Source organism: Kosakonia cowanii JCM 10956 = DSM 18146 (assembly GCF_001975225.1).
GTDB lineage: Bacteria > Pseudomonadota > Gammaproteobacteria > Enterobacterales > Enterobacteriaceae > Kosakonia > Kosakonia cowanii.
On record NZ_CP019447.1, the window covers coordinates 1 to 96883 of the forward strand.

84 protein-coding genes, 8 tRNA genes, 3 rRNA genes and 1 other annotated feature are annotated in these 96883 nt (G+C 56.2%); of the genes, 21 read left to right on the forward strand and 74 right to left on the reverse strand.

The window, feature by feature from the left end:
• Nucleotides 1-113: 113 nt before the first annotated feature.
• From BWI95_RS22570 to pepQ, 5 genes are all read right to left on the reverse strand, one after another.
• Nucleotides 114-1655, reverse strand: a 16S ribosomal RNA gene (locus BWI95_RS22570).
• A gap of 356 nt (nt 1656-2011) precedes the next feature.
• The gene (gene hemG, locus BWI95_RS22580) at nt 2012-2554 is read right to left on the reverse strand and encodes a menaquinone-dependent protoporphyrinogen IX dehydrogenase (protein ID WP_023479607.1); all 543 of its coding nucleotides are present in this window, start codon (nt 2552-2554) and stop codon (nt 2012-2014) included.
• 11 nt (nt 2555-2565) lie between these two features.
• Entirely contained in the window at nt 2566-4017 is a 1452-nt protein-coding gene (gene trkH / locus BWI95_RS22585) for a Trk system potassium transporter TrkH (RefSeq protein ID WP_023479564.1), read from the reverse strand.
• A 40-nt stretch (nt 4018-4057) separates the two neighbouring features.
• On the reverse strand, nt 4058-4672 hold the full coding sequence (locus BWI95_RS22590; RefSeq protein WP_054804657.1) for an IMPACT family protein: 615 nt from the start codon (nt 4670-4672) through the stop codon (nt 4058-4060).
• Complete coding sequence (gene pepQ / locus BWI95_RS22595; RefSeq protein WP_054804656.1) at nt 4672-6003, reverse strand: Xaa-Pro dipeptidase; 1332 nt, start codon at nt 6001-6003, stop codon at nt 4672-4674. The genes BWI95_RS22590 and pepQ overlap by 1 nt, the downstream gene beginning before the upstream one ends.
• Nucleotides 6004-6192: 189 nt before the next feature.
• Here pepQ and fadB point away from each other — a divergent pair, with 189 nt between their 5' ends.
• Complete coding sequence (gene fadB / locus BWI95_RS22600) at nt 6193-8382, forward strand: fatty acid oxidation complex subunit alpha FadB (protein ID WP_076770410.1); 2190 nt, start codon at nt 6193-6195, stop codon at nt 8380-8382.
• Between the two features lie 9 nt (nt 8383-8391).
• Nucleotides 8392-9555 carry an acetyl-CoA C-acyltransferase FadA gene (gene fadA, locus BWI95_RS22605; protein ID WP_023479584.1) on the forward strand — a complete coding sequence of 388 codons (1164 nt, stop codon included), beginning with the start codon at nt 8392-8394 and terminating at the stop codon, nt 9553-9555.
• 458 nt (nt 9556-10013) lie between these two features.
• Here the strand turns inward: fadA and fre are convergent, their stop codons facing one another.
• Entirely contained in the window at nt 10014-10715 is a 702-nt protein-coding gene (fre, locus tag BWI95_RS22610; protein WP_054803668.1) for an NAD(P)H-flavin reductase, read from the reverse strand.
• A gap of 18 nt (nt 10716-10733) precedes the next feature.
• The gene (gene ubiD / locus BWI95_RS22615) at nt 10734-12212 is read right to left on the reverse strand and encodes a 4-hydroxy-3-polyprenylbenzoate decarboxylase (protein WP_023479541.1); all 1479 of its coding nucleotides are present in this window, start codon (nt 12210-12212) and stop codon (nt 10734-10736) included.
• Nucleotides 12213-12390: 178 nt separating this feature from the next.
• Between ubiD and rfaH the strand changes: the two genes are divergently transcribed.
• Entirely contained in the window at nt 12391-12879 is a 489-nt protein-coding gene (rfaH, locus tag BWI95_RS22620) for a transcription/translation regulatory transformer protein RfaH (RefSeq protein ID WP_042716360.1), read from the forward strand.
• 4 nt (nt 12880-12883) lie between these two features.
• On the opposite strand, the gene tatD is transcribed toward rfaH, so the two are convergent.
• From tatD to udp, 9 genes are all read right to left on the reverse strand, one after another.
• A complete protein-coding gene (gene tatD / locus BWI95_RS22625; protein WP_054803669.1) occupies nt 12884-13678 on the reverse strand; it encodes a 3'-5' ssDNA/RNA exonuclease TatD in 795 nt (264 codons plus the stop codon).
• A gap of 30 nt (nt 13679-13708) precedes the next feature.
• Nucleotides 13709-14473, reverse strand: a complete 765-nt coding sequence (tatC, locus tag BWI95_RS22630) for a Sec-independent protein translocase subunit TatC (RefSeq protein ID WP_023479610.1) — start codon at nt 14471-14473, stop codon at nt 13709-13711.
• 2 nt (nt 14474-14475) lie between these two features.
• Nucleotides 14476-15000 carry a Sec-independent protein translocase protein TatB gene (gene tatB, locus BWI95_RS22635; RefSeq protein ID WP_054803670.1) on the reverse strand — a complete coding sequence of 175 codons (525 nt, stop codon included), beginning with the start codon at nt 14998-15000 and terminating at the stop codon, nt 14476-14478.
• Between the two features lie 3 nt (nt 15001-15003).
• Entirely contained in the window at nt 15004-15267 is a 264-nt protein-coding gene (gene tatA, locus BWI95_RS22640) for a Sec-independent protein translocase subunit TatA (RefSeq protein WP_076770411.1), read from the reverse strand.
• 101 nt (nt 15268-15368) lie between these two features.
• Entirely contained in the window at nt 15369-17009 is a 1641-nt protein-coding gene (ubiB, locus tag BWI95_RS22645; protein ID WP_076770412.1) for a ubiquinone biosynthesis regulatory protein kinase UbiB, read from the reverse strand.
• Nucleotides 17006-17611: a ubiquinone biosynthesis protein UbiJ gene (gene ubiJ / locus BWI95_RS22650; protein WP_023479619.1), complete on the reverse strand. Its 606-nt coding sequence runs from the start codon at nt 17609-17611 to the stop codon at nt 17006-17008. Before ubiJ ends, ubiB begins: the two co-directional genes overlap by 4 nt.
• An 11-nt stretch (nt 17612-17622) precedes the next feature.
• Nucleotides 17623-18378, reverse strand: a complete 756-nt coding sequence (gene ubiE / locus BWI95_RS22655; RefSeq protein WP_023479593.1) for a bifunctional demethylmenaquinone methyltransferase/2-methoxy-6-polyprenyl-1,4-benzoquinol methylase UbiE — start codon at nt 18376-18378, stop codon at nt 17623-17625.
• Nucleotides 18379-18444: 66 nt separating this feature from the next.
• Nucleotides 18445-19902: a DNA recombination protein RmuC gene (gene rmuC / locus BWI95_RS22660; RefSeq protein ID WP_076770413.1), complete on the reverse strand. Its 1458-nt coding sequence runs from the start codon at nt 19900-19902 to the stop codon at nt 18445-18447.
• 132 nt (nt 19903-20034) lie between these two features.
• Nucleotides 20035-20796: a uridine phosphorylase gene (gene udp / locus BWI95_RS22665; protein ID WP_042716347.1), complete on the reverse strand. Its 762-nt coding sequence runs from the start codon at nt 20794-20796 to the stop codon at nt 20035-20037.
• A gap of 258 nt (nt 20797-21054) precedes the next feature.
• On the opposite strand from udp, the gene BWI95_RS22670 reads away from it, so the two are divergent.
• Nucleotides 21055-21861, forward strand: a complete 807-nt coding sequence (locus BWI95_RS22670) for a dienelactone hydrolase family protein (protein WP_076770414.1) — start codon at nt 21055-21057, stop codon at nt 21859-21861.
• Between the two features lie 23 nt (nt 21862-21884).
• On the opposite strand, the gene BWI95_RS22675 is transcribed toward BWI95_RS22670, so the two are convergent.
• From BWI95_RS22675 to metE, 4 genes are all read right to left on the reverse strand, one after another.
• Complete coding sequence (locus BWI95_RS22675) at nt 21885-22913, reverse strand: ABC transporter ATP-binding protein (protein ID WP_076770415.1); 1029 nt, start codon at nt 22911-22913, stop codon at nt 21885-21887.
• Nucleotides 22901-24610: an ABC transporter permease gene (locus tag BWI95_RS22680; RefSeq protein WP_076770416.1), complete on the reverse strand. Its 1710-nt coding sequence runs from the start codon at nt 24608-24610 to the stop codon at nt 22901-22903. The genes BWI95_RS22675 and BWI95_RS22680 overlap by 13 nt, the downstream gene beginning before the upstream one ends.
• Nucleotides 24611-24613: 3 nt before the next feature.
• Nucleotides 24614-25591 carry an ABC transporter substrate-binding protein gene (locus BWI95_RS22685; protein ID WP_076770417.1) on the reverse strand — a complete coding sequence of 326 codons (978 nt, stop codon included), beginning with the start codon at nt 25589-25591 and terminating at the stop codon, nt 24614-24616.
• A gap of 129 nt (nt 25592-25720) precedes the next feature.
• On the reverse strand, nt 25721-27982 hold the full coding sequence (metE, locus tag BWI95_RS22690) for a 5-methyltetrahydropteroyltriglutamate--homocysteine S-methyltransferase (RefSeq protein WP_076770418.1): 2262 nt from the start codon (nt 27980-27982) through the stop codon (nt 25721-25723).
• Nucleotides 27983-28216: 234 nt separating this feature from the next.
• Between metE and metR the strand changes: the two genes are divergently transcribed.
• Nucleotides 28217-29170 carry an HTH-type transcriptional regulator MetR gene (gene metR, locus BWI95_RS22695; protein WP_054803671.1) on the forward strand — a complete coding sequence of 318 codons (954 nt, stop codon included), beginning with the start codon at nt 28217-28219 and terminating at the stop codon, nt 29168-29170.
• On the opposite strand, the gene BWI95_RS22700 is transcribed toward metR, so the two are convergent.
• The 3 genes from BWI95_RS22700 to pldB all read right to left on the reverse strand — a co-directional run bounded on the left by BWI95_RS22700 (nt 29058) and on the right by pldB (nt 31880).
• A complete protein-coding gene (locus BWI95_RS22700; RefSeq protein ID WP_076770419.1) occupies nt 29058-29957 on the reverse strand; it encodes a carboxylate/amino acid/amine transporter in 900 nt (299 codons plus the stop codon). The genes metR and BWI95_RS22700 overlap by 113 nt on opposite strands.
• Nucleotides 29958-30055: 98 nt before the next feature.
• On the reverse strand, nt 30056-30862 hold the full coding sequence (yigL, locus tag BWI95_RS22705; protein WP_054803672.1) for a sugar/pyridoxal phosphate phosphatase YigL: 807 nt from the start codon (nt 30860-30862) through the stop codon (nt 30056-30058).
• A gap of 25 nt (nt 30863-30887) precedes the next feature.
• Complete coding sequence (pldB, locus tag BWI95_RS22710; protein ID WP_023479539.1) at nt 30888-31880, reverse strand: lysophospholipase L2; 993 nt, start codon at nt 31878-31880, stop codon at nt 30888-30890.
• Between the two features lie 109 nt (nt 31881-31989).
• On the opposite strand from pldB, the gene rhtB reads away from it, so the two are divergent.
• A complete protein-coding gene (gene rhtB, locus BWI95_RS22715; protein WP_042714313.1) occupies nt 31990-32610 on the forward strand; it encodes a homoserine/homoserine lactone efflux protein in 621 nt (206 codons plus the stop codon).
• 106 nt (nt 32611-32716) lie between these two features.
• Here rhtB and rhtC read toward each other — a convergent pair whose 3' ends face one another.
• The 3 genes from rhtC to pldA all read right to left on the reverse strand — a co-directional run bounded on the left by rhtC (nt 32717) and on the right by pldA (nt 36162).
• Nucleotides 32717-33337: a threonine export protein RhtC gene (gene rhtC / locus BWI95_RS22720; protein ID WP_023479561.1), complete on the reverse strand. Its 621-nt coding sequence runs from the start codon at nt 33335-33337 to the stop codon at nt 32717-32719.
• A 60-nt stretch (nt 33338-33397) separates the two neighbouring features.
• Complete coding sequence (gene recQ, locus BWI95_RS22725; protein ID WP_042714310.1) at nt 33398-35224, reverse strand: ATP-dependent DNA helicase RecQ; 1827 nt, start codon at nt 35222-35224, stop codon at nt 33398-33400.
• A gap of 68 nt (nt 35225-35292) precedes the next feature.
• Nucleotides 35293-36162 carry a phospholipase A gene (gene pldA / locus BWI95_RS22730; RefSeq protein WP_054803673.1) on the reverse strand — a complete coding sequence of 290 codons (870 nt, stop codon included), beginning with the start codon at nt 36160-36162 and terminating at the stop codon, nt 35293-35295.
• Nucleotides 36163-36321: 159 nt separating this feature from the next.
• Here pldA and yigI point away from each other — a divergent pair, with 159 nt between their 5' ends.
• The 4 genes from yigI to BWI95_RS22750 all read left to right on the forward strand — a co-directional run bounded on the left by yigI (nt 36322) and on the right by BWI95_RS22750 (nt 38700).
• Complete coding sequence (gene yigI, locus BWI95_RS22735; RefSeq protein ID WP_023479602.1) at nt 36322-36789, forward strand: acyl-CoA thioesterase YigI; 468 nt, start codon at nt 36322-36324, stop codon at nt 36787-36789.
• A 55-nt stretch (nt 36790-36844) separates the two neighbouring features.
• A complete protein-coding gene (gene rarD / locus BWI95_RS22740) occupies nt 36845-37741 on the forward strand; it encodes an EamA family transporter RarD (RefSeq protein ID WP_023479586.1) in 897 nt (298 codons plus the stop codon).
• Nucleotides 37742-37889: 148 nt separating this feature from the next.
• The gene (locus BWI95_RS22745; RefSeq protein WP_076770420.1) at nt 37890-38276 is read left to right on the forward strand and encodes a hypothetical protein; all 387 of its coding nucleotides are present in this window, start codon (nt 37890-37892) and stop codon (nt 38274-38276) included.
• Nucleotides 38277-38307: 31 nt separating this feature from the next.
• Entirely contained in the window at nt 38308-38700 is a 393-nt protein-coding gene (locus BWI95_RS22750) for a DUF2628 domain-containing protein (RefSeq protein WP_076770421.1), read from the forward strand.
• 40 nt (nt 38701-38740) lie between these two features.
• Here the strand turns inward: BWI95_RS22750 and corA are convergent, their stop codons facing one another.
• The 8 genes from corA to lptM all read right to left on the reverse strand — a co-directional run bounded on the left by corA (nt 38741) and on the right by lptM (nt 45730).
• Nucleotides 38741-39691, reverse strand: a complete 951-nt coding sequence (gene corA, locus BWI95_RS22755) for a magnesium/cobalt transporter CorA (RefSeq protein WP_076770422.1) — start codon at nt 39689-39691, stop codon at nt 38741-38743.
• Between the two features lie 152 nt (nt 39692-39843).
• The gene (gene ysgD / locus BWI95_RS24095) at nt 39844-39900 is read right to left on the reverse strand and encodes a YsgD/CorL family protein (RefSeq protein ID WP_353656052.1); all 57 of its coding nucleotides are present in this window, start codon (nt 39898-39900) and stop codon (nt 39844-39846) included.
• 148 nt (nt 39901-40048) lie between these two features.
• Nucleotides 40049-42211: a DNA helicase II gene (uvrD, locus tag BWI95_RS22760; RefSeq protein ID WP_042714303.1), complete on the reverse strand. Its 2163-nt coding sequence runs from the start codon at nt 42209-42211 to the stop codon at nt 40049-40051.
• Between the two features lie 135 nt (nt 42212-42346).
• The gene (gene yigB, locus BWI95_RS22765) at nt 42347-43063 is read right to left on the reverse strand and encodes a 5-amino-6-(5-phospho-D-ribitylamino)uracil phosphatase YigB (RefSeq protein ID WP_054803674.1); all 717 of its coding nucleotides are present in this window, start codon (nt 43061-43063) and stop codon (nt 42347-42349) included.
• Nucleotides 43063-43965: a tyrosine recombinase XerC gene (gene xerC, locus BWI95_RS22770; protein WP_054803675.1), complete on the reverse strand. Its 903-nt coding sequence runs from the start codon at nt 43963-43965 to the stop codon at nt 43063-43065. Before xerC ends, yigB begins: the two co-directional genes overlap by 1 nt.
• Entirely contained in the window at nt 43962-44669 is a 708-nt protein-coding gene (locus tag BWI95_RS22775) for a DUF484 domain-containing protein (protein ID WP_076770423.1), read from the reverse strand. The genes xerC and BWI95_RS22775 overlap by 4 nt, the downstream gene beginning before the upstream one ends.
• Complete coding sequence (gene dapF, locus BWI95_RS22780; RefSeq protein WP_023479551.1) at nt 44666-45490, reverse strand: diaminopimelate epimerase; 825 nt, start codon at nt 45488-45490, stop codon at nt 44666-44668. The genes BWI95_RS22775 and dapF overlap by 4 nt, the downstream gene beginning before the upstream one ends.
• A 36-nt stretch (nt 45491-45526) precedes the next feature.
• Nucleotides 45527-45730, reverse strand: coding sequence for an LPS translocon maturation chaperone LptM (gene lptM / locus BWI95_RS22785; RefSeq protein WP_042714296.1), 204 nt, complete (start codon nt 45728-45730; stop codon nt 45527-45529).
• Nucleotides 45731-45866: 136 nt separating this feature from the next.
• Here lptM and cyaY point away from each other — a divergent pair, with 136 nt between their 5' ends.
• The gene (cyaY, locus tag BWI95_RS22790) at nt 45867-46187 is read left to right on the forward strand and encodes an iron donor protein CyaY (protein WP_023479612.1); all 321 of its coding nucleotides are present in this window, start codon (nt 45867-45869) and stop codon (nt 46185-46187) included.
• Nucleotides 46188-46218: 31 nt separating this feature from the next.
• Here the strand turns inward: cyaY and cyaA are convergent, their stop codons facing one another.
• Nucleotides 46219-48762 (reverse strand): class I adenylate cyclase, encoded by a 2544-nt coding sequence (gene cyaA, locus BWI95_RS22795; protein WP_023479540.1) that lies wholly within the window; start codon nt 48760-48762, stop codon nt 46219-46221.
• A 359-nt stretch (nt 48763-49121) separates the two neighbouring features.
• Between cyaA and hemC the strand changes: the two genes are divergently transcribed.
• Genes hemC through hemY form a run of 4 tightly spaced genes read left to right on the forward strand, consistent with a single transcriptional unit; the run spans nt 49122 to nt 53184 of the window.
• Nucleotides 49122-50063 carry a hydroxymethylbilane synthase gene (gene hemC / locus BWI95_RS22800; RefSeq protein ID WP_054803676.1) on the forward strand — a complete coding sequence of 314 codons (942 nt, stop codon included), beginning with the start codon at nt 49122-49124 and terminating at the stop codon, nt 50061-50063.
• Nucleotides 50060-50800, forward strand: coding sequence for a uroporphyrinogen-III synthase (gene hemD, locus BWI95_RS22805; protein ID WP_076770424.1), 741 nt, complete (start codon nt 50060-50062; stop codon nt 50798-50800). Before hemC ends, hemD begins: the two co-directional genes overlap by 4 nt.
• A 21-nt stretch (nt 50801-50821) precedes the next feature.
• A complete protein-coding gene (hemX, locus tag BWI95_RS22810; RefSeq protein ID WP_054803677.1) occupies nt 50822-51985 on the forward strand; it encodes a uroporphyrinogen-III C-methyltransferase in 1164 nt (387 codons plus the stop codon).
• A gap of 2 nt (nt 51986-51987) precedes the next feature.
• Nucleotides 51988-53184 (forward strand): protoheme IX biogenesis protein HemY, encoded by a 1197-nt coding sequence (hemY, locus tag BWI95_RS22815; RefSeq protein WP_042713026.1) that lies wholly within the window; start codon nt 51988-51990, stop codon nt 53182-53184.
• Between the two features lie 574 nt (nt 53185-53758).
• Here the strand turns inward: hemY and BWI95_RS22820 are convergent.
• From BWI95_RS22820 to trxA, 18 genes are all read right to left on the reverse strand, one after another.
• Nucleotides 53759-53835 (reverse strand) — tRNA-Pro (locus BWI95_RS22820).
• A gap of 39 nt (nt 53836-53874) precedes the next feature.
• Nucleotides 53875-53961 (reverse strand) — tRNA-Leu (locus tag BWI95_RS22825).
• A gap of 30 nt (nt 53962-53991) precedes the next feature.
• Nucleotides 53992-54067 (reverse strand) — tRNA-His (locus BWI95_RS22830).
• 69 nt (nt 54068-54136) lie between these two features.
• A tRNA-Arg gene (locus tag BWI95_RS22835) sits at nt 54137-54213 on the reverse strand.
• A gap of 103 nt (nt 54214-54316) precedes the next feature.
• Nucleotides 54317-55702, reverse strand: coding sequence for a bifunctional threonine/serine APC transporter ThrP (gene thrP, locus BWI95_RS22840; RefSeq protein WP_023479594.1), 1386 nt, complete (start codon nt 55700-55702; stop codon nt 54317-54319).
• Nucleotides 55703-55958: 256 nt separating this feature from the next.
• Nucleotides 55959-56699 (reverse strand): lipopolysaccharide N-acetylmannosaminouronosyltransferase, encoded by a 741-nt coding sequence (wecG, locus tag BWI95_RS22845; protein ID WP_076770425.1) that lies wholly within the window; start codon nt 56697-56699, stop codon nt 55959-55961.
• An 11-nt stretch (nt 56700-56710) separates the two neighbouring features.
• Nucleotides 56711-58063, reverse strand: a complete 1353-nt coding sequence (gene wzyE, locus BWI95_RS22850; RefSeq protein WP_054803678.1) for an ECA oligosaccharide polymerase — start codon at nt 58061-58063, stop codon at nt 56711-56713.
• The gene (locus tag BWI95_RS22855) at nt 58060-59139 is read right to left on the reverse strand and encodes a TDP-N-acetylfucosamine:lipid II N-acetylfucosaminyltransferase (RefSeq protein ID WP_076770426.1); all 1080 of its coding nucleotides are present in this window, start codon (nt 59137-59139) and stop codon (nt 58060-58062) included. Before BWI95_RS22855 ends, wzyE begins: the two co-directional genes overlap by 4 nt.
• Nucleotides 59136-60386 carry a lipid III flippase WzxE gene (wzxE, locus tag BWI95_RS22860; protein ID WP_076770427.1) on the reverse strand — a complete coding sequence of 417 codons (1251 nt, stop codon included), beginning with the start codon at nt 60384-60386 and terminating at the stop codon, nt 59136-59138. Before wzxE ends, BWI95_RS22855 begins: the two co-directional genes overlap by 4 nt.
• Nucleotide 60387: 1 nt before the next feature.
• The gene (rffA, locus tag BWI95_RS22865) at nt 60388-61518 is read right to left on the reverse strand and encodes a dTDP-4-amino-4,6-dideoxygalactose transaminase (protein WP_054803679.1); all 1131 of its coding nucleotides are present in this window, start codon (nt 61516-61518) and stop codon (nt 60388-60390) included.
• Between the two features lie 4 nt (nt 61519-61522).
• Nucleotides 61523-62200, reverse strand: coding sequence for a dTDP-4-amino-4,6-dideoxy-D-galactose acyltransferase (gene rffC, locus BWI95_RS22870; protein ID WP_076770428.1), 678 nt, complete (start codon nt 62198-62200; stop codon nt 61523-61525).
• Nucleotides 62201-62209: 9 nt separating this feature from the next.
• Nucleotides 62210-63472, reverse strand: coding sequence for a UDP-N-acetyl-D-mannosamine dehydrogenase (gene wecC, locus BWI95_RS22875; RefSeq protein ID WP_076770429.1), 1263 nt, complete (start codon nt 63470-63472; stop codon nt 62210-62212).
• The gene (gene wecB, locus BWI95_RS22880; RefSeq protein WP_076770430.1) at nt 63469-64599 is read right to left on the reverse strand and encodes a non-hydrolyzing UDP-N-acetylglucosamine 2-epimerase; all 1131 of its coding nucleotides are present in this window, start codon (nt 64597-64599) and stop codon (nt 63469-63471) included. The genes wecC and wecB overlap by 4 nt, the downstream gene beginning before the upstream one ends.
• A gap of 55 nt (nt 64600-64654) precedes the next feature.
• On the reverse strand, nt 64655-65701 hold the full coding sequence (gene wzzE / locus BWI95_RS22885; RefSeq protein WP_054803680.1) for an ECA polysaccharide chain length modulation protein: 1047 nt from the start codon (nt 65699-65701) through the stop codon (nt 64655-64657).
• Between the two features lie 13 nt (nt 65702-65714).
• Entirely contained in the window at nt 65715-66818 is a 1104-nt protein-coding gene (wecA, locus tag BWI95_RS22890; RefSeq protein ID WP_076770431.1) for a UDP-N-acetylglucosamine--undecaprenyl-phosphate N-acetylglucosaminephosphotransferase, read from the reverse strand.
• 244 nt (nt 66819-67062) lie between these two features.
• Complete coding sequence (gene rho / locus BWI95_RS22895) at nt 67063-68322, reverse strand: transcription termination factor Rho (RefSeq protein ID WP_023479599.1); 1260 nt, start codon at nt 68320-68322, stop codon at nt 67063-67065.
• 87 nt (nt 68323-68409) lie between these two features.
• Nucleotides 68410-68508 (reverse strand): rho operon leader peptide, encoded by a 99-nt coding sequence (locus tag BWI95_RS23485; RefSeq protein WP_124971653.1) that lies wholly within the window; start codon nt 68506-68508, stop codon nt 68410-68412.
• Nucleotides 68509-68669: 161 nt separating this feature from the next.
• Nucleotides 68670-68999, reverse strand: a complete 330-nt coding sequence (gene trxA / locus BWI95_RS22900) for a thioredoxin TrxA (protein WP_023479590.1) — start codon at nt 68997-68999, stop codon at nt 68670-68672.
• A 144-nt stretch (nt 69000-69143) separates the two neighbouring features.
• On the opposite strand from trxA, the gene rhlB reads away from it, so the two are divergent.
• Together rhlB and gppA are read left to right on the forward strand one after the other, a co-directional pair.
• Complete coding sequence (gene rhlB / locus BWI95_RS22905; RefSeq protein WP_023479570.1) at nt 69144-70415, forward strand: ATP-dependent RNA helicase RhlB; 1272 nt, start codon at nt 69144-69146, stop codon at nt 70413-70415.
• 5 nt (nt 70416-70420) lie between these two features.
• A complete protein-coding gene (gene gppA, locus BWI95_RS22910) occupies nt 70421-71905 on the forward strand; it encodes a guanosine-5'-triphosphate,3'-diphosphate diphosphatase (protein ID WP_076770432.1) in 1485 nt (494 codons plus the stop codon).
• Between the two features lie 51 nt (nt 71906-71956).
• On the opposite strand, the gene BWI95_RS22915 is transcribed toward gppA, so the two are convergent.
• The 7 genes from BWI95_RS22915 to rep form a co-directional block, all read right to left on the reverse strand.
• Nucleotides 71957-73585, reverse strand: a complete 1629-nt coding sequence (locus BWI95_RS22915) for a class I SAM-dependent methyltransferase family protein (protein ID WP_076770433.1) — start codon at nt 73583-73585, stop codon at nt 71957-71959.
• A gap of 68 nt (nt 73586-73653) precedes the next feature.
• Nucleotides 73654-74598: a metal-dependent hydrolase gene (locus BWI95_RS22920; protein ID WP_076770434.1), complete on the reverse strand. Its 945-nt coding sequence runs from the start codon at nt 74596-74598 to the stop codon at nt 73654-73656.
• 30 nt (nt 74599-74628) lie between these two features.
• Nucleotides 74629-75369, reverse strand: coding sequence for a 3-oxoacyl-ACP reductase FabG (gene fabG, locus BWI95_RS22925; protein WP_042717929.1), 741 nt, complete (start codon nt 75367-75369; stop codon nt 74629-74631).
• A 12-nt stretch (nt 75370-75381) separates the two neighbouring features.
• Nucleotides 75382-76158, reverse strand: coding sequence for a MaoC/PaaZ C-terminal domain-containing protein (locus tag BWI95_RS22930; protein ID WP_076770435.1), 777 nt, complete (start codon nt 76156-76158; stop codon nt 75382-75384).
• Nucleotides 76155-77429, reverse strand: a complete 1275-nt coding sequence (locus BWI95_RS22935; protein WP_054803689.1) for a beta-ketoacyl-[acyl-carrier-protein] synthase family protein — start codon at nt 77427-77429, stop codon at nt 76155-76157. Before BWI95_RS22935 ends, BWI95_RS22930 begins: the two co-directional genes overlap by 4 nt.
• A 1-nt stretch (nt 77430) precedes the next feature.
• Nucleotides 77431-77682: a phosphopantetheine-binding protein gene (locus BWI95_RS22940; protein ID WP_054803690.1), complete on the reverse strand. Its 252-nt coding sequence runs from the start codon at nt 77680-77682 to the stop codon at nt 77431-77433.
• A gap of 279 nt (nt 77683-77961) precedes the next feature.
• Nucleotides 77962-79983 (reverse strand): DNA helicase Rep, encoded by a 2022-nt coding sequence (gene rep, locus BWI95_RS22945; protein WP_076770436.1) that lies wholly within the window; start codon nt 79981-79983, stop codon nt 77962-77964.
• 145 nt (nt 79984-80128) lie between these two features.
• On the opposite strand from rep, the gene ppiC reads away from it, so the two are divergent.
• On the forward strand, nt 80129-80410 hold the full coding sequence (gene ppiC / locus BWI95_RS22950; protein ID WP_001140255.1) for a peptidylprolyl isomerase PpiC: 282 nt from the start codon (nt 80129-80131) through the stop codon (nt 80408-80410).
• Between the two features lie 50 nt (nt 80411-80460).
• Here ppiC and ilvC read toward each other — a convergent pair whose 3' ends face one another.
• The gene (gene ilvC, locus BWI95_RS22955; protein ID WP_023479616.1) at nt 80461-81936 is read right to left on the reverse strand and encodes a ketol-acid reductoisomerase; all 1476 of its coding nucleotides are present in this window, start codon (nt 81934-81936) and stop codon (nt 80461-80463) included.
• Between the two features lie 153 nt (nt 81937-82089).
• On the opposite strand from ilvC, the gene ilvY reads away from it, so the two are divergent.
• Nucleotides 82090-82980 carry an HTH-type transcriptional activator IlvY gene (ilvY, locus tag BWI95_RS22960; RefSeq protein WP_076770437.1) on the forward strand — a complete coding sequence of 297 codons (891 nt, stop codon included), beginning with the start codon at nt 82090-82092 and terminating at the stop codon, nt 82978-82980.
• On the opposite strand, the gene ilvA is transcribed toward ilvY, so the two are convergent.
• The 6 genes from ilvA to ilvL all read right to left on the reverse strand — a co-directional run bounded on the left by ilvA (nt 82977) and on the right by ilvL (nt 89653).
• Entirely contained in the window at nt 82977-84521 is a 1545-nt protein-coding gene (gene ilvA / locus BWI95_RS22965) for a threonine ammonia-lyase, biosynthetic (protein ID WP_094193187.1), read from the reverse strand. The genes ilvY and ilvA overlap by 4 nt on opposite strands.
• A gap of 2 nt (nt 84522-84523) precedes the next feature.
• Nucleotides 84524-86374: a dihydroxy-acid dehydratase gene (ilvD, locus tag BWI95_RS22970; RefSeq protein WP_042717916.1), complete on the reverse strand. Its 1851-nt coding sequence runs from the start codon at nt 86372-86374 to the stop codon at nt 84524-84526.
• A gap of 185 nt (nt 86375-86559) precedes the next feature.
• Nucleotides 86560-87489, reverse strand: coding sequence for a branched-chain amino acid transaminase (locus tag BWI95_RS22980; protein WP_076770438.1), 930 nt, complete (start codon nt 87487-87489; stop codon nt 86560-86562).
• Nucleotides 87490-87506: 17 nt separating this feature from the next.
• Complete coding sequence (ilvM, locus tag BWI95_RS22985; RefSeq protein WP_054803692.1) at nt 87507-87773, reverse strand: acetolactate synthase 2 small subunit; 267 nt, start codon at nt 87771-87773, stop codon at nt 87507-87509.
• Nucleotides 87770-89416, reverse strand: a complete 1647-nt coding sequence (gene ilvG, locus BWI95_RS22990) for an acetolactate synthase 2 catalytic subunit (protein ID WP_054803693.1) — start codon at nt 89414-89416, stop codon at nt 87770-87772. Before ilvG ends, ilvM begins: the two co-directional genes overlap by 4 nt.
• A gap of 138 nt (nt 89417-89554) precedes the next feature.
• Complete coding sequence (gene ilvL / locus BWI95_RS22995) at nt 89555-89653, reverse strand: ilv operon leader peptide (RefSeq protein WP_032229281.1); 99 nt, start codon at nt 89651-89653, stop codon at nt 89555-89557.
• A gap of 319 nt (nt 89654-89972) precedes the next feature.
• Here ilvL and BWI95_RS23000 point away from each other — a divergent pair, with 319 nt between their 5' ends.
• Nucleotides 89973-91493, forward strand: coding sequence for a YifB family Mg chelatase-like AAA ATPase (locus BWI95_RS23000; protein WP_076770439.1), 1521 nt, complete (start codon nt 89973-89975; stop codon nt 91491-91493).
• A gap of 26 nt (nt 91494-91519) precedes the next feature.
• Here BWI95_RS23000 and BWI95_RS23005 read toward each other — a convergent pair whose 3' ends face one another.
• Nucleotides 91520-91858 (reverse strand): MaoP family protein, encoded by a 339-nt coding sequence (locus BWI95_RS23005; RefSeq protein ID WP_023479578.1) that lies wholly within the window; start codon nt 91856-91858, stop codon nt 91520-91522.
• 118 nt (nt 91859-91976) lie between these two features.
• On the opposite strand from BWI95_RS23005, the gene hdfR reads away from it, so the two are divergent.
• Complete coding sequence (gene hdfR, locus BWI95_RS23010) at nt 91977-92798, forward strand: HTH-type transcriptional regulator HdfR (RefSeq protein ID WP_054803695.1); 822 nt, start codon at nt 91977-91979, stop codon at nt 92796-92798.
• 123 nt (nt 92799-92921) lie between these two features.
• On the opposite strand, the gene BWI95_RS23015 is transcribed toward hdfR, so the two are convergent.
• The 6 genes from BWI95_RS23015 to BWI95_RS23040 all read right to left on the reverse strand — a co-directional run bounded on the left by BWI95_RS23015 (nt 92922) and on the right by BWI95_RS23040 (nt 96684).
• Nucleotides 92922-92997 (reverse strand) — tRNA-Trp (locus tag BWI95_RS23015).
• Nucleotides 92998-93005: 8 nt separating this feature from the next.
• Nucleotides 93006-93082, reverse strand: a tRNA-Asp gene (locus BWI95_RS23020).
• A gap of 55 nt (nt 93083-93137) precedes the next feature.
• A 5S ribosomal RNA gene (gene rrf, locus BWI95_RS23025) occupies nt 93138-93253 on the reverse strand.
• A gap of 91 nt (nt 93254-93344) precedes the next feature.
• Nucleotides 93345-96244: ribosomal RNA gene (locus tag BWI95_RS23030) — 23S ribosomal RNA — on the reverse strand.
• 178 nt (nt 96245-96422) lie between these two features.
• Nucleotides 96423-96498, reverse strand: a tRNA-Ala gene (locus tag BWI95_RS23035).
• A 109-nt stretch (nt 96499-96607) separates the two neighbouring features.
• A tRNA-Ile gene (locus BWI95_RS23040) sits at nt 96608-96684 on the reverse strand.
• A 73-nt stretch (nt 96685-96757) separates the two neighbouring features.
• Nucleotides 96758-96883 (reverse strand) — a sequence feature (16S ribosomal RNA rRNA prediction is too short).

The window sequence follows — 96883 nt, forward strand, 5'->3', positions numbered from 1 at the left end:
CTTTATCAGGGGTGCGCTCTAACCACCTGAGCTACAAGCCTGCAGAGATTTCACTGCTCGTTATTTTTCATCAGACAATCTGTGTGGACACTGCAGGGAAAGGTTCTTTAAGGTAAGGAGGTGATCCAACCGCAGGTTCCCCTACGGTTACCTTGTTACGACTTCACCCCAGTCATGAATCACAAAGTGGTAAGCGCCCTCCCGAAGGTTAAGCTACCTACTTCTTTTGCAACCCACTCCCATGGTGTGACGGGCGGTGTGTACAAGGCCCGGGAACGTATTCACCGTGACATTCTGATTCACGATTACTAGCGATTCCGACTTCATGGAGTCGAGTTGCAGACTCCAATCCGGACTACGACGCACTTTATGAGGTCCGCTAGCTCTCGCGAGATCGCTTCTCTTTGTATGCGCCATTGTAGCACGTGTGTAGCCCTGGTCGTAAGGGCCATGATGACTTGACGTCATCCCCACCTTCCTCCAGTTTATCACTGGCAGTCTCCTTTGAGTTCCCGGCCTAACCGCTGGCAACAAAGGATAAGGGTTGCGCTCGTTGCGGGACTTAACCCAACATTTCACAACACGAGCTGACGACAGCCATGCAGCACCTGTCTCACAGTTCCCGAAGGCACCAATCCATCTCTGGAAAGTTCTGTGGATGTCAAGACCAGGTAAGGTTCTTCGCGTTGCATCGAATTAAACCACATGCTCCACCGCTTGTGCGGGCCCCCGTCAATTCATTTGAGTTTTAACCTTGCGGCCGTACTCCCCAGGCGGTCGACTTAACGCGTTAGCTCCGGAAGCCACGCCTCAAGGGCACAACCTCCAAGTCGACATCGTTTACGGCGTGGACTACCAGGGTATCTAATCCTGTTTGCTCCCCACGCTTTCGCACCTGAGCGTCAGTCTTCGTCCAGGGGGCCGCCTTCGCCACCGGTATTCCTCCAGATCTCTACGCATTTCACCGCTACACCTGGAATTCTACCCCCCTCTACGAGACTCAAGCCTGCCAGTTTCGGATGCAGTTCCCAGGTTGAGCCCGGGGATTTCACATCCGACTTGACAGACCGCCTGCGTGCGCTTTACGCCCAGTAATTCCGATTAACGCTTGCACCCTCCGTATTACCGCGGCTGCTGGCACGGAGTTAGCCGGTGCTTCTTCTGCGGGTAACGTCAATCGACGCGGTTATTAACCACATCGCCTTCCTCCCCGCTGAAAGTACTTTACAACCCGAAGGCCTTCTTCATACACGCGGCATGGCTGCATCAGGCTTGCGCCCATTGTGCAATATTCCCCACTGCTGCCTCCCGTAGGAGTCTGGACCGTGTCTCAGTTCCAGTGTGGCTGGTCATCCTCTCAGACCAGCTAGGGATCGTCGCCTAGGTGAGCCGTTACCCCACCTACTAGCTAATCCCATCTGGGCACATCTGATGGCAAGAGGCCCGAAGGTCCCCCTCTTTGGTCTTGCGACGTTATGCGGTATTAGCTACCGTTTCCAGTAGTTATCCCCCTCCATCAGGCAGTTTCCCAGACATTACTCACCCGTCCGCCACTCGTCAGCAAAGCAGCAAGCTGCTTCCTGTTACCGTTCGACTTGCATGTGTTAGGCCTGCCGCCAGCGTTCAATCTGAGCCATGATCAAACTCTTCAATTTAAAGTTTGATGCTCATCGAATTAAACCGTAATGAATTACGTGTTCACCCGTGAGACTTGGTATTCATTTATCGTCCGAGGACGTTAAGAATCCATGTCACCTGAGTGCCCACACAGATTGTCTGATAAATTGTTAAAGAGCAGTGCCGCTTCGCTTTTCGCAGCGGCGCGGGGTGTGCATATTACGCTTTCCCGCTGTGAAGTCAACTGATTATTTTCAGAATTCTTCACCTGACAGGCCGGTGTGTTTGCCGTTGTGCCGTGTCAGTGGAGGCGCATTATAGGGAGTTAATTCCTGCTGACAACCCCTAATTTCAAAAAAGTTTTCGTTCGCTTATTTTTCGGTCGCAATGCCCATTAAACGGGCGTTTTGCTTTTTAACTGAGCGATTTCGCGAGCGAAATGTGCCACTTGCTGCCAGTCGGTATAGACCACTTCCTGACTGGTGTTCGTTTCGCCCCCTGTCATCTTCATGATCAACCGAATCATAAAGCGGTCATACCAGCGATAACGCGGATAACGGAGCGCACCGGCAAATACAGCGCAGTGATCTGGCTTCCAGGGAGACGAGAGAAGAAACTTGCGCGTATAGCTATTCGTCTGCGGCGAACTCTTCTCTGGTTTACGCGCGACCAGGTTGACGGAGTAGAACGCGCTCGGCAGAGTATTCAGGGTTTGCAGATGCTTTTTAACAAAGCTCTCCAGCGCCGGGTGGAAATGACCGTAGCGAATAGAGGCCCCAATCACCACGCGGTCATACTTCGCCCACTCAATCTCCGGCGTGCGGTTCAGGTTCACCACATCGGCGTAAACGCCCAGCTCTTTCAGTTCAGAGGCGAGGTAAGAGGCAATCTCCCGCGTTTGCCCATCCCGGGTAGAGAAAAGAATCAATGTTTTCACGTAACGCTCCCTTATTCGCGCCAGAAAGTGGGGGTAAACAGCACCAGCAGGGTGAAGACCTCCAGACGACCAAACAGCATGTTGGCGATAAGCACCCATTTTGCCACCGGGTTCATACTGGCGAAGTTGTCGGCCACTACGCCCAGCCCCGGCCCCAGGTTATTGAGCGTAGCCACAACCGAAGCGAAGGCGGAGAAATCATCCACGCCGGTGGCGATAATCGCCAGCATGCTGACAATAAAGACCAGCGCATAGGCGGAGAAGAATCCCCATACCGCTTCAAGAATACGTTCCGGCAGCGCGCGCTGGCCGAGCTTAATGCTGTAAACCGCATTAGGGTGCACCAGACGCTTCAGCTCGCGGTTCCCCTGCTTAAAGAGCAGCAAGATGCGGATCACTTTCAGGCCACCGCCCGTTGAACCGGCACAACCCCCGATAAACGCCGAGCATAACAACAGCACCGGCAGGAACAGCGGCCAGCGGGCAATGCTGTCGGTGGTAAAGCCAGCCGTGGTCGCCATGGAGACCACCTGGAAGAAAGCCTGGTTCACCGTGGTCAGCGCTGAGGTGTAGACATCATGGAACCAGAGCACCACGGTACAGATGACCACCAGCGTCAGTTGCACGCCGATAAACATGCGAAACTCCGGATCGCGCCAGTACACTTTCAGGCTGCGCCCGCTCAGCAGCGAGAAGTGCAAACCGTAGTTACAGCCGGAGATAAGTAAGAAGATAGCAATAATGGTGTTAATCGTCGGGCTGTCGAAATAGCCGATACTGGCATCGTGCGTCGAGAAGCCGCCGATAGCGATAGTGGCGAAGCTGTGCCCGATAGCGTCAAACGCTGGCATGCCGGCAAACCACAGCGCCAGCGCGCAGGCCACCGTCAGTAACACATAGATAAGCCACAACGTCTTCGCCGTTTCCGCAATACGCGGGCGCATCTTATTGTCTTTCAGCGGCCCCGGCATCTCGGCGCGATAGAGCTGCATACCGCCGACGCCAAGAATAGGCAGAATGGCGACGGCCAGCACAATGATCCCCATCCCGCCGAACCACTGCAGCATCTGGCGATAAAAGAGAATCGCGTGCGGCAGCGAATCAAGCCCCACCAGCGTGGTGGCACCCGTGGTTGTCAAACCAGAGAAGGATTCAAAAAAGGCGTCTGTTACCGTCAGGTTCGGGCTTTCCGAGAATATAAAGGGCAGCGCACCGACGCTGCCCAGTACGGTCCAGAAGAGCACCACTATCAGAAACCCTTCGCGGGATTTCAGCTCCCCTTTCTCACGGCGGTTCGGCCACCACAAGATGGAGCCAATCACCAGCGCGGCGAGAAAGGTCTGGGTAAACGCGCGCCCCGCGCCGTCACGGTAAATAAGGGCTACCAGTCCAGGTAAGATCATCGTTCCGGAAAAGAGGATGACCAGCAGTCCAACGATTCGGGTTATGGCGCGAAAATGCATCTCTGCCGCTTCCTATGGTGTTCAGAAAATCAGGTGGCGATTATTCTTCAGTTTTTAACAATTGCAATGCGCCACGGCTAAAATCAGCCAGCTTTGCCGAAAAAGCGTCCAGATGACTCTGCGGAAGCGCCACACGTAGCTGCACCGCCGCCTGATAGTCGCTGGAGATAATTTTGCCGTCGAACTGCCCGAGCAGCCCTTCGATTCCCGCAAGCTGTGCATAATCGCAACACAAAGTATATTCGGTTAACGGCATTTTGCGGGTGGTGGTGAGCTGCGTGAGCGCCTGCTGCACGCCGCCGCCATACGCCTTCACCAGCCCGCCGGTGCCCAACAGCACGCCGCCATAGTAACGCACCACTACCGCGGTAATTTCCCCGACGCCGCTGCCCATCAGCTGCGCGAGGATCGGCTTGCCCGCCGTCCCTGCCGGCTCGCCATCGTCAGAAAAGCCTAACTGCTGTGAATCATCCGGCGCACCAGCAACCCACGCCACGCAGTGGTGGCGGGCAGTCGGGTGTTCAGCGCGCACAGACTCGACAAACGCCTTTGCCGCCTCGACGCCATCCGTGTGCGCCAGCAGGGTAATAAAGCGGCTCTTTTTGATCTCCTCGCTAAAGGTGACCGGCGCCGCCGGAATAGGCCAGCTCTCCATTAGGCCAGCTTCAGATCCCGCGTCATGTTCTCGGTACCATTCTCATGGATGACGACGTTATCTTCGATACGGATGCCGCCAAACGGCTTCAGCGCCTCAATTTTCTGCCAGTTGAAGTGCTTGCCGAGCGGGCCATCGCGCCACGGCGCCAGCAGCGACTCAATAAAGTAGATCCCCGGCTCAATGGTGACGACCATACGCGGCTGCATCACACGGGTGCAGCGCAGGTAAGGATATTTCGACGGCGCGGCCAGATGGGTACCGGTGTCATCCTGCATAAAGCCACCGACATCATGCACCTGCAAACCGAGCGGGTGACCGAGGCCATGCGGCATAAACGGCCCGGTAATGTTCTGCTCAACCATCGCCTCTTCGCTGATATCGGTGACAATCTGGTGGCGACGCAGCAGTTTCGCGATGCGCTGATGGAACTGAACATGGTAGTCAACGTAGTTAACGCCCGCTTTCAGTGTGGCGATCAGCGCGAGCTGCTCTTCATTCACATCTTTTATAAGCTGCGCAAAGTCGGTGTCGCTGTTCGCCGCCCAGGTACGCGTTAAATCGGCGGCATAACCGTTATATTCCGCACCAGCATCAAGCAGGAAACTGCGCATCTCGGCGGGCGCACGGTGATCGAGTTTGGTGTAGTGCAGCACTGCGGCATGTTCATTAAGCGCCACGATATTGCCGTACGGCACATCGGTATCGCGATGCCCGGTGGCGGTCAGGTAGGCCAGGTTGATGTCGAACTCGCTCATCCCGGACTGGAACGCTTCATGCGCCGCACGATGACCGATCACCGCGGTCTTCTGCGCTTCGCGCATACAGGCCAGCTCGTAATCCGTTTTATAGGCGCGGTAGTAGTGCAAGTAATCAATCACCGCTTTCGGGTTGATATTGCTGGCGGCGATATCGAGCTTCAGCGCGCGCTCAGGCACCGGGCCTATATAGGCGATATTGCCGCGCGCGGCAGGCAGCTGGCCGCCGATACCATCGGCTTTCGGCAGGGCAATCACCTCAATCTCTTCGGTCCAGAATGAGGTCGGCAGCGGCTCAACGTTATGCCAGTAATCGACCGGCAGATAGAACCACAGCTTCGGCTTGTTCACGCCATCCACCAGCAGCCAGCAGTCCGGCACCTGAGTTACCGGCACCCAGGCTTTGAATTGCGGGTTCACTTTAAAGGGATAGGGATGGTCATCAAGAAAGACGTTAAACAGTTCACCAGAGTGAATCAGTAACGCATCAAGATTACTGCGCGCCAGCACGTCACGCGCGCGTTCTTGTAGGGTAACAATATGATTTTTATACAGCGCTGCCAGCGAATCCATCGTCTTTCCTTTTGTTAATCAAGACCACAAGTTGTCGCATCTTAGCACACCTCCTTTTATGTGAGTGATTTCCGCCGAGCGTGATCGACGCTGCATTTTTTTAATGACTCATTTGCAATTTATTAACATAAAAACCACACTCCGCTTCATCTGGTACGACCAGATCACTGCTGAATTCTGGAGACTGACATGCTCTACAAAGGCAATAACCTGTACCTCAACTGGCTGGAAGATGGCATTGCCGAACTGGTGTTCGATGCGCCCGGCTCAGTGAATAAGCTCGATACCGCCACCGTCGCCAGCCTCGGCGAAGCGCTGGACGTGCTGGAGAAGCAAACAGATTTAAAAGGGCTGCTGTTGCGCTCGGAGAAAGCGGCCTTTATCGTCGGTGCCGACATTACCGAGTTCCTCTCCCTCTTCCAGGTTCCTCAGGAGCAGCTGAGCCAGTGGCTGCATTTCGCCAACAGCGTCTTTAACCGCCTGGAAGATCTGCCGGTGCCGACCCTCTCTGCGGTCAACGGGTACGCCCTCGGCGGCGGCTGCGAATGTGTGCTGGCAACCGACTACCGCCTGGCGACACCGGATCTGCGCATCGGCCTGCCGGAAACCAAACTCGGTATTATGCCGGGCTTTGGCGGCTCGGTGCGTCTGCCGCGCCTGCTGGGTGCCGATAGCGCGCTGGAAATTATCGCCGCCGGGAAAGATGTCGATGCTGAACAGGCACTGAAAATTGGCCTTGTCGATGGCATCGTCAAACCAGAGAAGCTCCGTGAAGGCGCTGTCGCCATTCTGCGCCAGGCGATTAATGGCGATCTCGACTGGAAAGCGAAGCGTCAGCCGAAGCTTGAGCCGTTGAAGCTCAGCAAAATCGAAGCCTCGATGAGTTTCACCATCGCCAAAGGCATGGTGATGCAGACCGCCGGAAAACACTACCCTGCGCCGATCACCGCGGTGAAAACCATTGAAGCGGCGGCGAAGCTGGGGCGTGACGAGGCGTTAAAGCTGGAGAACCAGAGTTTTGTCCCACTGGCGCACAGTAAAGAAGCGCGCGCGCTGGTTGGCATCTTCCTTAACGATCAATTCGTCAAAGGTAAAGCGAAGAAGCTCACCGCCGATGTCGAGACGCCAAAACAGGCGGCCGTGCTGGGCGCGGGCATTATGGGCGGCGGCATTGCCTACCAGTCAGCCTGGAAAGGCGTGCCGGTATTGATGAAGGATATTAATGAGAAGTCGCTCAGCCTCGGCATTAATGAAGCAGGCAAGCTGCTGAATAAACAGCTTGAGCGCGGCAAAATCGACGGACTCAAGCTGGCGAAGGTGATCGCCACCATCCAGCCAACGCTGGAGTACGCCGGGTTCGAACGCGTGGATGTGGTTGTCGAAGCGGTCGTAGAAAACCCGAAAGTGAAAAAAGCGGTGCTGGCGGAAACAGAAGAGAAAGTTCGCCCGGATACCGTGCTGGCCTCTAATACTTCCACCATTCCTATCAGCGAGCTGGCAAGCGTGCTGAAACGCCCGGAGAACTTCTGCGGCATGCACTTCTTTAACCCGGTGCACCGCATGCCGCTGGTTGAAGTGATCCGCGGCGAGAAAACCTCCGATCAGACCATCGCCAAAGTGGTGGCCTGGGCGAGCAAGATGGGTAAAACGCCGATTGTGGTCAACGACTGTCCCGGCTTCTTCGTCAACCGCGTGCTGTTCCCCTACTTTGCTGGTTTCAGCCAGCTGCTGCGCGATGGCGCGGACTTCCGCAAAATCGACAAAGTGATGGAGAAACAGTTCGGCTGGCCGATGGGCCCGGCTTACCTGCTCGACGTGGTCGGTATTGATACCGCGCATCATGCACAGGCGGTAATGGCTGCCGGTTTCCCGCAGCGTATGCAGAAAGATTATCGCGACGCCATCGACGCGCTGTTTGAGGCGAACCGCTTTGGGCAGAAGAATGGCCTCGGTTTCTGGCGCTATAAAGAGGACAGCAAAGGCAAACCGAAGAAAGAGGAAGATAGCGCGGTTGAAAGCCTGCTGAGCGATGTGCGCCAGGGCAGCCATGAGTTCTCCGATCAGGAGATCATCGCCCGCATGATGATCCCGATGGTCAATGAAGTGGTGCGTTGCCTTGAGGAGGGCATTATCGCCAGCCCAGCCGAAGCGGATATGGCGCTGGTGTATGGACTCGGCTTCCCTCCGTTCCACGGCGGCGCTTTCCGCTGGCTCGATACGCTTGGCAGCGCGAAGTATCTCGATATGGCGCAAGCGTATCAGCACCTTGGGCCGCTGTATGACGTCCCGGCCGGGTTACGTGAAAAGGCCCGCCACAACGATCCTTACTATCCCGCGGTTGAACCTGCGCGCCCGGTTGGCGCTTTGAAAACGGCTTAAGGAGTCACAATGGAACAGGTTGTCATTGTCGATGCAGTACGTACCCCGATGGGCCGTTCAAAAGGCGGCGCCTTTCGCCACGTTCGCGCGGAAGATCTCTCTGCGCACCTGATGCGTAGCCTTTTGGCGCGCAACCCGGCGCTTGAGGCGAGTGCGATTGACGATATTTACTGGGGCTGTGTTCAGCAGACCCTCGAACAGGGCTTCAACATTGCCCGTAACGCCGCGCTGCTGGCGGAGATCCCCCACTCGGTTCCGGCGGTCACGGTCAACCGCCTGTGCGGCTCCTCGATGCAAGCGCTGCATGATGCCGCGCGCATGATCATGACCGGCGATGCGCAGGTCTGCCTGGTGGGCGGCGTGGAACATATGGGCCACGTGCCGATGAACCACGGTGTCGATTTCCACCCGGGTATGAGCCGTAACGTTGCCAAAGCAGCGGGAATGATGGGGCTGACCGCAGAAATGCTGTCGCGCATGCACGGCATCAGCCGCGAAATGCAGGATGCTTTCGCTGCCCGCTCTCATGCTCGTGCCTGGGCCGCTACGCAGTCCGGCGCGTTCAAAAACGAGATCATTCCCACCGGCGGGCATGACGCCGACGGGGTGCTCAAGCAGTTTAACTACGATGAAGTGATCCGCCCGGAAACCACCGTTGAAGCGCTCTCTACGCTGCGCCCGGCGTTCGACCCGGTCAGCGGCACCGTCACTGCCGGTACATCATCGGCGCTGTCGGATGGCGCATCGGCGATGCTGGTGATGAGCGAAAGCCGCGCTCGCGAGCTTGGTTTAACCCCGCGCGCGCGGATCCGCTCGATGGCGGTGGTCGGCTGCGATCCGTCGATTATGGGTTACGGCCCGGTGCCGGCGTCGCAGCTGGCGCTGAAAAAAGCGGGGCTGACCGCCAGCGATATCGATCTGTTTGAGATGAACGAAGCGTTTGCCGCGCAGATCCTGCCGTGCATTAAGGATCTGGGGCTGATGGAGCAGATCGACGAGAAGATCAACCTTAACGGCGGCGCGATCGCCCTCGGTCATCCGCTGGGCTGCTCCGGTACCCGTATCAGCACCACGCTGCTCAACCTGATGGAGCGCAAAGATGCCCATCTTGGTCTGGCAACAATGTGTATCGGTTTGGGTCAGGGGATCGCCACGGTGTTTGAGCGCGTATAACGCATCACCTATGCCGGGGGCGCTGCGCTTGCCCGGCCTACAAGCACGCACCCGTAGGCTGGATAAGGCGCTTGCGCCGCCATCCGGCACGGAACGACGGGGGCGCTGCGCTTGCCCGGCCTACAAAACACGCACCCGTAGGCCGGATAAGGCACTTGTGCCGCCATCCGGCACGGATCGCCGGGGGCGCTGCGCTTGCCCGGCCTACAAGCACACGCCCGTAGGCCGGATAAGGCGCTTGCGCCACCATCCGGCACGGAACGCCGGGGGCGCTGCGCTTGCCCGGCCTACAAAACACACGCCCGTAGGCCGGATAAGGCGCTTGCGCCGCCATCCGGCATGTAGGCTGAAAGAGAGAAAATTTAGTTGCCGTTTTTACCGCCTGTCAGGGGCGGTTTTTTTATGGCGTAATACGAAAGGCGCCCAATGCCGCTATGGCGGCAAGGGCAAAGATAAAATCAGATGAACGCGAACGCGTCGCCAAACAACCGATCCTCACGCGCGCCGCGCTCGTTGCAGAAGAGATCGCGGGCAATTTTTGCCATCTCGAAGCGGCCAGCAATGTAGATATCGTGCCCGGAGAGGGAGCCGAAATCCTGCAGTACGGCGGCGAGTACGGTGCCTGAACGGCCGCGCCACTCTTCATCCGGCTGCTCTACTACTGGCACTACATTCAGATTCGGGTGTGTAACCGACAGCGCTTCCAGCTCGGAGAGATCGTAGAGGTGCTTCGCTTCACGGCCGCCCCAGTAAATGGTGATATCACGGTCCGGCGTTTTCGCCAGTGAGGTGAGCAGAATAGAGCGCACATAGGAGAAACCTGTCCCACCGGCAATCAGCACCATCGGGCGCTCTTCATCGTCGCGCAGCCAGGCATCGCCGTGGGGAATGTCGATGACGATTGCGCGCTCTTTCAGAATGCGATCCATCACCGCCATTGCGTAAAGGTTCAACTCGGAAGCACCGATATGCAGTTCGATATAGTCGTGCTGATCGGGGGTCGACGCCATGGAGAAGGGGCGCTTGTCGCGCTCATCCATCACCACCATCAAGTACTGGCCTGCACGAAATGAAAATGCCGCTTCCGGCACTAAACGGACGCGATACACGGTATCAGTGATGGCATCTACCGAGGTCACTTTACAGCTTAAGGTTGTCATGCGCTCTCTCTGTCGGGTCTATTTTTCGGCGTTCATTATGGCCAGTTCATCCCAGATGGCGTCGATTCGCGCCGTCACCTCGGGATCCTTTTTGATGGGGCGACCCCACTCACGGTCGGTTTCGCCGGGCCATTTATTGGTGGCATCCAGTCCCATTTTTGAACCAAGCCCGGAAACCGGCGAGGCAAAATCCAGATAATCGATCGGCGTATTCTCCACCAGCACAGTATCCCGTGCAGGGTCCATGCGGGTGGTGATCGCCCAGATCACATCGTTCCAGTCGCGGGCGTTAACATCGTCATCGCACACGATCACAAATTTGGTGTACATAAACTGGCGCAGGAAAGACCAGACGCCCATCATCACGCGCTTGGCGTGCCCGGCATACTGCTTCTTGATGGTCACTACCGCCAGGCGATAGGAACACCCTTCCGGCGGAAGATAGAAGTCGACAATTTCCGGGAACTGCTTTTGCAGGATCGGCACAAACACTTCATTCAGCGCCACGCCCAGCACCGCGGGTTCATCCGGCGGACGTCCGGTGTAGGTAGAGTGATAGATCGCATCTTCACGCTGGGTGATGTGCGTAACCGTAAACACCGGGAAATTATCGATTTCATTATAGTAGCCGGTGTGATCGCCATACGGCCCTTCCGGTGCCATCTCACCCGCTTCAATATAGCCTTCCAGCACGATCTCCGCGCTGGCGGGCACTTCCAGATCGTTTGATATGCACTTCACGACTTCGGTTTTATTGCCGCGCAGCAGCCCGGCAAAGGCATATTCAGAGAGGGTATCCGGCACCGGCGTCACGGCGCCAAGAATGGTGGCCGGATCGGCACCCAGCGCCACGGCGACCGGGAAACGCTCGCCCGGGCGGGCATTTTGCCACTCCTGAAAATCGAGAGCGCCGCCGCGGTGCGAGAGCCAGCGCATAATCAGCTTATTTTTGCCGATCAGCTGCTGGCGGTAGATCCCCAGGTTCTGGCGCTCTTTGTGCGGCCCGCGGGTGACGGTCAGACCCCAGGTGATCAGCGGTGCGGCATCTTCCGGCCAGCACTGCATAATCGGGATGGTGTGCAGATCGACCGCATCGCCCTGCACCACCTTTTGCTGGCACGGCGCACCGCGCAGGCGTTTGGTCGGCATGTTCAGCACTTGCTTGAACTGCGGCAGCTTATCGAAGAGATCGCGAAACCCTTTTGGCGGCTCCGGCTCTTTGAGAAACGCCAGCAGTTTGCCGACATCGCGCAGCGCGCTGACATCATCCTGCCCCATACCCAATGCGACACGACGCGGCGTGCCGAAGAGGTTGCACAACACCGGCATCGCGTAGCCTTTCGGATTTTCAAACAACAACGCCGGACCGCCCGCACGCAGCGTGCGATCGGCGATTTCCGTCATTTCGAGATAGGGATCAACCGGAAGCGCGATGCGTTTCAGCTCGCCCTGTTGCTCAAGTAGTGTCAGAAAGTCGCGAAGATCGGTGTATTTCATGGGGTTATGATTGCCTCCAGATAAGCGCTTTATTATACGGTGTTCGTCTTAAGGTTGCTGTATTTTTGTTAAATAGGCGTGAAATACAACGGCATTGCTCAGTCAGCGTTATAATCACCTTAGCCATCATGCGGTGGTTTTGATATTCTTGCGGCCGAACTTACGGAAAAGAGTCATTATGCAATCCTGGTATCTACTCTACTGCAAACGAGGCCAACTTCAGCGCGCCCAGGAACACCTGGAACGCCAGTCAGTCTCCTGTCTGACGCCGATGATTGCGCTGGAAAAGATTGTCCGCGGCAAGCGGACAACGGTGAAAGAGCCTCTCTTTCCAAACTACCTGTTTGTGGAATTCGATCCAGAGGTCATACACACCACGACCATCAACGCGACGCGCGGTGTCAGCCACTTCGTACGTTTTGGCATGCATCCGGCGAGCGTTCCGCACGCGGTGATCCAGCAGCTTGAAGCGTATCAGCCGGAAGGGATTACCGACCCGGAAACCCCTTACCCTGGCGACAGCGTTGTGATTACGGAAGGCGCGCTGGAAGGGTTGCAGGCTATCTTCAAAGAGCCGGATGGCGAAGCGCGTTCCATGCTGCTGCTGCATCTTCTTAATAAGCAAGTTTTGCAGAGTGTCAAAAACACCGATTTCCGCAAAGCCTGACCGCTTAAAACGCAATACCGAATAGCCGCTTCACGTTCTCATCCGTCGCAGTACTCAGCGCCTGCGGCGTTTCACCGCGCAGTTCGGCGACCGTGCTCAGAATATGCTCCAGCAAAGCAGGCTCGTTACGGCGGGAAGCGGGCTTCGGTTTAAGATCGCGCGGCAGCAGCCAGGGCGCATCGGTCTCAATCATCAGCCGATCGGCAGGAATCATTGGCACCACTTCGCGCAGCTCCAGCCCGCGTCGCTCATCGCACACCCAACCGGTAATTCCGAGACAGAGACCCCGCGCAATGCACTCCTGCGCCTCTTGCGCCGAACCGGTAAAACAGTGCAGTACCGCACCGGAGAGCTTATCGAGCCAGGGATCCAGCAGAGTGAGAAAACGCTGATGGGCATCGCGACAGTGCAGAAACACCGGCAGATTAAGCTCGGCGGCCAATTCCAGCTGTGCGCTGAACGCCTGCTCCTGCTCCTGCGGCGTTGAGAAGTTACGATTGAAATCGAGCCCGCACTCGCCGATTGCCACCACACCCGGCATCGCCGCCAGAGCACGAATCGCCTGTTCGGTCTCTTCCGTCCAGCTACTGCTGTCATGCGGATGTACGCCAGCGGTCGACCAGCAGCGCGTGTAGCGCTGCGTCAGCTGCTGCGCCTGCTGGCTCTCATGCAGGTTAGTGCCGGTAATTAACATCCCGGTCACGCCCGCCGCCTGCGCGCGGGAGACAATATCATCCCGATCACGGTCAAACTGCGAGCTGGTTAAATTTACGCCAATATCAAACATGCTGTTTCCCATACAACAACCGCCCTGGCGGGCGGCTGATTATTACTCTTCGGTGGTTTCCGTTTCGCTCTCATCGTCCGGCACGCGACGCTTACCGACGTAGAAGCGAGCGAAAAAGACGCCGACTTCAAACAGGCAGTACATCGGGATCGCCAGCAGCGTTTGCGAAAAGACATCCGGCGGCGTCAGCAGCATGCCGACAACAAACGCGCCAACCAGCACATAAGGGCGCTTCTGCCGCAGGTCGTCCGGCGTAGTGACGCCCATCCAGCAGATCAGGACGATGGCGACCGGCACTTCAAACGAGACGCCGAAGGCCATAAACAGCGCCATCACAAAGCTGAGATAGCTGGCGATATCGGTCGAGACCTGCACCCCTTCCGGCGCGGTGTGGGTCAAAAAGCCAAACGCCAGCGGGAAGACCACGAAGTAGGCGAATGCCATACCGATATAGAACAGCAGCGAGCTGGAGACCAGCAGCGGCACCACCAGGCGGCGCTCATGCTTGTAGAGCGCGGGTGCAACAAAGGCCCACACCTGGTAGAGCACAACCGGCGCGGAGAGGATCAGTGACACCATAAAGGTGAGCTTGATCGGCGTGAAGAAGGGCGAGGCGACATCGGTGGCGATCATCGTCGCGCCCAGCGGCATCTGTTTGATCAGCGGCGCGGAGACCAGCTGGTAGATATCATTCGCGAAGTAGACCAGCGCGAGGAAAATCACCATCACCGCGATGATGCAGTTCAACAGACGTTTACGCAGCTCAATCAGATGCGCGATCAGCGGTTGGGTATCGTCTACGGCCATGTTCAGGACTTATCACTTGCAGAGGGGGTGGAGTCGGAAACCGGCGCAGCGGTTTTCGCCAGAGAGATTTTTGCCGGGGCAGTTTCTTCCGGCACTTCCTGGGGAGCCTGTTGCGGCGCGCTCACCTGATGTTCAGCAACGCCAGGCGTAACGCCTTCATGCTGCGCTTCGTAATCTTTCACCACCGGGTTATGGATGGTATGCGCTTCGTCACTCGCTTTTTCCGCGTCGTTGGCGCTGTAGGTGCGCTTCATCGATTCCGCCGCCTGACGCAGCTCGTCCATCGACTCTTTCAACTCCGGCGTCAGGTTATCCAGGCTCGCTTTCTCCACCTTCTTCAGGCTGTCCTGGAACTCCTGCAGCTTAAGCTCCTGCGTCAGTTCGTTCTGTACGGTGGTCGCCAGCGAGCGCAGGGCGCGGATCCAGCCAACCACAGTGCGCACGGCGACGGGCAAACGCTTAGGCCCCAGCACCACCAGACCAATGATAAAAACGAGTAACAATTCGCCAAAACCTATATCGAACACGACTTACACCTGCTCTTTATCGTGACGTTTTTCGTCGCTCTTCACGACGTCGGGGTTACGGGTATCAGAGAGATTCTTCGCGATAAAATCTGCATCCTGTGCCGATTTTGCCTCACTCTCTTTTTTATCATCGTCGCTCATCGCTTTTTTGAAGCCCTTGATCGACGCGCCAAGATCGGAGCCAATCGAGCCGAGCTTTTTGGTGCCAAACAGCAGCACAACGATGACCGCAATAACCACCAACTGCCAAATGCCGATACTACCCATACTCACTTCCCCTCTAAGAGACGATGTTAGAAAGAGGCCACAGTATACACGTTATCCCCTGGGCTGCATGTCCCTGACCGGCATGGCCAGGGCGCATCAGGTCAGCGCGTCTTACGCCAGCCCAGCAGCCAGACAAGCAGCCCGCCGCCCATTAACCACAAAGGATTATTTGCCAGCTCAGGACGGGTTATCAGCAATAACGTGCCGCTTAACAGCAGCGTCGCACCGATACCAAACAGATAGCGCGACTGCCCCTGCCGTACGCGGTTGACCTCTAACTCTCGGGCAATTTTATCAACGCTTTGTTGCAAATGTTTTCCTTGCTGCAATCCGTTGAAGATCAGTTCAGGAACTTCCGGCATTCTTTCGATCCAGAAGGGGCCCTTCTCCTTGATTGCCCGCACCAGCGCCGGGAAACCAACCTGGTCTTTGATCCACGTTTCAAGGAAAGGCTTCGCCGTTTTCCACAAATCGAGCTGCGGATAGAGCTGACGCCCTACTCCCTCAATGTAGAGCAGCGTTTTTTGCAGTAGTACCAGCTGTGGCTGCACTTCCATATTGAAGCGGCGCGCGGTGTTAAAGAGGTTCAGCAGCACGTGACCAAAGGAGATCTCCGCCAGCGGCTTCTCAAAGATCGGCTCGCAGACGGTACGGATGGCAAACTCAAACTCTTCGACGTTGGTATCTGCCGGTACCCACCCTGAATCAACGTGCAGCTCCGCCACTTTGCGGTAGTCACGGTTGAAGAAGGCGATAAAGTTCTCCGCCAGATAGCGCTTATCTTCTTTGTTCAGCGAGCCGACGATACCGCAGTCAATGCCGATGTATTGCGGATCTTCCGGGTGATCGTAGCTAACGAAAATGTTGCCAGGGTGCATATCGGCATGGAAGAAGCTGTCCCGGAACACCTGGGTGAAGAAGACCTGCACACCGCGTTCAGCCAGCAGCTTCATGTTGGTGCCGTTCTTCTCCAGCGCCGCGACATCGGAAACCGGGATGCCGTAGATGCGCTCCATCACCATCATGTTCTGGCTGCAGTAGTCGGAATAGACTTCCGGCACATAGAGCATCGGGCTGTTTTCAAAGTTGCGGCGCAGCTGAATGGCATTCGCCGATTCACGCAGCAGATCGAGTTCGTCGATCAGCGTCTTCTCATATTCGTGCACCACTTCTTGCGGGCGCAAACGGCGGCCATCCGGCAGCAGGCGCGGAACCCAGCCCGCCAGGCGGTAGATCAGGCGCAGGTCCGCTTTGATGATCGGCAGAATGTCCGGGCGGATCACTTTGATCACCACCTCTTTGCCATTCTCTTTCAGCCGTGCGGTATGCACCTGCGCGATGGAGGCGGATGCCAGCGGTTCAATATTGAAATCGTCAAACCACTCTTCGACCGGGCGATCGCCCATCGCTTTTTCAATCTGCTTTTTTGCAAGCCTTCCGTCGAAGGGCGCAACGCGATCCTGCAACATCGCCAGCTGATCGGCGATCATAGGCGGGAAGAGATCGCGGCGGGTGGAGAGCATCTGCCCGAATTTAATCCATACCGGCCCAAGTTCTTGCAGGGCAAGGCGCAGACGAACGCCCAACTCCTTCTCTTTATGCCGGTTGGGCATCCAGAAGAGGGTTCTGCGCCACAGGCGCAGCGGCAGGGTAAGACGCATGTTGGGGATGAGCTCATCAAGCCCGTAACTCAAAAAAGTCTGGATGATGAAATAGAGTCGCCGTAATTCTCCGGGCGTCATTTGCCCTCCAGTTTATCCAGTCGTTTGGCTAAGGCGTCCGCGGCACGTTCAGCGGCCGCTGTCTCTTCGGCAAACCAGGCGATTTCCAGCGCGCCCGGTGCCACCCGCCACTCTTCCGTTAAGGCTTCAGAGAGATAGCGCTGCTGGCGCGTAAAGCCGTGGCGAAAAAGGCGCGCGCCGCCGCGCAGAAATTTGCTGATACCCTCAGCGGCGATGTCGCCAGTCCACGGCGCAAGCACTTCCGCCGGGTCAAACTCGGCCTGATCCATCAGTGAAGAGAGGTTTTGTACGACCTGAATATCGCCCTGCACTTCCAGTTCACCGCTGCGGATAAGCGCGGTGAGCTGCTGACGATCGCGCAGCTTCGGCAGCACGTTGAGGCGGGTAATGACCGAACAGTCGGCTTCCCCTTCCCACTCGCTCAGCACGTCAACCTGGCGCTCGCTGAAGACCAGCACAATTGGCGCGGAAAACTCCTGCACCACCACGCGCAGCACTTTGCCGTAGAGACGCTGGCGCGCCGCTTTCAGCGCGCTGTCGCGGTAAAAAAAGGTATTCAGCACGCGTTCAATTCCCGCGGCCACCATCGGCTTAAAGGGCATACGCACTCCTGTCAGAATTTGTAGCCACGGTGCAGGGCAACAATACCGGCGGTCAGGTTGTAGTAATCGACGTTTTCAAAACCAGCATCCTGCATCATCGCTTTCAGGGTGTCCTGATCGGGATGCATACGGATGGATTCAGCCAGGTAACGGTAGCTCTCCGCGTCGTTTGCCACCATCTGACCAATGCGCGGCAGAACGTGGAAGGAGTAAGCATCGTAAGCTTTGCTCAGCGGCTCAATAACCGGTTTGGAGAACTCCAGCACCAGCAGACGGCCGCCCGGCTTCAGCACGCGAAACATGGAGCGCAGCGCTTTCTCTTTGTCGGTAACGTTACGCAAACCGAAGGAGATGGTGATGCAGTCGAAAGTGTTGTCCGGGAACGGCAGCGCTTCGGCGTTCGCCTGCACATATTCAACGTTGCCGATAACACCAAGATTGCGCAGCTTTTCGCGGCCCATCTTCAGCATCGACTCGTTGATATCCGCCAGCACAACCTGGCCGGTTTCGCCAACCAGACGAGAAAATTTTGCGGTGAGATCGCCGGTGCCACCCGCCAGATCGAGGACTTTCTGCCCACGGCGCACGCCGCTGCAATCGATGGTAAATCGCTTCCATAAGCGGTGGATGCCCATCGACATTAAGTCGTTCATCACATCGTATTTTGACGCAACCGAATGGAAAACATGCGCCACCATATCGGCTTTATTTTCCTTGGCGACGGTCTGAAAACCAAAGTGTGTTGTCTCTTTTGAATCTTCCGCCATCTTAGTGCCTGCTATTTAAGGATTTGTTGATGAAGTGTATCAGATTGGACGCGATTGCCCTACGTTTCAACCGCCCGAAGAGGCCTTCGCCGCAGCCTCTTCGCCCGGCGTCGCCATATCTAATCCCTTGTCTTGATTATGATCGTTAAACGCGTCTTGTCCTGCCCGCAGACGAAATTCTTCGTCCTGCTCCTGCGCCTGTGCGGCCAATTCCGGATTAATCTCGCGCTTGATCTCGACGCCAAGGCCACGAAATGCCTCAGTTTGTGCCAGCAGGTTGCCGCGCCCTGAGCTGAGTTTTTTCATCGCCTGGCGGTAGTTCTCCTGCGCCTTCTCCAGGCTCTGGCCAATCGCGGTCATATCGTCGACGAAGAGGCGCATTTTGTCATACAGGCGGCTCGCCCGCTCTGCGATCTGCTGGGCGTTGCGGCTCTGGTGCTCGTAACGCCACAGGTTGGCGATAGTGCGCAGGGCAACCAGCAGCGTGGTCGGGCTGACCAGCATAATGTTGTTTTTCAGCGCCTCGGTAATCAGCTCCGGCTGCCTGTCGAGGGCGATTAAAAAGGCGGGTTCCACCGGGATAAACATCAGGACGTAATCCAGGCTGCGCAGACCGGAGAGCTGCTGATAATCTTTTCTTCCCAGCAGGCGAATGTGGCCACGCACGGAGGTGATGTGCTCCTGCAGCGCCGCTTCGCGGGAGAACTCATCCTCGGCGTTGAAGTAGCGCTCGTAGGCCACCAGCGTCATTTTGGCGTCGATCACCACGTCCTTGCCCTGCGGCAGGCGCACAATAACGTCCGGCTGCATGCGCGCGCGGCTCTCGTTCTCCATGCTTACCTGGGTCTCATACTCATGCCCTTCGCGCAGGCCGGAGGCTTCAAGCACGCGGGTCAGCACCACTTCGCCCCAGTTACCCTGGGTTTTGTTATCGCCTTTCAGCGCGCGGGTGAGGTTGATGGCTTCCTGCGCCATCTGGGCATTCAACTGCTGGAGGTTACGGATCTCATGCGCCAGAGTGTGTCGTTCGCGCGCCTCCTGGCCGAAGCTCTCCTGCACCTGGCGGCGAAAACCGTCGAGCTGCTCGCGCAGCGGGGTGAGTAAGCCATTGAGGCTCTGGCGGTTCTGTTCGTCAACGCGACGGTTGCTCTGCTCGAAAATACGGTTAGCGAGGTTTTCAAACTGCTCGCTCAGACGCTGCTCGCTGCTGTGCATCTGGCGCAGTTTCTCTTCCGCATGCAGTTGAGTGGATTCAAGCCGGGTGGTGACTTCACGCAGATCCGCTTCCAGCGAGCTGTTGATATGTTGCAGGCTGCGCAGTTCGTTATTCAGCAGCTCGCACTCTTCGCGCCAGTGGCTGTTCTGGGCGATCTGCTGGCGGGCGGCGCTCAGTTCACTGAAGACATCGCGCTGCTCGGCGAGCAACTCCGCCTGCTGCTGCGCACCGCGCCAGCTTGCGGCCAGCCAGCCGACCAGTAACCCTGCCAGCGCCACGGCTGCCAGTACGATGATTGAACTCTCCATTCCGCTCCCTCTTCATCACCCATTCCGTCGGGATTGTGCTGTATAAACGTCCAGTTTGGAAGGGCTTTTCTGCGAGGCGTTACGCAAATAAAAAAGGCCGAACGCGTCGGCCTTGTAAATCTGGAAGCGGGATTACAGAAGTCGACGCGCGGCATCGACCACGATTTTCACCGCGTGGCTTTCGGTCTTCTTCATGGTTTCCGCGTTCGGGATCTCCTGCTGGGTGCGGTTGACGATCACCCCGGCAACCATCCCGGCGCGCAGCCCCTGGCTTGCACACATGGTCAGCAGCGTAGCGGACTCCATTTCATAGTTCATCACGCCCATTGACTGCCACTCTTCCATCGAGCCTTTAAAGCTTTTCACCACGCGGCCGGAGAAGGTGTCATAACGCTCCTGGCCCGGGTAGAAGGTGTCAGACGAGGCGGTCACGCCGATATGTTTAGTCGCGCCAATCGCATCGGCCGCAGCCACCAGCGCCGTGGTGCACTCAAAATCTGCCACCGCCGGGAACTCCATCGGGGCAAAGTGCAGGCTGGCACCGTCAAGACGCACGGAGGCGGTGGTGATCAGCACATCGCCGACGTTGATATGCGGCTGGATCGCGCCGGTGGTACCGACGCGCAGGAAGGTGCGGATGCCCAGCTGCGCCAGCTCTTCAACGGCGATGGACGTAGAAGGACCGCCAATACCGGTAGAACAGATGATCACTGCTTTGCCATCCAGCTCGGCGCGCCAGCTGGTGAATTCGCGGTGGGAGGCCAGCTTGACCGGCTTATCCATCAGCGCGGCGATCTTTTCCACTCGCTCTGGATCGCCAGGGACGATGGCCAGGGTAGCCCCTTGTAAATCGTTTTTAGTGAGGCCGAGGTGAAAAACATCAGACTTGGACATAACAGACTCCTCTGTGGTCGGTATTATCGGGGGGAGGTAAAACGGTACTTTACAGAAGCCACGCGCGTGTTTTCGTGACTGCTGTCACCATGAATGAAATTGATTGCACTCAATTTCCATAAAATAGTGATACTCGTCACACTAACACGTTATCCCCGCTAACTCAGCAGCAAAGATAGCCTGCGCACGGCGATTGCGCATGCCCTGGTCTTCATGACTATAGTTAGGGGAGCGCTAATAAAGGGTAGGGAGAATCTCATGACCACCACCAAACAGCCGGGCTTTGCGCCTGCGGCTTCACCGCTTGCGTCAACCACGGTTCACACGCCGGAAGAGAGGCTGATCGCAGGCGAAACTTCCATTCCAACGCAGGGCGACACCATGCCCGCGTATCACGCCCGACCAAAAGATGCTGAGGGCCCGCTGCCAATTGTTATCGTCGTGCAGGAGATTTTTGGCGTCCATGAGCATATTCGCGATCTCTGTCGCCGGCTGGCACTGGAGGGCTATCTTGCCGTCGCGCCGGAGCTCTATTTCCGCCAGGGCGATCCGAATGATTTTGCCGACGTCCCCACCCTCTTCAGCGGGCTGGTCAGCAAAGTACCGGATGCGCAGGTGCTGGCCGATCTCGACCACGTCGCCAACTGGGCGGCGCGTAATGGCGGTGACGCCCATCAACTGCTGGTGACCGGTTTCTGCTGGGGCGGCCGCATTGCGTGGCTCTACGCGGCGCACAACCCGCAGCTGAAAGCGGCGGTGGCGTGGTATGGCAAGCTGACGGGTGAAAAAACCCTGAATTCGCCGAAACACCCGGTCGATATCGCTACCGATCTGACCGCGCCGGTGCTCGGCCTTTATGGCGCGCAGGATACCGGGATTTCGCAGGAGAGCGTGGAGACGATGCGTCAGGCCCTGCGCGCGGCGAATGCCAACGCGGAGATCATCGTCTACCCGGAGGCGGGCCACGCATTCAATGCCGATTATCGCCCGAGCTACCATGCGGAATCTGCCGCCGACGGCTGGCAGCGCATGCTGGCGTGGTTTGCGCAGTACGCGAAAAAGTAGTGTTCCCACATGGAGGCGGCACGCTATGCCGCCTCCAGTTTCCAGCCTTGTAGTAAACGCACGCAGACCGACTGCTGCGGTTGCAGCGCGGCGTGATGAAACGCCGTCAGCCCCTGACCGTCCGCTAAACGTAGCGCCAGCAAATAGCGCTCGCCCTGATAAATACAGCTCTCCACCTGCGCGCTCAATCCTTCCCCGGCAATCTGCACATGCTCCGGGCGCACCAGCACCGGCTGCTGCGCGCCATACCCGCTCTGGGATAAGCCGTGATGCAGCGAGGCGCTGTCCAGCTGTTGATACCCGGCGGGCGTCGCCAGCGTCAGCACGCTGCCCTTACCAATAAAGCGCGCGACCCAGCCGCTTTTCGGCTGCTGATAGAGATCCTGCGGCGCCCCCCACTGCATCAACTCCCCCTGATGCAGCACCGCAATATGGCTCGCCAGCGCCATCGCTTCGGCCTGATCGTGGGTCACATAGACAAAGGTGGCACCAGTGCGGCGATGAAACTCCCGAAACGTCTGCTCCATGGTGGCGCGCAGGTGTCTGTCGAGATTGGCTAGTGGCTCATCCAGCAGCACCACTTGCGGTTCAGAGACCAGGCAGCGGGCCAGCGCAACACGCTGGCGCTGACCGCCGCTAAGCTCATGCGGCGCACGCCCGGCATACGCTCCAAGTTCAACCACCTCCAGCGCCGCCATCACCTGTTTTTGCCGCGCGGCACCGTTTACTTTACGCAGCTTCAGCGGATAACCGACGTTTTCGGCAACCGTCATATGCGGCCACAGGGCATAGGACTGGAACACCATTCCCATATCGCGCTGCTCCGGCGGCGTATGGTGGCGTTTATCCGCCAGCAGGCGTTCACCCAGCAGCAAACGCCCGTCGCTTAATGTCTCCAGCCCGGCGAGAATGCGCAGCGTGGTGGTTTTGCCACAGCCGCTGGGGCCTAACAGCGCGGTAAACGCGCCCTGCGGCAGCGTTAAGGAGAGATCCCGCACCACCGCCTGCTCGCCAAACACTTTGCTGAGCCCTTCAAGCTTCAGTTCTGCCATGGGATCACTCCTTTCGGTAGATAGCGCCCGAGCGCGCCGAGCAGCAGCATCACCAGTGCGACCAGCGCCACCACCAGCACGGAGAGCGCCGAGGCCAGCACCTTATCGCCGCTCTCATCAAGGTTGAAAATCACCACGCCGATGGTCTCCTTTCCCGCGCTCCATAACAGCGCCGAAACGGTTAACTCATTAACCGCCGTAAGAAACACCAGCAGCGCACCGGCGAATGCTGCCGGAGCCAGCAGCGGTAAGACGATATGGCGCAGACGCTGGCCGAAAGCCGCGCCTGCCAGGCTTGCCGCCTCCTCCATCGCCGGGTCGAGTTGCAGCATGCTGCTGTGCACCGGCTTCAGGCAGACCGTCAGAAAGCGCGCCAGATAGGCCAAAAAGATAATCGTCAGCGTGCCGCCGAGCGCGATATCAAGCAGCGGCAGCGGGCGGGCGAAGAGCAGAATGCAGGCGATGGCAAGCACCACGCCCGGCAGCGTGTAGGGAATATCAATTATGCTGTGCAAGCCGCGCAGCAGGCGGTTCGGGTAGCGCACCAGCAGCCACGCCAGCGGCAGGCTAACCAGCATCAGCACCACCGCGGCTGCGATCGATAGCAGAAAACTGTTGCCGAGCGCGCGCGCCGTGGCGCTCTGCTCGGTGAAGAGGTTGTGCCAGGCGGTGAGGGTGAAGGTCTCGCTGTTCAGTGGCACGCCGAGCGTCGGCACCAGCGATGTGGCGATCAGTGCCAGCAGAGGCGCAAGCAGGATCGCGCACAGCACTGCGCCGAGCAGCACTTCAACGGCCAGCCGCCCTCTTCCCAGCCTGAAGGCGATCGCGCGCCCGGTTGTGCCAATCAGCGGTAAGGCATAGCGCCGCTGCATCCGGCTCTGGAGCATCACAATGCCAATCGCCAGCACGCCCATCAGCAGCGAGAGCGCCGCCACGTCATTGAGCATTGAGGGGCCAAAGCTTGCCAGCGTCTGGTAGATATGGATTGGCAACACGAAATAGGAGATGGGAATGCCGAGCATCGCCGGAATACCAAAGTTGCCCAGCGCCGAGACAAAGGCGATGGCCGCCCCGGCCCACAGCGCGGTGCGGCATAGCGGCAGCACAATATCGATAAACACGCGCCATAATGATGCGCCGTTAAGCCTCGCCGCTTCAATATGCTCCTGCGGCAGTGCGCGCAGTTGCGTACGCAGCGCGAGAAACACCAGCGGTGCATGCTGAATGCCAAGCAGCAGCGCAATCCCTTCCGGCGAGTAGAGCGGGTTGCTGCTGCCAAAGCCTGGCGCGATACCGAGGCTGTTAAGCAGAATGCTGCCGGGGCCGAAGAGTTGCAGCCAGCTTAGGGCTGTGACCTGCGGCGGGATCATCATTGGCAACATAAACAGAAACACCCACATCTGTTTGAGGCGGATATTGGTCAGCGCCAGGCAGAAGGCGAACAGGCTGCCGAGCAGCAGCGACAGCAGTGTGCCAAGCCCGCTGGTGTAAAGGCTGTGCCAGAGCGCCAGCCAGGTCGCCGGGTTGCTGAGCACGCGCCACAAACTGCTGTCGCTCCCCTGCCGCCAGTCAACCAGCGCGGAGAGCAGCAGCCGCAGGCTGGGCAACAGGCTCAGCAGCGCCACCAGGCACAGCAACAGCCAGAGCAGCCCTTTGGTTGCGCCACTGCCGCTGTTCGGCACGATTGCGCTACTCATCGTTTAACGGTTACCGAAGAGATCGGCGAAGCGTTTTTTGTTCGCCTCGGTCTCGGCCAGCGCTTTCGCCGCATCAAACGGCATCAATTTGATGCTGTCGCGCGGCGGGAAGCCTTTCGGCACCGGCAGCGTCGCATCCGCAGGGAGATAGCCCTGTTGCAGCACCAGTTTTTGCCCGGCGTCCGAGAGGACAAAATCGATAAACTCCTTCGCCCCTTGCGGGTTCTTTGTCCCCTTCATCATCGCTACCGGTTCGGTAACGACGCTGACACCCTCTTTCGGGAAGAGAAACTCAACCGGCGCGCCTTTGGCTTTTTCGCGGATCGCCAGGTAATCCACCAGCACGCCATAGGCTTTGCTGCCGGAGGCAATCGCGCTCATCACCGCACCGTTGCCGCTTTGCGGCATCGCGCCGTTCTGTTTCAGTTTTTCGTAGTATTGCCAGCCGAGCGCCGGATCGTTCATCAGCGTCGCCTGGTGGATCTGCGCCGCGCCGGAGTAGAGCGGGCTTGGCAGCGTGGTCATGTTTTTCACTTCAGGTTTGAGCAGATCCAGCCAAGAGGTCGGTTTGAGCGGTGCTTTGGTGTGGTAGGCAATGCCGGTAGTGATCACTTTGGTACCGTAGTAATAGCCCTCTTTATCAAACAGCTGCGGGTCGAAGCGCGCCGCTTCGGGCGATTTATAAGCCGCCAGCAGGTTCTGTTTTTTGAGGGATTCCATGGTCACGCTGTCGGCAATCAGTAGCACATCCGGCGCGGCGCTTCCGGCGGCTAACTCTGCCTGTAGGCGGGCAATCAGCTTGCTGGTGCCGTCGCGGATCCACTTCACTTCAATATCCGGGTGCGCTTTTTCGAAGGCGCTGACGGTCATCTGCGCATCGTCATTCGGCTGGCTGGTATAGAGCGTTAAGGTTGATTTTGCCCATGACGAGGCACTGATGAGAGCCAGCACAACTGCGGCCAGCACACGTTTGTTATTCATGGATCTCTCCCGCTGTTTTCATTGCGACGATTAAAACAAGGGAGTTTGACAATCATGTTACGAAGGCGGGATAAGGTGCGCTAAGGCAATGACGCGCCGCCGTTTTTAACAGCGGCGCGGTAAGGCTGATTACTGCTGACGCAGGTTCTGCGCGGCTTTCACCATGTTTGCCAGCGCGCTGCGCGTTTCCGGCCAGCCGCGGGTTTTCAGGCCGCAGTCCGGGTTGACCCACAGACGCTCTGCCGGGATACGCTGCGCCGCTTTCTGCAACAGCTCCTCGATCCACTCAACGCTCGGGACGTTTGGCGAGTGAATGTCATACACGCCCGGCCCGATTTCGTTCGGGTATTCGAACTCTTCGAAGGACTCCAGCAGCTCCATGTCGGAACGGGAGGTTTCGATGGTGATAACGTCGGCATCCAGCGCGGCGATAGAGTCCATGATGTCGTTGAACTCGCAGTAACACATGTGGGTGTGGATCTGCGTCTCATCTTTCGCTACCGCGGCGTTAAGGCGGAAGGCTTCAACACCCCATTGCAGATAGGCATCCCAGTCGCTGCGGCGCAGCGGTAACCCTTCGCGCAGGGCAGGCTCATCAATCTGAATGATGCCGATACCGGCAGCTTCCAGATCCGCCACTTCATCACGCAGCGCCAGCGCAATCTGTTTAGCGATGGTTTCACGGCTGACATCTTCACGCGGGAAGGACCAGCAGAGGATCGTCACCGGGCCGGTAAGCATCCCTTTGACCGGTTTATCGGTCAGCGACTGGGCATACTTCGCCCACTCAACGGTGATCGGCTGCGGACGGCTGACATCACCGATGACGACCGGCGGTTTCACGCAGCGGGAGCCGTAGCTCTGCACCCAGCCATTTTGCGTAAAGACGAAGCCGTCGAGGTTTTCACCGAAGTACTCGACCATGTCGTTACGCTCGGCTTCACCATGCACCAGCACGTCCAGCCCCAGGCGCTCCTGCTCGGCAATCGCTTGTTTGATATGTTCCGCGATACCGGTGCGGTAGTTGCTGGCGTCGAGGTTGCCCTTTTTAAAGTCCAGACGCAGGCCACGAATTTCAGTGGTTTGCGGGAAGGAGCCGATAGTGGTGGTCGGCCAGGCTGGCAGATTAAAGCGTGCGCGCTGCGCCTGAGCGCGTTCGGCGTAGGGGCTTTGACGCTGGCTGTCCTGCGCGGTGATAGCCGCCAGGCGTTTCGCAACGGCGGTGTTATGCACGCGGGTTGAGTGGCGACGCGCCTGAATCGGGGCGCTCCACTCCGCCAGTTTGTCGGTATTGCCGCTGTTGAGCGCATCGCGCAGCAGCGCCAGCTCCTGGCATTTTTGCAGGGCGAAGGCGAACCAGCTTTTCACCTCTTCATCGAGGCGGGTTTCTACGCTCAGGTCGATCGGGCTGTGCAGCAGCGAGCAGGAGGAGGCAACCCATAGCGGACGTTTACCGACCACCTCTTTGATTTGTGCGTATTTCTCAGTGAGATCGGCGCGCCAGACGTTACGGCCATTAATCAGCCCGGCGGAGAGCAGCCAGTCGGCCGGCAGGCGCTGATGCAACTCGGCAACGTTATCTTTGCCGTGAACCAGATCAACATGCAGGCCCTGCACCGGCAGCGCGGTAATGGTATCGAGGTTCGGCGTAACACCTTCAAAATAGGTGGTCAGCAGCAGTTTGACCTGGCCGCTCAGCGCGTCGTAAGCCGGTTTAAAGGCATCAAGCCAGGCTTGCGGCAGCTCCAGCACCAGCGCAGGTTCGTCAATTTGCACCCACTCGATGCCGCGTTTCGCCAGCTCAGCCAGCACCTGCTGGTAGACCGGCAGAATATCGTTCAGCAGGCTCAGGCGGTCGAACTGCTCGCCTTTGACTTTACCCAGCCACAGGTAGGTGACCGGGCCAAGCAGTACCGGCTTGACGTTGTGGCCGAGCGCCAGCGCTTCGTCTACTTCGTCCAGCAGCTGGGTCCAGGTGAGTTTGAACTGCTGGCCCTGGGTGAATTCCGGCACCATGTAGTGATAGTTGGTGTTAAACCATTTGGTCATTTCCGCCGCCGCCGCCGGTTCGCCGGTCGGCGCACGACCACGACCAATGCGGAACAGGGTATCGATATCGACAGAGCCGTCTTTGTTCTGATGACGAGCCGGCACGTTGCCAAGCAGCAGGCTGGTGGTCAGAACATGGTCGTACCAGGCGAAGTCGCCGACTGGCAGCAGATCGACACCCGCTTCTTTCTGCTGATCCCAGTGACGAGCGCGCAGTTCGCGGCCCACCGCCAGTAACTCTTCACGGCTGGCGTTGCCGGCCCAGTAGCTCTCTTGCGCTTTCTTCAGCTCGCGACGCAGACCAACACGAGGAAAACCGAGGGTGTGGTTGATTACTGTCATTTTATTAGCCTCTTCAATTAGTTAATCCAAAGGATTTCGGATTAAGGGAAGGCGGCAAGTTCATGAATCCCCGGGAGCTTACTGAAGTAAGTGACCGGGGTGAATGAGCGCAGCCAACGCACCGTTAATTCGAAAGACGCAGGATTTGGACGTCCAGATGTTTACACATCCATAATGTGAATGTACTGTGTATTCCTCAAGCGCAAAATATTCATGCCGGAGTGAAAGAGTTTCATGATCGAGATTAAGCACCTGAAAACGCTGCAAGCGTTACGAAATAGCGGATCGCTGGCTGCCGCTGCGGCAACGCTGCACCAGACGCAATCCGCCCTTTCCCATCAGTTCAGCGATCTGGAACAGCGCCTCGGTTTCCGTCTGTTTGTGCGTAAAAGCCAGCCGCTGCGTTTTACGCCGCAGGGGGAAATTTTGCTGCAATTGGCCAATCAGGTGCTGCCGCAGATTAGCCGCGCGCTGCAAGCCTGCAATGAGCCGCAGCAAACCACCTTACGCATCGCCATTGAGTGCCATAGCTGTATTCAGTGGTTGACCCCCGCGCTTGAGAATTTCCGCCAGAGCTGGCCGCAGGTGGAGATGGATTTCAAATCCGGCGTTACCTTCGATCCGCAGCCCGCTTTGCAACAGGGCGAGCTGGATGTGGTGCTCACCTCCGACATTCTGCCGCGCAGCGGCCTGCACTATTCGCCGATGTTTGATTTTGAAGTGCGACTGGTGCTGGCGCCGGATCATCCGCTGGCGGCGGTCGCGCATATCACGCCGGAAGATATCGCCAGCGAAACGCTGCTCATCTATCCGGTGCAGCGCAGCCGGCTTGATATCTGGCGACACTTTCTGCAACCGGCAGGCGTCAGCCCGTCGCTGAAAAGCGTCGATAACACGTTGCTGCTGATTCAGATGGTCTCCGCACGCATGGGGATTGCAGCGCTGCCGCACTGGGTGGTGGAGAGTTTTGAGCGCCAGGGTCTGATTGTGACCAAAACCCTCGGCGAGGGATTGTGGAGCCGGCTGTACGCCGCGGTGCGCGACGGCGAGCAGCGTCAGCCGGTAACAGAGGCGTTTATTCGCTCAGCGCGGAATCACGCCTGCGATCATCTGCCGTTTGTGCGGAGCGCGGAGCGACCCAACGGCGATGTACCCATAGCGAAGCCATTATCACCGCACCACCAATAATAAAGCTGGGCCAGTGCGGCTGCTGCTGCCAGATGGCAAGATTGACCAGCAGCCCCGCAGGAACATGCACATTGTTCATGATGCCGAGCGTGCCCGCATCCACCTGCGTCGCGCCGTAGTTCCACATAAAGTAACCGAGCCCGGACGCCACGACGCCCAGCCACACCAGCACGCCCCACTGCAACGTGGTGGTGGGTAATTTCTGCGGATTGCCCATTATCAGCCACGCTACTGCTGCCACCACAAACGCGCCAAGATAGAACCAGGCAAAGGCGTTGTGCTGCGGCATCGGTCGCGTCTCCATCAGGCGCTTATACCCCACCATGCCAATCGCAAAACTGATGTTCGCCAGTTGCACGAGGATCAGCCCCGTCCAGAAGTGATCGCTCACTTTGTCATAGCGGATGATCGCCGCGCCAATCACCGCCAGCCCGGCGCTCAGCAGATAGCTCCAGCGCAACCTGCGTTTGCTCAGCAGGTCGTAAATCAGCGTGATATAGAGCGGGGTAAACACGGTGAAGAGCAGGAATTCGGAGACCGTTAAGTAGAGATAGGCCTGGAAGCCGAACAGATACATGATGCCCAGCTGCAGCGCGCCCACCAGCATATACAAGCTGATGGTTTGCAGGTTATGGCCGCGTGTGCGCAGGAAGGGTAAAAAGACCAGTGCCGCCAGCCCGACACGCATCAGCACCGAAAAGTAGCTGTCGACATGCCCGGCAAGGTATTCGCCAATCAGGCTAAACGAGAAGGCCCACAGAATGGTGGTGATGATCAGTAACGCCACAATGAATGTCTCTCAAGTGAAAGGACACGCATTGTAGCGAACTCAGGTGTACAAAGTTTGACTATTTAGTTGACGTCTGTTTGTTTTGCGAACAGTTGTCAATCTTCGCCAAGGTAGATCTTGCGCAGGTATTTCGGCACGGCGTTATCGGCGTTGGTGCCAATCACTTCCAGCTCCAGATGGAGCTGTTTCAGGCGCTGGTGGGCGTTCGCCATAATGCAGCCTTTCCCCGCCATCGACAGCATTTCGGCATCGTTCATACCGTCGCCGAAGGCGATGCAGTTTTTCAGGCTGTAGCCCAGCGCGTGCGAGACCGCTTCCAGCGCATGGCCTTTCGATACGCCGCCCGCCATCACTTCCAGGCAGGTCAAAGTGGAGAAGCTGACGTTGACGCGATCGCCCCAGCGGGCGTTGATCGCCTGCTCCAGCGGCAGCAGTTTTTCGTGGTTGTCGCAGGAGAAGAAGACTTTGCTGACGCCCTCCGGCTCCAGTAAACCCGGCTCGTAGAGCGCGTATTTGAACACCGCCTCTTTGAAGAAGCGCATCTCATCCGGACGGTGGCGGTTCATAAACCACTCATCGTCACGGTAGACGTTGGTGATGATCTCCGGCTCGTTATGCATCATGCCGAAGAGATCGGCGGCGATATCGCGGTCGAGGTTATGGGTGAAGACCAGGTTTCCGTCGGTATCGTGCACGCGCGCGCCGTTGGAGGTGATCATGTAGGCTTTGATATCTAAATTATCGCGGATCTGCCCGACATCAACGTGATGGCGGCCGGTGGCGAAGACAAAGTTCACACCGCGCGCGGTCAGCAGTTTTAAGGTCTCTTTGGCGAAAGGCGACAGTGTGTGGTCGGGAGAGAGCAGCGTACCGTCTAAATCAGAGGCAACAACCTGGTACATAAGAAAATTTAACCTCAATAAATCATCAGTTATGTCGATCGAAAAAATCGACGATGGCGTTGAGCGCGACTGAGCGCATGGCGTCCTTTTCAAAAAGGATCTCATGGTACGCGCCTTCGATGACCAGCGGTTTACCCCCTTCGCAGGGGTGACCGGCGGCGGCGCGGCGTTCGCAGAAGCGCTGATGCATGCGGTTATCAACCACATGCTCCTCTTCTGCCTGAATCAGTAATGTCGGCGTGGCATCTTTTTCCACCCCTGCCAGCGCCTGTTCGCCAGCGAGAATGCCTTCGCGTACCCAGTGCCAGGTTGGGCCGCCGACGCGCAGGGTCGGTTCATCGGCGTAGAAACGAACGTTACGGCGGTAGCGCTCGCGGCTGTGGGTCAGCACATTGATGGCGAAGGGCAGCGGACGCCAGCTGCCGGTACCGATGGCGTAACCGTCGCGGATGCTCGGGTAGCTCTCTGCCCACTCCAGCAGCGGACGCACCACCCAGTCCGGCAGATGAATAACAATGCCGAACATCGGCGCGCAGAGCGCGATGGCGTCGCAGGCGTGCGGGTAGCGCTGTAAAAAGAGCGTTGAGATCGCGCCGCCCATTGAGTGCGCCAGAATATAACGTTTGCGCCACGGGCCGCTGGCAACTTCCTGCTCCCAAAAGGCGGCTAAATCCTCGACATAGTCGCTAAATTTCACCACATGGCCGCGATGCGCATCGGGCAGCATACGCCCGGAACGCCCCTGGCCGCGATGATCGATAATCAGCACGTCGTAACCGAGGTGGAACAGGTCATAGGCCAGTTCGGCATACTTTACGTAGCTTTCGATACGGCCAGGGCAGATCACGATCACCCGATCGTTACTCTGCGCGCGAAAACGAACAAAACTGACCGGCACGTCGTCCACGCCGGTAAACACGTCCTCTTCACGCGATCGCCAGAAGTCCATTAACGGACCCATGGTGAATGCGGCGAACGCTTTTTCTCTGCTTTCCCACGCCTTTTTTTGCCGAAACATCGGGATTTTGCCCCTTTTAGCCATGTAAAATCGTTTTTTTGTGACCAATAGCAAATTCCACAGACAATGGCGTATTGTGGCATAAAAACCGACAACCAGGGAATTTCTCATGACCTTCGAGTGGTGGTTCGCCTACCTGCTGACATCGTTGATTTTAAGCCTCTCGCCCGGCTCCGGGGCGATCAACACCATGACCACTTCAATTAGCCACGGCTATCGCGGCGCGGCGGCCTCAATTGCCGGTTTGCAGACCGGGCTGGGGATCCATATCGTGTTGGTCGGTATCGGGCTGGGCACGCTCTTCTCCCGCTCGGTGCTGGCGTTTGAGGTGTTGAAGTGGGCGGGTGCGGCCTATCTGGTGTGGCTCGGTATTCAGCAGTGGCGCGCCGCAGGCGCGCTCGATCTCCATACCCTGGCGCAGACGCAATCACGCGGGCGGCTGTTTAAACGCGCGGTGTTTGTGAACCTCACCAACCCGAAGAGCATCGTGTTTCTTGCCGCCCTCTTCCCGCAGTTTATCGCGCCCAATCAGCCGCAGGTGATGCAGTATGTTGTGCTGGGCGCAACGACCATCGTGGTCGATATCATTGTGATGATTGGTTATGCCACGCTGGCGCGGCGCATTGCGGGATGGATCAAAGGCCCGCATCAGATGAAGGCATTGAATAAAGTGTTCGGATCGCTGTTTGTGCTGGTGGGGGCGTTGTTGGCGTCAGCAAGGCACGCGTGAGTGCGGTCTGTTTGCCGGATGGCGGCTGCGCCTTATCCGGCCTACGCAAAACCAGGTGGTGACCTTTGTAGGCCGGATAAGCGTAAGCGCCATCCGGCAATTCGCATCAGCGGGAGATAATCAGATGGATGCCGAACCCGGCGAAGAGCGCACCGGCGACGCCATCGATCCACTTCGCCATTCGCTGATAGCCACGACGCACGCGCGGTAGCGCAAAGACGCTGGCAACCAGCGTAAACCAGGCGAAGGTCTCTACCACAATCAGCACAAAGATGCCCCAGCGCGCGTTAGCGCCGACGCTGTCGCCAACAAACAACGAGAAGACCGATCCGAAGTAGATAATCGCTTTCGGGTTCGCGAGGTTGGTCAGCAACCCTTTCACAAAGCTGCGGCCGCCCGCCGCCAGCTCAACCTGCGGCGCATCGCTGTTCGCCGTCTCTTTCTTCAGCGCACCGCGTAGCATCTGGAAGCCCATCCAGCAGAGATAGAGCCCACCGCCGACCATAATGATGCTGTGCAGCCAGGCCATTTTCGCGAGGATCAGGTTGAGGCCAAGCAGCGCGACCGCTGCCCACACCATCACGCCAGCGGTGATGCCGAGCACGCCCAGCATTGCCTCTTTGCGCGAGCGGCTGACGGCAGTTTGAGAAACAAAGAAGAAATCGGGACCGGGGCTCATCAGCGCAATGAAGTGCACTGTCATGACGGAGAGAAAGAGCGTTAACATAGCGAACTCGCGAGAAAAGATTCAGTGAAGGGCTATCCTGACACTTTTCCCGCAGGCTGACTACTCTTCATCACCGTCGACATGGGCGCGGATCAGCGCCATAAACTCCTGGCCAAAACGCTCCAGTTTGCGCGTGCCGACGCCGTTGACGCTCAGCATGTCGCCCGGCGAAAGCGGCATCTGCTCCGCCATCTCAATCAGCGTGGCATCGTTAAACACCACATACGGGGGGATGTTCTCTTCGTCGGCGATCGCTTTACGCAGCTTACGCAGCTTGGCGAACAGCTTGCGATCGTAATTGCCGACCGCCGCCTTCTGCATCACTTTCGGCTTCAGCGTCACCATACGCGGCACCGCCAGCATCAGCGGCACTTCACCGCGCAGAACCGGACGCGCCGCTTCCGTGAGTTGCAGCGCCGAATGCTGGGCAATATTTTGCATAGCAAAGCCTAAGTGGATCAGCTGGCGAATCACGCTTACCCAGTGTTCGTGGCTCTGCTCGCGCCCGATGCCGTAGACTGGCAGCTTGTCATGGCCCATCTCGCGGATACGCTGGTTATTCGCGCCGCGCAGCACCTCAACCACATAACCCATGCCGAAGCGCTGGTTAACGCGATAGATGGCGGAGAGCGCTTTCTGTGCGTCCTGCAAACCATCGTACTGACGCGGCGGGTCGAGGCAGATATCGCAGTTGCCGCACGGCGCGTGGCGCCCTTCGCCAAAGTAGTTGAGCAGCACCAGGCGACGGCAGGTTTGCGCTTCAGCAAAGGCGCCCATCGCATTGAGCTTGTGACGTTCGATATCCTGCAACGGCCCGGCGGGCTTCTCCTCCAGGCAGCGGCGCAGCCAGGCCATATCTGCCGGATCGTAAAACAGCATCGCTTCTGCGGGCAGGCCATCGCGCCCGGCGCGACCGGTCTCCTGGTAGTAGGATTCGATATTGCGCGGAATGTCGAAGTGCACCACAAAGCGGACGTTGGGTTTGTTAATACCCATGCCAAAGGCGACGGTAGCGACCACAATTTGCAGGTCATCGCGCTGGAACTGCTCCTGCACCCGCGCGCGAACCTCGTTCTCCAGCCCGGCGTGATAAGGCGCGGCGCTGAAGCCACGACCCTGTAAGCGCGCAGCGGTATCTTCCACTTTCGCCCGGCTATTGCAGTAAATGATGCCGCATTTGCCCCGCTGCTCCTGCACATAGCGCAGCAGTTGATCGAGAGGCTTAAACTTCTCCATCAGCATGTAGCGGATGTTTGGGCGGTCGAAACTGCTGACCTGAATCAGCGGATCGTTAAGGCTGAGCAGACGCTCAATATCGCGGCGCGTGGTGTCATCGGCGGTCGCGGTAAGTGCCATAAAAGGCACGTTGGGTAGCATATGGCGCAGCTGGCCGAGCGCGGCGTATTCCGGGCGGAAATCGTGTCCCCACTGGGAGATACAGTGCGCTTCGTCGACGGCGATAAGCACCGTGTTCCATTGGCGCAGCTGGTCAAGGAAGTTGTCGAGCATCAGGCGTTCAGGCGCGATATAGAGCAGACGGATCTGCCCGTTGCGACAGCCGTTTACCACCTCAAGCTGCTGCTCGCGGCTCTGGGACGAGTTGAGACAGGCCGCTGCCACGCCGTTGGCGAGCAGTTGGTCGACCTGATCTTTCATCAGCGAGATAAGCGGCGAGACCACGACTGTCAGCCCTTCCAGCACCAGCGCCGGAATTTGGTAACAGAGCGATTTGCCGCCGCCGGTCGGCATCACCACCAGGCAGTCGCGACCGCCAAGCACGGTGTCGATAATATCCTGCTGGCCAGGGCGGAACTGCTGGTAGCCAAAGGTCTCTTGTAAAACCTGTTTAGCCAGCGATTCCTGATTCAATACTTCCGCCTGCGCCACATTGACCCCATTTGCCTGAAATAAAAACAGGCGCTATTTTCAGCGCCTGTGACTGAAACTGCAATGCCTTAAAACAGATCGTTGAGCATCACGCCCACGCCGAAGCGGGTCTGATTGAAATTATAATCAATCAGCGATTCGCCATAGCCGCTGTAAACCTGAGTATAGAGGCGAACGTGTTTGGTCACCGGGTAGCTGAGGCCGATTTCTGCGCCGCCGTAGCCGGTATTCCAGTTGTACTGCCCTTTCGCGCTGAGGATCGCATCACCAATTTCGTAACCGATTTTCAGCTGGTAGTAACCCATATATTTGGTGATATCCGGGTTGTCGTCCGTGGAGCCTACGACATACCAGGGCTTCACTTCCACCATCCAGTTACCGTTTTGCGCCATCAAGCGGGTGTAAGCACGGTTCCAGCTGCGCGAGGTGGGATCGGAGCGGCCGTTGGAGTCATGGTTGAAACCAACCTCCACGTCACGCAGCGTCCAGCCAGCAAATCGGTAATCCGTGGCGAAACCGAGGAACAGCTGCGGTTCATAGTTGGTTTCACGGAAGGGAGAAGACTCGCCGCTGTTGGAGAGCTGCCACCAGGATTTTTGCGTATAGGAGCCGCCTAATACTGAGTTTGGCCCGAAAATGCCGCGCCAGAAGGGGAAGGCCAGGCTTATCTGGAACTTCACTTCATCTTTACGCGCGTTGTCAGCCCAGTTGTAGGAGCGGATCGCTTCCTTATTCAGATCGCTGGTATCGGTATAAAGCACATAGTTGGATTCATACGGATAGAGCGTGAACGGATTATCGTGGTCCTGCAACATATTGGCGATGATGCTACCGCGCACGACGGGCGCATCATGGACTTCTTTGATGGTTGCTTCTTGTGCGAGTGCCATAAACGGCAGTGCCAGCACTGCGAAAATATACCCCGGCCAGGTGCGCATCGGTTTAAGCTCCGAATTATTGTTGAGTTAGTTAATAGTCTTATCCGCACGTATTCTACATATTTCTTGCGTCACTGCTCGTCTATCGCTCTTAAAGTAGCAATCAACAAACATTGAGCATAAAATTAACACTCCATTAACTCATCGGATCAGATTGATATGTCAGCCGTTCTTACCGCCGATCAAGCCCTGCAAATGGTGGGCGAGATTTTTGTCTATCACATGCCTTACAACCGTGCGTTAGGCCTGGAGCTGGGGCGCTATGAAAAAGCGTTCGCAGAACTGCATTTCAATAACCAGCCGATGATGGTCGGTAACTGGGCGCAGAGCATTCTCCACGGTGGGGTGATTGCCTCCGCGCTGGATGTCGCCGCCGGGCTGGTGTGCGTCGGCAGCACCCTCACCCGCCATGAAACCATCAGCGAAGAGGAGCTTCGCCAGCGCCTGGCGCGCATGGGAACGATTGATCTGCGTGTCGATTATCTGCGTCCTGGCCGCGGTACGCGCTTTACCGCCAGCAGCAGTTTGCTGCGCGCGGGTAATAAGGTCGCCGTTGCACGCGTGGAACTGCATAACGAGGAGCAGGTGCATATCGCCAGCGCAACCGCTACCTATATGGTGGGGTGAGCAGGCCTGCGAAATCGGGTACCATGCGGTTACATTTTCGCAACGAGTCTTTCTGATGGATGCAAAGCAGACGCGGCTTGGCGTATTACTTGCGCTCGCCGCTTATTTTATCTGGGGCATCGCGCCCGCCTATTTCAAAGTGATTTGGTATGTTCCCGCCGATGAGATCCTGACTCACCGCGTTATTTGGTCCTTCTTTTTTATGCTGGCGCTGATAAGCGTAAGCCGCCAGTGGAAGAGCGTGAAAGCGCTGCTGCAAACGCCGAAAAAGATTTTGCTGCTGGCAGTCTCGGCGGTGCTGGTGGGCGGTAACTGGCTGCTGTTTATCTGGGCGGTCAACCATAACCATATGCTGGAAGCGAGCCTCGGCTACTTTATTAACCCGCTGGTGAATATCCTGCTGGGGATGCTTTTCCTGGGCGAGCGTTTCCGCCGCATGCAGTGGCTGGCGGTGATCCTTGCTGCGCTGGGCGTGCTGGTGCAGCTCTGGACCTTTGGCTCGCTGCCAGTGATTGCCCTCGGCCTCGCCTTTAGCTTCGCCTTCTACGGCCTGCTGCGAAAGAAAATCGCCGTTGAGGCGCAAACCGGCATGCTGATAGAGACCTTATGGTTACTGCCAGTGGCCGCCATCTGGCTGTTCGGCATTACCGATAGCCCGACCAGCCATATGTCGCAAAACAGCCTGTCGCTCAATCTGCTGCTGATCGCAGCGGGCGTGGTGACCACCGTGCCGCTGCTCTGCTTTACCGGGGCGGCAACGCGTCTGCGCCTCTCAACCCTCGGTTTCTTTCAGTACATCGGCCCGACGCTGATGTTCCTGCTGGCGGTGACCTTTTACGGTGAGCATCCCGGCGCGGATAAGATGGTGACCTTTGGCTTTATCTGGGTGGCACTGGCGATCTTCGTAATGGATGCCCTTTATACCCAGCGCGCGTTGCGTAAAACACGCTAATTCCGCTTAGGGAACAAATCAGGCGGGCGGAATTGCCGCCCGCTACCTACAAATATTCGTGGGTTATTCGATCGTCGCGTCGCATATTAATCTACTGAATGGTATGTTCGCCGCTTTATTATTACGCTATTCAGGACGACCCGGAAAAATGATCCGCAGGATTTTTTGGCCAACAGGCAAGGCATGCCTCGCGCGTAAGCCCTATTTCCTTACTTTTATGCTTCTGCATATTGTTTTTTTAATTGCCATGGTTAGCGTGGCGAAGCTTCCCATACTGCCACTGCTCTGCCTGCTGGTTTACACGTGGGTGAAGATCAATATCAATGCGCAGCGCTGCCGGGATAGTGGATTAAAGGGGCGTTATGTCGTCATTTTGTCGATCCTGGTTTATCTCATTTCGCCAGTGGTCTCCGCGGCAGGTTTCGTGCTGGATGATGAATATCTGCTGCTCGGCGCTCAGCTCTATATTTGGTTCGACGGCCTGGTATTTTTTATGTTTATGTTCGCGCCAACGGAAGTAAAAACAGCTAATTAGTTTAAAAGACAGGATTTTTCAGGAGAGGAAAATGAGTACTATCAACGACTATGACTACCAGAAAGATGAATCGCTGAGCGATACGTGGAAATATCGCTTCGCCTTTTTTGAAAAGAATGGTTACCCCGGATTCTGGCGTCCTACTCCGGCGTGGAAACAAGCGTTTAAGCAGATGAAATTTGGGGAGAAAGTAACTGTTAACCAAAACTTCTACGCATTCTTCTTCGGCTGTATTTATCTCTTTATCCTGGGCCTGTGGAAAAAAGCGCTGACCTCTATTGGGCTGAACATACTGGGATTATTAGTCGCCGCTCTTATAGGTTTCCCTTTCCTCTCCTTTATCGTACCCATGCTTATCATGATGCGAACGAATGTCTGGTATCACGAATATAAGGTTAAAGGCATCCAGACCTGGGGCCTGTAAAGAAAAAAGGTTCAGCGCAGGCTGAACCTTTTTTATCGCCTCAAAGCCAGTTGCGGCGTTTGAAGTAGAGGTAGGGAGCAAGGCCGGCGAGGATCATAAAGATAATCGCGCCGGGATAGCCGAAACTCCAGTGCAGCTCGGGCATAAACTCGAAGTTCATCCCATAGCTTGATGCCACCAGCGTTGGCGGCAGAAACACTACCGAAACGACCGAGAAGATCTTGATGATTCGGTTCTGCTCGATATTGATAAAACCCATCGCCGCCTGCATCAGGAAGTTCACCTTCTGGAACAGGGATTCGTTATGCGGCAGCAGCGATTCGATATCGCGCAGGATCTCGCGCGCCTGCTCAAGCTGGCCTGCCGGTAAACGCGCTTTGCGCACCAGGAAGTTCAGCGCGCGCTGGGTATCCATCAGACATAACCGCACTTTCCAGCCAATATCTTCCTGCTCAGCAAGCGTTGAGAGCGCGTCGTCATACTCATCGCCCTGCTGCCCTTCCATAATGACGCGGCTGAGCTTTTCCAGATCGCTGTAGATGTTTTCAATCTCATCCGCCAGCTGTTCAATTTTGGTTTCGAAGAGATCGAGCAGCAGCTCGTAGGCGTTGCCGTCAACCATCTCCTGGCTGCGGGCGCGCATACGGTAGAGACGAAACGCGGGCAGTTCGCGTTCGCGCAGGGTAAAGAGACGCCCTTCGCGAATGGTGAATGCTACGGTTGAGTTGCCTGCGTGATCCTCTGCATCTTCATAAAAGAAGAAGGAGTGGATGTGCAGACCGTCTTCGTCTTCGAAAAAACGCGCCGAGGCTTCGATGTCTTCCAGTTCAGGTCGCGTAGCCAGATTCTGGCCCAATTCCGTTTGCACGCGGGTACGTTCATCATCGTCCGGCTCGACCAAATCAACCCAAACCGAGCTGGCGAGGTGTTTGATTTCGTCAGCCTCAAGACGGCTTAAACGATTGTTTTCCAGTTGAAATGCGCTCAGCATGGCCGGGACTCCCAATGCAAAAAATATCGGACAGTTCGCAGGGCACACAAGAAACAATTGGGGTTTCAGACCATTAAACAGTCTGACTCAGCGCGACGGGGATAAAGCGGGTCGCCGACAACCACTAAGGCCATCAGCGTGAGGAGAAAGCCTTAGGAGTTGTTCCTGAAATCCAGGAAATTGAGCCAGCATCTACTGGGTGTGTCCAAGGCGAATGTCCTCTTAGCGTGATCGTGCGCGCATGTTACGCCAGCACTCAGGAGGCGTCAACACGCAACGAAACGCTAAAGAGCAATATTTGCCCTTCAGCGTATAAGGCTAGCAGAATATTACAAAATGATGATATTTTTCTGAAGGTTACACAGTTTCGAGCTTCGCATAGGCGGCGACTAACCACTTAATACCCTGCCCCTGGAACGCCACCTGCAAGCGGCTGTGCTCGCCGCTGCCTTCCATATTCACCACCGTGCCTTCGCCAAATTTGGCGTGGCGCACGCGCTGACCAAGCTTATAGCCCGTATCGCTCTGCGCCACCGGCGTGCCCATCCGCTGATGGCTGACCGGACGGCTGATGCTGGCGCGCAAACGTACCTCTTCAACGCACTCTTCCGGCAGCTCGCCGATAAAGCGCGAAGGACGGTGATAAACCTCTTTACCATACAGCCGACGCGTTTCCGCGTAGGTTAAGGTCAGTTTTTGCATCGCGCGCGTGACGCCGACATAGGCCAGACGGCGCTCCTCTTCCAGACGGCCGCCCTCGTCAAGGGACATCTGGCTCGGGAACATCCCCTCTTCCATGCCGACAATAAACACCTGCGGGAACTCAAGCCCCTTCGCCGAGTGCAAAGTCATCAACTGCACCGCGTCCTGCCAGGTGTCCGCCTGCCCTTCGCCCGCTTCCAGCGCCGCGTGAGAGAGGAACGCCTGCAGCGGCATTAAATCTTCATCTTCTTCGTTGTAGCTGAACTGTCGCGTTGCGGTGACCAGCTCCTCTAAGTTCTCAATTCGCGTCTGGCCTTTTTCGCCCTTCTCCTGCTCGTACATCGCGCGCAGGCCGGAATCGCTGATCACCCGGTCGGTCTGCACATGCAGCGGCATATCCGCCGTCTCCTGCGCCAGCGCGTCGATTAGCTCAAGAAAACGCTGCAACGCGCCCGCCGCACGGCCCGCCAGCGCTTTCTCTTGCAGCAGCTCGCGGGTCGCCTGCCACAGCGTCAGCTGGCGCTCGCGGGAGGTCTGGCGAACGACGTCTAAAGTGCGATCGCCAATGCCGCGCGTTGGCGTATTGACCACGCGCTCGTAAGCGGCATCATCGTTACGGTTAGCGATCAGGCGCAGATAAGCGAGCGCATCTTTAATCTCCTGACGTTCGAAGAAGCGCATGCCGCCATAGATGCGATAGGGCATGCTCGTCTGTAATAACGCCTCTTCCAGCACGCGCGACTGGGCGTTACTGCGATAGAGGATGGCGCACTGCGTCAGCTGGCCGCCGTTGTCCTGCCAGGCTTTGATGCGATTAACCACGAAACGCGCTTCATCCAGCTCGTTAAACGCGCAGTAAAGGGAGATCGGCTCGCCGGCGGTCCCTTCGGTCCACAGCTTTTTCCCCAGACGCCCGTTGTTGTTCTCAATCAGGGCGTTGGCGGCGCTCAGAATATTGCTGGTGGAGCGGTAGTTCTGCTCAAGGCGAATGGTTTGCGCGCCGGGAAAATCGGTGAGGAAGCGCTGGATGTTCTCCACCTGCGCGCCGCGCCAGCCGTAGATCGACTGGTCATCGTCGCCGACAATCATCACCTTGCCGGTATCGCCCGCCAGCAGGCGGATCCACGCGTACTGAATGTTGTTAGTATCCTGGAACTCATCCACCAGGATATTGGTAAAGCGTTCGCGATAGTGCTGCAGAATATGCGGTTTGTTCAGCCACAGCTCGTGGGCGCGCAGCAGCAGCTCAGCAAAATCGACCAGCCCGGCGCGATCGCACGCCTCCTGATAGGCCTGGTAGACCTTCTGCCAGGTCTGCTCCACCGGATTGCCGAAGCTTTGGATATGGTGCGGGCGAATGCCCTCATCTTTTTGACCGTTGATGTAGTACATCGCCTGGCGCGCTGGCCACTGCTTCTCATCAAGGTTCATCGCTTTGATCAGGCGCTTGAGCAGGCGTAGCTGATCTTCGCTATCGAGGATCTGGAAATCCTGCGGCAGCTTCGCGTCCATATGGTGCGCGCGCAGCAGGCGGTGCGCCAGCCCGTGGAAGGTGCCGACCCACATGCCGCCCTGGGTGGTGCCCATCAACTGGCCGATACGGTGGCGCATCTCCGCCGCCGCTTTGTTGGTAAAGGTGACCGCCATAATCGAGAAGGGCGAGCAGTTCTCTACGGTTATCAGCCATGCGATACGGTGCACCAGCACGCGCGTCTTGCCGCTTCCCGCTCCCGCCAGCACCAGCATATTGCTGCGTGTCGCCGCTACGGCGTCGCGCTGTTTGTCATTGAGGCTGTCGAGCAGATAAGAAACGTCCATAGGTACCGTCGCGTAGTCATCAGGAATTGAACAAAACGCCGGTGGCGCTTCGCGTACCAGAGTCCGGTTTGCGTGGGCGTATTCGCGCCGCGCCCGCCACCAAAACCCTGGTATTTTATACAGAACAATGGGTGATTATATCAGCGTAGTGAGGGATGCCAACCGCGAAATTTCCATATGCGGCAACAGGCGGCTGTCGCTGGCTTGCAGCAGATCTGCGCCCTCGGGTTTGATCCAGCAGGCCTGCATGCCGCAGCGGATCGCGCCCGCAACGTCGGTGGTGAGATCGTCGCCAACGTGCAAAATGTTGCCAATGGGCACGCCAAGACGCTCAGCGGCGCGATGATACATATCGCTGAAGGGTTTTGAGCGCCCGTCCGGCCCGGCACGCAGAACAAATTTGAAATAGTCGCCGAGCCCGAATAGCTCCGGCTGCGCATTACCGTTAGTGATCGCCACCAGCGGCCACTTTTCTGCCAGCTTCGCCAGCGTGTCGTGGGTCTCGTCCGGGACATCAATGCGGCTGCGCCAGTGCGCAAAGTTGGCCATGGCGGCTTCGGCACCGGCCGCGGCCTCTGCTGCCGTCAGCCCGGCATCGAGCATAGCGCGCTCAACGGCGCGTCGCCGCCACTCGGTGACATCGTGATAGATATCCGGCTCGGTTTCGCGCAGCGCCTGGCGCAGGCGTTTGAATTCGCTGTTCTCCAGCGTGCTGAGCGCCGGGTTGTAGCCCTGCAAAAAGGCCAGCGACTCCTGCTCTGTACGCTGGATCACCAGCCGGTTGTCATAAAGGGTGTCGTCCAGGTCGAAAGTGATCGCCGAGATCTCGCCTGGTGGGCGGTAAAAACGCATTATTTCCCCCGTTTTGCGCGCGGATGCGCCGCATCGTAGACCGAAGCAAGGTGTTGAAAATCAAGATGGGTATAGATCTGGGTGGTGGATAAATTGGCGTGGCCAAGCAGCTCCTGCACGCCGCGCAGATCGCCGCTCGACTCCAGCATATGGGTGGCAAAGGAGTGGCGCAGTTTATGCGGATGCACATGGCTGTTCAGCCCCTGCTTAATGCCCCATTCGGCAAACCGTTTCTGCACATTGCGCGCCGAGATGCGCTTGCCGAGCTTTGAGAGGAACAGCGCATCGTCCTGCGCGCCAAACAGTTCGCGCAGATCGAGCCAGTGCTCAACCCAGCTCACCGCATTGCGGCCTATCGGCACGCGACGCTCTTTGCTGCCCTTGCCGAGCACCCACACTTCGCCGCTCTCCAGATCGAGGTGTTTGATATCGAGATTGACCAGTTCCGACAGACGCAGGCCCGCGCCGTACATCACTTCCAGCATCGCGCGGTCGCGCACCGCCAGCGGATCGTTAATGTCGATCTCCAGCAGACGGTTTACATCATCGACATCGATATTTTTCGGCAGATGGCGCGCGGCTTTCGGCGCCGAGATCCCTTTCGCCGGGTTGGCGGGCAGCTCGCCCTGACTCACCAGCCAGTCGAAGAAGCTGCGCAGTGCCGAGAGCCGTAGCGCGAGACTCGCCGCGCCCAGCCCTTTGCGGCGGCTGCGGGTGGCAATCGAGCGCACCGTGGCAGCATCGCACTGTTGCCAGCTTTTGAGGCCGAGATCGTCCGCCATCGCCATAATGGCGTCCAGCTGGCGCTGATAGTTACGCAGGGTGATCGGGCTGAGCTGGCGCTCAACGCCGAGGTAACGCAAAAAGCGGGTAACGAGCGGAAAGAGCGGCGGAGCGGTCATGCGCGCGCGATCCAGCGCTCAAGCAGATCCGGCAGCATCTGCGCGATCTCCTCCAGCAGCTGGGTACCCTGACCATGTTGATAATGGTGCGGATCGCGGCTGCTGAACAGCACCACGCCGAGCGAGCCATCTTGCCCCATCAGCGACATCGCCACTGATCCGATGGCTTTCGCCTCCGGCAACAGCAGCAACAGCTCCGGCCCGTTGAGCGATCCCAGATAGTGATGCTGGTGGCCAAGGCGCTGAATGCGCAGTGGCTCAAACGCCTGACGCGAGAGGGAGAGATGGGTGTAGCGCGACGGCGCGCCGAGACGCCAGCGATCCGGAAAGAGGCGCACCGTGGCGCCCGCCAGCCCTAAATCACGCGCCCAGCGGTGCAGGCGGCTCAGCATCTCATCCAGGCTTGGCGCGGAAGCCAGCCGGCTTTGCAGGCGCAGCAGGCGATAAAAGAGCCCTTCATTGGCGCTCGCCTGCTCCATCAGCAGCGTCATGTTCTCTTCCAGCGCGTTGATGTGGTTGCGCGAGCGCGCCATATGCCACTCCACCAGAGAAACCGTGTCGCGCACCGCATGCGGCACGCGCATCTGTTCTACCAGCCGCGCGTTACGGATAAAGAAGTCAGGATGGCGCACCAAATAGTCGGCAACGGTCTGATCTTCCAGCTCCGTCAGCGTCTCCTGCAATTCTTCCCCTGGTTGCTTCATAGATGAATAAACCCGTCATAGACATGTGCCGCCGGGCCAGTCATGTACAGCGGTTGGCCCGGGCCTTTCCAGGCGATATCAAGTCGACCGCCCGGTAACTCCACACGAACGCTTTCCGCCAGCAAGCCTTGCTGAATGCCGACGGCAACGGCTGCGCAGGCACCGCTTCCGCACGCCTGCGTTTCACCTGCGCCGCGCTCGAAAACGCGCAGGCGGATATGATCGGTTTTGACGACCTGCATAAAGCCGATATTGGCGCGTTCAGGAAAGCGCTCATGGCTCTCCAGCACCGGTCCCAGCGTCTCTACCGGCGCGTTTTCCACGCTATCGACCTGGATAACACAGTGCGGGTTGCCCATCGATACGACGCCGCAGAGCACGGTTTGTTCCGCCGCGCGCATAATATAGGTCTTCTCCGCTTTGTTCGCGCGAAACGGCACCTGCGACGGTTCGAAGTTCGGTTCGCCCATATTGACGCGCACCAGCTCATCTTCCGTTACGCTCAATACCATACGCCCGTTCGCCGTACTGACGCGAATGTCACGTTTATTGGTCAAACCTTTCAGGCGCACAAAACGGGCGAAACAGCGCGCGCCGTTGCCGCACTGCGACACTTCGCTGCCGTCAGCGTTAAAAATACGGTAGTGAAAATCGAGTTCTGGATCGTAAGGAGGCTCAACCACCAGCAGCTGATCGAAGCCTACGCCAAGATGGCGATCCGCCAGACGACGGATCAACTCCGGGGAGAAAAAGAGATTCTGCGTCACCGCGTCGACGACCATAAAATCGTTGCCAAGGCCATGCATCTTTGAGAACTGCATTATCTACTCCATTTACGCGGGTACAGAGCGGTAACGTCAATAATTCACCTGGGTCGGCGAGCCGGTATCGCCCCGATCGTTACTATTTGGAATAGTAGGCTGGATCGTGCTCTCCTGCGTTTTGGTTGGCGGCGGCGCGGTTTTATCGGCCGGAGGGAAGTAGAGCGGCCCTTTCAGACCACAGCCCGTCAGGCTGAACAGAGTCAGCACTACGGCCAGCGTGCGAAACAGATCTTTCATTATCGTTGCCTGTGAGTTCATTCTTACTGCGCTCTATCATCGCAGGAGAAGACACAAAAGCAAGAGTTTGCACGTTTAGGGCAACGGGAAATGTTTCGCGTTATACTGCGGCCATCATAAAAAACAGGAAAGCAGAATGAACGATTCAGAATTTCATCGCCTCGCCGACGGCCTGTGGCTCACCATCGAAGAACGCCTGGATGAGTGGGACGGCGATAGCGATATCGACTGTGAGATCAATGGCGGCGTATTAACCCTCAGCTTTGAAAACGGCAGTAAAATCATCATTAACCGTCAGGAGCCGCTGCACCAGGTGTGGCTGGCGACAAAACAGGGCGGTTACCATTTCAATCTCAAAGGGGATGAGTGGGTCTGCGATCGCAGCGGCGAAACCTTCTGGGATCTGCTGGAGCAGGCGGCAAGCCAGCAAGCAGGCGAAAGCGTCACTTTCCGCTAAGACGCGCTGCCCGGGAGACCGGGCAGCAATATCAGGAGAAATACTGCTGCAACAGCGGTGCGGCGTTATCCTGATTGGCCGGCGATGCGGTGCTGATCGCCTGGTTGCGGAACGGGATCACCTGCGCGCGCCCTTCAACATTCACAATCTGGTAGAACTGCGGCAGGTTAAAGTTTATAAAGCTTGAGCCGTAGGTAAAACGATCGTGGGATGAGGAGAAGAAGCGGCTTACGTCGCGCACCAGCTCCTCTTTGCTGCCTTCACAGTGGTGATACACTTCGGCGCGGTTGCTCTCATCCAGAATATAGATGTTAAAGCCCTCTTCCCCCGCCTCTTCAAAGAAGAACTGAATAATCCCTTCGCTGGCAAAACCATCTACCACCGCCGGTAATTCGACGTGGTTGGTCTCCACCTGCACCGACAAACCATGCAGCTTGTTGTGGGAAATGGCACCGTAAAACTCGATAGCGTTTTCCAGCTTCTGCACCGAAACGTTCACGCGCTCGAAGAACAGGCCCCAGGTTTGCCCCGCCACGCGCAGCGCTTTAAAGCGCCCGGTTTCGTGACGCGTCGTCGAGAGGCGCAGTTCAATACATTCAGAGACCAGCTGCTGCACGCGGGTGCGGATCAGGCCACGCAGATGCTGGCTGTAACAGAAGACTTCGACGCTGTCCGGCGGCGCGGCATCCTGGTGCATTTTCCCGAGAATGGTTTTCAAAGCTTCAATCATCGCCTGCTCGCCGTTGAAGTGCAGGGTACGCACTTCGTTCCACGAGTTGCGATAGAGCAGATCGACACTGCCAACGAGGCAGTTTTGCTGCTCGCCGAAGCTGAAGACATCAAGCTTACGGAAATCAAAGTGCACCACCTGGTTACGGAACGCCGCTGTCGGGTCGTACTCCAGGTTGACGATAATCGCCAGATGGCGGATTTCGCACGGGCTATAGAGCGCTTTCGGCGTTGGCGCAGGCAGGCGCAGCGGGAAGTGGTGCGAGACATCAGCAACCATCTCCTGCAGCTTCGGCAGATCGACAATGCCATTGCCCTTAATAAACAGGCGCGTGCGCGACGTCAGCAGGCCATTGAACCACGCCCAGGCGACCAGCTTATTCAGGTAGCGGTTATACTCCAGCGGCTGATGGCTGACGATGGAGTCCATGTTCGGCGCGCGGTTGTAGAGATACCAACCGGTACGGTTGGCGCGGCCCGGCGGCACATGAATAAAGGTTAAATTCGGTTCGGAGAGATCCGGTGAAATCTGCGGGTTCACCAGCGTCACTTTGCCCGGCAGCGCTTCAAACGCCGCGTAGAGTTTACGGGTTAAGACCCCGATATCCTGCGGGCTGGCGGAGACGCTCAGGTTATTACGGCGGGCAAAGCGGATCAGGTTACGGTAGCTCTGCATCATCGCATCAAGCAGCTCATTGTGCGCTTCGCGCACCTGATCGATTTTCCAGTTGGCGCGGTTATCGAGCATTGCGAGGCGCGCTTCGTCCCAGCCCCACTCTTTCACTAACTGCGTGATCACTTCGCGACGCCAGCCGACGCAGGCGCGTTCGCGGCTCAGTTTTTCACACACTTTTAAGTAGAAACATCGACGCACCAGGTCAAGACGCGTCGGATCCTCAATCGCTTCCAGATAGTGCGTGACGCGCTCAAGCATCATGCAGTAGTGATCGAGACCGAAAGAGACGATCTCGCCGTCGTGCAGGCGCTGTTTGATATCTTTCGCCAGCAGGCGGGTATTCGGATATTCCCAGGAGTAGGCTTCGAGCAGCAGGGTTTTCAGCACCGCTTTATAAGGCGAGTCGATGCTCTTATAGAGCTGCCACAGGCTGGCACCAAAATACTCTTCCGCCGAGAGCGAGCTTAAGCCGCCCAGATCGAGCCACTCGTTCGGGGTCAGCACGCCCTGCGCGTAGAGCGTCATGACGTAATCGTCGTAATTCTCCTCTTCGTCGCCAGGCACCATATTCCACAGAATACGTTTACCTGCCAGACGCACGGCGGTGCGGTAGAACTCATCGAGCAGTAAAATGTGCTGCGTTGAGCCGCAATCTTCGCCGCCGAGGCTGCCGCTTTCATTATGGCGGAAGCGGTTCTCATCAATCAGGAAGAAGCTCACTTCCACGCCAAGGGAGGCGGCCCAGCTCTCCAGCAGGCTGCATTTACGCTGTAACAGCTGGCGCTCGTCGTTATCGAGCCAGGATTGGTGGCAGACCCAGATATCAAGATCGGAAGAGCAGCTCTGCCCAACCGAAGAGGTGCTGCCCATGGAGTAGACGCCGGTGATCGGCAGCTCGCCGGTCGGCGCATCCTGCGCAGGCAGGCCACGGTTCAGCTCAAGTTCGTTCAGGTAGTGGAGTTGGTTTTCATCAGGCGTGTAGAGGCAAATGCCATTGGGAACGTTACCGTCAAGGTAGCCAGGCATCAGCGGATGGTGATAGTGCAGTAATGTCGGCAGCAGACTGTAAACCTGCTGAAAAGCAGGGCCCATGGCAGCAAGCGCGCGATCCACACGCAGTTGATTAATGGCATCCAGTCGCTGTTTCAGCGTCTCAATATAGAGGTACAAGACATATCGCCTGATGTTTTACACACACACCTTCATGCTGATGTTTTGTAGGCCGCAGCTTGAAAAGGGGTGCGTAGACAGAAAATCCAAAAGTAGCCGTTGCCCTTTTTTCGTCGTTATCGTTATGGGAGGACAGACGAAAAAATGGTCTAAAACGTGATCAATCTAACACCTTGCTCATTGACCGTAAAGAAAGATGCGCTACAAACCAGTTTAGCATTAAACGCACTCTGTAAATTCCGAATTACATCCCGCGCTGCGCCTGTTGCGCGGCGCGAGACCCGCAATCGACCGTGAACACTGACACCCTAATGCAACAGTGTTAGGATGGTCAACGGACGAAATTGACGGTATCAAGCATGGTAGACAATGTTTTAAGAATTGCCACACGGCAAAGCCCGCTTGCGCTCTGGCAGGCACATTATGTAAAGGCGCGCCTTGAAGCGAGCCATCCGGGGTTAGCCGTTGAGCTGGTGCCGATGGTGACGCGCGGCGATGTGATCCTCGACACGCCGCTGGCGAAAGTGGGCGGTAAAGGTCTGTTCGTGAAAGAGCTTGAACGGGCGCTGCTCGACAATCACGCCGATATCGCTGTGCACTCAATGAAAGATGTCCCGGTCGACTTTCCCGATGGACTCGGTCTGGTGACGATTTGCGAACGCGACGATCCGCGCGACGCCTTTGTCTCTAACCGTTATAAGTCTCTGGACGAACTGCCCGCTGGCAGTATTGTCGGCACCTCCAGTTTACGCCGCCAGTGTCAGTTGGCTGCGCTGCGCCCCGATCTGGTGATCCGCTCGCTGCGCGGCAACGTTGGCACCCGCCTGAGCAAGCTCGATAACGGCGAATACGATGCGATTATCCTCGCCGTCGCCGGTCTTAACCGCCTGGGCCTTAGCGATCGTGTACGCTGGGCGCTGCCGCCGGAAATCTCACTCCCGGCCGTAGGCCAGGGCGCGGTGGGCGTTGAGTGCCGTCTTGACGATGCGCGTACCCGTGCGCTGCTGCAGCCGCTGAATCATGATGAGACCGCAATCCGCGTTAAAGCCGAGCGGGCGATGAACACCCGTCTTGAAGGCGGCTGCCAGGTGCCAATCGGCAGCTATGCTGAATTGATTAACGGCGAACTCTGGTTGCGCGGGCTGGTTGGCGCGCCGGATGGTTCGACGATGATACGCGGCGAGCGTCGCGGCCAACCGGAAGATGCGCTAAAGATGGGCATCTCGCTGGCAGAAGAGCTGCTGGATAACGGCGCGCGCGCCATTCTTGCTGATATTTACAACGGAGAAGCCCCCGCATGAGTATCCTGGTCACCCGTCCCTCTCCCTCCGGGGAAGAGTTAGTGAGCCGACTGCGCACACTGGGTTTGGTGGCCTGGAGCTTTCCGTTGATTGAATTCACGCCGGGTCGTGAGCTGCCTTTATTACCTGGGCTGCTTGCCAGGCTCGGCGCGAATGACCTCGCGTTTGTGCTGTCACAGCACGCTGTCTCCTTCGCGCATGCCCATTTGCAGCAGGCTGGCCTCTCCTTCCCAACGGAACCGGCCTGGTTTGCTATCGGGCGTACCACCGCGCTCGCACTACATACGGTAAGCGGCATTGATGTGCGCTACCCTCACGACCGGGAAATCAGCGAAGTGTTGCTACAATTACCTGAATTGCAAGATGTTCAGGGCAAGCATGCGCTAATCTTACGGGGCAACGGCGGGCGCGAACTGTTGGCGGAAACGTTAACTGAGCGCGGCGCGAATGTTGAATTTTGCGAGTGTTATCAACGCAGTGCAAAATTTTATGACGGTGCAGAAGAAGCGATGCGCTGGCATACGCGGGGTGTCTCAACGCTGGTGGTCACCAGCGGCGAAATGCTGCAGCAGCTTTTTTCACTTATTCCTCCCTGGTATCGGGAGAACTGGTTACTTCGCTGCCGCCTGGTGGTGGTAAGCGAACGTCTGGCGAACCTTGCCCGGGAACTGGGCTGGCAAGAGATTCAGGTCGCTGACAATGCCGACAACGATGCGCTGCTTCGCGCATTACAATAACTCTCATAATGGGAAGCCATAATGACGGAACACGAAAACTCCTCCGCCGTGGTTGAAGAGACCAAAGCGGCTGACGGCGTAACGCCGCCGCCGGAGAAAGCAGAGAAGAAGAGACGCGCTAACAGGACCAGCCTCGCGCTAAGCGCGATCGCCATCGCTATTGCGCTGGCATCGGGCGCCGGGCTTTATGGCTGGGTGAAGCATCAAAATAAAACCCTGCAGACCAGCAATGGCGAAATCGCCGACCAACTGATCGCGCTACAACAGACGCAGGATAAGCAGCGTACTGAGCTGGAAGGGATGATTAAACAGCAGGCTGATGCGCTGGCGGCAGAAAAACGCCAAAGCGAAGCGCTGGCGAAGCAGCTTGATGAAGTTCAGCAGAAAGTCGCGACCATCTCCGGCTCCGATGCCAAAACCTGGCAGCTGGCGCAGGCTGATTTCCTCGTCAAACTGGCGGGCCGTAAGCTGTGGAGCGATCAGGATGTCACCACCGCGGCCGCGCTGCTGAAAAGCGCTGACGCCAGCCTTGCGGATATGAACGATCCGAGCCTGATTACTGCGCGTCGTGCCATTACCGACGATATCGCCAGCCTCTCCTCCGTGACGCAGGTCGATTATGACGGGGCCATTCTCAAGCTGAACCAGCTCTCCAACCAGATCGATAACCTGCGACTCGCCGACAATAACGACGACGATTCGCCGATGGATTCTGACAGCGGCGAGCTCTCAAGCTCCATCAGCGAGTGGCGCGTTAACCTGCAAAAAAGCTGGCGCAACTTTATGGACAGCTTTATTACCATTCGCCGCCGCGATGAGACCGCCGTGCCGCTGTTAGCGCCGAATCAGGATGTCTATCTGCGTGAGAACATCCGCTCGCGCCTGCTGGTTGCGGCGCAGGCCGTTCCGCGTCATCAGGAAGAGACCTACAAACAGGCGCTGGATAACGTGTCGACGTGGGTTCGCGCCTACTACGATACGGACGATGCGGCCACCAAAGCGTTTCTCGAAGAGGTGGATAAGCTCGGCCAGCAATCTATCGCCATGGAGCTGCCTGAATCGCTCCAGAGTCAGCCGATTCTGGAAAAATTGATGCAGACCCGCGTGCGCAACCTGCTCGCGCAGCCCGCTGTGCCGTCTGAACAGGCGCCCGCCGCGCCCGCCGATGCAGCGCAGGGAGAATAATCATGCTGAAAGTATTATTGCTCTTTGCACTGCTTCTCGCCGGAATCGTGCTTGGCCCGATGCTCGCCGGGCATCAGGGTTATGTGCTGATCCAGACCGATAACTACAACATTGAAACCAGCGTCACGGGTCTGGCGATCATGCTGGTGCTGACGCTGGTGGTCTTCTTTGCACTGGAGTGGCTGCTGCGTCGGATCTTCCGTACCGGCGCGCATACCCGCGGCTGGTTTATGGGCCGTAAGCGTCGTCGCGCGCGCAAGCAGACAGAACAGGCGTTGCTGAAGCTGGCGGAAGGCGATTATCAGCAGGTTGAGAAGCTGATGTCGAAAAATGCCGATCACGCGGAACAACCGCTGGTTAACTATCTGCTGGCAGCGGAAGCCGCCCAGCAGCGCGGCGATGAAATGCGTGCTAACCAGCACCTTCAGCGTGCCGCCGAGCTGGCAGAGAATGACCCGATCCCGGTCGAGATCACCCGCGTTCGTCTGCAACTGGCGCGCAATGAGAATCATGCTGCGCGTCACGGCGTCGATAAACTGTTGGAGATCGCGCCACGCCATCCGGAAGTGCTGCGTCTGGCGGAACAGGCCTATATTCGCACCGGTGCGTGGACGTCGCTGCTCGACATCATTCCTTCGATGGCGAAAGCTAACGTTGGCGATGAAGAGCACCGCGACATGCTGCAACAGCAGGCGTGGATCGGCATTATGGATCAGGCGCGCGCCGATCAGGGCAGCGATGGTCTGAAGGGCTGGTGGAAGAATCAGAGCCGTAAAACGCGTCACCAGGTGGCGTTGCAGGTGGCAATGGCGGAGCACTTAATTGAGTGTGACGATCATGACACCGCGCAGGAGATCATCCTCGACGGCCTGAAGCGGCAGTATGACGATCGTCTGGTGCTGGTGATCCCCCGTCTGAAGACCAATAACCCGGAACAGGTTGAAAAAGTGCTGCGCCAGCAGATCAAAACGCAGGGCGATCGCCCGCTGCTGTGGAGCACGCTCGGTCAGTCGCTGATGAAACATGGTGAGTGGCAAGAAGCGACGATTGCATTCCGCGCTGCGCTGAAACAGCGCCCGGATGCGTTTGATTACGCCTGGCTCGCAGACTGTCTCGACCGCCTGCGCCAGCCTGAAGAGGCCGCAACGATGCGTCGCGACGGCCTGCTGTTAACGCTGCAAAACAACCCGCCTGCTTAGCCCTTCTCTTCGCGTTACAGAGCTGCTCTGTCGCGCGAAGCTTCATTTGTCCCGCCATAAAAAAACGCCTGTCAGCATACACTGACAGGCGTTAAAACAGGTCTTTGACAACTAATGGGTGCTTCACTCAACGTTATGCCCATGGTGTTTGATGAGGCCGAAGCGACATCTCTCGGTGGACGATAAGCACCATAAAACGGCTCTGCGTCATTCCTGGGTTTATGAGGCCAGAAGGCGAACATAAGAGATGGAATGAGCATCTACGCCAGTATTATTGCACATAGCGTGCCAACCCCGCATTAAGAAATGTTACATCACGCAACCTTTTAAGAAACCTCTATATTTAGGCAGCTGGCGGTAAAAGCGTCCCTTGCCACGCCTCGCCGCAGACGCAATCTGTCGCTGTGGGACGACATATCTACGCCATTTTAGGTAAAGCTATTTTAATCAAAAGGTTACGTGTAGCTGATAGGCGACAACACGAGATAAGAATGTCGCTGAAGAACAACAGAGGAAAATGAGGAAAACCTGAACCGCAGAAAACAAAAAACCCCGCTTACGCGGGGTTCAAAATTGGTCGGCGAGAGAGGATTCGAACCTCCGACCCACTGGTCCCAAACCAGTTGCGCTACCAAGCTGCGCTACTCGCCGTTTTTACTGCTTTTTGACTTTTTTGTTCAATCAAAGTTGTGGTGCGAGGGGGGGGACTTGAACCCCCACGTCCGTAAGGACACTAACACCTGAAGCTAGCGCGTCTACCAATTCCGCCACCTTCGCATCGCCACGAAACTTTTTACTGCTAAATAATGGGGTGGCTAATGGGACTCGAACCCACGACAACTGGAATCACAATCCAGGGCTCTACCAACTGAGCTATAGCCACCACTGTAAATCTGTTCACGCGGTATCGTGATAATTCACGAACCACCGCAGCTCAAGCGCCGGGTTAAAATGGCGCGCCCGACAGGATTCGAACCTGAGACCTCTGCCTCCGGAGGGCAGCGCTCTATCCAGCTGAGCTACGGGCGCGTAGCGCCGTTGCGGGGGTGGATAGTACGGACTTCGGGGGCAGCTGTCTAGTGCTTTTTTGAAGAAAAATGCGCGTTTGGTTATGCTTTGCGCACTTTGTCTCTTATTCACCCACCCGAGGCGTTGCCGCACGGCGATCGAAGCCAAATAGCTTATATACCAGCGTCACGGCAGCCAGGAAGATCACGCCGACAAACAGCGACATACGGGTGTCTTCATTGAATCCCATGCCAATCAGCACGCAGACGAGGAAGGCCATGGTAAGCCAGTTCGCCCATGGGAACAGCATCGAACGGAACGGATGGCTGGCAATCGCCTCTTTGTGAACCTTGCGAAAACGCAGCTGGCTAATCAGGATCACGAACCACGGCACCATGCCCGGCAGCACGCTGGCGCTATAGACATAGACAAACACGCGCTGCGGGTTAGGAATGATGTAGTTCAGGCATGAACCGATGAGCAGGATGATAATCGAGATAGTCACGCCCACCGCCGGCACGCCGTTTTTCGAGACTTTGGCAACCGCTGCCGGTAACTGGCGGTTCTTCGCCAGCGCATAGAGCATACGGCCACAGCTGTACATGCCGCTGTTACAGCCGGAGAGCGCCGCAGTCAGCACAACAAAGTTGATGATGCCTGCCGCCGCGGTAATACCGATTTTCGCGAAGGTCAGGACGAACGGGCTACCGTTAGTACCAATTTCATTCCACGGGAAGATGGTGACGATAACGAAGATTGCGCCGACATAGAAAATCAGGATGCGCCACAGCACCTTGCTTACCGCACTGCGCAGCGTCACCTGCGGGTTTTTCGCTTCACCCGCGGTAATACCGATCAGCTCAACGCCCTGATACGAGGCGACAACAATACAGAGCGCGGTGAGGAACCCTTTCCAGCCGCCGGCGAAGAAGCCGCCGTGCTCGGTAAGATTGCTAAAGCCGATGGAGTGACCGCCATTGCCAAAGCCGAAGAAAATCACGCCCAGGCCCACGATGATCATCACGATGATGGTGGTAACTTTGATCATCGCAAACCAGAACTCAATCTCGCCATACAGGCGCACCGCCGCAAGGTTCGCCAGCGCCACCAGCCCAACGGCAATCAGTGCCGGTATCCACTGGGCGAGATCCGGGAACCAGAACTGGACATAGACGCCAATGGCGGTGATTTCCGAAATCCCCACCGCCATCCACATAAACCAGTAGGACCAGGCGGTGAGATAACCAAAGAAGGGGCTCATGTAACGATGAGCGTAGACGGCGAACGACCCGGCGACCGGTTCAAGGAAGAGCATTTCGCCCATCGAACGCATAATAAAGAAGACGAAAAGTCCGGCAATGATATAGGCCAGCAGAACTGACGGGCCAGCCCACTTCAGGGTGCTGGCAGCGCCCATAAACAGGCCAACGCCGATGGTGCCGCCAAGGGCAATTAATTCAATGTGACGAGACTCCAGCCCACGCTGAAGTTCGGGTTGTTTTTCGGCCATAAATCCTCTGTTGTATTTGCTTCTTGCTTCGCCCGCATCGCGGGTTATTGTTATGAGTTTCCCTCATCTCATCGCAGGCGATACTGCTCCGCCCCGCGAAAGGGAGGGCGCAAAATCAGCGCGGCGCTGCAATGAGAGAGCGAATGGTTTCTTAAATCGACGGAAATGGCAAACGATGTGTATAAAAAATCCTGGTAGCGCACAATAAAAGAGCAGCAGGAGAGGGAAAGGCAGCGCATTGCGCCGCCGGAGGGGTTCAGAGTTTTCCGCTGTAGTGCCAGCGTAAATAACGCAGCAGACGGAGCTGGCGCTTCAGGCGCGAAGGCTGCGACAGCAAGCGGTATAGCCACTCAAGGCCGAGGTTCTGCCAGAATTTCGGTGCGCGCTTAACATGTCCGGTAAAGACATCGTAGGTGCCGCCGACGCCCATATAGAGCGCATCCGGACAGACAAGGCGGCAGTCACGCATAAAAATCTCCTGCCGCGGCGAGCCCATTGCGACAGTGACGATCTTCGCCCCGCTGTCACGAATGGCTGCAAACAGCGCCTCGCGCTGCTCGGGTTTGAAGTAGCCATCCTGGCAACCCACAACATTCACCTGCCACTGGTCACGCAGTTTCTGCACGGTCTGCGCCAGCACGTCCGGCTTACCGCCCACCAGGAAGACCGGCGTGCCCGTCTCCCCTGCCCGCGCCATTAACGCTTCCCACAAATCGGCACCCGCCACGCGGGAGACCTGCGCCTGCGGAAACTTTTTGCGTATTGAGCGCACAACGCTGATGCCATCGGCATATTTAAACTCCGCCGCCTCAATCAGGGCGCGAACCTCGGCATCATCTTCCAGCGTCAGCATCTTTTCGGCATTGATTGCCACCAGCGTGCCCTGCTCTACGCGCCCGTCACCGAAAAGATGATCCAGCGCGTGGGGCATATCACGCCAGCCAATCAACTTCAGGCCGCGAAGGTCATACAGCGGTGCCGCCGTCTTATCCGTCATGTTTGATCCTTTTACAACTGGGAGAGCGGTTTGACCGCGCGCGTACCGCGACGCTGTATCAACCCGGCGCTATCGAATAGCCAGTACAGCAGTTTCGCCGCCAGCAGGCAGAAAGCGAAAACGGCGAGGAAGAAGACCACACGAGAGGCGAACGCATCCAGCCCTTCACGCGCCAGCACAATCATGTTGAAGATCGCCCCGAAGCAGAAGCTGTGCAGGATCGCCGCCTTGTAGCGGTTCGTTTCCCGGTTGCCCAGGGCATAAACCCAGTCGAACCATTTGATGATAAGCCCCACCGCTGCCGCGCCCAGCGGAATAAACCACGCGCCGCCCATCACCACTAAGGAGCCAATCAGCGTCGGTGAAATGGCCAGCCCTGAGTGGTTATTCAGCACTTCCCAGGTAAAGTAGTTCGCGGTGTTAAGCACAACACCCGGGCGCGATGGCCACAGCCAGGTGGGGATAAAGACATAGAAATCGCGCACAATTGGCGCCAGCCCCTGAAACTCAATCTTGTCGTAGTTTTGCAGCAGCAAAGCGAGGTTTTCCCACGGCGAGAAGGTATCGCGCGTCAGATAGAGGAAGGTGTAAAACGCTTCATCACCGCGCACATCCAGCCCGTAGCGTTTCAGCGCCAGCCAGAACATGCCGACAATGCCGAGCACGCCCGCCGCCGCCAGCATCCACAACGAGATCCAGCCACGAATAATGCCGATAAACAGGAAGATAGCGAAGGCAATGATGATATTGGCGCGCGTACCGCCAACAATCATGTAGGTCAGCAGGCCAAACGCCACGGTGCTGACCAAAAAGAAGAGCCAGGTCTGGGCATTCTGCCGCAGGAAGTAGACCACCAGCATCGCCGGAATAAAGAAATAGAAGAAGCGCTTCAGCGCTACGCCGGAGACTTCGCTGGAGAAAATCTGGCTATAGGAGTGCAGACGGAAGAGTAAAAACCCGTTGTGCATAAAGAAGATGCCAACGCTCACCAGCGCGATGACCATCAGGATCACCCACGTCAGATGCGCCTCTACCCGGTTAATGGTAAAGAGCGGACGCCGCGGCGTAAGAGAAGACGAAGCGCGCAGCCGCGTTTTATAGGTCACATAGTAGATGCCATAGAAGCAGGCCGCCGCCAGCAGCGTCTGCATCAGGATATCGGGCGGCGCAACGCCGACGTTGAAGCGGAACACCAGCACGCTGGTCAGCGGAAAACCGAAGAAGAAGGTCAGCAAAAAAAGCAGCGAGAAGAAGACGTTAAAGTTAAAACGTACGCGGCGAAATTCGAACCAGGTGAGCGTGCCGATAAACAGCGTCGCCAACAGCCAGATAACAAACAGTCCGCAAAATTCGAGTGGGCTCATCCGTTGATCCCCGCAGCGTTAAGGAGCGCTTTGTGCCACAGCGTTTCGTAATGTGGGCTGAAAAAAGCGATAGCGTTTTTATCCACCGCTAACAGCTGGCGGCGGGCCTCGCGGATCACCGCCTCATCCAGCGCATCGCCGGTAAAGAGAACGGGAATGCCTTCCGCCACCATATCGCGCCAGAAGGGGTTTTCCCTGTTCAGCACACAGGGCACGCCCGCCTGGATCAGCAGGCACATCGTACCGATCCCCTGCTGGCGTGCAAAAATGAAATAGCCCAGATCGCACTGCGCGAGCAGCCCGAGATAGGCATCAAAATCCATTTTCTCATCGAGGATGCGCAGGTTGTCAGCACTGAAAAGCGTCAGCCCGGCGCTGCGTACTGCGGCGATATAAGCATCGTTATTCGCCGGATAGCCCATCGGCACAATGATATTGACCGTATCGCCAAACTGACGGTGGATCGCCTGCAAAGCGGCAATATGCTCATTACTCGCATCGCCGGAGTTGCCGACCAGAATCGTCAGCTTGCCCGTCTGCGGGCGCTCATCCGCCATGTTGTTCAGCGCCGGATCCATACGCGTTGGGAAATAGAGCAGTTCACCAGGCACTTTAGGGTTACGTTCGGCAAACCACGCCAGATCGCCGCGGGTCGCAAAGATGCAGCCTACGCGACGCTGCGCTAAACGGCGCAGCGGATAAAAGAGACGGAATTTCAGGCTGCGGGAGACTTCATACAGATCGGCGCCCCAGGCGTGCCAGTAGAACTGCTCGCGCTTGATAGCCCCTTGCAGCAGTGCCAGCCAGAGATCGAAATTAAACTGACCGTGGAAGAAGAAGCGCTGCTGACGTTGCGCTTTCGCCCGCGCGATGACCGCTTTTGCCAGACTCTTTTTGTCGGGATAAAAATGCAGCGTCAGCGCAGGATAGTGCGCCCGCTGCGACTCGTCACGCCCGACAACCATAAACTCGCGGGCATACTCTCCCGATGCCGCAAGATGGTCGTTAAAGAAGCGCAGCACAGTTTGGTTATGGTGTGGGATATCCGATCCCAGTATGTGAATCAGTGCAGTCATGCCTTTTTACGCCAAATCAAAAAAACGCCGCAACAAACAGCGAAATAGATAATGTAGGTGGCCATATAGGCCTGCGCTGCGCCCGCCGCGCCGTGCGCCGGAATAAGCCAGCGCGCGAAGAGCGTCAGCAGCGCAAACTGGCTTATTTCAGCCAGTATATAGAATCGCAGCGAGGCCTTCGCGATGACTAAATAGCCAAAGACGTAAGCCCCCACTTTCAATACATCCCCGACCAGCTGCCAGGCGAAGAGATCGCGCATGGCGATAAACTTCTCAGAAAAGAGCAGCCAGATCGCCACATCGCGCAGCAGCCAGACGCCGAGGCTCACCGCCGCCACGGCGGGAAGAACAAAGCGCAGTGACCTGCCGATTTCACGCGAGATCTCCTGCTTCGTCACCAGTCGCGACAATGTCGGTAACAGATAGACGCTAAACGAGGCGGTAATAAACTGCAGGTAAGCATCCGATATCGTGCTTACACCCTGCCAGATCCCCACATCATCCCAGCTGTAGTGGGCAGCAAGCTGGTTTCGCATCATCACGTAAGCCAGCGGCATCGTAAATGAGGTGATGAGCGCCATCAGGGTAAATTTACCCAGCTGACCTGCCAGCACACGATCCCACTGCGGCCTAAAGAAACGCAGCGGTATCGCTTTGCTTCTCAGCAGCATCGCCATCGCCGGGATAACCACCAGCGCAGGCACCAGTGCCAGCCCCAGCAGCGCACCCTGATAGCCGCCAATGCGGTAACAGAGATACCAGGCCAGCACGCCAATGAGGCTGCCGATAATCAGCGACAGCGCATTCCCCGCCGCATCGCGGAACCCCTTCATTACCGCCAGCAACAGGTTGGCCCAGGCGATGCCCATCTGCACCAACGCGACTAAGCGCACAAGCCCCTGATAGTGGGTATGACCAAACAGCCCCTGGCTGATGGGCGCGGCAGCGAGCAGGAACAGCAGCGCCAGCAGGGTTGAGAAGCCGAGCACCATCGCCGAGGAGGTACCGACAACCACGCGCAGACGCGCGGGATCGTCATGAGACTGCGCCACAAACTTCGTGACGCCATTAAAAATCCCCGCGCCCGCCAGCACGCCAAGCACGGTAATCAGCTGGCGAAAGTTACCCGCCTGTCCGACGCCGGATGGCCCGAACGCCATCGCCAGCAGTTTAACCACCAGCAGTCCCGCGCCGATTTTGACCAGCGTGCTTGCGGCAGTCCAGAGCGATGCTTTTGCCAGCGACATATCAGCTGAAGTAGCTCAGAAGCGTGCTGATCACCGTCCGCTGATTGACCGACGCCAGGTTGTAGAAGAGCGGCAGGCGAAGCAACCGCTCACTCTCTTGCGTGGTATAGCGGTCTTCGCCGTGGAAGGTACCGAACTTCTCGCCGGCTGGCGAGGCGTGCAGCGGGATATAGTGGAACACCGCCATAATCTCCGCTTCCTTCAGGAAGGCAATCAGCTTGCTGCGATCCGCTTCGTCGCGCAGCTTAATATAAAACATGTGCGCATTGTGGCTACACTCTGCCGGAATCGAGGGCAGTTCAATGCGCCCGGTTTTTGCCAGCGGGGAGAGCGCATCATAGTAGTTTTGCCACAAGGCCAGCCGCTGCTGGTTAATGCGCTCGGCTGACTCCAGCTGTGCCCACAGGTAGGCGGCCTGCAAATCGGCCATCAAATAGCTGGAGCCGATATCACGCCAGGTGTACTTATCCACCTGCCCGCGGAAGAACTGGCTGCGATTGGTGCCCTTTTCGCGAATCACCTCTGCGCGTTCAACCAGCGCGCGATCGTTAATTAGCGTCGCGCCGCCTTCACCGCCCGCAGTGTAGTTTTTGGTTTCGTGAAAACTGAAGCAGCCAATATGGCCGATGGTGCCTAATGCCCGTCCTTTGTAGGTCGACATCACGCCCTGCGCGGCATCTTCCACCACCAACAGCTTATGCTTTTGCGCGATCGCCATGATGGTGTCCATTTCACAGGCAACGCCCGCATAATGCACCGGCACAATCGCGCGCGTCTTATCGGTGATCGCCGCTTCAATCCGCGTCTCATCGATGTTCATCGTATCCGGGCGGATATCAACGAAGACGATCTTCGCCCCACGCAGCACAAAGGCGTTGGCGGTGGAGACGAAGGTGTAGCTCGGCATAATCACTTCATCGCCAGGCTGGATATCCAGCAGCAGCGCGGCCATCTCCAGCGATGCGGTGCATGAAGGCGTCAGCAGGACTTTGGCGCTGCGAAAACGCTGCTCCATCCACTGCTGGCAGCGGCGGGTAAAACCGCCGTCGCCGCATAATTTCCCGCTGCCCATTGCCGACTGCATGTAGTCAATTTCCGTTCCTACTACCGGTGGTGCATTGAAAGGGATCATAGCGTTACCTGTATAGCCATAAGGCGGTGCTTTCTACGTTCGCGCCGCTCTGAATATATCGTTTAAGTGCGGCAGTATTCCCAAGCTGGGTCGCCACACGCACGTGCGTTAACTGCCGCGCTCGCGCCCACTGGCACGCCGCCTGCATCAATTTCTCGCCCATACCGCGTCCGCCCAGCAGGCCAATACGCGCCTCGTGCTCATTAAGCTGGCGAAGAGAGACAAAACCGCTGATGGCATCCTCCTGCGCGCGGAAAATCAGACACTGGTGGTCGAAAAGACCCTTTACCGCGTTTTCAATCCACTGCGCGTAGAAACGACCGCTCGCCTCAGGCGCATACCAGGGCGCGCGAAAGCGGCTCTGGACAAACATCTCTGCCGCCATCTGACGAAGCGCGGGAATATCGCTTTCATCTGCCACAGTGGCGACCGGATCGATACCCTGTGCGGCAACCGGCAGTCGCAAATCGATCTCACCTTCGACCAGTTGAAAACCCAGCTGTTGCAGGGCATCAAGCTGATGGGTTTGCGCGGCGGGCAATTTCACCTGCAGGCGTTCCCACTGTGCAAAATCTGCGCCAGTAAGCGCGGGTGCGGAAGGATTCAGACGAATAATCGCGCTGCGCAGACCAAAAAAAGCGCTTTCCCATACCAGCTCATCTATCGTGCCATGCACCGCCATGCTAAATCCTTAGCGCCAGACGCCTTTGGTATCGACGATCCACGGCTGCGAAATGGTGGCGGCATCGACCGCTTTAAACTGCTTATGGTCGACCAGCATCACCAGCACATCGGCCTGCGCCAGCGCATCCTGGGTGTTGACCAGCGTGCTGTGCCCGGCCATTTTCTCCGGCAGCGTGTCGATATTCGGTTCGACGACCAGCGTCTGGCCGTTGTGCCACTGGGCGATGTCATGCGCGATCTCCATCGCCGGGCTTTCACGTAGATCGTCAATGTTCGGTTTAAACGCCAGCCCGAAGCAGGCGATTTTAACCTCGCTGGCGCGCTTGCCGCTCGCAGTGAGGCAATCGGCGACGGTGGCTTTCACCTGGTTCAGCACCCAGTGCGGTTTGTGATCGTTCACTTCACGCGCGGTACGGATAAGCCTTGCCTGATCGGGGTTCTGCGCCACGATAAACCACGGATCGACCGCGATACAGTGGCCGCCGACGCCAGGGCCGGGCTGCAGAATATTGACGCGCGGATGGCGATTCGCCAGGCGGATCAGCTCCCAGACGTTGATCCCCTGATCGGCACAAATCAGCGACAGTTCGTTGGCAAAAGCGATGTTAACGTCGCGGAAGCTGTTTTCTGTCAGCTTGCACATCTCGGCAGTGCGGGCGTTAGTCACTACGCACTCGCCTTCAAGGAAGATTTTATAAAGCTCGCTGGCGCGGGCAGAACACTTGGGTGTCATGCCGCCAATCACGCGGTCATTTTTAATCAGTTCGACCATCACCTGCCCCGGCAGCACGCGCTCCGGGCAGTAGGCGATATTCACGTCCGCCTGCTCGCCAGCCTGCTGAGGGAAGGTGAGATCCGGGCGCGCCTCGGCGAGCCACTGCGCCATCTGCTCCGTCGCGCCAACCGGTGAGGTGGATTCGAGGATCACTAGCGCGCCTTTATGCAGCGCGGGTGCAATGGATTTTGCAGCCGCTTCAACGTAGGCCATATCCGGCTCGTGATCGCCCTTAAACGGTGTTGGCACCGCAATCAGGTAGGCGTCTGCCGCAACAGGCGTGGTGCTGGCGCGCAGGTAACCGCCCTCCACCGCCGCTTTTACTACGCTATCCAGTTCCGGCTCAACGATGTGGATCTCGCCACGGTTAATGGTCTCCACCGCACGCGCGTTGATGTCCACCCCTACGACCTGCTTCTGCCGGGAGGCAAAAGCCGCTGCGGTAGGCAGGCCAATGTAGCCGAGGCCAATCACGGAAATGGTTGTAAAGCTCATAGTGTTACCTGATTGTGTTTAAGTGCGTGCAAAATTCGGCCACAAGCCTGCCCATCCCCGTAAGGGTTGTGCGCGCGGCTCATGGTCTGCCATGCTTCATTGTCATTAAGCAGGAGCGTGACCTCATCGACGATGCGCTGGCGATCGGTGCCTACCAGTTTTACGGTTCCGGCATCGACGGCCTCTGGCCGCTCGGTCGTGTCACGCATCACCAGCACCGGTTTACCCAGTGAAGGCGCCTCCTCCTGAATGCCGCCGGAGTCCGTCAGGATCAGCCAGGCGTGGTTCATCAACCACATGAAGGGTAAATAATCCTGCGGCTCAATCAAAAAAACGTTCTCAACCGGCCCGAGAGTGCGGTTTACCGGCTCGCTGACATTAGGATTGAGGTGCACGGGATAGACAATCTGGACATCATCATTCTGGGCAGCAATATCCGCCAGCGCGTGACAAATCTGTTCGAAGCCCTGGCCGAAGCTCTCCCGGCGGTGGCCGGTTACCAGCACCAGTTTTTTCTGTGCATCAAGGAAAGGGTAGCGGGCTGCCAGCGCCTCATATTGCGCGGGGTTGTTCATCACGCTATCGCGTACCCAGAAGAGCGCATCAATCACCGTATTGCCGGTAACAAAAATGCGCTCATCGTCGACGTTTTCCCGGCGTAAATTGTGCCGGGAGTTCTCCGTCGGCGCGAAGTGGTACATCGCCAGATGACCCGTAAGCGTGCGGTTAGCCTCTTCCGGCCAGGGTGATGACAGATCGCCGGTACGCAGACCTGCCTCCACATGCCCTACGGGTATGCGTTGATAAAACGCGGCGAGGCTTGCAGCAATGGTGGTAGTGGTATCGCCGTGAACCAACACGACATCCGGGCGGAACGCTTCAAGAATGGGTTTTAATCCCTGCAAAATACCGCAGGTAATTTCGGTTAGCCCCTGCCCGGGACGCATAATATTTAGATCGTAATCCGGGACGATAGAGAAGAGGTTCAGCACCTGATCGAGCATCTCCCGATGCTGTGCAGTGACGCAAACTCTTGCCTCAAAGTCAGGATCCTTTGCCAGCGCATGAACCAGCGGTGCCATTTTTATGGCTTCTGGTCGCGTGCCGAATACGGTCAGTACTTTCACAACGATTCTCTTTAATTAGAGGATGGAGGCATAGCGCCCCCATCTCAGACGGCGTTTAGTTCGAACGGCGACGTGCTAACGCCACCCCAGCTCCGGTTAACGCACCGACAATTCCCCACATAATCATCAGGAAAGCACGACGCGGGCTGTCGCGTTTCACCGGCTCTTCCGGTGTACGCAGATATCGATAGGTCTGAAAACGCGGATCCAGCGTCGGGCCGACGTTGAGGGTATTCAACATCGCCCGATTTTGATCATAGTCCAGATCGTATTGCGGCCCTACCGCCTGCAGGTTTTCCAGACGTGCCTGCAGCATCGGGCGACCAAGCATAAAGAGTTCGGAATCCGGCAACTCATCCGTCGGAATATCGGTCACATTGCGCGAGATATTGTTTTGCTCAGCGATTTTCAGCGCCTGCTCAACGTTGTGGACACGTCGGTTATAGATAGCTTTGGCGACCTCTTCCTGACGTTTCACCTGCGCTTTCATCTGAATAGTACGTGCCGCCCATGCGCCTTTCAGTTCATCGTTCAGATGGCTGGCGGCGCGCTGGCTGGCGAAAGCAATATATTGACGCAGCAGATTGTTTGCGTCCGGCGCGGTTTCGGCGATCAGTTTGACGTTGTCATTCTGGTTACGCACGACATCACCTGGCGTGTACTGGATATTATTGATGAGGTCGTCGAGCATCGCGGCATCCGCTTTGCTGTTGCCAACACGACGCTGCTTGTAATAGTCGGTTTGCGACCAGAAATCGCGACGCGTATCCCATGCCGCAAGCTGCATGATGAACTCTTTATACGCTTCATCCATGACAGAAACCTGATCGGCGGGCGCAAGGTTCGCCTTTACGTCCAGGTTGCGCAAAAATTGCTGCTGGGAGTAGTAACCGCCAAGCATATTGACGGTTGGTCGGTCGGTAACAGCGGTCGCCCCCCACTCCTGGGGAGCGAAAAAGGTCCACACCAGCGCCAGCAACGAGAAGAGCAGCGCTACGCCAGCAATCCAAAATTTTCCTGCCCACAAAGTACGAAACAAACCCCGAATATCCAGTTCATTTTCCGTAACCGCTGAAGGTGTTTCCGACGCTTGTTGAATCATCGCTTTCCCGATTTTACTTGGTTAGTGTTGATTTTTGACCTCTGCTACGGCGCATTCTGCGTTTTACCCGTTTGATAAAACGCGCCACTTTCCATGCACGCTTAATACAGTAGCCATACAGAAAGAATGCTAGCAAGAATAATGCCAACATTACCCACTCTGGAACCAGACGAAGATATTCTGTCACCACGCCGATGGTGGCGAGCAGTGCGGCGGCTAAGGTGATCAGCACAAATGCCTGACGAGAAGTAAAACCTGCGCGCATGATCAGATGATGAATATGCTGGCGGTCGGGAGAGAAAGGACTCATCCCTTTTCGCAGGCGACGGTACATAATCGCCACCATATCCATCAGCGGAATGGCGATTATCCACAGCGCCGTCACCGGGCTAATAGGGTGAGTTTTGCCCTGCGTAGTTTCCAGTAAAATCCAAATCACGGTAAAGCCGATGAGCGTACTTCCGGCATCACCCATAAAGACTTTGTAGCGACGGCCAAGAGCGCCCAGGTTGAGCAGAATATAGGGCAAGATCGCGGCAATCATGGCGAAGCACCACAGCGCGAGGCTTGATTGGCCATCGAACCACAGAATGAAGCCAATCGCGGCAAACGACACACAGGAGAGCCCGCCAAGCAAACCGTCGATACCGTCGACCATATTAAAGGCGTTGATCGCGGCCCACACGGCAAAGAGCGTAAGCAGGTAACCGAACGGGCCGAGAACCATCTCCCATGAGCCGAAGATGTAACCAAGGCTGCTGAGATAGAGTTTACCGACCACCATCATTACGACAGCAACCAGGGCCTGGACAGAAGCACGGAATTTAACGCTGATATCGAAGCGATCGTCCAGCGCGCCAATTAAAACCAGCGCGCCGGCGCAAAGAAGATAGAGAGCGGCGTGAGGAATGTAATAGTTGGTGATTCCAAACGTAAAACAGATCCCCGCATAGACGGAAATGCCACCAACCAGCGGTATCAATCCCTGATGACGTTTACGAAAGTTGGGCTTGTCAACCAGACCTATCCGTTTTGCTACTTTGCGCGCAACAAATAAGAAAAGCATAGTAAACAAAAAAATACTGAATAATTCAGTAAAAGCAGTGAGTAGATTCACAATGCATGCTCTCAGCTAATGTTTATCCTGACAGTATAACGACGATGCTATGCCCCATAAAAGGAGAATGCAGGTCTTTCGCGGGTATTATTGTTTGCTTTTCAACCAGGTAGGATATTCAGCTGATTAATAACCTATCGGGTGTTCCCCAACGTCGGACAATACCTGTCCCAGTGCATATAGCGTATAGCCCACCAATGAAAAACGCCACGTAAAAACGTGGCGCTTCGGGGGTTTATTTAAATTAAGAGCGCTTCATCATGTCGAAGAACTCATCATTCGTCTTCGTCATAGCCAGCTTGTTGATGAGGAATTCCATCGCATCGATCTCACCCATCGGGTGAATGATTTTGCGCAGGATCCACATTTTCTGCAGCTCTTCCTGTGTGGTGAGCAGCTCTTCTTTACGGGTACCGGAGCGGTTGTAATCAATCGCCGGGAAGACGCGTTTTTCTGCGATTTTACGTGAGAGGTGCAGCTCCATGTTACCGGTGCCTTTAAACTCTTCGTAAATCACTTCATCCATCTTCGAACCGGTATCGATCAGCGCCGTCGCGATAATGGTCAGGCTACCGCCCTCTTCCACGTTACGCGCAGCACCGAAAAAACGCTTCGGACGGTGCAGGGCGTTCGCATCCACACCACCGGTCAACACTTTACCGGAAGCCGGAACAACGGTGTTATAAGCACGCGCCAGACGGGTAATGGAGTCGAGAAGGATAATGACATCTTTCTTATGCTCAACCAGGCGTTTCGCTTTTTCGATAACCATTTCAGCAACCTGCACATGGCGGGAGGCCGGTTCGTCGAAGGTTGACGCAACCACTTCACCTTTCACCAGGCGCTGCATTTCCGTCACTTCTTCCGGACGTTCATCAATCAGCAGCACCATCAGCACGCAGTCAGGATGGTTGTAAGCGATGCTCTGCGCGATATTCTGCAGCAGCATGGTTTTACCGGCTTTCGGCGGTGCCACAATCAGACCACGCTGACCACGACCGATCGGCGAAGCCAGATCGAGAACGCGGGCGGTTAAATCTTCAGTAGAGCCGTTACCACGTTCCATACGCAGACGAGAGTTCGCATGCAGCGGCGTTAAGTTCTCGAACAGAATCTTATTGCGCGCATTTTCCGGTTTATCGTAGTTCACCTCGTTAACTTTCAGCAGTGCAAAGTAACGTTCACCTTCTTTAGGTGGGCGAATCTTACCTGAAATGGTGTCACCGGTGCGGAGGTTGAAACGGCGGATTTGGCTGGGGGATACGTAGATGTCGTCGGGGCCGGCAAGGTAGGAGCTGTCTGCGGAACGGAGGAAACCAAATCCATCCTGCAGAATCTCCAGCACACCGTCGCCGAAGATGTCTTCGCCACTCTTTGCGTGCTGCTTCAGGATGGCAAAAATGATGTCCTGTTTGCGCATACGGGCCAGGTTTTCCAGCCCCATATTTTCGCCGAGAGTGATAAGCTCAGAAACCGGCGTATTCTTTAATTCGGTAAGATTCATAATGGTGTGGGTTCTTAAACTCGGGGTGATACTCGAACTTAATGTTGTGAATGGTATGGCAGGGTCATCCATGCCTGTTAGCGGCCATCAACTCATGTCTAATCGGTGCCTGGTCACAGGAGAGTACGCAGAACTGAAACGATAAGACGGAATGAGCGACAAGCCCGGAATCTGTCTACTTCTCAACGCGGCTGAGATGCTCAGCGGGAAGTATTGGGGTAACGCAAGGTTCAAACAACTATAGATATGTTTAGAACGAAGTCAAAACTAAATTAGCACGGCTGGGGTCGGGCGTCCAGCAATCCTGGCAATTTAGGATAGCTGGCCGCACCGGTGAGAGTCTGGGATTACGCCAGGTTAGCGTCCAGGAACTCTTTCAACTGACCTTTGGACAGTGCGCCCACTTTGGTCGCCGCCACTTCGCCGTTTTTGAACAGCAGCAGGGTCGGGATGCCACGGATACCATACTTCGGCGCGGTGCCTGGGTTCTGGTCGATGTTCAGTTTCGCAATGGTCAACTTGCCTTCGTACTCATTAGCGATCTCATCCAGAATCGGGGCGATCATTTTGCACGGTCCACACCACTCTGCCCAGAAATCAACGAGCACAAGCCCGTCCGCTTTGAGTACATCCGTGTCAAAACTATCGTCAGTCAGGTGAATAATTTTATCGCTCATATATAACTCCACAGGAATAAGCCTGGCATGTTGGTGTAGCATAAAACAGCAACGTGTTGATGCCACAATAGCCAACTAAAGGTTGACTTTATTTCACCGGATACGCTTTCGTAAAGCAATAGTAAGCTGATATTCTACCACACTATGAGCAAAACACATTTAACAGAACAGAAGTTTTCCGACTTCGCCCTGCACCCAAAAGTGATAGAAGCCCTTGAAACTAAAGGCTTTCATAATTGCACGCCTATTCAGGCTCTCGCCCTTCCGCTAACGCTGGCGGGTCGTGATGTTGCAGGTCAGGCGCAAACCGGTACCGGTAAAACGATGGCGTTTTTAACGTCAACGTTTCATTATCTCCTCTCTCACCCTGCAATCGAAGACCGTAAAGTTAACCAGCCGCGCGCGATTATCATGGCGCCGACACGTGAACTCGCGGTGCAAATTCACGCTGATGCAGAGCCGCTGGCGCAGTCGACAGGACTGAAGCTCGGTCTGGCTTACGGCGGTGATGGCTACGACAAACAGCTGAAGGTGCTGGAAAGCGGCGTCGATATTCTTATCGGCACCACTGGTCGTATGATCGATTACACCAAACAGAACCATATTAACCTGGGCGCGATTCAGGTCGTGGTGCTGGACGAAGCCGATCGTATGTACGATCTGGGCTTTATTAAAGATATCCGCTGGCTGTTCCGCCGTATGCCGGCAACCGACCAGCGTCTCAATATGCTCTTCTCCGCTACGCTCTCTTACCGCGTGCGTGAACTGGCATTCGAGCAGATGAACAACGCAGAATATGTTGAAGTGGAACCGGAACAGAAAACCGGCCACCGCATTAAAGAAGAGCTTTTCTACCCGTCCAACGACGAGAAAATGCGTCTGCTGCAGACACTGATTGAAGAAGAGTGGCCGGATCGCGCCATTGTTTTCGCCAATACCAAACACCGTTGTGAACAGATCTGGGGCAGCCTGGCCGCAGATGGTCATCGCGTTGGCCTGCTGACGGGTGACGTGGCGCAGAAGAAACGCCTGCGTATCCTGGATGAGTTCACCCGTGGCGATCTTGATATCCTGGTTGCGACAGACGTCGCGGCGCGTGGCCTGCATATTCCGGCTGTAACGCACGTCTTTAACTACGATCTGCCGGATGACTGCGAAGATTACGTTCACCGTATCGGCCGTACCGGTCGCGCAGGCGCAAGCGGCAACTCGATCAGCCTTGCGTGCGAAGAGTACGCGCTGAACCTGCCAGCGATTGAGACCTATATTGGTCACTCTATTCCGGTCAGCAAATACAACCCGGATGCGCTGCTCAGCGAACTGCCGCCGCCGAAACGCCTGACGCGTTCTCGCCCGGCTAATGGTCCGCGCCGTAGTGGTGGTGGCGCGCCGCGTAATCGTCGTCGTTCAGGTTAATTACTATGCTCGGTTCCGCCTCGCTCTACGCAGCTATTGATCTCGGTTCCAACAGTTTTCATATGCTGGTTGTGCGCGAGGTGGCTGGCAGTATCCAGACTCTGTCGCGTATTAAACGCAAAGTCCGCCTTGCGGCGGGCCTGAGCCAGGACAATCGCCTCTCTCAGGAGGCGATGGAGCGCGGCTGGCAATGTCTGCGCCTCTTTTCCGAACGCCTGCAGGATATCCCGCAACAGCAGATCCGCGTGGTGGCGACCGCCACGCTGCGTCTGGCCGTCAATGCGCATGAGTTTCTCGACAAAGCGCAGGAGATCCTCGGCTGTCCGGTGCAGGTAATCAGCGGCGAGGAAGAAGCCCGCCTGATTTACCAGGGCGTTGCCCATACCACCGGCGGCGCGGATCAGCGCCTGGTGGTCGATATTGGTGGCGCAAGCACGGAACTCGTGACCGGCACCGGGGCACAAACCACTTCGCTGTTCAGCCTGTCGATGGGCTGCGTCACCTGGCTCGAGCGCTATTTCACCGATCGTCATCTGGCGCAGGAGAATTTCGACACCGCAGAGCAGGCGGCGCGCGAAGTGCTGCGTCCGGTCGCGGATGAGCTTCGTCGCCACGGCTGGAAAGTGTGTGTCGGCGCGTCCGGCACCGTGCAGGCGCTGCAAGAGATTATGATGGCGCAGGGCATGGATGAGCGCATTACCCTTGGCAAACTCCAGCAGCTTAAGCAGCGCGCGATCCAGTGCGGTCGGCTTGAAGAGCTGGAGATCGAAGGGCTGACCCTTGAGCGCGCGCTGGTCTTTCCCAGCGGCCTCGCCATTCTGATCGCCATTTTCACCGAAATGAACATTGAGAGCATGACTCTCGCCGGCGGCGCGCTGCGCGAAGGGCTGGTTTACGGCATGCTTCATCTGGCGGTTGATCAGGATATTCGCAGCCGTACCCTGCGCAACATCCAGCGCCGGTTTATGGTTGATATTGATCAGTCGAGACGCGTCTCGATGCTGGCAGAGCGATTCGCCCAAAGTGTTTCGACAAGCTGGGATTTAGACGCCTACAGCACTGAAATCCTGCATGTCGCCTGCGAACTGCATGAAATCGGCTTAAGCATTGAATTTAAGCAGGCACCGCTTCATGCCGCCTGGCTGGTGCGTAACCTTGATTTGCCGGGCTTTACCCCCGCGCAGAAAAAGCTGCTCGCCACGCTGCTGCTTAACCAGACCAATGCAGTCGATCTCTCCTCTCTGCATCAGCAAAACGCCGTCCCACCACGCGTGGCGGAGCATCTCTGCCGCCTGCTGCGCCTGGCGATTATTTTCGCCAGCCGTCGTCGTGATGATTTGCTGCCGGAAATCTCGGTCACCGCGCAGGGTGAACAGCTCACGCTGGCGCTACCGCCGGGCTGGCTGGCGAGCCATCCGCTGGGCGCAGAGCTGATCGATCAGGAGAGCCAGTGGCAAAGCTACGTTCACTGGGCGCTGGTTATTCGCTAAGCACCTCAATCTATTGCCGCGAAGTCTTTTCGCGGCGATAAATCGATTACCCTACCTCACCTTTTTCGCCAGCGTCACGCTGAACAGTCCCCAGCCATCTACCCGCTGAGTCACTTTGGCAAAACCGGCCCGCTTCACCATCTGATCGATCTCACGCTGGGCGCGCCGACGCAGTAACCAGAACGCGCCTTTTTGGTGGCTGGGCAATACGCGCGCCATCAGCGCCAGTTTTGGGTTCCACAGCTTGGTCGTATAGACCAGATATCCCCCTTTCTTCACCGCGTTGGCGAGGCCATTGAGCGAGGCCAGCACCAGGTTGTTATCGCTGAAGAGTTCATAGAAGCCCGACACCACCGCCAGAGTACGGTCGGCAGGTAACGTCGCGAGATCGGCGGGTGAAAAAGCATCGCCCTGCTCGAAGCGCGCGCGCTCATTTAATCCTCGCTGCAGCAGCAGACGGTTCCCCTCCTCCACATTGGCAGCATCAAAATCGCGCAGCAGAAGATGCTCCACCGGCGGCTCTATTTTTTCAATCGCGTCGAGAATATAGCGGCCCTGGCCGGCGGCGATATCCAACAGGCGTACCACCTGACCCTGCTGCGCCAGAAGCGACGCCGCCATTGCGATCAGGGCTTCAACTTGATGTTTGCGCTGTCGCGTACAGCGCCAGCCAAGCGTATTGAGGTAGTAGCGATCAACCGCTCTGCCCACAGCGCCTTTACCCGTCGGTTGATTTTGATAGACATACTCCAGCGACGCGCCGGAGTCGAAACCGGTCTCCAGCCCTATTCGAATCCCCGAAGAGCAGTGCCCCAGGACGCGCAGCGCAAAATTTGCCAGCATCCAGTAGCCGCGCCGTAACAGAGCTTTTTCCGGCATACGTAACCTCTCATACTCCTCCCATGTTGCGCCCTGCTGCCAGGAATCAAATAGCGAAGGCACCGGGTGATGCTGAGAGAAGTGCAGCCGCAAAAAGGCGCGTGTCTGGGCCAGCATAGCCCTGTCCCATAACTGACCAGGACAGCCGAAGCCGCTATCCGGCTTCATTAACACCGTTTTTGCGCTGCTACCCAGATTGGCATAAAAAGTCATTAACGTACCCGCAACGGCCCTGCGATCGGTTTGCGTCAACACAAGCTGCGTCGGCGTCGGCCAGGCGAATGCGCTGCGAAAGATACGCTGGCTGGTATAGCGCAGATCGCGCAGCGTGTTCCACGCCTTTGGCTTTTTAAGCAACGCCAATAAGAGATCGCGTTTTCTCAGCAAAAAGCGCGGCGAGAAGAGCGTAACGGAGCGGATCTCCGGGGCATAATCCACCATCCATGCGGCGATAACTACCGCGCACTCATGGTGCGCCATCAGGGCAATATCCTGCGTGCGCAGCCCGTGCTGCATGGTTATATGCTCAATAAATTGCTGAAAATAATAGCTTTGTAGCGAGAGCACCGATGAACCATCGGGCGTCTCTGCGTTGATCGTGCCGGGGGTGAAATCGATGGCGAAAAAGGTACACTCCGGCAGCCCGAGTGCGGCAATTTTCTCTTTAAGATCCGCGTTGCGATACCACAACACGATGGCCGCCGCAGGTCCATTTTGCGCGCGCGCCGGAAAGAGCTGGTAAGGTATTTGCTGATTGTCATGGCTGACAAAGTGCTGCATCTGACTGGTCTGCGTCATCATCACTCTTCTGCATGTTATTCGCTGATGCCCAACGGGCGTCAGGCATCAGCGAGAGTAGAACGTTACCCTCAGGCACCTGCGCGAATACGCTGCGCGATCTTCTCTAACAAACGCGGCTCCCACTCGTTGTCCCAGCGTTCAACCAGCGATTTGCGGCGAGCCAGGATCTCCGGCTCTCTGGCATTGAACCCTTCTACGATGTATTTCTTCGCCATCTGCTCGCGATACTGGTAGGCCACGCTGTTGGTGATCTGCTCAACGGTAAGCTCTTGGTTAAGCATTCTGGCGACATGCAGAGTTGAAAGCAGGACCTGGCTGGCAAGCAGGTCGCGGCTATGGATATGTTGATCGACTAAGGCGCGGGTCCAGACTTTCTCCTGATAAATAGTTTCGAACGCCTCGATGGAAACGCAGCAGTGCTCCATCTCTTCGGTGTAGTGATAGCCCAGTAAATAGAGCACGCCGAGGTTGCCAGACAAATTACTCACCAATTCAAAGCGGCCGTTTTCGAACAGGTTTTCAAAGAAAGAGAGCCCGGTCATGCACACCTGGCTTTCAAATATCGCGATGCTGCGTACCGCCTCTTTAAAAAAGGCACCCTCAGCTTTTTTGCCGCTCGCCTTATCGCGCTCGATGCCGCCGATAATCGGCTCGGCCATCTCTTTATAAGCACCGTACAGAAAATCATAAACGCGCGGGTGGAACTTCTCCCGAACCGGTGGAGCGATGCCTTTGGTAATAAAGTTATTGAGTTTCCGGTGTGCCGCCGCGTGCCTCTTTTCTTGCGTCACAAAGACGGCGAAGCGCTCATCCTTTTGCGGCGATCCCTGAATAAACTCATCGTAGTAATCACCAATGCGCTCACCGTAGAATTCGAAGAACTCCAGCACATAAGATGTACCAAGGCCAATAAGCGAAGAGACGGGATCGGGGTTCCACTGAAAATTAAAATTCTCATTCAACTCCATCACGCCATACACTTCCTGCGGTACCGCTCTTAATTTAAGATCCATACTCTTTTCCTCTTCATTTGAACGTCCTGATCAAATGGACAAGCCGCCGTCGATAACAAAGGTCTGTCCGGTGATATGTTTCCCGCCTCTACCGAGCAGAAAAGCAACCATGAGCGCCACATCTTCGGGCTGGCCCAGCTTCCTCAGCGGGGTCATTTTGACAAGCTGTGAAACGGCTTTTTCCGGGAGCGCCGAAAGCATGTCGGTCTTCACCGGGCCGGGCGCGATGCAGTTCACGCGAATATTAAAATTGCCCACTTCCCTGGCCAGCGTTTTGGTAAAGCCATACTGCGCGGATTTTGATGCTGAATAGTTCGCCTGACCGACGTTGCCGCGTAAGCCAGCCACAGAATTAATATTGATAATGCAGCCATCCCTCTGCATTAACATCTCATTAAGCAGACAGTGATTGAGATAAAAGAGCGAGTTGAGGTTGGTATTAATCACATCCAGCCAGTCATCCAGGCTCATAGTAAAGCTGAGCGCATCTTTAGTAATGCCGGCGTTATTAATAATCGCGTAGGGAGTGCCATGATTTTTACGCAATGTTTCGCTGAGTGCTTTCACCGATTCAACGCTCGCCACATCACAGGGGTAGCACCAGCAAACCTCGTGATTAACGTTAAGCGAGTGCATAAGCACGGCCGCAAGCGCGCTATTATTTTTGTAGGTAAAAACAACATGATAATCTTGCCGCACCAGCTCTTTGACAATAGCAGCCCCGATGCCACGGCTACCTGCCGTGACTAAAACCCATTTCTTGTTACCCATTTTGTTAATCCTTTAACTTTCCTGCGAGCGATCGTAAATTCTGGTTAAACAATCGATAGAGGACTGGAAAATAATCTCATCATTCTCCAGCACATGAATAGTAAAGGTGTTGTAAGCAGAATCCTTATCGATATAAATATCTTTATCTTCGACCAGATACTGGAGGTGAGAATAGTTTAATTCGCCGCCGGTAATTAATCGCTGGTGAATAAATATCTTATTCGCCACATGATAGGTCGTAATATTTTCTAAAGGATGATGTTTAGCTATTTTCTCAGCCTGCTTTTTAAAGTAGTCATCTTTCCGTTGATTAAAACAAATTGAAAAGAGCAACGTATCAAACATGACCCATTGATGGGTGATGTGTGGATAACAGAGCCTCAATTGTTCAAGGTGCGTCTGGATAGTTTGCCCGTTGACTGCCACAGGACAGGCGCATACGGGGGGATCCGGCGGCTTTTGCGCTAAAACCGCCGCCGTAATAGCGATATTCTGCGGATCACTGCCTACTTTAACCGCGACACTTCTCCTCTCCCCGTCACTCTTCACGCTTATCTCAATGTCCGTATCTATCGGCACCGGCTTTTTAATATAGAAATGGAGCATAGAGGTTTGCTCGAGGCTCTCCGCCAGCAGTAACTTCGCATCAAGCAAAGTGAGCATGCCCTGCACGATAATACCTTTCAGGCCATTTTTTATGGCAAAGGCTTTATCAAAGTGAACACGATTACGATCGCCGGAGAATTGCGCCCACCGCTCGATATCCTGCGCACCATAGCGTCTTATCATGCGGAGAACCTCTTCAGGACCAGGCAGCTGTTTGCCCCGCCGAAGCCGTAATTCACATTCACAACGTGATCTAATTTCTGACCGAACAGATGGTTATTCGGGACATAGTTAAGATCGCACTTCGGGTCTGGCCGTTGAAGATTTATCGTCGCCGGGATCATCCGATCGGCCATGCTTTTCAGGCAGAATATCGTTTCCGCCCCGCCAGCCGCAGCAATAAGATGGCCCGTATAAGATTTGGTACTGGAGACCGGAATAGCCTGCGCCCGCTCGCCAAACACCTCTTTTAACACCAGCGTTTCGTTGTAATCATTCATCGGCGTCGAGGTACCGTGGGCATTGATATAGTCAATATCCTCAACCCCAAGCCCCGCATACGCCATCGCCCGCTGGATGGTGGTCACTCTGCCAATAAGATCGGGCGCAGGCGCGGTGAGATTAACGTAAGCGTCGCTGTGATTCGCATAGCCCACCACTTCACCGTAGATGGTCGCGTTACGCGCCAGCGCATCTTCCAGCCGCTCAAGGCAGACTGTTGCGGCGCCCTCGGAGAGGATAAATCCGCTTCTGTCGAGGCTGAAAGGACAGCAGGCCTTAACAACGTCCTGCTGCTCTTTCGACAAGGCACCAAGAATATCGACAGACCAGACGGTGAAAGGCTGCATCAGGCTTTCGCCGCCACCGGCAATCATCATGCGCGCTTTTCCGCTGCGGATAATTTCATAGGCATCGCCGATCGCAATATTACCCGTGGCACAGGCGGCAACCGGGCTATTTTGATAGCCCCTGAGCTTCCAGTTGACGGTGATAAGTGAAGTGCCGATGCTCGGCATCGAGTGAAAACAGCTGTGCGCCGACGCAGTCAGCGAATGGGGATCGGAATAGGCGTAATAGTTGATAGTTGAGCAATCAAACCCTGCCCAGCCGGTACCAAAGATGACGCCACAGTCGCATGGATCGTAGTGGGAGAAAATATCCTGCTCGTTACCGAAGGCCATGGTGATGGTCTCATCGGCGGCAATCAGGCCAAACTCGGCAAAACGCGGGGCGTTTTTAAGGACTTTTCTGGAGAAGCGGGAGAGATTAAGGGGAGAAGTTACCCGACCGAAAAATTTAGCACCGACGCCTTTTCCCGGGTCGTCCCATATTTCATACCCTGATTTTTTATCGCGTATCGCTTGCCATATTTGCTCGCTATTCTCGCCTAATGAGCAAATGGCGCCATAGCCGGTAATAACAACGCGTTGTCCGTGATGTGCAACAGCATCCATTTTATTCCCCCTGAAAAACGTTCTTTTGCAAATAGCGGATTAAATCGCCGTAGGTTTCAGCCTGCGACTGGGCTAATGCATTCAAATCGATATCAATGCCGAGCACTGTTTTCGCTTCGACTTTAATTGTCACAAAATCAAGACTAACCAGTTCCAGCGCTTCGAGGGGGGTATCGTGATTAAGCTCTGCGATATCATAATCCGTTAGCTTATCAATTAACGACCGTAGAAAATGATCGAGATTTTCGCTCATATTCATATCCTTATAAACATGTTTAGACAATAAATATAAATAACTGATATACAGTAGAGGTTGTGGCACAAATCAAACTACAAGCGCCCTTTAATAATGTCAAAGATTATACGAGATATATCTCTACATTTAATAAGAGTGAGAAGAGGGTCACGATTAATAATGAAGAAAATGAAGTATGCAATAAATATGCTTCAATAGAAAATAAATTTCCGAATAATATTTAAAGAAATAAAAACAGAAGCTTCCTGATAATTATTCGGGAAGCTTCCGTTTATTTTATTGGCCCTTCGCTTTTGCCAGCATGGCGCGAATAGTGGCGACGTTGGCCTGGCCTTTATGCATCCGCTCTTCAGCGCTGATGACTTTGCGCTCCTGCTCCCAAATAAGATCGTCCTGCGGCAGCTCCAGCAAGAAGCGGCTCGGCTCCGGGCGCACCAGCTCGCCATACTGGCGACGCTCTTTGCAGAGGGTAAAGATCAGCTCTTTTTGCGCGCGGGTAATGCCCACATAAGCCAGACGTCGCTCTTCGTCGACGTTATCCTCATCAATACTGCTCTGGTGCGGTAACAGCCCCTCCTCCATGCCGACTAAAAAGACATAGGGGAATTCGAGGCCTTTCGAGGCGTGCAGGGTCATTAACTGCACCTGATCCGATTCATCATCGCTTTCGCCGCGCTCCATCATATCGCGCAGGGTAAAGCGCGTGACCACTTCGGCCAGCGTCATCGCTTCATCCAGCTCGTTGCCTTCGAGCATCTCAGTCATCCAGCCAAACAGCGTATTGACGTTTTTCATCCGCATCTCAGCGGCTTTCGGGCTGGGCGAAGTTTCAAATAGCCAGGATTCGTAATCAATGCCGTGAATCAAATCGCGCACTGCGGCGATTGGTTCGCGTTCCGCCAGCCGCTGGATTTCGCCTAACCATTGGGTAAAGCGCGTTAACGCTTCATAACCACGCCCGGTGAGCGTCTGGTTGAGGCCGACATCAAAGCTGGCGGCAAACAGGCTCTTATTGCGCACCATCGCCCATTCGCCCAGTTTTTGCAGCGTCGCGGAACCAATCTCGCGCTTCGGCGTATTAACGATGCGCAGAAAGGCGCTGTCATCATCGCTATTGGTGAGTACGCGCAGGTAAGCGAGCAGATCCTTAATTTCCGGGCGCGAGAAGAACGAGGTGCCGCCGGAAATTTTGTAAGGAATGCGGTTCTGCATCAGGAATTTTTCAAACACGCGCGACTGATGGTTGCCGCGATAGAGGATCGCATAATCCTTATATTGCGTTTTATTGATGAAGTGATGGGCGATCAGCTCGCCGGTCACGCGCTCGGCCTCATGCTCTTCATGGTTGGCGCTAAGAACTTTTAATTCCGTGCCGTAGCCCAGCTCCGAAAAGAGACGCTTTTCAAAAACGTGCGGGTTATTGGCAATCAGGATGTTGGCCGCTTTCAGAATGCGCCCGGAAGAGCGGTAGTTCTGCTCCAGCTTCACCACCTGCAGCGCAGGGAAATCCTGGCTTAACAGAACGAGGTTTTGCGGACGCGCGCCGCGCCAGGAGTAGATCGACTGGTCGTCATCCCCTACCACCGTAAAACGCGCGCGCTGGCCAACCAGCAGTTTTACCAGCTCATACTGGCTGGTGTTGGTGTCCTGGTACTCATCCACCAGCAGATAGCGGATTTTGTTCTGCCAGCGCTCGCGCACCTCTTCATTTCGCTGTAACAGCAGCGTCGGCAGCAAAATCAGATCGTCAAAGTCGAGAACGTTACACGCCTTCATATGCGCGTCGTACAGACCATAGCAGTGCGCGAAAATGCGATCCCGCTCGCCCGCCGCCTGCGCAGCAGCCTGCTGCGGCGTCAGCAGATCGTTTTTCCAGTTAGAGATCGTTGAGATCAGCTGTTGCAGCACGACCTTATCGTCATCGATCACCCCTTCGGTAAGATCCTTCAGCAGCGCCACCTGATCGGTATCGTCAAACAGTGAGAAGTTGGCTTTCATGCCCAGCGCAGCATATTCACGCTTGATGATGGTCAGCCCCAGCGTATGGAAGGTGGAGATCATCAATCCGCGCGCCTCTTTGCGCCCCAATGTCTGCGCCACGCGCTCTTTCATTTCGCGCGCCGCTTTATTGGTAAAGGTGACGGCGGCAATATGTTTCGCCTGATAGCCGCAGCCGCGGATCAGGTGGGCGATCTTATTGGTGATCACGCGTGTTTTACCGGATCCCGCGCCTGCAAGCACCAGGCAAGGTCCGGTGACAAATTCGACGGCTTGTTGTTGTCCGGGGTTTAAACGCATAAAGAAACATCACTCAATGAAAGTCAGGGAAAATACACCGATTCGGCAAGGCGACGACGGGCCAACAAAGAGGCAGGCTGAAGGCCGAAGTGTATAAAGGCGTGGTAGTATAGCCAGCCTCAATAACCTCACTCAAGGCACGATCATGGCAAAAACCGCAGCAGCACTGCATATCCTTGTTAAAGAAGAGAAACTGGCGCTGGACCTGCTGGAGCAGATCAAAAACGGCGGCGATTTCGAGAAGCTGGCGAAAAAACACTCTATCTGCCCGTCAGGCAAGAAGGGCGGTCACTTAGGTGAATTCCGCCAGGGCCAGATGGTTCCGGCGTTCGATAAAGTGGTCTTCTCCTGCCCGGTGCTGGAGCCAACCGGCCCGCTGCACACCCAATTCGGTTATCACATCATCAAAGTGCTGTACCGCAACTAATAAAAAAGCCCGGTAACATTTACCGGGCTTCTGTTACTGTTGTGCGAAAATCAGCCTGCGACGGCGATACGCTTCATATCTTTCATATATCCACGCAGTTTGTGACCCACTTTCTCAATCTCATGGCTGCGAATCGCTTCATTCACATCACGCAGCTGCGCGTTATCTACCGCACCTTCAGCAATCGCTTTGCCCAGATCGCCGGTCTGCAGCGTGGTCATAAACTCTTTCAGCAGCGGCACACAGGCATATGAGAAGAGGTAGTTACCGTACTCGGCGGTATCGGAGATCACCACGTTCATTTCGTACAGACGCTTACGCGCGATGGTATTGGCGATCAGCGGCAGCTCGTGCAGAGACTCGTAGTACGCCGACTCTTCGATGATGCCGGAAGCGACCATGGTTTCGAATGCCAGCTCAACGCCCGCTTTCACCATCGCGATCATCAGTACGCCTTTGTCGAAGTACTCCTGCTCGCTGATTTTGCCTTCATACTGCGGCGCGGTTTCAAACGCGGTTTTACCGGTCTCTTCACGCCAGGTCAGCAGTTTCTTATCGTCGTTCGCCCAGTCAGCCATCATGCCGGAGGAGAATTCGCCGGAGATGATGTCATCCATATGCTTCTGGAACAGCGGTGCCATAATGCCTTTCAGCTGCTCGGAGAGCGCATAAGCACGCAGTTTCGCCGGGTTGGAGAGTCGGTCCATCATCAGTGTGATACCGCCCTGCTTCAGCGCTTCGGTGATGGTCTCCCAGCCGAACTGAATCAGTTTTTCCGCATAGGCCGGATCGGTACCTTCCGCCACCAGCTTGTCAAAGCAGAGCAGCGAGCCCGCCTGCAACATGCCGCAGAGGATAGTCTGCTCGCCCATCAGGTCAGATTTCACTTCGGCAACGAAGGAGGATTCCAGCACGCCAGCGCGATGACCGCCGGTCGCTGCGGCCCAGGCTTTGGCAATCGCCATGCCTTCGCCTTTCGGATCGTTTTCCGGGTGAACCGCAATCAGCGTCGGCACGCCGAAACCACGTTTATACTCTTCGCGCACTTCGGTACCCGGACACTTCGGTGCCACCATTACTACGGTGATATCTTTACGGATCTGCTCGCCCACTTCGACGATGTTGAAACCGTGAGAGTAACCAAGCGCCGCGCCATCTTTCATCAGCGGCTGAACGGTACGCACAACGTCAGAGTGCTGTTTGTCCGGCGTCAGGTTTACCACCAGATCCGCCTGCGGGATCAGCTCTTCGTAAGTGCCGACTTTAAAACCGTTTTCAGTCGCTTTACGCCAGGAGGCGCGCTTCTCAGCAATGGCTTCTGCACGCAGGGCGTAAGCGATATCCAGACCGGAGTCACGCATATTCAGCCCCTGGTTGAGACCCTGCGCGCCACAGCCGACGATGACCACTTTTTTACCCTGAAGGTAGCTTGCGCCATCAGCAAATTCTTCACGCGTCATAAAGCGACATTTGCCCAGCTGCGCCAGCTGCTGGCGCAGGTTCAGTGTATTAAAGTAGTTAGCCATGGTGTACTCCGTAGATGTTGTGTCGTGCTTATTGTTCGATTCGCTGTTGCGCGAGGTTGAACCCACTATATGTCAGGAAATGCGTTGCTTAAATTGATATATTAACAATGTGACATTGCAATTTTTGCAATGTAATTTTGTGGAGCGGGTCTCATGGATTTACGCGATCTGAAAATGTTTCTGCACCTGGCGGAGAGCCGCCATTTTGGCCGCAGCGCGCGCGCCATGCACGTCAGCCCCTCAACACTTTCGCGCCAGATCCAGCGGCTGGAAGAAGATCTCGGCCAACCGCTCTTTGTACGTGATAACCGCACCGTCACGCTGACCGAAGCGGGCGAAGAGCTACGGGTTTTCGCCCAGCAGACGTTATTGCAGTATCAGCAGCTGCGGCACACTCTCGATCAGCAAGGCCCATCGCTCTCTGGCGAACTGCATCTCTTCTGTTCTGTGACTGCGGCGTATAGCCATTTACCGCCGATACTCGATCGTTTTCGCGCGGAACACCCGTCGGTGGAGATTAAGCTCTCTACCGGCGATGCCGCCGATGCGATGGAAAAAGTGGTGACCGGCGAAGCGGATCTGGCGATTGCCGGCAAACCGGAGACGTTGCCAGGTGCCGTAGCCTTTTCAATGCTGGAGAATCTCGCGGTCGTGCTGATTGCCCCGGCGCTGCCCTGCCCGGTACGCAACCAGGTCTCGCAGCCCGATCCGGACTGGTCGACGGTGCCGTTTATTCTGCCGGATCAGGGGCCGGTGCGCCGCCGTATTGAACTCTGGTTCCGCCGCCATAAAATCAGCAACCCGTCGATTTATGCCACTGTCGGCGGTCACGAAGCGATGGTTTCGATGGTTGCGCTGGGCTGTGGCGTAGCGCTAATCCCTGAAGTGGTGCTGGAGAATAGCCCTGAGCCGGTGCGCAACCGCGTGATGATCCTTGAGCGTAGCGATGAAAAAACGCCGTTCGAGCTTGGCGTCTGCGCACAAAAAAAGCGGCTGCATGAGCCGCTTATTAACGCGTTCTGGCACATCCTGCCGGGCCATTAACCGGCAAGGAAGAAGCGAAATGCCGGGTTATGGGTCTCATCGTGACACTCATAGCCCAGCTCATTAAGCCGGGTTTCGAAATCCGGCTCATGCTCGCCCAGCTCAAACGCCGCCAGCACGCGCCCGTAATCGGTGCCGTGGCTGCGGTAGTGGAACAGCGAGATATTCCAGTGCGTACCCAGCGTATGCAGGAATTTCAGCAATGCGCCCGGCGACTCCGGGAACTCGAAGCTGTAAAGACGCTCCTGCAACGGCTTAGACGGGCGCCCACCCACCATATAGCGCACGTGCAGCTTCGCCATCTCATCATCGGAGAGATCCACCACGCTGTAGCCGCCTTCATGCAGCAGAGCGAGGATCTCTTTGCGCTCTTCCAGCCCGCGGCTCAGGCGCACGCCGACAAAAATGCAGGCATCTTTCGCATCTGCAAAACGGTAGTTAAACTCCGTCACCGAGCGGCCGCCCAGCAGCTGGCAGAATTTGAGGAAGCTACCCTTCTCTTCGGGAATGGTGACCGCCAGCAGCGCTTCACGCTGTTCGCCCAGCTCGCAGCGCTCGGAGACATAGCGCAGGCCATGGAAATTGACGTTCGCGCCGGAGAGCACATGCGCCAGCCGCTCGCCGCGAATGTTATGTTTGGCGATATACTTTTTCATCCCCGCCAGCGCCAGCGCGCCTGACGGTTCCGCCACCGCGCGGACATCTTCAAACAGATCTTTCATTGCCGCGCAGATGGCATCGCTATCAACGGTGATGATGTCATCAAGATAAGCCTGGCAGAGCCGGAAGGTCTCATCGCCAATGCGTTTGACCGCCACGCCTTCGGCAAACAGACCCACGCGCGGCAGGTCAACCGGATAACCGGCGTCCAGTGCCGCTTTCAGGCAGGCGGAATCTTCCGCTTCAACAGCAATCACTTTGATTTGCGGCATCAGCTGTTTAATCAATACCGCGACGCCCGCCGCCAGCCCACCGCCGCCGACCGGCACAAAGATGCGATCGATATGCGCATCCTGCTGCAACAGCTCCAGCGCCAGCGTACCCTGACCGGCAATCACCATCGGGTGATCGAACGGCGGCACAAAGGTGTAGCCCTGCTGCTGCGAGAGGGCAATCGCTTTGGCCTTCGCTTCGTCAAAGTTTGCGCCATGGAGCAGCACTTCGCCGCCAAACGCGCGCACCGCATCGACTTTGATATCTGCCGTCGCGACCGGCATCACAATCAGCGATTTGATGCCGAGCCGGGTGGATGATAGCGCCACGCCCTGGGCGTGGTTGCCCGCCGAAGCGGTGATCACGCCGTGGGCTTTCTGCTCTGCGCTCAGGCCAGCAATCATCGCGTAGGCCCCGCGCAGCTTAAAGCTGTGCACCGGCTGGCGGTCTTCCCGCTTCACCAGCACAACGTTATCCAGCCGGGCAGAGATCTTCTCCATCTTCTGCAGCGGCGTGACCTGTGCCACTTCATAGACCGGCGCACGCAGCACGGCGCGCAGATACTCCGCCCCTTCGGGGGCGGCAGAGAGGGGTTGGGCGTCGGCCATCATTAACCTCCCAGTTTGGATTTGTCGCGTACTGCGCCTTTATCCGCACTGGTAGCGAGAGTAGCGTAAGCACGCAGCGCAAAGGAGACCTGACGCTCGCGGTTAACCGGGGTCCAGGCTTTATCGCCACGGGCTTCCTGCGCTTCGCGGCGGGCCGCCAGATCGCGGTCACTCAGCTGCAGCTGAATACCACGGTTCGGGATATCAATTGCGATGATGTCGCCATCTTCAATCAGACCGATATTGCCGCCGCTGGCAGCTTCCGGTGAAACGTGGCCAATAGAGAGGCCAGAGGTGCCGCCAGAGAAACGACCGTCGGTGATCAGCGCGCACGCTTTGCCGAGGCCCATTGATTTCAGGAAGCTGGTCGGATAGAGCATCTCTTGCATGCCCGGCCCGCCTTTCGGCCCTTCATAACGAATAACTACCACATCGCCCGCGACCACTTTCCCGCCGAGGATGGCTTCAACCGCCGCATCCTGGCTTTCATACACTTTCGCCGGGCCGGTAAAGGTCAGGTTGCTGTCATCAACGCCTGCGGTCTTGACGATACAGCCGTTCTCCGCGAAGTTGCCGTACAGCACCGCCAGACCGCCCTCCTGGCTGTAAGCATGCTCAAGGGAGCGGATACACCCTTCGGCGCGATCGTCATCCAGCGTATCCCAGCGGCAATTCTGCGAGAACGCCTGGGTGGTGCGGATGCCTGCCGGACCTGCGCGGAACATGGTTTTCACCGCCTCGTCCTGGGTCAGCATCACATCATATTTTTCCAGCGTCTGCGGCAGCGTCAGGCCGAGCACGTTTTTCACCTCACGATTGAGCAGCCCGGCGCGATCCAGCTCGCCCAGAATGCCCAGCACGCCGCCCGCGCGGTGAACATCTTCCATGTGGTATTTCTGCGTGCTCGGTGCCACTTTGCACAGCTGCGGCACATGGCGGGAGAGACGGTCGATATCACTCATGGTGAAATCAATTTCCGCTTCCTGCGCCGCAGCCAGCAGGTGCAGCACGGTATTGGTGGAGCCGCCCATGGCGATATCCAGCGTCATGGCGTTTTCAAACGCTTCTTTGCAGGCGATCGCGCGCGGCAGCGCGGTTTCATCATCCTGCTCGTAGTAACGTTTGGTCAGCTCAACAATGCGTTTGCCGGCGTTGATAAAGAGCTCTTTGCGATCGGCGTGGGTGGCCAGCAGCGAACCGTTACCCGGCTGCGACAGACCGAGTGCTTCAGTCAGGCAGTTCATCGAGTTAGCGGTAAACATGCCGGAGCAGGAGCCGCAGGTTGGGCAGGCGGAGCGTTCAACCTGCTCGCTCTGATCGTCGGAGACTTTCGGGTCAGCACCCTGAATCATCGCATCTACCAGATCGAGTTTGATGATCTGGTCGGAGAGTTTGGTTTTCCCGGCTTCCATCGGGCCGCCGGAGACAAAAATGACCGGAACGTTCAGGCGCAGAGAGGCCATCAACATCCCTGGGGTGATTTTGTCGCAGTTGGAGATGCACACCATCGCGTCGGCACAGTGGGCATTCACCATATATTCAACGGAGTCGGCGATCAGTTCGCGCGAAGGCAGAGAGTAAAGCATGCCGCCGTGCCCCATGGCGATGCCGTCATCCACGGCGATAGTATTAAACTCTTTCGCCACGCCGCCTGCGGCTTCGATTTGCTCCGCAACCAGCTTACCGAGATCGCGCAGATGAACGTGGCCTGGCACGAACTGGGTAAACGAGTTGACGACGGCAATGATCGGCTTGCCGAAATCGTCATCGGTCATTCCGGTGGCGCGCCACAGCGCGCGGGCGCCCGCCATATTGCGCCCATGTGTGGTGGTGGCGGAACGATACTTAGGCATGCTCTTTACTCCCGTCTCTCTTGTCGATGGGATGGTGCGTGCCATCCCATATTTATTTGCTCTACCCTGAATAATTCGGGTTGCAGGAAGGCGGCAAGCGAGCAATTCCCAGGAGCCTACATAAGTAAGTAACTGGGCTGAACGCGTGTCGCCAACACACCGACAACCTGAAGTATGACGGGTATTTATGGATTAACTTGATCCAACCAGCCCCATTTATCTTCCGTTTCACCGGTGAAGAGGCCAAAGAATGCTTGCTGAATACGTTTGGTCACCGGGCCGCAGCGACCTTCGCCAACCTGAATACCATCGACGCTGCGCACCGGCGTGATTTCTGCCGCTGTGCCGGACATAAAGACTTCGTCAGCCAGGTAGAGCGATTCGCGAGACAGCACCTGCTCGCGCACTTCGATACCGAGATCTTTTGCCAGCTTGATGATGGCGTCGCGGGTAATACCCGGCAGCGCAGAGGAGGTGAACGGCGGGGTAAACAGGATGCCATCTTTCACTTCGAAGAGGTTTTCGCCCGCGCCTTCAGAGATATAACCGTGAACGTCCAGCGCGATACCTTCCTGATAACCATGGCGGCGCGCTTCGCTACCGACCAGCAGGGAGGAGAGATAGTTACCGCCCGCTTTCGCAGCAGTAGGAATGGTGTTCGGTGCTACGCGATTCCAGGAGGAGACCATCGCATCAATGCCCTGATCCAGCGCTTCTGCGCCCAGATAGGCGCCCCACGGGAAGGCGGCGATGATGACATCGGTGGTGTAATCTGCCGGCGGGTTAACGCCCATGCCGACATCACCGACAAACACCAGCGGACGGATATAGGCGCTGGTCAGATTATTTTTGCGGATCACCGCGCGGCACGCTTCCATCAGCTCGTCGACGCTCTGGGAGACCGGGAAGCGGTAGATTTTGGCGGAGTCGCGCAGACGTTGCATATGCTCACGATGGCGGAAAACAACCGGCCCTTTATGGGAGTCATAGCAGCGAATACCTTCAAACACAGACGTACCGTAGTGCAATGCGTGAGACATTACGTGAACTTTCGCGTCTTCCCAACGTACCATCTCGCCATTGGACCAAATGTAGTCTGCTTTTTTCGTCGTCATTATGCTTCCTTTTGCGCTTACGCGCGGATTTGTTGTGATGATGATGTAGCGCGCTGCCGGATATCGACCCTGGCAACGTCGACAAGTTTGCTCAACTGGCTAAACAGTAATTCGACAGGACGCGGGCTGGCAACGGTCAATTCAATATTTATGTTGCGCGCATCGCAGGCCGTTTCCATGTTCATTGCACATACCTGAAAGCCACGGTGGCGCACTACGCGCAGCACGCGTTCTAAGGTTTCCGGATTAAAGCGGGCTTCAACAGCGACGTCATGGTGCATCATGATAATTTCTCCAGCATTTGTGAGTTACTGGCACCGGGCGGCACCAGCGGCCAGACATTCTCGAGTTCGTCGATCGAGACATGAAGCAGATAGGGCCCATCGCTTGAGAGCATTGCGTCAAGTGCCGCTTCAACCTGGTCTTTACGGGTAATGTGTTGGCCTGGGATGCCGAAGGCGTTGGCCAGCATGAGGAAATCGGGGTTATCGGTCAGGGTGGTTTCACTGTAACGCTCATTGAAGAACAACTGCTGCCATTGGCGAACCATCCCTAATCGCTGGTTATCGAGTAAAACGATCTTCAGCGGTAACTGCTTGCGTTTTACGGTGCCCAGCTCCTGCACATTCATCATGAAGGAGCCGTCACCGGAGATACAGATTACCGTATCCTCCGGACGCGCAACCTGCGCGCCAACGGCGGCGGGCAGGCCAAAGCCCATGGTGCCTAAGCCGCTCGAGGTGATGAAGTTTTCCGGGCGGGTAAAGCTCAGATGCTGGGCAGCCCACATCTGATGCTGGCCAACATCCGTCGTCACGACGCTGTTTTCCGGTTTGCGATCGGAAAGCTGCTTTAACAGCAGCGGAGCATAGATTGCCTCGCCGGGGTGATCGTAGCGCCAGGCATGTTCGTGGCGCAGATCGGCACAGTATTGACGCCACTCATCGATTGCCAATTGCTGTTGCAGCACAGGCAGCAGCGCATTTAAATCGCCCTGCAAGGCAACATGCGCCTGGCGCAGCTTGCTCATCTCTGCCGGGTCGATATCCATATGGATAACGCGAGCATGAGGCGCGAAGGTGTTCAGTTTGCCGGTCACACGATCATCGAAACGCGCGCCAACGGCAATCAGCAAATCACACTCCTGTACGGCAAAGTTAGCCGCTTTCGTGCCGTGCATGCCCAGCATACCCAGGTAATAGGGGTAGTCTGGTGCCACCGCGCCTAAGCCTTTCAACGTGCAGGCAATCGGCATGTTCGTCTCTGCCAGGAACGTGCGCAGGGCAGGAACCGCTTGCGCCATCCCCACGCCGCCGCCAACGTAGAGCATCGGTTTTTTCGCCTGAGCGAGCATCGCTGCGGCCTGAGCCATCTCGGCCTGAGGAAATACCACTTCCTCCTGCTCAGTGACGAAGTGAGGCTCCCAGTTACCGACGGCGAGCTGAATATCTTTCGGGATATCAACTAACACCGGGCCGGGGCGACCGGAATTAGCGATATGAAACGCTTCCGCCATCACGCGCGGCAGCGAATCCAGGGAGTCCACCAGGAAGCTGTGTTTGGTACAGGAGAGGGACATGCCCAGCACATCCACTTCCTGAAAAGCGTCAGTGCCAATCAGCGGCGCAGCAACCTGCCCGGTGATCGCCACTACCGGAACGGAATCAAGCAGCGCATCCGCAAGACCGGTGATTAAGTTTGTCGCACCAGGGCCAGAAGTGGCGATGCAGACGCCGGTTTTACCCGTTGCGCGAGCATAACCGATGGCCGCCATCGCCGCGCCCTGCTCATGCCGACACAATAGGTGTTCCACGCCGCCGTCATAAAGCGCATCGTAAACCGGCATGATTGCGCCGCCAGGATAGCCGAAAACCGTATCGACCTGCTGCGCTCGCAACGCATGTACCACCCATTGTGCTCCATTCATAGCTACATCCCCGTCGAATATCGTGAGAAACAGAATTTTATGCTGATATTCATTTCTGTTCCTGATTTGCGTTTTTTGGTGATAAAAAAACCCCCGGACCTTTCGGTGCGGGGGTCTTAGTTCGTTAAGGCTTGATTTTTAAGCCTTTCCTCGTCCAAGTGCAGCCCCGCACGGTGGGATAATAATCACCACCACGCTAATCACGATAAGGCTAATCACTCGTAGAAGGGCTGTCATAGTTGTCTGTTCTTGCTTCATGTTCGAAGGAATGCCTAAAGAGTTAACACAGATTTGCGATCAGGCACAAGAAAAAATTATGACGCCTCTTTTGACAGGTAAGAGGATTAACTTAAAAGCGCTTGTTTTATATAGCAAAAATATGAGGTGAAAATATTTCAGGATTTATAGTGTGGTTAGCAAACTGCGATCTTCCTTCCAGCGTGGGGAAACAGATATGAAATTGCAGCGATATGTTGGAAACAAACGCGTAGTAACGATATCTGTTCAATGAAAAAAGTGGAAGGCGGCAAGATAATGCGATCGACAAGGAGGGTCTATGGCGTTGTCAGTAATCTATACAAGAGCGGTGTTAGGCGTCGCCGCGCCGCTTGTGACCGTCGAAGTCCATATCAGCAATGGGCTGCCGGGGTTAACCATTGTCGGGCTGCCTGAGACAACGGTGAAAGAGGCCCGCGATCGCGTACGCAGTGCCGTTATCAATAGTGGTTATGATTTCCCCGCAAAGCGGATCACCATTAACCTGGCACCTGCAGATCTCCCTAAGGAGGGTGGACGATATGACTTACCTATCGCTATCGCGCTCCTGGCAGCCTCTGAGCAGGTGAACGCGGCGTCACTTGACCATTACGAATTTGTCGGTGAGTTAGCGCTTACGGGCGCGTTACGCGGCGTTCCCGGCGCTATCTCGTGCGTTATGGAAGCCGTGAAGGCTGACAGGCGAATTGTTATTGCGAAAGAGAACGAAGCGGAAGCGAGCCTGGCTGAGACCCAGGCGTGTCTGGTGGCGAATCATCTTCTGGAGGTGTGTGCGTTTCTGGAAGGTAAACAGACGTTGTTGAACCCTGCTCCCCTGGCTGCGCCGGAGGATGAGCGCAGAGAAGATTTGCGGGACATTATCGGTCAGGAGCAAGGGAAGCGTGCGCTGGAAATTACAGCGGCCGGAGGGCATAACTTGCTCCTGATTGGCCCGCCGGGTACGGGGAAAACCATGCTGGCCAGCCGAATGAGCGGCTTACTTCCTCCGCTCTCTAATACCGAAGCATTAGAGAGCGCGGCGGTGATGAGCTTAATCAATAGCGCGAGCTTGACCCGCCACTGGAAGCACAGGCCGTTTCGATCTCCGCATCACAGCGCCTCATTAACTGCCATGGTTGGTGGAGGATCGATACCAGCACCGGGCGAGATCTCTCTGGCGCATAATGGCGTGCTTTTTCTTGATGAACTCCCCGAGTTTGAACGCCGTGTTCTCGATGCATTACGTGAACCAATTGAATCCGGGCAGATTCATATTTCACGCACCAGGGCAAAAGTCACTTTCCCCGCCCGCTTCCAATTGATCGCAGCTATGAATCCAAGCCCAACCGGCCATTATCAGGGCAAACATAATCGCTGTTCGCCAGAGCAAACATTACGTTACCTGGGAAAGTTATCCGGCCCTTTCCTCGACCGCTTCGATCTCTCCCTGGAGATACCGTTGCCCACACGCGGTTTAATGAGTGAACCTCAACAAGGGGGTGAAGGCAGTGATGCTGTTCGTGCGCGAGTAGTTGAGGCGCAGGCGCAACAGCATCAACGCCAGCATAAGCTCAACGCGCAGCTGGAGAGCAGTGAAACCAGGCGCTTCTGTGCACTGACGAAAGAAGATGGGAAATGGCTGGAAGAGACGCTGACACGGCTGGGTTTATCCGTACGCGCCTGGCAGCGGTTACTGAAGGTAGCCAGAACCATCGCGGATCTTGAAAAGCAGGAAACCATTCGTCGGGAACATCTGCAGGAAGCGTTAAGTTATCGGGCAATCGACAGGCTACTCATTCATCTGCAAAATATGTTGGCATAAAAAAAGGGGCCGTAGCCCCTTTTTTCTTAATCCTCGGATTCAGTGTAATCTTCCGCGCCTTCCATCTGCGGTTTTCCACCTGAGAGAGTATGGAAACGCTTCGGACGTTTAATACGTGCCATATACTTGATCCATACACGTTCAGCTTCCGTGTTGGGTTCACGCTCACCACGGCAAACGGCAACAAACTGGTTCTCTTCTTCAGTCACCGGTTCACGCTTGCCGAGTTCCAGCTCGTTAAAAGCATAACCATGACGTTCAAGCAGTTGCGCCTCTTTGATGGTGAAATCACCGTGACGGGAAAACCCGCGAGGATAATTTTTATTGTCGAAAAAACGATTAGTCGTCGTAAAGCTTTCCGCCATCCTGCACGCTCCTAATTCTTTGGCCGAGCTATTTATGGCGCGGAGTATTAGTTACGCTTGACAGAGTGTAAAACAAAACATTTAAATCATTACGACAAAAAATTTTGCGGAGAAAACAGTGGATACGGAATTGTTAAAAACTTTCCTCGAAGTGAGCAGGACTCGTCACTTCGGGCGCGCAGCGGAAGCACTTTATCTGACGCAATCCGCGGTGAGCTTTCGTATTCGCCAACTGGAGAACCAGCTGGGGGTTAATCTCTTCACCCGCCATCGTAATAATATCCGCCTGACCGCGGCCGGCGAGAAGCTGCTGCCCTATGCAGAAACGCTTATGAGTACCTGGCAAGCCGCCCGCAAAGAGGTCGCGCATACCTCGCGGCATCATCAATTTTCAATTGGTGCCAGTGCATCGCTTTGGGAATGCATGCTAAGTGACTGGCTCTCCCGGCTTTACCATTTGCAAGATAACCTTCAGTTTGAAGCGCGCATTGCCCAACGACAATCTCTGGTAAAACAATTACATGAGAGGCAACTCGATCTGTTAATAACGACCGAGACGCCAAAGATGGATGAGTTCAGCAGCCAGTTATTAGGCCATTTCACGCTTGCTCTTTACAGCGCCGAGCCAGAGAAGAAGAAAAGCGATCTCAATTACTTGCGCCTGGAATGGGGGCCAGATTTTCAGCAGCATGAGTCTGGATTGATCGCCAGTGATGACGTGCCGACTTTAACGACCAGTTCAGCGGAGGTTGCCCATCAGCAATTACCAAAACTGAATGGTTGTACCTGGTTGCCCGTTTCCTGGGCTGAGCCGAAAGAGAGTCTTTATCCTGTGATGGACACAGAAACATTGTCTCGCCCGTTATATGCGATCTGGCTGCAAAACAGTGATAAACAGAACCAGATAAAGGATCTTTTGAAGATTAACGTTATCGAATAGGGCGTTCTGAAGGGCAAGGAGGCTCTTCAGATCTTTTGAAATATAGCCAAGGTACAAATTCAGGAAGGAAATTGCCTGAAAAAAGGCAAAAAAAAATCCTTAGCAGATGCTAAGGATTATTTCTGGCAGGGGCGGAGGGACTCGAACCCCCAACACCCGGTTTTGGAGACCGGTGCTCTACCAATTGAACTACGCCCCTAATTAGGGTGGCGGAACGGACGGGACTCGAACCCGCGACCCCCTGCGTGACAGGCAGGTATTCTAACCGACTGAACTACCGCTCCACCGAATTTTTTCACAACCACCGGTTTGTTGCCCCGGTTTACTGCTTAATTTGATGCCTGGCAGTTCCCTACTCTCGCATGGGGAGACCCCACACTACCATCGGCGCTACGGCGTTTCACTTCTGAGTTCGGCATGGGGTCAGGTGGGACCACCGCGCTAGTGCCGCCAGGCAAATTCTGTTGCCATCCCGCGTTAGCCGGACGGCTTAATCTGTATCAGCTGAAAATCATCTCTCATCCGCCAAAACATCTTCGGCGTTGTAAGGTTAAGCCTCACGGTTCATTAGTACCGGTTAGCTCAACGCATCGCTGCGCTTACACACCCGGCCTATCAACGTCGTCGTCTTCAACGTTCCTTCAGGAGACTTAAAGTCTCAGGGAGAACTCATCTCGGGGCAAGTTTCGTGCTTAGATGCTTTCAGCACTTATCTCTTCCGCATTTAGCTACCGGGCAGTGCCATTGGCATGACAACCCGAACACCAGTGATGCGTCCACTCCGGTCCTCTCGTACTAGGAGCAGCCCCCCTCAATTCTCCAGCGCCCACGGCAGATAGGGACCGAACTGTCTCACGACGTTCTAAACCCAGCTCGCGTACCACTTTAAATGGCGAACAGCCATACCCTTGGGACCTACTTCAGCCCCAGGATGTGATGAGCCGACATCGAGGTGCCAAACACCGCCGTCGATATGAACTCTTGGGCGGTATCAGCCTGTTATCCCCGGAGTACCTTTTATCCGTTGAGCGATGGCCCTTCCATTCAGAACCACCGGATCACTATGACCTGCTTTCGCACCTGCTCGCGCCGTCACGCTCGCAGTCAAGCCAGCTTATGCCATTGCACTAACCTCCTGATGTCCGACCAGGATTAGCTGACCTTCGTGCTCCTCCGTTACGCTTTAGGAGGAGACCGCCCCAGTCAAACTACCCACCAGACACTGTCCGCAACCCGGATCACGGGTCCACGTTAGAACATCAAACATTAAAGGGTGGTATTTCAAGGTTGGCTCCACGCAGACTGGCGTCCACGCTTCAAAGCCTCCCACCTATCCTACACATCAAGGCTCAATGTTCAGTGTCAAGCTATAGTAAAGGTTCACGGGGTCTTTCCGTCTTGCCGCGGGTACACTGCATCTTCACAGCGAGTTCAATTTCACTGAGTCTCGGGTGGAGACAGCCTGGCCATCATTACGCCATTCGTGCAGGTCGGAACTTACCCGACAAGGAATTTCGCTACCTTAGGACCGTTATAGTTACGGCCGCCGTTTACCGGGGCTTCGATCAAGAGCTTCACCTTGCGGTTGACCCCATCAATTAACCTTCCGGCACCGGGCAGGCGTCACACCGTATACGTCCACTTTCGTGTTTGCACAGTGCTGTGTTTTTAATAAACAGTTGCAGCCAGCTGGTATCTTCGACTGGTTTCAGCTCCGTGAGCAAGTCACTTCACCTACGCACCAGCGTGCCTTCTCCCGAAGTTACGGCACCATTTTGCCTAGTTCCTTCACCCGAGTTCTCTCAAGCGCCTTGGTATTCTCTACCTGACCACCTGTGTCGGTTTGGGGTACGATTTCGTGTTACCTGATGCTTAGAGGCTTTTCCTGGAAGCAGGGCATTTGTCACTTCAGCACCGTAGTGCCTCGTCATCACGCCTCAGTGTTAAAGTGAACCGGATTTACCTGGAACACACACCTACACGCTTAAACCGGGACAACCGTCGCCCGGCCGACATAGCCTTCTCCGTCCCCCCTTCGCAGTAACACCAAGTACAGGAATATTAACCTGTTTCCCATCGACTACGCCTTTCGGCCTCGCCTTAGGGGTCGACTCACCCTGCCCCGATTAACGTTGGACAGGAACCCTTGGTCTTCCGGCGAGCGGGCTTTTCACCCGCTTTATCGTTACTTATGTCAGCATTCGCACTTCTGATACCTCCAGCAGCCCTCACAGGCCACCTTCGACGGCTTACAGAACGCTCCCCTACCCAACAACACATAGTGTCGCTGCCGCAGCTTCGGTGCATGGTTTAGCCCCGTTACATCTTCCGCGCAGGCCGACTCGACCAGTGAGCTATTACGCTTTCTTTAAATGATGGCTGCTTCTAAGCCAACATCCTGGCTGTCTGTGCCTTCCCACATCGTTTCCCACTTAACCATGACTTTGGGACCTTAGCTGGCGGTCTGGGTTGTTTCCCTCTTCACGACGGACGTTAGCACCCGCCGTGTGTCTCCCGTGATAACATTCTCCGGTATTCGTAGTTTGCATCGGGTTGGTAAGCCGGGATGGCCCCCTAGCCGAAACAGTGCTCTACCCCCGGAGATGAATTCACGAGGCGCTACCTAAATAGCTTTCGGGGAGAACCAGCTATCTCCCGGTTTGATTGGCCTTTCACCCCCAGCCACAGGTCATCCGCTAATTTTTCAACATTAGTCGGTTCGGTCCTCCAGTTAGTGTTACCCAACCTTCAACCTGCCCATGGCTAGATCACCGGGTTTCGGGTCTATACCCTGCAACTTAACGCCCAGTTAAGACTCGGTTTCCCTGCGGCTCCCCTATACGGTTAACCTTGCTACAGAATATAAGTCGCTGACCCATTATACAAAAGGTACGCAGTCACCCCATAAAAGAGGCTCCCACTGCTTGTACGTACACGGTTTCAGGTTCTGTTTCACTCCCCTCGCCGGGGTTCTTTTCGCCTTTCCCTCACGGTACTGGTTCACTATCGGTCAGTCAGGAGTATTTAGCCTTGGAGGATGGTCCCCCCCATATTCAGACAGGATACCACGTGTCCCGCCCTACTCATCGAGCTCACAAGCAAGAGTGCTTTTGTGTACGGGGCTGTCACCCTGTATCGCGCGACTTTCCAGACGCTTCCACTAACACTCAGGCTGATCAGGCTCTGGCTGTCCCCGTTCGCTCGCCGCTACTGGGGAATCTCGGTTGATTTCTTTTCCTCGGGGTACTTAGATGTTTCAGTTCCCCGGTTCGCCTCACCTATGTATTCAGTTAACGATAGTGCAACGGATTGCACTGGGTTTCCCCATTCGGACATCGCCGGTTATAACGGTTCATATCACCTTACCGGCGCTTTTCGCAGATTAGCACGTCCTTCATCGCCTCTGACTGCCAGGGCATCCACCGTGTACGCTTAGTCGCTTAACCTCACAACCCGAAGACGTTTCGTAAAACATCATCAGTTGCGAAAATTTGAGAGACTCACGGAACAATTCGCATTGTTCTGTGTTTCAATTTTCAGCTTGATCCAGATTTTTAAAGAGCAAAACTTCGCAGCACACACAGAATGTGTACTCTGAAGTTTTCTAGTGACGAACAGTGAGGATGGTGGAGCTATGCGGGATCGAACCGCAGACCTCCTGCGTGCAAAGCAGGCGCTCTCCCAGCTGAGCTATAGCCCCATCGTAGTTAAAATCCCGTTACCGGTAATTTTTCCTGAGACAAGGCGTGAAAGGGCGAAGCATACTGAAGTATGCGAGTCGTTTCACAACGCTGTATTCAGGGAAAATTTGGTAGGCCTGAGTGGACTTGAACCACCGACCTCACCCTTATCAGGGGTGCGCTCTAACCACCTGAGCTACAAGCCTGCAGAGATTTTCACTGCTCGTTATTTTTCATCAGACAATCTGTGTGGACACTGCAGGGAAAGGTTCTTTAAGGTAAGGAGGTGATCCAACGCAGGTTCCCCTACGGTTACCTTGTTACGACTTCACCCCAGTCATGAATCACAAAGTGGTAAGCGCCCTCCCGAAGGTTAAGCTACCTACTTCTTTTGCAACCCACTCC

Bases quoted from the DNA above. Each gene is read 5' to 3' on its own strand.
- dapF (WP_023479551.1), bottom strand. From the start codon at position 45,490: ATGCAGTTCTCAAAGATGCATGGCCTTGGCAACGATTTTATGGTCGTC.
- ubiB (WP_076770412.1), bottom strand. From the start codon at position 17,009: ATGACGCCCGGAGAATTACGGCGACTCTATTTCATCATCCAGACTTTT.
- ilvA (WP_094193187.1), bottom strand. From the start codon at position 84,521: ATGGCCGACGCCCAACCCCTCTCTGCCGCCCCCGAAGGGGCGGAGTAT.
- pepQ (WP_054804656.1), bottom strand. From the start codon at position 6,003: ATGGATTCGCTGGCAGCGCTGTATAAAAATCATATTGTTACCCTACAA.
- ilvL (WP_032229281.1), bottom strand. From the start codon at position 89,653: ATGACAGCCCTTCTACGAGTGATTAGCCTTATCGTGATTAGCGTGGTG.
- tatA (WP_076770411.1), bottom strand. From the start codon at position 15,267: ATGGGTAGTATCGGCATTTGGCAGTTGGTGGTTATTGCGGTCATCGTT.
- BWI95_RS22920 (WP_076770434.1), bottom strand. From the start codon at position 74,598: ATGGATCTTAAATTAAGAGCGGTACCGCAGGAAGTGTATGGCGTGATG.
- hemX (WP_054803677.1), top strand. From the start codon at position 50,822: ATGACGGAACACGAAAACTCCTCCGCCGTGGTTGAAGAGACCAAAGCG.
- rhtC (WP_023479561.1), bottom strand. From the start codon at position 33,337: ATGTTAACGCTCTTTCTCTCCGTCATGACAGTGCACTTCATTGCGCTG.
- pldB (WP_023479539.1), bottom strand. From the start codon at position 31,880: ATGTTTCGGCAAAAAAAGGCGTGGGAAAGCAGAGAAAAAGCGTTCGCC.
- BWI95_RS22680 (WP_076770416.1), bottom strand. From the start codon at position 24,610: ATGAGTAGCGCAATCGTGCCGAACAGCGGCAGTGGCGCAACCAAAGGG.
- lptM (WP_042714296.1), bottom strand. From the start codon at position 45,730: ATGAAAGATCTGTTTCGCACGCTGGCCGTAGTGCTGACTCTGTTCAGC.
- BWI95_RS22940 (WP_054803690.1), bottom strand. From the start codon at position 77,682: ATGAGCGAAAATCTCGATCATTTTCTACGGTCGTTAATTGATAAGCTA.
- wzzE (WP_054803680.1), bottom strand. From the start codon at position 65,701: ATGATTCAACAAGCGTCGGAAACACCTTCAGCGGTTACGGAAAATGAA.
- cyaY (WP_023479612.1), top strand. From the start codon at position 45,867: ATGAACGATTCAGAATTTCATCGCCTCGCCGACGGCCTGTGGCTCACC.
- BWI95_RS23005 (WP_023479578.1), bottom strand. From the start codon at position 91,858: ATGGCGGAAAGCTTTACGACGACTAATCGTTTTTTCGACAATAAAAAT.
- wecC (WP_076770429.1), bottom strand. From the start codon at position 63,472: ATGAGCTTTACAACCATTTCCGTGATTGGCCTCGGCTACATTGGCCTG.
- rhlB (WP_023479570.1), top strand. From the start codon at position 69,144: ATGAGCAAAACACATTTAACAGAACAGAAGTTTTCCGACTTCGCCCTG.
- ilvM (WP_054803692.1), bottom strand. From the start codon at position 87,773: ATGATGCACCATGACGTCGCTGTTGAAGCCCGCTTTAATCCGGAAACC.
- wecG (WP_076770425.1), bottom strand. From the start codon at position 56,699: ATGACGGATAAGACGGCGGCACCGCTGTATGACCTTCGCGGCCTGAAG.
- ilvY (WP_076770437.1), top strand. From the start codon at position 82,090: ATGGATTTACGCGATCTGAAAATGTTTCTGCACCTGGCGGAGAGCCGC.
- rarD (WP_023479586.1), top strand. From the start codon at position 36,845: ATGGATGCAAAGCAGACGCGGCTTGGCGTATTACTTGCGCTCGCCGCT.
- fabG (WP_042717929.1), bottom strand. From the start codon at position 75,369: ATGGGTAACAAGAAATGGGTTTTAGTCACGGCAGGTAGCCGTGGCATC.
- xerC (WP_054803675.1), bottom strand. From the start codon at position 43,965: ATGACCGCTCCGCCGCTCTTTCCGCTCGTTACCCGCTTTTTGCGTTAC.
- corA (WP_076770422.1), bottom strand. From the start codon at position 39,691: ATGCTGAGCGCATTTCAACTGGAAAACAATCGTTTAAGCCGTCTTGAG.
- yigL (WP_054803672.1), bottom strand. From the start codon at position 30,862: ATGTACCAGGTTGTTGCCTCTGATTTAGACGGTACGCTGCTCTCTCCC.
- fadA (WP_023479584.1), top strand. From the start codon at position 8,392: ATGGAACAGGTTGTCATTGTCGATGCAGTACGTACCCCGATGGGCCGT.
- rffA (WP_054803679.1), bottom strand. From the start codon at position 61,518: ATGATCCCTTTCAATGCACCACCGGTAGTAGGAACGGAAATTGACTAC.
- BWI95_RS22670 (WP_076770414.1), top strand. From the start codon at position 21,055: ATGACCACCACCAAACAGCCGGGCTTTGCGCCTGCGGCTTCACCGCTT.
- rho (WP_023479599.1), bottom strand. From the start codon at position 68,322: ATGAATCTTACCGAATTAAAGAATACGCCGGTTTCTGAGCTTATCACT.
- rffC (WP_076770428.1), bottom strand. From the start codon at position 62,200: ATGGCGGTGCATGGCACGATAGATGAGCTGGTATGGGAAAGCGCTTTT.
- wzyE (WP_054803678.1), bottom strand. From the start codon at position 58,063: ATGAGCCCACTCGAATTTTGCGGACTGTTTGTTATCTGGCTGTTGGCG.
- BWI95_RS22930 (WP_076770435.1), bottom strand. From the start codon at position 76,158: ATGATAAGACGCTATGGTGCGCAGGATATCGAGCGGTGGGCGCAATTC.
- hemY (WP_042713026.1), top strand. From the start codon at position 51,988: ATGCTGAAAGTATTATTGCTCTTTGCACTGCTTCTCGCCGGAATCGTG.
- ilvG (WP_054803693.1), bottom strand. From the start codon at position 89,416: ATGAATGGAGCACAATGGGTGGTACATGCGTTGCGAGCGCAGCAGGTC.
- rhtB (WP_042714313.1), top strand. From the start codon at position 31,990: ATGACCTTCGAGTGGTGGTTCGCCTACCTGCTGACATCGTTGATTTTA.
- trkH (WP_023479564.1), bottom strand. From the start codon at position 4,017: ATGCATTTTCGCGCCATAACCCGAATCGTTGGACTGCTGGTCATCCTC.
- tatD (WP_054803669.1), bottom strand. From the start codon at position 13,678: ATGGGAAACAGCATGTTTGATATTGGCGTAAATTTAACCAGCTCGCAG.
- ubiD (WP_023479541.1), bottom strand. From the start codon at position 12,212: ATGAAATACACCGATCTTCGCGACTTTCTGACACTACTTGAGCAACAG.
- fadB (WP_076770410.1), top strand. From the start codon at position 6,193: ATGCTCTACAAAGGCAATAACCTGTACCTCAACTGGCTGGAAGATGGC.
- ppiC (WP_001140255.1), top strand. From the start codon at position 80,129: ATGGCAAAAACCGCAGCAGCACTGCATATCCTTGTTAAAGAAGAGAAA.
- BWI95_RS22675 (WP_076770415.1), bottom strand. From the start codon at position 22,913: ATGGCAGAACTGAAGCTTGAAGGGCTCAGCAAAGTGTTTGGCGAGCAG.
- metR (WP_054803671.1), top strand. From the start codon at position 28,217: ATGATCGAGATTAAGCACCTGAAAACGCTGCAAGCGTTACGAAATAGC.
- BWI95_RS22685 (WP_076770417.1), bottom strand. From the start codon at position 25,591: ATGAATAACAAACGTGTGCTGGCCGCAGTTGTGCTGGCTCTCATCAGT.
- gppA (WP_076770432.1), top strand. From the start codon at position 70,421: ATGCTCGGTTCCGCCTCGCTCTACGCAGCTATTGATCTCGGTTCCAAC.
- ilvC (WP_023479616.1), bottom strand. From the start codon at position 81,936: ATGGCTAACTACTTTAATACACTGAACCTGCGCCAGCAGCTGGCGCAG.
- ilvD (WP_042717916.1), bottom strand. From the start codon at position 86,374: ATGCCTAAGTATCGTTCCGCCACCACCACACATGGGCGCAATATGGCG.
- rmuC (WP_076770413.1), bottom strand. From the start codon at position 19,902: ATGGAGAGTTCAATCATCGTACTGGCAGCCGTGGCGCTGGCAGGGTTA.
- rep (WP_076770436.1), bottom strand. From the start codon at position 79,983: ATGCGTTTAAACCCCGGACAACAACAAGCCGTCGAATTTGTCACCGGA.
- ubiE (WP_023479593.1), bottom strand. From the start codon at position 18,378: ATGGCGGAAGATTCAAAAGAGACAACACACTTTGGTTTTCAGACCGTC.
- ubiJ (WP_023479619.1), bottom strand. From the start codon at position 17,611: ATGCCCTTTAAGCCGATGGTGGCCGCGGGAATTGAACGCGTGCTGAAT.
- hemD (WP_076770424.1), top strand. From the start codon at position 50,060: ATGAGTATCCTGGTCACCCGTCCCTCTCCCTCCGGGGAAGAGTTAGTG.
- thrP (WP_023479594.1), bottom strand. From the start codon at position 55,702: ATGGCCGAAAAACAACCCGAACTTCAGCGTGGGCTGGAGTCTCGTCAC.
- uvrD (WP_042714303.1), bottom strand. From the start codon at position 42,211: ATGGACGTTTCTTATCTGCTCGACAGCCTCAATGACAAACAGCGCGAC.
- BWI95_RS22745 (WP_076770420.1), top strand. From the start codon at position 37,890: ATGATCCGCAGGATTTTTTGGCCAACAGGCAAGGCATGCCTCGCGCGT.
- udp (WP_042716347.1), bottom strand. From the start codon at position 20,796: ATGTCCAAGTCTGATGTTTTTCACCTCGGCCTCACTAAAAACGATTTA.
- BWI95_RS23000 (WP_076770439.1), top strand. From the start codon at position 89,973: ATGGCGTTGTCAGTAATCTATACAAGAGCGGTGTTAGGCGTCGCCGCG.
- BWI95_RS22590 (WP_054804657.1), bottom strand. From the start codon at position 4,672: ATGGAGAGCTGGCCTATTCCGGCGGCGCCGGTCACCTTTAGCGAGGAG.
- pldA (WP_054803673.1), bottom strand. From the start codon at position 36,162: ATGCGCACCTGGCCGGGGTATATTTTCGCAGTGCTGGCACTGCCGTTT.
- yigB (WP_054803674.1), bottom strand. From the start codon at position 43,063: ATGCGTTTTTACCGCCCACCAGGCGAGATCTCGGCGATCACTTTCGAC.
- tatC (WP_023479610.1), bottom strand. From the start codon at position 14,473: ATGGCCGTAGACGATACCCAACCGCTGATCGCGCATCTGATTGAGCTG.
- metE (WP_076770418.1), bottom strand. From the start codon at position 27,982: ATGACAGTAATCAACCACACCCTCGGTTTTCCTCGTGTTGGTCTGCGT.
- BWI95_RS22855 (WP_076770426.1), bottom strand. From the start codon at position 59,139: ATGACTGCACTGATTCACATACTGGGATCGGATATCCCACACCATAAC.
- BWI95_RS22935 (WP_054803689.1), bottom strand. From the start codon at position 77,429: ATGGATGCTGTTGCACATCACGGACAACGCGTTGTTATTACCGGCTAT.
- hemC (WP_054803676.1), top strand. From the start codon at position 49,122: ATGGTAGACAATGTTTTAAGAATTGCCACACGGCAAAGCCCGCTTGCG.
- trxA (WP_023479590.1), bottom strand. From the start codon at position 68,999: ATGAGCGATAAAATTATTCACCTGACTGACGATAGTTTTGACACGGAT.
- fre (WP_054803668.1), bottom strand. From the start codon at position 10,715: ATGACAACCTTAAGCTGTAAAGTGACCTCGGTAGATGCCATCACTGAT.
- BWI95_RS22980 (WP_076770438.1), bottom strand. From the start codon at position 87,489: ATGACGACGAAAAAAGCAGACTACATTTGGTCCAATGGCGAGATGGTA.
- wzxE (WP_076770427.1), bottom strand. From the start codon at position 60,386: ATGTCGCTGGCAAAAGCATCGCTCTGGACTGCCGCAAGCACGCTGGTC.
- BWI95_RS22750 (WP_076770421.1), top strand. From the start codon at position 38,308: ATGAGTACTATCAACGACTATGACTACCAGAAAGATGAATCGCTGAGC.
- rfaH (WP_042716360.1), top strand. From the start codon at position 12,391: ATGCAATCCTGGTATCTACTCTACTGCAAACGAGGCCAACTTCAGCGC.
- BWI95_RS22775 (WP_076770423.1), bottom strand. From the start codon at position 44,669: ATGAAGCAACCAGGGGAAGAATTGCAGGAGACGCTGACGGAGCTGGAA.
- yigI (WP_023479602.1), top strand. From the start codon at position 36,322: ATGTCAGCCGTTCTTACCGCCGATCAAGCCCTGCAAATGGTGGGCGAG.
- BWI95_RS22915 (WP_076770433.1), bottom strand. From the start codon at position 73,585: ATGATGACGCAGACCAGTCAGATGCAGCACTTTGTCAGCCATGACAAT.